Source organism: Nitritalea sp. (assembly GCF_054166705.1).
In genome coordinates, this window is record NZ_JBSZCV010000008.1 from 173,015 (window position 1) to 288,357 (window position 115,343).

Sequence of the window (115,343 nt, forward strand, 5' to 3'; positions counted from 1 at the left end):
CCCTTATGCAGGTGCTGGATGTCTAAAAGGGTATCGGAAGTCATGGAATAAAATTTTCAGGGAAAATACGTCGAATCCCGGAAAGCACAAAACTTCCAAGCGCTTACTTTAAGGTAAGGCTTCCTACGGAGATGTCCACGTTTACATAAAGCGCATTTTCTGGATCGCGCTCATAACCGCGTGAAACGTAGGTACGCTGCTGCTTATTGCCCGTGGAACGAAGATGTTTGGGCATATGGATGCGGCACATGGGGGAGGATTTAATCGTCAACTTATACGGCTTATCGGGATCAGGCAGCTGCATATTCAGTTTACCTGCGCCCACCATCGCATGTAAGGTGCCACCCTGATGCGTATCAGGATCTATGCTAATGTCGATGGTGCCATAATTGACATCGAATAAAATCGTTTTGGCTCGCGCCAAATTAATCTGTCGGGCCTCCAGATTACCCATATTGATTTTTACTTGCAGGGTATCCATCGAAACGGCGTTCGGTTTTTCCGCGTCATATCCCAGTGTGATGTCTGCACTAGCGGAGTGGACGCTGCAGTTCGCCACCTGCAGCTCAGAGAGATTGATAAATGCCTTTCCGATGCCGAAAACAAAATCCAGGTCGAGCGGATGCCGCTTATTGATTCCCACGCGCCAGTCATGTTCGAAATTTTCCTCTGTATTCGAGAAAAGTTTATAGCTGAGGCTTTTACTGAAGGACTCATTTTCCACATTGCGGTGGTGCAGCATGATTTCCTGTCGGCCATCGCTCATCGTATCGTCGAACTGAGGAAGGATATTAAGGTTGGACAGGGAGGCTTTTACCCAAACAGGTGCCTCTCCCATGCTGGAGTGAAAGCGGCTGACACCTTTATATACATCAAAATGGAAATAGATAGACTCTACCCCTTCCCGCTTGGCTGCGGTATAATCTCGTTTAATGACCTGCTGGGCATGCAGCGTCATGCTGCACAACAGGAAGACAAAAAGCAGGGGTACTCTTAACATAACACTCTCCTACGCACCTGCTACGAGAAGGTTTCTTTTCTAACAAAAAAAAGATCCCGAAGGATCTTTTTTTATGAAAACATGTCTTTCACACGGTCGAAAAAACCTTTTTCGGCTTTTCCCGGATCGGGGCGGAAGTTTTCGGCGTCCCGCAGCTTCTCCAGAAGTTCTCGCTCCTCACGGCTAAGTGCCTTCGGAGTCCAGACATTTACATAGATGAGTTGATCTCCGGCACCATAGCCATTGATATCTTTTATGCCTTTGCCTTTCAGGCGCAGCACCTTTCCACTCTGTGTCCCGGGCTCTAGCTTTATTTTTACTTTCCCATCGATAGTAGGCACTTCCAGTTGGGCGCCGAGGGCTACGTCTACGAAGCTAACATATAGATCGTAGATCACATTATTTCCATCGCGCTTAAAGTTATCACTTTCGATTTCCTCTATTAGGATGAGTAGGTCACCGGGTATTCCTCCAGCGGCTTCATTCCCTTTTCCGGACATGCTCAGCTGCATGCCATCAGCTACACCGGCAGGAATTTGGATCGGAATCACTTCTTCCTTCAGCACCATTCCGCGTGCATCTGCTTCTGCTGGCTTTTTGTCTACGATTTGGCCATTTCCGCCACAAGCAGGACAAGTAGAAGCGGAGACCATCTGGCCCAGCATGGTGTTCACCACCTTTTTCACCTGACCCGTACCCTGACAAGTGCCGCAGTTTTTAAAGGTGACACCATCGGCGAGCACTTGTCGTTTCACTTTGATTTTTTTCTCCACGCCGTTAGCCACCTCTTGCAGGTTAAGCTTCAGCTTTACGCGCAGATTCGTTCCTTTTTTCGTGCGTCTACGGCCTCCACCACCTCCGCCAAAGAAGGAGTCAAAGCCACCGCCTCCGAAGATATCTCCAAATTGGGAGAAGATATCATCCATGCTGGCGCCACCACCAGAAAAGCCACCGCTAACACCTTGATGGCCATATTGATCATAGCGCTGCTTTTTTTCTGGTGTGCTAAGCACATCATAGGCTTCTGCTGCCTCTTTAAACTTTTCTTCTGCCTCAGCATCTCCAGGATTTTTATCCGGGTGATACTTGATGGCTAATTTCCGATAGGCTTTTTTAATTTCTTCCGGGCTAGCGCTCTTCGAAACTCCTAAAACCTCGTAATAATCTCTCTTTGCCATGCCTTTTTCTTATGCTCCTATGACCACTTTTGCATACCGCACGACGCGGTCACCGAGCATGTAGCCTTTTTCTACTACATCTACTACCTTACCTTTCAGCTCTTCAGAAGGGGCTGGAATTTGCGTAATCGCCTCTTGGAAGTCCGCATCAAAAGGCTTTCCGACGGCATCTTCCATCGGCCTTAGGCCTTTTTGCTCCAGCGTTTTCATCAATTTCTGTACGACGATTTGGTTTCCGTCACGTACTTTTTCGGCCTCAGATTCTGCTGCATGCGCCTTCGCTGCACGCTCGAAATCGTCTAGCACGGGAATGATCGCTTTCAGCACCTCTTCCGAAGCTGTTTTAATCAAGTCTAAGCGTTCCTTAGCCGTTCTTCTGCGATAGTTATCAAATTCAGAATACAGGCGCAAGTATTTATCTTTATACACTTGGGCCTCCTCGCTTACAGGTGTCTCCGCGTCCTGAGCTGCTACGTCGGCCTCTTGCCTTTCTGCTGTAGCCTCCTCGGCCGCTTGCTGCTCCTCAGCTGTCTGCTGCTGTAGGATATCTTCTTCCTGTACGGTGGATTTATCGTGTTGTTTTTCTGCCATTTTTGAATTCATTTTCAATACCTCCTTCGCAATCAAAATGCCACACCGCAAGGGACTGACAAGTTGTCGCACTAGGCATGAATCGTTTTCCAAATTAAGTCTTTCAGCTGGTCCAGCTGATAGCCCGATACGGAAGAAATAAACAGGGAAGGGACATCCACAGGAAGTTCTCGCTTCATTTCTTCCATCAGCTCTTCATCGAGCATATCTGCTTTAGAGATGGCAAGCAGTCGTTTTTTATCGAGTAGTTCAGGGTTGTACCGTTCCAGTTCCCCCAGCAGTACTTGGTAGGCCTCGCGAATACTAGGTGCATCAGCTGGGACCATGAAAAGTAAAAGTGGATTACGTTCGATATGGCGCAGAAAGCGAAGGCCGAGTCCTTTGCCTTCGGCGGCCCCTTCTATTATGCCCGGAATATCTGCCATGACGAAAGAGCGATCATCGCGGTAGGCCACGACGCCCAAGTTCGGCACCAGCGTGGTAAAGGGATAGTCTGCGATTTCTGGTTTCGCGGCAGACAGGCTGCTTAGGAGAGTAGATTTACCAGCATTCGGGAACCCTACCAGCCCGATATCTGCCAGTAGCTTCAGCTCTAAGATGATCCATTCTTCGATACCCTCTTCCCCTGGCTGCGCATAATGTGGCGCTTGGTTGGTAGCCGACTTAAAGTGGTCATTCCCTAATCCACCACGCCCGCCGCGCGTTAGGATGACTTCCTGTCCATCTTCAGTAATTTCAAAACGCGTCTCAAAGGTCTCTGCATCCTTTGCCACCGTACCTAAGGGCACTTCGAGGATAATATCCTTACCATCACGTCCTTTTCGGCGGCCCCCTTCTCCGGACTTTCCTGCCTCTGCGATGACATGCTTTTTATATTTGAGGTGTAGTAAGGTCCAGAGCTGCGCGTTTCCGCGCAAAATAATATGTCCACCGCGCCCCCCGTCTCCGCCATCAGGGCCTCCTTTTGGAACGTGCTTTTCTCTGCGAAAGTGAAGAGAGCCCGCCCCTCCTGCCCCGGAGCGGGAGCAGAATTTTACATAATCGATAAAGTTAGAATCCGCCACGGCTGGTATATGTTAAATCTTGAAATTGACCCGTTAAAAAAAGGCTAGACGTTTCGGTCTAGCCTTTCGAGTGGCAAAGATACGGATAATATTTTTTATTCGTAACTATCTATGGTTTTGGCGATAGCGCCAAAGATCTCATCGATCTCCCCCACACCATTAATGCTGCTTAATTTCCCTTGTTTAGCATAATAGTCTGCTACGGGTAGCGTCTCATCTAGATAGACCTTTATTCGGTTCGCTACTTTAGCGTCATCTTGGTCATCACTGCGGCCAGAGGTTTTACCCCTTTCTTTTATCCGCGTTTTCAAGGTTTCCTCAGGAACTTCCAAGGCAATCATCCCTTTTATAGGTGTTCCTTTTTCATTTAGCAGCGCGTCGAGTGCTTCTGCTTGCGCTACAGTTCGCGGAAATCCATCGAAAATAAACCCTGGGCTATCTGAAGTGCTTTTAATTTTTTCATCGACCATGCCGATCACCACCTCATCCGGGACCAAGTTGCCTTCATCCATGTATTTTTTCGCTAACTGCCCTAGTGCAGTACCCTCTCCGAGATGTTTTCTAAAAAGGTCTCCCGTAGAGAGGTGGGTCAAGCCGTATTTAGCAATCAATTTTTCACTTTGCGTGCCTTTTCCTGCTCCCGGAGGGCCAAATAATACGATATTGAGCATAAGCGTCTGTTCGGTTTATAGTGAAAAGGGGCATCTCCCCTTACTTCATAAAGTATTTTAATCTTCTTTTAGCTGGTAGATCTCCCCGATATTCCGGCCGAAGCCATTATAATCGAGTCCATACCCCACCACAAATTTTTTGGGTATTTCGAACCCAGTATAAGCGATTTCCACCTGGTGCTGCAAGGCTTCTGGTTTCACAAGCAGGCTACATATTCGGATCGAGGCAGCGTTCTCTTTGGCCATACTGGCCAAAAGGTACTGCATACTTAGCCCCGTATCTACGATATCCTCCACGATTAGGATTTCCTTTCCTTTTAGGGATGTAGCTACACCCAACAGCTCGGATACTTCACCCGTAGAGGTCGTCCCTGAATAGGAAGCTAATTTAATAAACTGAAGCTCCATGGGAATCGTAATTTCCTTCACCAAGTCGCTACAGAACATAAAAGCACCATTTAATACAGCCAGCACACAAAGTGGCTTTCCTTCATAATCTTTACTAATCTCTGCTCCCAGCGCTTGAATACGCTCCTGCAGTGTTTCTTTAGCTAAATAGGGGACAAATGACTTGTCCAAAATTTGAATCATACCGATTTTTTTGCCTTCCGCAGAAGGATTAAACAAATATACTACAATTAGCGTCTGAGCCCTTGTTTATTCTTGCTAAACCGCTATAGCTTTTCGAGTAAGAACTTATACAGTGCTACCATCGCATAAAAATCTTTCCAATAGACTTTTTCGTTTGGCGTATGCACATGATCTTCAGGGGCTCCGATAAAGCACCAGTCGAGCGCATAGGGGGAAAATTGGACCTCTCGACCATCACTCCCTCCGTGTGCCTCCACTTCTAACTGAAAAGGTACGCCGGATTTTTTTGCCAAAGATACTATCTTTTCAAGAAAGGCTCTCCTAGGAATATAACGATCTCGAATCGAAATAGCCACCCCTTCCCCATGCCGCACACCTTCCGTCACCCAGGTAATATCAGAAATAAGCGCTTGCTTTACAGGATGCGTCTCCATTATAAAACGAAGTAAAAAGGGCATACTGCCGCCTCCATGTTCTTCATAGGTACTAAATACGACCCAGGCATCCCGGACCTCTTCACATAGGAGTAGCGCGTTATAGACACCTAAGCGGTTATCTAAGTAGGCTGCCTGTAGGTAGGTATCGTTACTACGGATATCTTGTGCGAAAGAAAAACACGTGCCGGGCTGGACAGCGCGCGGAAAATCATGAAACAGTTCGTCCTCCATAACGTTAAGACGGCAGTGGATAGGGCCTAGATCGTCTTCTCCATGAATATAAAAAGAAGCATCTAACTCAGGTCCACCGATAGGGATGAGCTGGTTCTGGTAGCGGCTCATAAACCCTATGGTATCTACATGAGCAAAGACCGCTGTTCTAGGATTTCCGAATTTTAATAGTAAACAATCATGAAATTCTTCTCCATGATAGATTTCAGGTTGAACTTTCCAAAATATTTTACGTTCTTGCACATAATTTAAAATATATTTGGTAATTTCCATTTCGTCTCCTGAAACAGACCTGATATGTAATAAATCCTCTAAAGCACCCGGTATTGGCATAATTTATGTTAATTAATCACGACTTATAAACTTAATTTGATTCAATTCTTGCTACCTTTTCTCCAAAAACAAGGCGGCGTTTTTGATTAGATGTTAAAAGTTGTAAATTTGAAGCTTGAAACCAATTAAACACTCAAATCTGGATAAAAATTTTTTATCATGAAAAAAATCCTACTATCTACCCTAATGGCCGGCGCCATGGCATATGGCGCTCAAGCCCAAGACGACTTCAACAAGTGGTCGATCGATGTTGGAGGTGGTTTTAACCATGCTGCGACACGTTTCACAAGCATGCAGTATGAAACGCCCTTCCTAAATTTAGGACATGCTGACATCGGTGTGCGCTACATGCTTACCGAAAAATTCGGTTTGAAAGCCAATTATGGTTTTGGACAGTTCGTGGGCTCTGACAATTCCCTACCCTTTACCACAAATTATTACAGAGCGAATTTACAAGCTGTAACGAATTTGGGTAGAATTATGAATTTCGAACAATTTTCGCAGAGAATTGGTCTCCTAGCGCACTTTGGTGCTGGCTTCGGAGCGCAGACTCCACAGGAGAATCAATTTGCGGACGTTAGAGATAATTTCTACAATTTAATGGGAGGTTTCACAGCGCAAGTTCGTTTAACGGACAGAATCGCACTTACAGGTGATATCTCTCACGCGATCCTTGGCCGCCTTTCTGTCGCTACTGATGGAGCTTCCGAGGTATTAGGAAGAAGAACAATCGGTAACTGGTGGACCGGTACTGTAGGCTTGAACTTTTACTTGGGTAAGAAATCCCAGCATGCAGACTGGTATATCGCCGCTGAAAAGTACGCTACGAAAGTTGAGCTTGCTGAGCAAATTGGCGAAATCAAGGATATGTTGAAGGATTCTGATGGCGATGGTATTCCGGATTACTTAGATAAAGAGCCAAATACGCCTGCAGGTGCTCGCGTAGATGCGTTCGGAAGAACTCTTGATTCTGATGGTGATGGTATTCCTGATCACTTAGACAAGTGTCCATTTGTTCCTGGCCCAGCATCGAATGACGGATGTCCGATCGAAGAAGTAGTAGAAACAGATTTCTTCAAGAAAGCCATTAACGAAAATTATGTGAACGTATACTTCGCATTCGATAGCGCTAAGCCACTAGGTTTCTCTGCTTCGGCTGTGAACCACGTAGCGAATTTCATGAAGCGTAACCCTGAAGTGAAATTAGAAATTAAAGGTTTCGCAGATGAGTTAGGTCCTGAAGACTATAACATGAAGCTTTCTGAGCGTAGAGCGAAAGCAGTAGAAAAGTTACTTATCGAAGCAGGTATCGATGCCAGCAGACTATCTGCTAAAGGCTTCGGAGAAGATACCAGCGTAGACAAAAAATCTGCTGAAGCACGTCAGTTAGCAAGAAGAACTTCATTTGAGGTAAAATAAGTTCTGATAATACAGATGAAAGGGAGGGCTTAGTCCTCCCTTTTTTTTGGCTTTCGGCGAAAAATAATAGTTGCCCATAAGAGAGAACCACTATTTTAGTGTCAGAAAAGCCGCAGTAATACCACCTATACAAGTCCTCTGCCCCACTACATTGTAGCCTATGTCCGTGCACACTCATATCTTAAGTAACGAAAACTCCATTTTACTCTCTTACCTCGCTGAACTAAGAGACCCTTTAATTCAAAAAGACCGCTGGAGATTCCGAAAGAATCTAGAACGTATCGGTATGTTGATGGCCTATGAACTTTCAAAAACACTCGCCTACACCATACGCACGATCCAAACACCACTTGGAAGCTTGGACAGCCCCATTTTGAATCAGCAGCCCATTCTTATCAATGTTCTTCGGGCTGCCTTACCTCTTTACGAAGGCTTTCTGTCTGTCTTCGACCAGGCAGATAGTGGGTTTATTGGTGCTTACCGGGAACCCCATGGAGCGACCACAGACCCGGAAATCGGCTTTTTTTATCAGGCTTTACCGGATATCGACGGCAAAGAAGTCCTATTTATAGACCCTATGCTCGCCTCAGGCAATTCCTGTATCCAAACCATCGAAGCCCTTTTACGGCATGGCAAACCCAAGCATATCCACATCGCAGCAGTCATCAGTGCGCCGGAAGGCATTCAAAAAATTAAAGATAAAATAGAGTTCCCGCTCACCATTTGGACCGCTGCCTTAGATGCCGGCCTAAATGATCAGGCATACATTTTGCCAGGTTTAGGAGATGCAGGGGATCTCGCTTTTGGCGTAAAAACCAGTTAACGAATAAACTTTATCCCCCCTATCCCTGTTTAAAAAGCGTTTATCCACTTACATGTTAGAGTACATTCTTACCTTTTTCTTCATCCTGGCCTTGTCCATGGTGAAGTTCGTAGCTGGCCCTGCCTTAGGGCTAGCGGCAGGATATTCCATATTTGAAGTAATTTTGGTTACCTTTTTAGGGATGATGAGTAGTGTCCTACTCATCACACAGCTTGGACAGTGGTATAAGCGCTGGCGCGCCACAAAACCAAAGCCACGACTATTTTCAAAAAAAGCCCGCCTCATCATTCGCGTTTGGAGAAGCTTCGGGCCTAATGGCATCGCCTTTCTAACCCCCGTCTTTCTGACCCCCATAGGAGGAACCCTGGTCATGAATGCACTCGGGGTGACGAAAAAGAAAATCTATTTGACCATGAGCATCAGCGCGATAGCCTGGGCTACTTTTTTCGCACTTTCCTTTGACCTATTAATCCAAATCCCCCTCATCGCAGCATTAATGCCTTCCTATTAAAGCCCGCTTACCGACATAAAGCAGGCCTTCCTTGCTAGCTAATACAAACGGAATCTCGCAGCGCTCTTCCCAGAGGAGGGGCTTGGTGGAGCAACAAGTAAGCTGAGAAAAAAACGATCACACTCACCGAGCATGGCTAGCGCAAACCCGGCAGGCTAATTTTAAAGCGCACTGCCAGCAGCCGAATACCAATAATGATGGACAAGCTAAGCAAGAGGTTAAAATCCCGCTGCATACCAAAATAATAGAAAATAAGATAGCAAATAGCCCCCGCTAAACAAGCAGAAGCATAGACCTCTTTCCGAAATAAAATAGGCACCTCATTCACCAGCGTGTCCCGTAATACGCCCCCCATGACAGCCGAAAACATTCCCATGATCGCGGCGATCTCTGGCCGAACACCTAAACTGAGCGCCTTTTCCACCCCCAAAACAGTAAAAAAACCGATCCCAAGCGTATCAAATAAAAAAAGCGTGCGCCTTAGCTTCATCAAGAAAGGGGTGAAAAGAAAGGCCACTACGATTCCTGCTAAAATGGCATAAAAGACATAGATGTCCCCTACCCAAACCAGCGGATAACTGCCCAGCAGCATGTCACGTAGGGAACCTCCACCTATAGCAGTGATAAATCCCGTAAAGCCAGCACCGAATAAATCATGATCTTTATCTCGTACAGCTAAAACGCCAGAAATGGCGAAGACAAAGGTCCCCGCCAACTCAAAAGGGTACTGTAAAGCTATGTCCATATCAGATAGACTCGCGCAAATAGCGTGCGGTATAGTTGTTTTCCTCCTTCATTAAATCGGCTACCGTCCCCTGAAAAACCAAGTGACCTCCGCCATGACCTCCTTCTGGACCTAAATCCAACACCCAGTCGGCAGATTTAATCACTTCTGTATTATGCTCGATGATTAAGACGCTATGCCCCTGCTCGATGAGTGCATTTAAGGAAAATAACAACTTATTAATATCGTGCATATGCAGCCCTGTCGTCGGCTCATCGAAAATAAAGAGAATGTGATCCTTCGCTTTCCCGGTAGGCTTGTTCAGATAAGCCGCGAGCTTCACCCTTTGGGCCTCGCCCCCAGAAAGCGTATTCGATGACTGCCCCATCCCAATGTAGCCAAGTCCCACTTCTTGCAAGGGCTGCAACCTATTTATAATCGCTGTTTTATCAGCGAAAAACGCCATCGCCTCGTCGATCGTCATGGCCAGCACATCTGCAATCGTTTTTTCCTTATAGGTCACATCAAGAATCTCCTGCTTGAAACGCTTCCCTTTACAGGCCTCACAGGTCAGGTGGATATCCGCCATAAACTGCATTTCGACCGTCACGGTTCCCTCTCCCTGACAGGCTTCACAGCGACCGCCATCCACATTAAAGCTAAAGAATGCAGGCTTATACCCCCGCTGCTTCGAGGTACTCTGCTCGGCATAGAGCGCACGAATTGGGTCATAGGCCTTCACATAGGTAACCGGATTCGAGCGGGAGGACTTGCCGATGGGGTTTTGATCCACAAATTCCACCTGCGTGATCTCTTCCACATCTCCCTCCAGACGATCGAATTTGCCGATCTCCTCCTGCACCAGCCCGAGCCGCTTCGAGAGGGCCGGATATAAAATTTTCTTGATAAGAGTAGATTTTCCCGATCCCGACACACCCGTAACCACCGTTAAGCAGCCCAGAGGAATGCGGGCATCGACCTGCTTCAGGTTATGCTCGCGTGCACCGCGAATCTGAAGAAAATGCTTCGGCTTCCGGGGACTTCGCCCACTGTCGATCTTCGCAGCGCCGTTTAGGTAGCGGGCGGTGTGGGTGTGGCCCTGGGCCAAAAGCTGCTCTAAGCTCCCCTGAAACATCAGCTGTCCGCCATGCGCTCCCGCATCTGGGCCGATATCGATCAACTCATCCGCAGCGCGCATAACTTTCTCCTCGTGCTCTACCACGATCACTGTGTTTCCCAGATCGCGCAGCGACTTCAGCACTTCGATCAGCCGATCCGTGTCGCGCGGGTGCAGCCCGATGCTGGGCTCATCTAAAATATACATGGATCCTACCAAGGCAGACCCTAAAGAGGTCGCCAGCTTAATCCGCTGAAACTCTCCACCAGAAAGACTAGAAGTCAAGCGGTTTAGGGTCAGATAACCCAGTCCCACTTGCACCATATAACTGAGGCGGCTAATAATTTCTTTTAATAGTCTACGCGCTACCTTTTCATCCGCCTCCGACAGCTGAAGCTCTTGGAAAAAGACCAAGGCCTCATCGATGGGCAGTAAGACCGCGTCGATAATGGAGCGACCACCTACTTTTACATACGCGGCATCCTTGCGTAAGCGCGTCCCCCTACAGTCCGGACAGGTCGTACGCCCGCGGAAGCGGGAGAGCAGTACACGGTACTGAATCTGATGGGTACGGCCACTCAGCTCATCGAAAAAAGCATCTAGCCCTTTAAAATAACTATTCCCTTTCCAGAGAATCTCTTTATGCCAGTCGTCTAGCTCCTCATACGGGCGATGAATCGGGAAATCGAACTCTATCCCAGACTTGAGCAGTGGCTTCAGCCATTTCTGCATCGTCTCTCCGCGCCAGGGCGCAATGGCCCCCTCGTAAACCGAAAGGCTTTTATCGGGAAACACCAGATCCGGGTCTATGCCCAAGACAGAACCAAAGCCCTCACACGTTTTGCACGCGCCATAGGGGTTATTAAAGCTAAAAAAATTCACGGAGGGCACCTCGAAGCTCATCTCATCCAGCTCAAAGCGATCCGAGAAGGTCTGCACGCCCAGCTCCGGCGCGATCACCTTACAGTCGCCATGCCCTTCGAAGAAGGCCGTTTGGACGGAGTCCGCTAACCGAAACTGCAAGTCCTCATCACCTACCTGAATAACTGCACGGTCGATCAAAATTTCGTACTCCCCCTTGGGCAACTTTTTCTGCCCGACCAGTTCTTCCACAAAGGCCACCTCACCATCGACTAAAATCCGGGTATAGCCCTTTTGGAGCAGCAGCTCCAGCTCCTGTGCGAGGTCGCGATCTTCTCCGATACGCAGGGGACAGGTAAGCATCAGGCGCGCCCCATCCCCTAGGCCGAACATGTAGTCAACTACGTCCGACACCGTGTGGCGCTTCACCTCCTCCCCACTCACGGGAGAATACGTTTTACCCACACGGCTAAAGAGCAACTTTAGGTAGTCGTAAATCTCCGTCGTGGTGCCCACAGTAGAGCGAGGATTTCGGGTGTTCACTTTCTGCTGGATAGCGATCGCAGGAGATACCCCTTTGATGTATTCCACATCCGGTTTTTCCATCCGTCCGAGAAACTGTCGGGCATAGGAGCTGAGACTTTCCACATACATCCTTTGGCCTTCGGCAAAGAGTGTGTCGAAAGCCAGCGAAGACTTACCCGAGCCCGATAGCCCTGTGACCACCACAAGCTTATTTCGTGGGATCGCCACATCGACTCCCTTTAAATTATTTACGCGGGCATTTTTTATGATGATAAAGGCCTTCGGGTCTAACGACTCGATGGCGACTTTTTCCTTAGATTCCACTACTTTCATGAGCTACAAAGTTACCATTTAACCCCTGTTTTTCGCAAATTGTTAACGCATTCCTTTTACAGCGGGAAGAAGAGGATAAAAAACGCTTCTGATCGTGTGCAAAAGGCATAAATGAGGGCACCTGTGACAATTGTTACTGATTTCTGTCATCAAAAAGAAGACCTTTATGAAAATTGGGTATTCCTATTTGAATAAAATCAAGGCAGAAATGCCTACTTCCCTGATTTTTTTATTCCTAGAACACCAAAGCGTAGCACAAAAATGAATTATTCGAAGCGAGATTTTCTAAAGAAATTAGGTGTCATCAGTGCCGGTTCCGGCTTTATCACCCTGGGTACCGGCATGGCAAAAACGGCAACTGCTGCACCGAAAGATCCGAAAAAACCTTTTAAACTTACCCTTTTACAGACCACAGATGTCCACTGCCAGATCCATCCTCATGATGAAATGTTCTGGGAAAATGAACAGATGGTGTTCCGTAAAACGGGTGGCTATGCGCATTTAGATACCGCATTAAAGCAGCTAAAAGCAGATGCAGATGATGCACTCATCATCGACACAGGGGATATGTTTCAGGGCTCTAAGCTCTCCGTGAAAACAACCGGAGAAGCGATGGTACCGATCTTAAACGCTTTGGACTATGACCTCTATCTGCCGGGCAACTGGGAGGTGGTTTATTATAAAGAAGCCATGCAGCGTCTCTTAGGTGCGCTGAATGCTCCGAAGGTGTGTGCCAATATGTACCATGAGGCAGCGGATGGCTCGCGAGGAGAACTTGTCTTCCCTCCTTACTACATCTGGCATATTAACGGTGTGAAAATCGGATTCTTGGGCTATACCGATCATTTAGTGCCGAAACGCCAGTCTCCGAACTACAGCAAAGGCATCATTTATACCCCACCGGAACATAATTTAGCCCATTACGCTGATGTGCTTAAAAAGCAAGAAGGTTGTGCCTTCGTGGCCGTAATCGCCCACTTGGGACTATCCCAACAGCTCGCTTTGGCAGATATGCCAGCATGCGAGGGCATCGACTATATCTTAGGTGGTGATACCCACGAACGTGTTCGCGTGCCAATTCAGCGTAAGTACGCTAAAGTAGTAGAGCCAGGCGCTTTTGGTAGCTTTATCGGTAAGCTAGAAATCACCATTCAGGATGGCAAAGTAATCGAAGATACCTATGAACTCGTGGAGGTGGACATAGAAAAATACCCCGCTTCACCGCGCGTGCAGGCCATTATCCAAGAAAATGAGGCTGCTTATGAGCAGGACATTAACCGGGTAGTAGGTTACAGCACTGTGCCGCTCTACCGCTATTTCGTGATCGAAAATACGATCGACACCATGATCCTAGACGCCATCAGCTGGAAAGTGCCCGATGTAGACATCGTTCTGTCAAATGGATTCCGCTTTTGCCCGCCTAGGGCCACGCCGGATGAGACAGGGAATATTCCGATTACGGCTGGCTACATTTTCGACATGCTTCCTGTGGATAGTGTAATCCGGAAAGGAGAAGTGACCGGCTCCCAAATTAAAACTTGGCTAGAAAAAGAACTTAACAATGTCTTTGCTGAAGAGGCCAGTAAACGTTTCGGAGGCTGGGTCATTAAATTTAAAGGAATGGACATTACGTTTCATGCCTTCGGCAAAGAGGGGGAACGGGTGCAGTCCATCCATGTAAAGGGTCAGCCACTCGTGCTCGACAAGACCTATACGGTGACAGCCTGCGAGCGGGATGGAGATCCGGAAGACGTTTTATGTCGCTTAGACGGCGTCAAAAACTCGGAAAACAAACCCTTTACACTGCACGAGGCGCTGATGAGTTACCTAGAGGAACATTCTCCGGTAACACCGACGCTTCGCGAAAGTGCGAAAGCACTAGACGCCCCACAGACTTTGCTCACGCAGGTTTCCGGGGTCCCTTACACCTTCCGATAATCACATGCATGCCAGCTCTCCAGTAGAGCTGACTGCTTTCTTAGCCCTTTTATGCCTACGATGTTTCAGCGAATACTCCGCTTTAGCCTGCTGGTGGTGGGCTTCTTCCTGTCAGAATCGGCGCTAGTTGCGCAGCACCAGGAGCTTCAGCAGGAGCCCAATCTTTGGCGTGGCCGGGAGACAGTAGCAAAAGATACCAGCTCCCTACTTTACGCCCTGCAGCAGGGACGTACTGAGGTTGCCTTCCGTTCCATGTTTATCGCCACCACGAATGAGGGGGATTTAACGAATGCCTATGCACTGGCCGCTGGAGGTGGTTTACGCTATGAATCTTCTTCCTTTCATGGCTTTCGTCTCGCTGTAAGTGGCTTTTATATCTTTAACGTTTTTTCCTCTGATCTCGCAGCTCGCGACCCGATTTCTGGTGGCAGAAACCGCTATGAGGTGGCCCTTTTCGACGTACAAAACCCCGGAAACAGGGGCTCTATCGAACGACTAGAAGAATTTCACCTGAAATATGTTAAAAATGGCCATACCATCACCTTCGGTAAACAGCTGATTAACACACCTTTCATCAACTTACAAGACGGACGCATGCGCCCTACGGGTGTTGACGGCCTTTGGTACCGAAACCGTGGCTTTCTGGGTCGCGCAGGAGTAGAGGGAGGTTGGATTTACCGCGTAACGCCGCGTGCCACCACGCGCTGGTTCTCGGTGGCAGAATCCATCGGTGCCTATGGCGCTGGCGTGAACCCAGATGGGGGGCCAGCCCAGTATTCAGGAAACGTAAGCAGCCGAGGGGTCGCCATGCTGGGCATCAACCGACGCATCTCTCCCTCTTGGGTCATCAGCATCTGGAATAAATATACCGATAATGTGTTTAATACTGCCATGGTGCAACTCGATGGACGCATACCTTTAGATACCCAGACCGACCTGATCATCGGGCTCCAAGGCCTTCGACAAGATGCACTCAGTGATGGCGGAAATCCTGACCAACAAAAAACCTACTTCCTACGTGGTGGAGAGGCGAATACCTTCGGTGGTCGTATCGGCTTGCGCCAAAATCGCCTCAGCGCTTCGCTCAACTATAACCGCATAACCGCTCACGGTCGCTACCTGATGCCGCGGGAATGGGGGCGTGAGCCTTTCTTTACCTTTATGCCGCGGGAGCGAAATGAAGGCTTCGGAGATGTACATGCATTCATGAGCAAGGTGGACTATAGCTTTCCCAAGCAGCGCACGCAAGTGGCCTTTGCCGCAGGCTACTTTAACCTTCCGGATGTGAAAAAAACTTCACTCAACAAGTACGGTGTACCCTCCTATGTCCAGCTCAACACAGATATCGGCTACACCTTTTCTAATGTCCTCGACGGACTAGAGGCACGGATCCTGGTCGTGGGTAAAATCGGCGTCGGAGAAACCTACGATAATCCTATTTTTGTGTTCAATAAGGTGAATATGATGAATTACAACATCGTCATGAATTACCATTTTTAAGGCTGGAAAGGAAGCTTATCCAGGTCAACGTTCCCCCCTGAAAGGATGATGCCGACCTTCTGCCCTTTAAAGCGCTCCGGGTGGCGCAGCACTGCCGCCAAGGGTACCGCGCAGCTAGGTTCAATCACGATTTTTAGTCGCTCGTAAATGAGGCGCATCGCCTGGATGATTTGTTCGTCTGTCACGGTGAGCACATCGTCCACATGCTCGAGGAGCAACTGAAAATTCAGCTCTCCAAGTGAGGTGAGGAGGCCATCTGCCAGGGTATTCGGTGCTACCATGGGAATACGTTCTTTCGCTTTAAAGGAGCGAAAGGCATCGTCGGCCCCTTCCGGTTCTGCGGCGATGACCAGCACCTCTGAGCGCAGCGCTTTGCTGACGATGGCGGTACCTCCGAGGAGGCCACCACCACCTACCGGGCACAGGATCACATCGAAATCTCCTTCTTGTTCCCACATTTCTAGAGCACAGGTCCCCTGTCCTTCGACGACGTCAGGATGATCATAGGGCGGAATGAAGGTAGCTCCAGTTCGTTCCACTACCTCCTGCAGGGTACGCTCACGCGCCTGAAGCGTGGGAGCACAAAAAAGAATCTCTCCTCCATAGGCCTTTACGGATTTCTTTTTTATCTCGGGAGCGGAGGTGGGCATGACGATATAAGCGGGGATGCCGACACTAGCCGCTGCTCGAGCCAGGGCTGCAGCATGATTTCCACTGGAATGTGTGGCCACCCCTTTTGCGCGCATTTCCGCTGAAAGCTTGAGCACCGCATTCGCTGCACCTCGTGCCTTAAAGGCCCCTACGCGCTGAAAATTTTCGCACTTAAAATAGAGGTCCGCCCCACTTAGAGCGTTTAAAGAGGCAGATTGTAAAATCGGTGTGCGGTGCACAAGTCCTTGGATGCGGTGGGCCGCTTCCTGAATGGAACTAAGGGTAGGTACAGCGAGTGGACGCGGCATAAGAAATGTATTTTTCAAGTAAAAATAGCCAAAACCAAGGGATTCCTACTATTTTTGAGCACACGAATTGCGCCTCCGGCGCAAAATTAACCTTTCGATGTATGCTGCCACTTCCTTCGGAACCTGCTTTTCCGGTATTAGGCGTTCCGCTGACCCTGGAAAATACCTGTACCCTCGATCTCTCTCCCTCGAATCCCCTTCTGGAAAAAGTGGAGATTCGGGATACAGCTGCCTTCACGCAGTTTATTCAAGCCTCCTGCGGGGATAAAATTGGTTTTGGGGGATATGGGGAGCATCGGGCAGTTTACCAGCGCTCGCCTGTTTTCGCGACCGAAAACCAAGATTTTCGGGACATCCACTTGGGCGTGGACTTATGGACGGAGGCGGGCAGCCCCATTTTCGCGCCATTGGAGGGGTTCATCCACAGCTTCCAGGATAATGCTGGCTTCGGAAATTATGGACCTACCCTGCTGCTGGCGCATCCTATGGGCGAAAAAACGCTCTACAGCCTTTATGGGCATTTGGCACTGGAAGACCTCAAGCAGTACACGGTAGGCGCGAGAATCGAGAAAGGACAGCGCATCGGCACCATCGGCCCCTATCCGGAAAACGGAGACTGGCCGCCGCATCTACACTTTCAGTTGATGTGGGAGCTACTGGATCATGTCGGAGATTTTCCCGGGGTTTGCGCGCGGAAAGACTGGCCAAGCTTCGCGGCTAATGGCCCGGATCCGAATCTGCTCTTAGGATTTCCCGGCGCCAGGTCTGTGAGGTAGGCGCTGCATAGGAGGGTTAGTTACTTTTTTTACTTTTTTTGGCCCTGGGCCAAAGTAATCAGCCGAATACCTTCTAAGGTCAGGAAACGGTCTGTCAGGTCGAAGCTCCCGGCTAGTGGATGTAAAATCGAGGAGAGTCCCCCAGTGGCCACGATGCTGCAGCGGTAGCCGAGTTCTTCCTGTATGGTCTGAAGCATGCCTTTTACTAAGCTGGTATAGCCGTAGAGTACGCCAGCCTGAATGCTGTGCACAGTGTCTTTCCCGATGGCCGAACTTGGCAGCTCCAGAGCCACCTCGGGAAGCTTGGCGGTATCGGTAAAAAGCGCGCGCATAGCAGTTTTCAATCCAGGAAGGATGTTTACGCCCATGATTTGGCCCTCAGGCCCTATCACGGTAAAGGTTAGGGCGGTCCCAAAATCCACGATGATGCAGGGGCCTAAAAAGCGCGTGTAAGCCGCCACCGCATTACACATGAGATCCGTACCGATTTCGTCTGGCTTCGTTGTTTTTACAGGGAGTCCGGCATAACTGCTCCCCTGGATGAGGTAGGGGGAGCGGCCGAAAAAGCGGCGGCAAAAGTCCTCTAAGGGCTCAATGCGCTCCGGGACGACGGACGAAAAGCCGATGGCACTTAAGGCATCGTGTCCGATCCGATGCTCCAGCATGTAGAGATGCATTTCCTTTTCCAGCTTGGCGAGGGAAAAGCCCCCTTGGGAGCTGATCCTGTACTCATGCGTCCAGCGCTGCTGCTGTTCATCATAAAAAGCGAAAACGACGTTCGAGTTACCGGCATCGATGGAGAGAAACATGTGTATGTGGTGTTTTCGTGTCATCAAACCTACTTTATTTTCTCCATTTCCGAAAATTTTTCCCACTTTTCCCCCGTGGATGCCCCGCATCAAGGCCTTTTTTAATAACTTGAGGCATGTTTACGATTCGAGAAGGAAGAAAAGAAGATTTACCCCGCACGCTGGAGCTAATCCACGAGCTGGCAGTGTATGAAAAAGCACCCGAAGAGGTGACCAATACGGTGGAGCGTATGGAAAAAGAGGGTTTCGGTGCGCAGCCGGCCTATGGGTTTTATGTCGCCGAGCGCCAAAGTGATGGCTACATCGTGGGCATTGCGGTGTACTACTACCGCTACAGTACCTGGAAGGGGCGGCGCCTCTATCTGGAGGACATCGTGGTGACCGCCACGGAGCGTGGCAAAGGTGCCGGCAAAGCGCTCTTCGATCGGGTACTGGAAAAAACGATGGAGGAAGCCTGCTCCGGAATGACCTGGCAGGTGCTCGACTGGAACCGCCCCGCCATCGCTTTTTATGAACGTTATGGTGCGGATTTAGATGGGGAATGGATTAACTGCAACATGCAAGCGACCGAAATCGCTGTTTATCTGGCTAAAAAGTAGGAAAAGATGCAGGTAGAATTAACAGGCAAGCGGGTTTTAGTCACGGGTGCTTCTCGTGGTATCGGCCATGCGCTGGCCCGCCACCTCCATGCAGCAGGAGCAGAGGTGCTCATTCATTTTGGCAGACAGCAGCAGGCAGCGGCAGAGCTGGCAGCGGCGCTGGGGGAGCGTGCTCATCCCGTGCAGATGGACCTCAGTAAACTGGACGAGCTGAGCGCTTGGTTCACAGGCCTCCGCGAGCGCTTCGGACCTATCCATTCCCTGGTGAATAATGCCGGTGTAGCCCATGCGGTCGCCATGGAAGCGGAGGAATCCCAGTGGCTGGCCCTGTGGGAGCACACCTTTCAGGTGAACGTGGGTGCCGTGGCAGTGCTTTGCAAAGCCTTCATTCAGCATGCGATTGCGGATGGACATTCAGGTAGAATCGTAAATATCGCTTCTCGAGCTGGTTTTCGAGGCGATACACCGGAATACCTGGCCTATGGTGCCTCTAAAGGCGCTGTGCTCAGCCTTACCCGTAGTATCGCCCGGTATTATGGAAAAAAAGAGATCATGGCCTTTAATGTGGCGCCCGGATTTACGCGTACGGACATGGCGAAAGACTTTATTCAGCGCTATGGCGAGGACTATGCGCTAAACGATATTGCCTTAAATAAGCTAACTGAGCCGGAGGACTTGGCGCCCATCGTAACCCTACTTTGTTCAGGATTGGCCGACCATGCGACGGGAACCAGTATCGATATAAATGCAGGCAGTTATGTGCGCTGAAGCGCAAACTTTCCCGCATAAGGGGTGTTTTTAGTAAAAAAACCCCTTATGCCTGCCAAGAAAGATGAAATTTTCACCCCCGAGATGGTGAAAATCTTGAAAATTTTCGGACTAGGTTCCCTCCTCTTTGTGTTTCTGCTCTCCTTTTTTAATGAACGGCGCGCAGATAACAGCGGCGACTCCGCACCTGAAATGCGTGTAGGAACGGCAGATCGCATGTATTTCCATAATATGCGTGCCTCGAATTATGAGCGTGAAGGGCGAAAAGATGCCAAGATGAGCATCTTTCGGCATCGAAAACGCACGCAAGAAGCTGCCTATCCACTTTTAAATTTTTCCATTTTAATCAACTGGGTAAAGGATGAGGCCTACATTTATGTGGAGCCTAATTTCGAAGAGCTTCCGATACATCTACGCTGGCAAGATGAAGAGGGCGTCCAGAGTGGAGAGGTTCTTTTTCAGGGAGGGGATAAATTTGCTCACTATTACTTTGCTCGTGAGCTATTCCCGCTATTAGAAGAGTCTAGGCAGTTTGAACTCCTCATGGAGGGCGAATGGGTCCCCGTCCTTGAAAACGAAAAAGAACAAGACATCCTCAAGACCACGCTTCAGGATTACTTTCGCATGACAAATTTAAAGTTGCCCGCTTCTTAGGAAAAGGTACCCTGGCTTATTTTCAGCTATTGAGCACGTATGACGTCTAGAGATTTTGCGCCGCACCCACCGAGACTGCTCCGAAATCCTGCATCTTTTCTCTAAGTTGACCCTTCAGCGCATGGCGGTATAGGTCAAAGCGGCGCTCCCCCACTCTGCTTTGATAGGCGTAGCCGTCATCGATGAGCATGGGCTTAAACTGAAGTCTATACACCGGTTTGAGCGTCTTGTTTTTTTGCACTTCGTGCAAAGTATACGTCCTTCCTTCTTTAATTTTTGGATCCCAGGTAAGCATGTAGCTATCTCCACGTGTATAATCGATGTAAGCAAGCATTTCCGTTTCCTTCCCATAGGAGTTAAATTTGCTGATCTGTTTGGCATTATCTGCATGTATAGCGATCAGGGTTTTATAATCTGGCAGCCAACTGTACGCTATATCCTGCGCATACCAAAATTTAATGTAAAACGATTCACTCGGCTCTAGCGGTGGTCCCTTGGGTCTGAAAATTGTGACGGTATCTGCATAGGAAATATCTGTGTAATGAAACGGCGGATTTTCACGCATGCGATAATAACCATAATACCCCATACGCCTGGGATTCACTTGTGGCATCAGCGGTCGATTGATAGAATAAAGAACATACCGTGCATCATTTTCTCCTGCTCCTGCTATCGGAGTCATACCAAAAAGGTGATAGGGGGTTAAAAACATGTGTGCCGTCTGAATGATCCGTGGGCGATCATATAGGTCATAGGCTTCTTTAACCTGCAAGCGACCGTTTTGTATTTCTATGATAATGCCCATAGAAATCTCCAAGACACTAAAAGTGTGCTCACTCAGACGTACCAGGTGTGAGGAAGACTCTACTTTCATTTCATCCACGATGAGGTTTTGTTTATCCAGCAGGTATAATTTGCGCCTAAGAAAGTTTCTATCATTAGAGAATAAGAGTAGCTTATATTCTCCCATGGGCAGATAAGAGGTTACTTTACAATTTTCACAACCATAAACCAGCTCGGGCCCCTCTTCCTGCGCGAAAGAGGAAAACGGACATAATAATAATAAACTACTGACCAAGAAAATAATCTGAATTATAAGCCGAAAGCTTTGCATAATAAATTTTTTCATTTATTTCAGTAACGAGTAAGGGGCCAAATGCATTTAAATCATATCTCAAATACACTTTTAGTTCTATAACTCCAATCCTTCATAGTTATCACAACTAGTTAGGAGACTTATCGTAAGGAAGATAAAGAGATAGAAATATTTTATTTTCTTCATAATAGCTATACATGATATGTAAACCTTTTTCCGTAACAAAACTAAATTGTGGATTTAAGCTTGGAGTATCGATAGGGGTTTTACCGACTATATCTAGCTTTTCGTTTAATATGTACAAAGTCCAGGATGCCTCTAGAGGGGTAATTTTCTCCCCTGTAACCTTACGTAAATCTGAGGATTCTTTAAAAAATCGGTAATAGAGGTTTCGATAAGGATCATAAAGTAAACGTTGAAACCAGGGGCTTGCAGTGTAATGATTTACAAATTTTTGCATATCGTCCTGAAATTCTACTCCATTATTATGAATAGAATTCCACGCAGCATAAACATGTTGTTTAATTTCTTCTTCTCCCACTGTATAAGCATAGATGGATGGCTCGGCGGGAAAAGTAACTAAAAAGGTGTTTTCTTTCGTATGCGTCAGTGCAGGTTCCCGTAATACATCAAAATAACGGTCTTTTTTGTAACGCTCTGGATAGGTTCCAAATGTCTGAAGTACCTCACCCTTTTTGGGATCAACTACAGCAAAACGATGTTTGTGATAGTAAGCTTTCGATTTTACTGGAACGTCGGGATAAACGGGTAAAACCCAAAAGTGAGGCAAGAAAAAAGGATCTTGGCCTGCATATTTAGCACTTACGGGATAAAGATTAGCTCCCTTATCGTCTACAAGTTTTAAAGGATAACTTCCTCTATAACCTTTTTTAACGGAAAAAACTTGAAATTTTCGTTCTCGATCTACAAGTGTCACGATACTATCCCGACTAAATACATGGAAGATGTCTAAATCAGCATCTACAGCGCCAGGCCCCTCCTCCTCAAAGGTCAGATGAAAACACGCTTCTGGATTATTCTTAGCAAATGGAATAAAATCTAGACTTAAGCGCTGTCTATTAAAACCCACTAAAAACTGTTCTTCCCCTTCAGTATAAATTTGGTATAAATCATAAAAGGGAAGGCTTTTATCATCCATATAGAGACTTAAATTTTGAACTAGCTCTAAGTCTATCGATTGCTTGGAGGCAGGGTGCTCGATTAGCCGAAAATTAGCTACAGAAGCATTCGGTTTATTGCACGCCATTAAGATAAGAAGTAAGCTGCTCTGGAGTATAAGTCTCCAAAGCAGCGTAACATTATTGCACCGAGCCATTATCTCCTAACGTTTGGTCAACATAGTAAACTGTGGCAGCGACAACACCTACAATGGCAACAACTGCCCCGGTGTCTTTCCATATACAAATTTTCTTCCCTGGACAGGTGTCACCCACCTGCTTGCATTTATCAGCCTGACTGATACGACAAAACTCTAATTCTTTCTTATTTTTATCTGATGAAGTATCAGAGGATGCTACAATAGGCTGATAAATACCGATAAACATTACCAATTGTACAAACGCAATTACTTTAGAGGTACATTTTTTCATATTTTTTATGGTTTATGTTAATAATTTAAACTTAATAAAAAAAACATACAGTACGCTATTTTGTTGATACTATTTTTGTATGAAAAAAAAAAAAACCAATAGAGATAGTCTATAAATCAACTTGCAAGGGGAATAACCTGCACTAAATCGTACTTTTGAATCAAGTGGATATTCCGGAACATGTTGCCCTCTCTACTCTAAAATGATTTTGAAGTTGAAACTTTGAGTTTCTCACTTCCCACAAAGACTATGGCGAAAGAAAGTCGAACAGGAAAATGGATATTAGTTCCCTCCAGTCGCTTTCCCATAATATCCTGTGTTTTGTTCGGTATATGTAAAACAAGAGTGCTTAATGGGGACTTCAATTCACATGCATCCTACAGTTGGTAGGTATCCCCTCATCAAAAAATTTTTCCAAATCAAAATCGAACGCATTACTGCTGTGCTTAGCGATGCCGTAAAGGGGATTCTTTGCGGCTTGATGGGCCTTATGTGTACACCTAAATCCTATGCTGTAAGCGCTAAACTGATATTTGTATAGAGGAGGAGTAGGTAAACTTTCGCCAACCATACTGTCCTAATAACTACTATGAAAATACCCCAGTGGCTATTAACAATCCATAAAAAGGCTCTCACCATTTAATAAATCGCCATGCACTTCGTGTATATATAAACCCCCCAAGCAGATGAAAACACTGCTCGGGGGATGGATAGCATACGAAATGCTTCCCTTTAAAAGCGTACCTGTAAGCTTGCCAGGAAATTCGTTCCCGCCATCGGATAAAAAAAGTTCTCTGTCACCAAAGCCCGACCCGCAGGCCCCTCATCCGGTAAAAAGTAACTAAACGTATAGCCATTTGGCTCATAGAGACGGTTAAAAAGATTATAAACCATAAATGTAGCCGTTACCTCAGGCAAAATCCCTGTTTGAAAGCGGTAGCTGGCGCGCAGGTCTGTCGTCCAAAACGCCTGCAGCATCCGGTCAGTATTCATGGTGTTATCTAAAAACTGGCTGCCCACATACTTCTGGAATAGATTCAACTCTAAGCCTTTTATGGGTTCAAAATCTATATTCCCCGCCGCCACTACATCAGGGGAAAAAGCCAGCGTCGTCTGCGTAAAGGTCTGCTCCTCCTGACGGAAAGTCTCCCCGGAAAAATCATCTATAAATGCCGTAAACTCTCGAATCTTATTGCGGCTAAAGGCCGCGTTACCTCCTACTCTCCACTTCGAGCTCAGCGCATAACCACCCATCAGCTCGATACCCGCACGATACGAATTATCCACATTATCCCGAACATAAGCGCCTACATCGTTCACCTGACCCGTCAGCACGAGTTGATCTCGATAATCCATCAAGTAAAAGGTGGCCTCATAATTCCATCGCCCACTCTTAGCGCGGATCCCTGCCTCCACATTCTGCATGCGCTCTGGGCGCGGAGCTCTATCTACGATGGGAGAATCTGTAAAATCCCGACGAACAGGCTCCCGATTCGCTACTGCATAACTTGCATATAAGGTCGCCCTATCCGATAAGAGATAGGAGAAACCGGCCTTTGGGTTCCAGAAGCTGAACTGTACCTCGCCACTCACATCCCGCAAGTCATTATTTATACCCTCGAAAGTATACCCAATACCTCGCCACTGCAGGTCTCCAAAAACATGGAAGCGCGGCAGCCATTCATAGGTGAACTTCGCATATACATTTACATCGTCCTTCGTGGCTACGTTATCGTAGTAGCGGTCGCGAATAGCATTATCCGCCGCAAACTGCATCCAGATTAACTCTCCAAAGTGGTCACCTACATAACGATTCGCTCCACCACCCACGATAGCATCCAAGCGCCCATCATCTGAAACATAATTTAAAGAGTACACCGCGCCATAGAAATCATTATCCAGCCAGCGACGGCGGATGATGTCCATACGCTCGATGCTTTGGCCTCCAATTTGAAGCGCCGGCAACCCATAATTACGCAGCCGATCATTCGGTCGGAACTGCTCAAAGTACCCCCTACCATAGGTGTAATGCAAGGCGGCATGGGCATTCCAGTTAGGCGCCAGCTGCCCCGTGTAAATGAGTTGATAATGATCCTGCTGATAATTATCTACCTGATTATCATAGGTATATGGATTAAACGTTCGCTGAGTAGCCAGCAGATGTTCCGGCACTCCTTCCCAGGCCTGATACGTTTCTTGCTGACCGGAAAAAATATTGACCTTCAGCATGTGCTTGTCTCCGTAATAGCCACCACTTACAAAAAAGGCCCGCATATCCGAGCTTGCTCGATCGATGTAGCCATCCGAAGTCAGTCGAGACAGGCGTACATCCATGGCCCAGCGATCCGCCAGCAGCCCCGTGCCCGCCTTCACGGTGTGGCGCAGCGTCCCGAAGGAGCCCACTCCATTATCCACCTCGGCGTAGGCCTCCTCTTCCAGCACATCGGTCTGAATGTTCAGGCTAGCACCGAAAGTCGCCGCGCCATTTGTGGAGGTTCCCACCCCACGCTGGATCTGAATGCTTTCCACCGACGAAGCAAAATCCGGCATATTCACCCAAAAAACGCCATGTGACTCGGCATCGTTAAGTGGAATACCATTAAGTGTCACATTAATGCGCGTTTGGTCACTCCCTCGAATCCGCAGGCCTGTGTACCCGATCCCCGCTCCCGCATCGGAAAAAGTCACCACGGAAGGCGTATAGTTCAGCAGCATCGGCAGGTCCTGCCCCAGGTTCAGCTTGCCCAGCTCCTGCTTATCGATATTTTGGAAGGTGGTCGGTACCAGCTCACTCGCGCGCGTCCCATACACCACGAAGGCCTCCGTCGTAAAGGTTTGTTCCTCTAAGGTAATGGTGAGCGGGCTACTTCGCGGCAGCTGTACCTCGATTCGCTGGGTCTTAAAACCGATAAAAGACACCTGCAGATGGATTTTGCCTTCGGCTAAAGCCTGAAAACGAAACTGCCCTTCGGCATCACTGATTTGGCCCTTTGGGGCTTCGCCCAAAACCATCAGCGAGGCTCCCGCTAGCGGCTGGCCAGCGCCATCGTAGACAGTGCCTTGCAGACTGTGCTGCGCCCAAGCACTCGTCCACTGAAGTAGGCCGAGCAGGCAGCATAAAACATACTTTTTCATGTGTAGAACTGGTAATAATGGTGAAACACAGGCTCTCCTGAGGTGAGAAAGCCCCTTAATGGTTTTACCCGAACGGCATAAAAATCCCTTTGGCGCGTGTGCGCACGATTTCCTGGAAAATTTTTAGACGTTTTCATGTTCCCTACGCCGGCATTACCCGGATCAGGTGGATGGGTATGATCTCAGCCCGTTATGTTAAGGCACCCCCTCATGATCGTGCTGCAAATGTACGCGCTACCTATTCGTTTTCCAAATCGCGCACTTTATTTATTACTTGACGCACTTGTTCCTCCACGCTTCCACTGGTCTCTAAAAGTGGTATGGGGCTTTCCAAAATTTCCCGCTTATGCCAGGCATGAAAAAAAGCTCTATCTACGGGATCTGGGAACCCACGCAGCGGATCCGGCTCCCACGGCAGGTCATAATCAGGAAGTACATAGAGCGCATATGGGTGCTCGGCATAGGCCTGTGCGATAAAGGGGGCTACCGCCCCAAAGGCATGCTCCTCCCAAATTTTCATCGTCAGCATGCTCGTGTCACACCAGAGATAGCGCGGCTGTAGCGCACGTGCGGCAGCTTCAGCGGCCAGTTGCCCTTTAGCGATTTCCCAAAGCGTCTCCCGCGCGTAAGGTGGCCCCTGATCACCCAAATATTCCCGAGCGTACTCTGGCAGCCAGATGCCTCCAAGCTGCGCCTGCAGTTCTTTAGCGAGCGTACTCTTGCCCGAGGACTCAGGACCTACGATCGCAATACTAAGCATGGGGAAGGACTTTTGCCTGCTTGTCGCGCTGCACAGTCAGGTACCAGGACCGCAGTCCGATGACAGCCAACACGGTGAAAAATGCAAATTGAAAAGCCGTCAGTGGGAGACCTTTATACAGGTACAGCGGCACGGATACCAGGTCTGTAATGATCCAAAAAATCCAGTTTTCTACCTTCTTTTTTGCCATCAGCCACATGGCTACAAAGGCGGAGGAGGTGGTGAAGCTGTCCCAATAAGGCACATCCGAGTCTGTAAATTGCGATAAGAGGATATACAACAAACCATAGCTCCCTAAGAACAGACCCGCGCTGATCCAGCGCTCCTGCGGAAGCATCCAGCTGACGGGGCGCTCGGGTAAAGGACCTTTGGGCTGCGCCCAAAGCCACCAGCCATAAACCGACATCACCGTGTAATAGCCATTAATGCCCATGTCGGCGTATAGCTTGTACTCCCAGCAAATAAACAGGTAGATACAGGTACTGATGATGCCTGTGGGGAAGACGGCGATATGCTTGCGTATCGAAAAGAGTACGCTGACGATACCGAAAAAAACCGCCACCGCCTCTAAGGGGCTGAGGGTTTCCCAGCGCATATCCCCGAACCAGGCTTTCCAGTCAGGGCTCAGCATCAGGAATCCTTATCGCGATCCTCGATAAACTGCTTTTGGATGTCGTCCAGCGGCTCCTCTCCTTTCTCTTCATCCCGAGCCGTTTCAGGCTTAAAAAAGGTGTTTTGAAAGATCAAAATAATCCCCACGCCGACGAAAATGGCGGCATCGGCGATGTTAAAAATGGGCCAAAGCGCTGTGTAAGAACCTCCCCAGAAGGGGATCCACTCCGGCACCACGCCTTCCCAAATGTCGACGTAAAACATGTCGATGACCTGCCCATGAAACCAGGGAGTCGGTGCATTATAGGGCGCGTTTTCCAACCACACCCCATAGAAAACGCTGTCGATGAGATTTCCGATGGCTCCTCCTAAGATCAGGGCGATGCTGACTAGGTAGCCCCAGTGCTGCTTTTGGCGAATGAGATAAAAGAGATAATAGCCGATGCCGAGCATGGCAACAAGGCGGAAGCTGGTCAGGATCAGCTTGCCATACTCTGTTCCCAGCTGCATGCCGAAAGCCATGCCGGGATTCGTGGTATAGTGGAGCTTAAACCAGTCTCCCAGTACCTTAATCTGACCCGGCGTGCCAAAATCCATTTGATAGTGCACCCACAGCTTCACCGCCTGATCCAGCGCGATGATAAGCAGCGTGAGGCCAAAATATTTCCAATATTTCATTCCACCTTTTTTAAGCAGCAGCGCCTTCCGCTAAGAAAGTTCTACTGATGCAATTTATATTTTGTGCAAATTCACAAAAACTTGTAACTCTTCCAAATCCAGTAGAACCCCATCCTGCATCTCCTCCACCTGCTCGAGGTAGAGGGCCTGTGTTTCGGCTTGGACATAGGAGGCGAACCCACCGAGAGTGGCCGCTAAACTCGGATGCGTACTTGCCAGCTGCACGCTGATCTTATCCTGCACCTCCAGCCCCATATCTTTTCGGATGTTTTGGATCCGGTTTACCAGCTCACGTGCCAGCCCTTCTTGCTCTAATTCTGGAGTAAGCGTAACATCTAGTGCCACGGTCACGCCACGATCACTGGCCACCGACCAGCCCGGAATATCCTGCGAAGTAATTAGTACCTCTTCTAATGTGATCTCTACCGTTTGGCCTTCGGCCAAAAGCACCTGCACCTGACCGGCACGCTCTATCTCTGCGATCTCGGCAGCACCCCAGCCCTGAATAACAGCACCCACCTGCTTCAGCAGCGGCCCGAATTTTTTCCCGAGCAACTTAAAATTCGGTTTCACTTGCTTCACGAGGATTCCTGAGGTGTCATCGATATAGGCCACTTCCTTGATATTTACCTCGCTCTTGATCAGGTCTTCCACCTGCTCGATGCGTATTTTCACGGCAGGGTCCAGCACTGGAATTAATATCTTCTGAAGCGGTTGGCGCACTTTTAACTTGTCCCGCTTGCGCAGCCCATGCACTAGGGAAGAAATATCTTGCGCCAGCTGCATGCTCTGCTCCAGTTCTCCATCGATAAGAAGGCTATCCGCTGGCAGCCAGTCCGTCAGGTGGATAGAAGTCGGTAGTGTGGCGCCATCCACGCGCACGGCTGCGGTGAGCTGCTGATACAGCCAGTCCGAATAAAACGGCGCAAAGGAGGCCATCAGCTGGCTGAGCGTAAATAAATTTTCATACAAGGTCTCATACGCAGATTGCTTATCTACGGTAAGTTCTCCACGCCAGAACCTTTTGCGCGCAAGCCGCACGTACCAGTTCGACAGCTGGTCCACGGTAAAGTTCATGATGGCTCGGGTAGCCCGGGTAGCATCATATTGGTCCATGGCCTGCTCCACCTCTAGGATGAGCGACTGCAGCTTCGAGCTGATCCAGCGGTCCAGCTCTGGCCGCTGCGCCACAGGGATCACCTGCTCTTGCTTATAAACGAACTCATCCAGATTCGCGTATAAAGCAAAGAAATTATATGTATTTTGAAGCGTCCCGAAGAAGCGGCGCTGCACCTCTCCTACACCATCGGTATTGAATTTAAGGTTGTCCCAGGGATTTGCATTACTCAGCATGTACCAGCGGAGCGCATCTGGTCCGAAGGCCTTTAAGGTCTCGAAAGGGTTCACGGCATTTCCGAGACGCTTGGACATCTTATTCCCATTTTTATCTAGCACCAGACCATTCGCGATCACATTTTTAAAGGCCACTTGGTCGAAGAGCATAACGGCGATCGCATGGAGGGTAAAAAACCAGCCGCGGGTTTGGTCTACGCCTTCGGCAATGTAATCTGCGGGGTAGTTCGCCTCGAAAAGAGCTTCATTTTCAAAGGGGTAGTGCCACTGCGCATAAGGCATAGCGCCGGAATCGAACCAGACATCGATCAAGTCGGGTTCGCGGTACATGGCTTTGCCGGAGGCAGAAACCAGCACCACCTCGTCTACATAAGGACGGTGTAGGTCTACTGGCTTATCGGCGTATGGGGAAGCCTGCATAAAGCCCTTAGCGATGGCCTCTTCTATACCTGCTTCCAGTTCCGCGATAGAGCCGATGCAGCGCTCCTCTGTGCCATCCTCCGTGCGCCAGATCGGCAGAGGTGTCCCCCAGAAGCGGCTCCGGCTCAAGTTCCAATCTACTAAGTTTTCGAGCCAGTTGCCAAACCGTCCCGTCCCAGTAGCTTCCGGCTTCCAGTTGATTGTTTTATTCAACTCCACCAAGCGCTCCTTATACGCCGTCGTTTTGATAAACCAGCTTTCGAGCGGATAGTATAAAATCGGCTTATCCGTTCTCCAGCAGTGCGGATAGCTGTGCTCGTATTTTTCTACCTTAAAAGCTTTGTTTTCATTTTTCAGGATGATGGAGATCAAGACATCGGTGGATTTAAAATCCGGATGTGTTTCGTCCTCACCGGTATAATTTTTCACATAAAAATCGTCCTTTCCGAACGTTTTATGTGCCGTAATGCCATGTTCCTGTAGCTTATCCGCCAGGTAGGCACCCACTATAGGTAAAAATTTCCCTTGCTTGTCCACTACGGGTACATCGGCTCCTGTTTCATCTTGCACGAACACCCCTGGGATGCCCTGCTGCACGAGGGTGCGAAAGTCATCGGCGCCGAAGGCCTTCGCTAGATGTACGATTCCGGTACCATCTTCTGTGGTTACATAGTCGCCCGCTACGATGGTAAAGGCGGGTGCTGGCAGCTCTAAGCCCGGAATAGGCAGCAGCTGCTCATAGCTTTGGCCCAGCAGGGCCGCTCCTTTAAAGTGCTCCACCACCCGGTAGGGAATCACCTTATCTCCTGGTTTATAGGCATCTAAGTCACCCTCAACCCCTTTTGCCTGTAGGTAGCTGTGGATGCGCTTTTCGGCTAAAATCACAAACTGCCGCTCGAAGGTGTAGGGGTTAAAGGTCTCCACTTTCACATAGTCGAGCTGGCTGCCCACTGCCAGGGCAGAATTAGAAGGAAGCGTCCATGGGGTCGTGGTCCAGGCCAACACATAGGTATTTTCCGCTTCGCGCAATTTAAACTGCGCGGTAATGGAGGTGTCTTTCACTTCGCGGTAGCAGCCCGGCTGGTTCAGCTCATGGGAGCTCAGACCGGTGCCGGCAGCGGGAGAGTAGGGCTGAATCGTATACCCTTTATAGAGGAGTCCTTTGTCGTAAAGCCTGCGAAGCAGCTGCCAGAGCGACTCGATATACTTGGGCTCAAAGGTGATGTAAGGATCATCCAGATCCACCCAGTAGCCGATTTGTTCGGTTAGGGCATCCCACTCGTCCTTAAAGCGCATGACCGTTTCTCGGCAGCGGGCATTATAGTCCTCTACAGAAATTCTTTTACCGATGTCTTCTTTGGTGATGCCGAGTTCCTTTTCGACCTGGAGTTCCACAGGCAAGCCATGGGTATCCCATCCCCCCTTTCGTTTTACTTGGAAACCTTTAAGGGTTTTATAGCGACAAAAAATATCTTTCAGGGTGCGGGCCATGACATGGTGAATGCCCGGCGTGCCATTTGCGGAGGGTGGACCTTCGAAAAAGGTAAACGTTTCTGCTCCTTCACGCTGATCTACAGAGGCTTGGAAGGTACCGTTTTCTTTCCAAAATCGAAGGATATCCTCGGCGATCTGGGGATAATCCACCTGCTTAAATTCCTGATACTTTTTCACGTATAGCTCGTTAAGGAGGTCTTTCCGCTGACACCTAGCCCTACGGGCAAAAGAGACGGAATGGAACCTCATTTATTTTGATGCGCAAAGTTACAAGAAAATAGCGCTTTTCGGGCATTTTTCTGGCACTAAAACGGCTCTCGGCGGTAGATTCGCATGTATGGCCTAGCGGCCAAACTGTCTTAGATGGTGATCGCTATGCTTAAACAGGACGATGGACCATTCCCGCTTATTTAGTGGCCCGAAAAAGGGGTGTGGGGTACGGATGCTGGAGTCAGGCGCTGCCAGAAAGGCACGTAAGCGCCCCTCAAAGTGAGCTTGCGCATCGCTGAGCTCCAGGTCATCTACTTTGCCCTGCGTCAGCAGCGGCTGGGCCACCTTTACATGCTTCGGGAATCGGGGCTGGAGATATAAAAAATAGAGTTTTGCCGCGCGCTGTTTCCAGGTGGCTGACCGGAGTGGTTTATCCCAGGTCAGGACTTTGTCGGCTACTAAGGCGCAGTGAGCGCACATTTCTACTACGTTCATTTTACCCCAGAGGGGCTGATCCTGTGCCTGAAGCGATTGGATACGAGGGAAGAGGGACTCGATTCGGGACATGGTCTACATGGTCTAGTGGGCAAAAGGTGGCTTTAGAATCAACTTTCTTCGCTTAGGGCTTCGTTTCCTTGTGTCTGTTTTTCGTAGAGGGTGGCGTAGACCCCTTTCGCCTCCATCAGCTGCTCATGGCCGCCCTGCTCTACGATACGCCCCTCATCGAGCACGATAACACGATCGGCTAGTTTCGCGGAGGAAACCCTATGGGAGATGATGATAGAAGTTCGCGCTTTCATGATGCGCTTCAGCGCCTCTAAAATCGCATTTTCTGTTTTGGTATCTACAGCCGAGAGACAGTCGTCGAGTAGGAGAATGGCTGGCTCCTTAGCGATGGCGCGGGCGATGGACACCCGTTGTTTTTGGCCGCCGGAAAGGGTAATCCCACGTTCCCCAAGGCGCGTTTCGAAGCCTTTCGGAAACTGAATGATGTTTTCGTAGACATCTGCATCCCGGGCAGCCTGTTCGATCGCCTCCTGCGAAAGGGTATCTGCCCCGAAGGCGATGTTATTTGCGATGCTATCGCTAAACAGGAAAACATCCTGCGGCACAAAACCAATCTGGCGGCGCAGGCTATCGGGGGCATAGGCGCGAATGGGTCGGCCATCAATTTGAATTTCACCACCGCTGACATCATATAGGCGCATGAGCAAATTCGCGATAGTAGATTTACCGGACCCTGTGGTTCCGATGATGGCTAGGGACTGGCCGGGGGCTAAATGGAAGGAAACCTCTTTTAACGCTTGCACTCCAGAGTCGGGATAGACGAAGTCCACATCCGTGAAGCGCACCTCCCCTTTGATGTCTACATCGAGTGCCTCCTCGCTGATGATGTCATTTTTCTCATCGAGAAATTCATTGATACGTTCTTGGGAAGCCGCCGCACGCTGAATGATGCTCGTCACCCATCCGAGAGAGGTGACGGGCCAGGTCAGCATGTTGACATACAAAATAAATTCAGCGATTACCCCATAGCCGATGGTTCCTTCGATGACCTGAATGCCGCCCACGTAAACGGTGATGATGGTGCTAATGCCGATTAAAGCTAAAATGAGTGGGTAAAACAGTGCCTGTACGAGGGTAAGTCGGATGGATTTATCTTTATAATCTTCCGAAGCTTTACGGAAAGCAGCACCGCTATCTTCCTCTCGGACGAAAGCTTTCAGCACACGAATACCGGAGAAGGCTTCCTGCACGAAAGTACTTAGGCCAGACAGGCTACGCTGAATCTTCTCAGAACGCTCGTTAATCATGTTGTTAACGAAATAGATACTGATCGATAGGATCGGCAGGGGTAGCAGGGAGTAAAGTGTGAGGGGCACATTTACGGACAGCATGTAGCCGATCACCAGTGGGAAGAGCACGAGTAAGTTAATCCCGTACATGATGGCGGGGCCGAGGTACATGCGGACGCGGCTCACGTCTTCTGTGATGCGTGCCATGAGGTCACCTGTGGAGCTTCGGCGGTAGAAGCTCAGCGGGAGCGCCTGATAGTGGGCATAGATTTCGTTTTTCATGTCAAACTCGATGAGGCGAGACATGATGATGATGGTTTGGCGAATTAAAAACAGGAACAAGCCACGAAGTAGCGCCATTAAGAGGATAAGTCCCCCGAAAAAGAGGATATGCTGGAGGTAGACGGCTCGAACTTCCTCAGCATAAGCAAGATCTGAAAAAAGCTTATAGAACGTAAAGCTATCGACCACATAATCTATGGCCACACGAACCAGCTGAGCAGGGATTATAACAAATATATTTGAAATAACGGTAAATAGTATGCCGAGCAGCAGGTAGTGCTTATACTTGTAGAGGTATTTATTTAATCTTAAGAGGGGTTTCACGAAAGAAAAACTTTTAAATCACTTGATTAGTTTCAGATAACTCTTTTAATTGCAGTAGAAAAGCCGGTGATAAATACATAATTTTGTAGCGGGTTTTTCAGTGCAGATAATCCCAAATATAACACTTTAATAAGTACCAAGTTCACATGCTAGAGATTAATACCGTGGAAAACGTACAGCAGACTTCTGTTTATGGTCAAATAGAAGCGCTCGGACACGAGCAGTTAGTGATGTGCTATGATGCGCCTACTGGATTAAAGGCCATCATCGGCATCCATAATACTACTTTAGGCCCTGCTTTAGGGGGAACGCGTATGTGGCCGTACGCTTCTGAAGAAGAGGCGATTACGGACGTGCTCCGTTTATCTCGTGGCATGACCTTTAAGGCGGCCATTTCCGGCTTAAATTTAGGGGGTGGCAAGGCTGTCATCATCGGGAATCCAGCCCAGAAGAATGAGGCGTTTTTACGTCGATTTGGTCGCTTTGTAGAAAGCCTTAGTGGGCGTTACATTACGGCTGAAGATGTAAACATGAAGACGAGTGACATGGAATACATTGCCATGGAGACACGTCATGTGACCGGTCTTCCTGAGACGCGTGGTGGGGGTGGAGATCCCTCTCCAGTGACGGCCTATGGTACTTACTTGGGGATGAAGGCTGCCGCCAAAAAGGCATTTGGCAGTGACAGTCTGACCGATAAGCGCATCGTCGTACAGGGCATCGGGCAAGTAGGTAAATACCTGGTAGAGCACCTGGTGAAGGAGCGCGCTCAAATTTTCATCACGGATATCTTCGAAGACAAGCTCCGTGAAGTAGCCAAAACAAGTGGAGCCACGGTGATTCCTGCCGATGCCGTCTATGACATGGATATGGATATTTATGCCCCTTGTGCTTTAGGCGCTACGGTAAACGACGACACCATCGACCGCCTGAAGTGTGCTGTCATCGCAGGGGGTGCGAATAATCAGTTGAAGGATGAGCAGCGTCATGGACAGCTTTTATTAGACAAAGGCATCATCTATGCGCCTGACTTCCTGATTAATGCGGGCGGCCTTATCAATGTAGGTGCAGAGTACTTCGGTGGATATAATCGTGAAAATACCTATGCGCATGCGGAAAAAATTTACGATATTTGCAGCGCGATCTTAGATAAGTCGGCGAATGAGGGGATTCCTTCTCAGGAAGCGGCTATCGCGATGGCCATGGCACGGATCGAGGCGATCGGCCGGGTGAAATTAGCCTTTTAAGTCAACTCTTATAAACAATCAGACGAGTATGGGGCCTAGGCTCCTACTCGTTTCCTTTTGGGGCGGTAGCCCCACCCAACGTTCTTTAAAATCAGGCATGTTAAACAGGAGAATTCTACGCATAAAAGCGTTCCAAAACCTTTACGCTTATGAGCAGTGTAAGGGAGCTAATCTAGAAATTGCAAAAGATCAGATACGTACGGCCTTTTTGCCCGATCTGAACAGCATGGAGTTTCAGGATAAAAAGCAGCTCAAAGAAGATGCACAAACGTGTATAGCGGTTTTTACGAAGCATTTATCCAGTAAGCATTTGATTAGCCAATCCGAGCTTTCGACGAAGATTAAGTCAGAAGCGATAAAGGCGATTCATGCCTTTCATGAGCTGAATAAGAAAGATCTAGATTTTTTATCGAATAACATGGTGATTGCGGCTGAAAAGATCCCACAGCTGTACCTATTCGCCATTGAGTTAGTAGTTGCCTTCGGCAAACATGTAGCAGGAGAAGAGCAGCGGAAGCAAAAGCGCCAAACAGGCATCCGAGAAGTACATCCCGGTGCATTGAACTTGAGCCGTAACCGAATATTAAGCCGCATTCAACGAGATGTCCACTATCGCGCGGCGCTTACGCGTCTGGATGTGGATTTAGAAGAAATTTCTCTTGACATTAAGGACTGGTTCAGGACCTATGTCAAACCGGATGAGGCATACCAAACCTATGTCAGCTTGGAAGAGACCACTGAAGAGAAGGATGCTGCTATTTTAGAGCATCTTATAAAGAAAATTATTTTTAAGGCAGAACCCATCGTCGAGTTTTTAAGTAGTAAGGACTTGCACTGGTCGGAAAATAAGGCGGTCATTCGAAGTTTGGCATCAAAAGTGATTAAAAATGCTTCTGAGGGTGAGTTGGCGCAGGGCGACTTACTTCCTGAAATCGCGATGAACTGGGAAGAGGACAAGGAATTTTTCCAAAATATCGTTAACTTCACCATCGCAAATGAAGAGCATCACAGGGATTTGATCGCCAAAAAGACAGAAAACTGGGACATCGAACGCGTCGCGCTTACGGATAAAATTATTCTGTCGATGGCCTTAACGGAAATGAAACAGTTTCCAAGTATCCCGACGAAGGTGAGTATTAATGAGTACATTGATATTTCGAAGCATTACAGCACGCCGAAGAGTAAGCAATTCGTAAACGGTCTGCTCGATGTTCTTTCAAAAGAATTAACTGAAGCCGGAGAAATACGTAAAAGCGGTAGAGGTTTACTAGACAATAGATAATTATGAGCAAAAACAGCACATCTTGGTTAGCATTTATAGCAGGTGCCGGTGTAGGCGCTGCCTTAGGAATTCTTTTTGCGCCTGATAGCGGAAAGAATACGCGTGGAAAGCTTTCCTATCAGCTTTCCAAATACAAAGAAGAATTAGAGGAGCTGATCGAAGATTTAAAGGAAGGCAAGAATCTTCCAGCGAATGAGGCGAAATCGGAAGGTGACCGCGTGATAACGGAAGCAAAATCAAAAGCGGAAAATCTACTAAACGACGTCAACAAGCTCATCGATCAAATTAACACAGATAAAAATTAAACAGCATGAAGTACATCGTGAAAACCGGGCTCGCTCTAGCGCTGGCCGGAATCGCCTTTGTCGCCTGCGACAGTAAAGGCAGTGATAACGATCAAGCCAATAAAATAGCCGAGTTAGAGCAGAAGTTGGCACGCTTAGAGGCCAATCAACCGCAAGCTGCCGTTCCTTCGAATGTGCAGCAGGTGCAGCAGGTGGATCCCTCTAGTTTGGGGGCCTTCCAGTTTTCTGAAATTGAGCATGATTTCGGAACGATCAACGAAGGCCAAGTAGTCGAGCACACCTTTAAATTCGTGAACACGGGAGAGTCTCCTTTGGTCATTAACAATATTACGGCCTCCTGCGGATGTACGACACCTGAGTATACCCGTGCACCGATCAAGCCAGGGGACGAAGGTTTCGTGACGGTAAAATTTAACTCTACAGCGAAGCCTGGTGCTCAAGCGCCCACCGTAAGTATCCAAGCGAACACAAATCCATCTATCACTCGGCTCCGACTTAAAGGCAATGTCACTCCAAGGGGAGGCGCTGCTACGAATCAGTTCGGGCCTATCAAACGTTAATCGGTAAAGATGTTAAATTTTCTTCTTTTACAGGCAGATACCAGTGCTATCATGGGCCAGGTATTTCTATTTGGGGCGATTATTCTGATCATGTATTTCTTCATGATCCGTCCGCAACAACAAAAACAAAAAGAAACGAAAAAATTTCTAGAGGAAGTTAAGAAAGGCGATGCTGTCGTCACGATCGGTGGCTTGCATGGCAAAGTGTACAGTGTAGATCAAGATACGCTGACGATAGAATTAGATCGTGGGCTTAAGGTAACGATCGAAAAGACTGCTGTTTCTTTAGATTATACCAAAAGAACTACGGGTAAATAATTCGGGTTTTGAGCAAGATAAAAAAGGTTCTCCGACAGGTCACACCTAAAAATGTGGCCAACACAAAAGTGGCAGCGCTATGTTTACTAGCAGCTGCCACTTTTTGGGTTTTAAATGCTTTAAATAAAGACAATTACACTACGGTGGTGGACTATCCTATTTTGTTTTTATACAATCAAGAAGAGTTCATGCCAGTAAAAAAGCTTCCCTCCTCGATAAAGATAGAGGTAAATGGAAACGGCTGGGATTTATTTCGCAAGTATTTTCAAGTCAATCAAACGCCTTTTATTATCGAGCTCTCAGACCCTTCATCTCGGAATTTTATCTTGACGAATGAAATTCGTAGGACGCTATCCGAAAGCATCTCACCGACGAGTCTGGTATCTACAGTACAAGATTCGATTCACTTTCAGATCGACCGCATCACGAAGGCCCGTGTAAAGATTGAGCTTGACCAAGGAGAGAATCTGCTTGCGAAAAACTTTCGTCTGGATGGACAAATTAGTATAAGCCCGGAGACGATCGAGGTGCGCGGCCCTACCTCTATTTTAGAGCAACTGAACGGGAAGCTCCTAATCCGTATTAGTGAAGATAAGATCGCTCAGGATTATAATCGTATCATGCCTTTACTTATTCCTGAGCCTTATCGTGAATTTCTTACCCTCTTAGATGAATCGGTGCAGATTCGTTTTCAGGTGTACGAAATGCTGGAGGGTACCAAGCGCCTGAATCTAGAGTTAGCAAACTTCCCGAACGATGCCTTTTTAGTGCAGGAGCCCCGCTATGTGATGCTAAGCTATAAAGTAGATGAGAGACGCTTAGAGGATTTAAATAATACTCCCTTAGAGGCGGTCGTCAACTATAATACACGTGACCGTTCGGACAGCACGGTACTAGTGGAGCTGAATCCAAGGATAAACTTTTTAGAAGATGTCCAACTGGAGCCTGCGCAGCTCCGCATCCGCTACAAAAATGAGTAGGCGCGCGCTGTTAGTAGGGATCACGGGAGGTATCGGTGCGGGTAAGTCCATCGTGGCTAAAGTTTTTACGCTCTTAGGGGTACCTTTTTACGCTGCGGACGCACGAGCCAAGGAGCTGATGCAGACCGATGCAGAGCTCCGGGAACGCATCCAAGAGGCCTTTGGCCGGGAGGCCTATACGGCATCAGGAGAGGTAAATCGAACGTACTTAGCCCGCAAGGTTTTTCATGATGAAGCAGAAATCAAGCGCCTAAACGCCCTGGTTCACCCGGCTGTAGCCAAGGATTTCGCCACCTGGAGTGCAAGCCATGCAGGGCATCCTTATGTTCTTAAGGAGGCAGCATTGCTAGTAGAATCTGGATCCTATAAAGAATTAGACAGCCTGATCCTCGTGAAGTCGCCTTTAGTCGTGCGCATAAATCGTATTCTGGCCCGTGACCCACAGCGGGATATGAAACAGATAAACGCCATCATCGACCGTCAGCTTCCTGATGAAGAGAAAGCGCGTTTCGCCGATTTTACGATTAAAAACACGGATCAGAAAGCCTTACTCCCGCAAGTTTTAGCGGTGGACGCACAGCTTCGTAAAAAAGCCGCTGAAAATTCTAATCTTTGAGTTGAATTTGGTCAAGATAAAAATTCATACGAGAGTGATTTTCATTTAAGAAATCGATCTTGTCGATTTTATCGGCCTTATGGTTATAGAAAACCTCGATGTACTGCTGGTCCAGCAGGTAGAGATTCACCTTATGCGTGTAGTAGCGGATGCCCACAATAAAGGTGCCTTCTGCGTAGAGAAGTTTAATTTTTTGATGGATGCTTAAGGCATTAAATTCCGCTCTGCTCATGTTCTTCTAGGTCCGCTAATGCTTTTTCGGACGCAATATACCCAAAAGCCGCCCAATATCCAGTGGACAGCACCCGTTTAAAAACGTTTCTAGCCGCTTCAGGTTGCCCCCTGCGCATATAAAACCGTCCTAGCCCATACCCTTGGGTTACAAAACCCAATCGAGCCTCTTGGGTATCAGGATTTTGCTCCAGATCAAGCAGCTCTTCTGGCTGCAAGTGGCCACTGTACAACTTCAGTCGCTGGAAATAGGCGTCATTCTCGATGATTTCGGCATTTTCTAGATCGAATGAAGCGAGTAAGGCTTCTGCTTCTTCTGCCAAGCCAAGGCGATGCAGGGTCATGTAATACCAGTCAAGGGTGGCCACGACAGAGTCATCATTTTCGCAGACTTCCAGGCAGCGTTGGTACGCCTGCCGCGCGCTTTCGAAGTCGCCTGCCAAATAATGCGCTAGACCGAGGTGGTACCACACGTTAAATTGCAATGTCGAAAGCGGTATATTTTGCGCATTGGGCAGACCATCTTCCTCCACTTTTAGGGGCATTCCTTCCATGTACTGAGCCGCCAGCGAAAAGTCCCTAATGGCAGCCTCTAGCTCTCTCAGGCTGATGTAGCGATGCCCACGGTGCCGCAAAACTTCTGGATTTCGGGGTGCCTTATCTAAAAGAGCAGAATAGGCATCTATCGCTTCTCGGTGCAAGCCCAAGTAGGCCAGCCGGCGCCCTACCCAGATCCCCTCTTCGACTTCTTGTGTGCGTTCGAAGGCCCTCAGCGCTTCCTGGAGCCGCTCGGTTTCGGCAGCCTGCCGCTCTGAAGAGAAGTCAGTAAAAAGCGTATCTCCTAAAAAGCCGATGCCCTGCATGTAGTTGCCATCAGCAGGCAGTATGAAAGGGGAGTTATCCTGCTTTTCAGAGGGAGAGGTGCAGCCGACAACAAAGAGCATGGCGAAGGCCAAAAAGAGGGGCATAGAGCTGGTTTTCATGTGCTTACTGGGTTTTAGGAAAGGAAAATACAGCTATTTGTAAGGATTTCCCAGCCTACGGATCATTTTTCCATCAGCGGTTTCCCCCAGGACTTTCCGTTCACCTAGTAAAAACAAGAAAATTCCTGTAAATTCGAGTAATAAAGCGCGAAAAAGCATGAGAAGAAGTTTTCTTACCCCTCTTTTTTTAGGTGTTTGTTGGCTAATTCTGGGCAGCTCCTGTGCCAGTGTCAAGCGGGTGCGGGAAGCCCAGGTGGACCAGGTTTTGCGCACGGCGCAAAGTTACCGCGGCACGCCCTACCGGTATGGAGGCACGGGCCGTGAGGGCATGGACTGCTCAGCATTAGTCTTTAACAGTTTTTCGAGTGTACAGCTCCTGCTGCCGCGTACCTCTGCTGAGCAAAGCTTGATTGGAAAGAAGGTGGGTAAGCGGAAGCTTCAAGAGGGAGATGTTTTGTTTTTTTCTACGGGCAAAAACCGCCGGGAGATTAACCATGCCGGCATCGTAACACGTCGAGAGGGGAAGGATATCGTTTTCATTCATGCCTCCACGAGTCAGGGGGTCATCGAAGACTCTCTAGACAAAAGCTACTGGCGGAAGACGTATCGACACGGGAGGCGGGTGTTTTAATGGTATAAAATTCAGTTTGCTTGGGTAGCTAGCTGCACATTATAGAGATGAGACAAAAATTAAGAGCTGCTTTTCTTCATAAGTTTGGTACGCAGCCCATCCTCGTACGTGCCCCCGGGAGAATAAACTTGATCGGCGATCATACGGATTATCATCAGGGCCTCGTCTTACCGGCAGCTATAAATGCCTACATGTACGTGGGGATTCAAAAAAATACATGTTATCAAAACAGACTGTATGCCGCAGACCTAAAAGCCTACCTAGAGCTAGATCTGCAGTCGCTGACAGCAATGGAAAAGCTCCCAAGTTGGGCTAGATATATCGTCGGCATGTTAGACTGGATGAAACAACAGGAACCTGATTTTCCAACGATCGATTTACTCATCAGCAGCACGCTCCCTATAGGAGGGGGACTCTCTTCCTCAGCCGCCCTTTGTAATGCTCTGGGCTTAGCGTTTATGGCGCTCATCGACAAAAAACCAGACCCGAAAGACATCATCTTCGCAGCGCAAAAAACAGAACATGTTTTTGCGGGTGTTCAATGTGGAATAATGGATCAATATGCATCCATGTTTGGTAAAAGCCAACAGGCACTTTTACTCGACTGCCGAACCATTCAGCATCAATGGGTTCCTTGTCAGCTAGAGAATTATCAGTTCGTTCTCTTCGATACAGGAGTAAAGCATAATCTAGCTGAATCTGCCTATAATATGAGACAGCAGGAGTGTAGCATCGGGTTAAAAATGATTCAAAAGAGTATACCCGGTATCGACGCCTTGAGTGCTGTAAGCATCAGGGAGTTTTTACCCTTTAAAAATCACTGTGATCCTCTCATCTTTGATCGCTGCATGTTTGTGTTAGAAGAAAACGATAGGGTCTTAAAAAGTTATGCCTGCTTACAGACAGGTGATGCTATAAGTTTCGGGAACCTTATGTACGCTTCTCATGCAGGACTATCGAAGAAATATGGAGTAAGCTGCTCTGAATTAGATTTTTTGGTTGCCCTAACCGAAGATTATGCTCCCGTTCTAGGAGCCCGGATGATGGGGGGTGGCTTCGGTGGAAATACACTGAACTTAATTCATAAATCCGAAAAAGATACAGTTATTCAAGCATGCAAAGAAGCTTATAAGCAGCAGTTTTCACGCCCCCTTGAAACCTACGAGGTGAGCTTGGTAGATGGAGCCAGCACGGATCCATTTAATTTCCAGTGAGCGAAGGGATTCATTCAGTCAAATACAAGAAGGCTATACTAGCCAACAAAAAACCCAGAAGCTAAGCTACTACTTGCTTCTGGGTTTGTGAAATTACCAGCTCTTTGCCGTCAGGCAAAACCTTATAAAATTTCCATCAGGTAGCCTAATCTATCTACTCGGCTGCCTGTACGAGAGCATACTCAAAGGAAGGACGGCCGCGCTCCCCATCTCGAGTGAGGGATACCCAGCGCAACTTATAATGATTTCCCTGCGCATCTTTTACGATGAAATACCGATCATCAAGCATAGTAGGAGCCTGATTAGGACCTCCACCACCACGCCAGTTAGCTCCCATAGCTAAGCGGTTATCAGTTGTTAAGCTTAAGCCCGTCAGGTCAGAGGCTGCAAAATCTTCGTAGGGAATAGCCTCCTCCATGACCATCGCTATCCCTACCTCACTCTGGATGTTATGGAGCACCAGGTCCTGAAAGAAATAGGCGATGATGCCATTTTCTCCCGCAGGAAACCTGATCTCATTTGTGCCCGCAGTCCAAACAAAATCCCACTTTTTACGTGCTGGCTCCACTTCCACCACTGCATCAGTGGTAAATGAGAAGTAGTTCATGTGCGTGTCTGATCCCTTCGCGATAACCGCGCTGCGCTCGGCTCCCCCCATTTCTTTATATGTTAGCCTATATGCATTCGACTCACGATCTACACGCAGTAACACCCAGGGACGCTCGGCAGCACCACTTTCTCCACGGCTGTAGATGTATACCTGGTTTTCCAAACTATTCGCCGAAACTGGCTGTATCGCCGTTCCATTCCTCCATGGATTATTGGGATCATCCACATAACGTCGACTTACCATATTGTTAAAGTCTAACACCAACTTGCCTTCTGTGCGCAGCATTTCCATCGTTTCAGCTTCCACTTCTTCGAAGGTTTGCTTGCCCGTAGGATACGCCATAGCTCCAGTAGTACCATTTATCAGCACCTCGAAACCGCTCCCATTCGTGAAGCTTAAGTCCCAACTTTCACGCGGCACAGCTACCTGCTCCTCTTCACTTAAATTCACGAAAACCATGTTCGGGAAGCTAGCGCCTCCACCATTAATTTCGATAAAACCTTCTTCCGCGGTAGGCTCCACCGCCACCACTGGATTGTTTTCCTCGCTACAAGACACACTGAGTACTCCTGCCACCATGGCAGAAAGTACGTACGGTAAATACTTCATACGATAATTGCTTATTTTTTATTGAATTGATAAGTTATGCCTAAGAAATAGGAGCGGCCATAGCCCATCGGACGCTCTGGCCCCCCTCCATGTGCACCACCGTTTTGGGCTGTGCTATTGATTCGACCGATGTCCATCATATTTCGGACACCGCCCGTGAGCATCAAGTGTGTGCCTATCGGCTTGGTTAAGGTAAGGTCCATCCAGTGGAAGCCTTCCAGTAAAATCTCTCGAAATTCCGGATTCTCCGCTGTGCTATCCACCGTCTGCTCGAATCCCGGAAGGGCTCCGTTATACTTGTAAAACACATTTAGCCCCAGATCCCAGATCGGCAGCTGCACCATCAGATTTGCCGTCACCTCATTCGCCCAGACAAAACTTGGAAGCATCAAGCCCTCCACCCCTTGGCCGATACGGTTAAATCGACCAATCCGGGAATATCCTACATTTCCGCTCACCGCCCCCTTGCTAAAACTCTGCGTAAAGAGCCAGCCCGTCGTGCGGAAACGCTCCACATTAAATAGAGTCGTGATACGCACATCCCGAGGATCTACACCAAAAGCGATCTGATTCCGCACATCGTTATAAAAGAAGCTCAGATTAGACGTGCTTTTCCACCCGAAGAACTGATAATTCTGGTACTGCAAGGATCCATTAAAGGCGTCCGAAATTTCTGCCTGCAGGTCAGGATTACCGCGAATACTATGACTGGCGTCAAAGAAATCGAAATACATCTCTCGGATGGAAGGAGCACGGAACCCTTTGGCGTAAGCCAAACGGAAATCCAATCCCTCCCTCAAAATAAATTTGGTGTTAAGGGAAGGTATGAAAGGCGGGGGAGAAAAAGCAGTATTATAAGCACTGCGAATTCCAGGACGAATTTTTATGCGAGGCGTCGGACTCCACTCAGCCGACAAAAAGGCTGCATAGTCACCGATGCCCTCATTTTCTGAAATCCGATCCCCGACACCATCTTCCACATTTATGTCGATACCGGGCTGGATGTTCAACTTATCATGTACCTGCCAGCTCCCTAGCATCCTCCAGGTCAAGCCATTATACAAGAGGCGAGCTTGAGCACCAGGTGCCTGAGAAAGAAAGCGCTCCCCCGTGCGGACATTGGTGACAGTTACCTCCGTATCCCGTGTAAAATGGGTATAGGCACCTTGCCAAGAAAGTTTAAAACGACCAGGCAAGTTTAAAGCACCGTTTAAGCGATGCATCTGTCTGTTGGTAATGAAGTTTTGATCGATCCACTCCAAACGACTTTCGGGCCCTGGTGAGAAAATATCTTCCAGCATATAATCCACATGGTAATCTAGGGTAAGGATCCCCTTTGTGTAGTTCAGGCCCGCATTCGCGAAAAACTGCTCGCGCGGTAACCAGTCAAACTGCCTGCCCTCGAAGTCCCCCCGCCAGCCGCCAAAACTATTAGATGAGATGCCAGCATTAAAGCCGATCGAGCCGAAACGACCCGCACCACTGATGCTGCGGAGGTGATTCCCACGGCCGAAGAAAGGCTGATACTCGGTGCCGACAGTCTCCTCCTGAAGACGTGCAGAAAGCGTCCACTGGTTTTGCTGCAAGCTACCCGAACCTGCCTTGGTAATGATGTTAATCACACCCGCTAAGGCGTCTGCACCGTAAATGACGGACATAGGACCCTCTACGATCTCGATCCGTTCGATTTGATTGATGTCGATTTGATTGATGTTAATCTCATTCGACACCCCCTGCCGACCTACCATCGGCACCCCATCAATGAGGATTTTAACGTTTTGGCCGGAAAGGCCATTTAATTCCAAGTTACTCGCCCCTAGCGCATTATCCTGAGAAAAACGAATACCTAATTCTGTATTTAGCACTTCCTGCATGTTTCCAGCCGCACGCTTTTGGATGACCGCCTTGTCGATGCTGCGCACCTGATAAACCGACTGCCGCGCAGATTGCGCTTCGAAATTTCCCGTGACGACCACTTCCTCTAAATCCGAGATACGCTCCTTGAGGAGAATTTCCACAGACGCTCGGCTAGAGTCTATGCGCACTTTAAGCGGTTCGAAACCTGCCGCAGACACCTCTACACGAGCAGCTACCTGTTCTAATAAAATCTCCGCTTCACCATTTTCATCCGTCACCACGCCACCGCCAGATTCTAGCCGTATCGTAGCAAAGGGTATTCCCGCTCCCTTCTGATCCTTTACCTGCACCCTTGTCAGCCCCTCAGCAGCAGCCGGCAATAGAGTCGATAGAAAAACCAAATGGAAAATGAAAACCCATAAATTGATTTTATTTAGATTAAATCTACACATAAGCCTCAAGAAAAGCGGGTGAAAGCCACCCGCTCTTTTCCACAACATTAAACCAAGCTATCAATTATTTTTTTCCACGTCTCGTTTTGAGCCAGACCCGGCTTGCGTAAGCCGAAAAACTGTGCGATCATCTCTCCGGTAGCATCAAAAAGCTCCACAGAGGAGACCAATCCATCTGTCGTTTGCTTATGCACCACCCAGGCGGAAGCTACTTGCTCCTCGTTCAGGTGCATGTTGAAATCAGGATCCATAACGTTCAGCCAAGTGCCAAACTGCTTGATATTTTTTACCTTACCCTGATGAATCTGGATATTGCCCCTGTTGCCTGCAAAAATCATGATGGGCAGTTGCTGCGCCGCAGCCTCTTGTAAAATCGTGCGCACCGCTTCTAGTCGGTCCACGGGATAAGCCCATGGCTTGCCGATCAGTTTTAAAGCCTCCAGACGATGTACATTAAAGGTCTTCAGCATGCCGAAAAAGTCATGGGTATCCTTCATGTTTTCCCATGCCGTGCGGAAAGCTGGAACGTCGATCTCCTCCGCGTAAACAGGGGTGGGATAAGGGGCTAGCGCAAAGTCCTCACCCTGGTCCTCCGCTGCATAGGTCGCCACGAAATCATCAAAAGCATCTAAGTTAGACTTCGACTGCATAAAAACCTTCAAGACGGCCTGTCCTTCTCCATCGAAGTACTGCAAGCTACGCATTACCCCCCGCGGGCTATCCTGCACTACGGCAAAACCATATTTCCAGCCCGACAAAAAGACACGCTGCTCGATAGGGCCGATGACCGTAGCCACAACCTGGGGCATAGCACCATGCAAGGTGATTTTTTGAAAAGGACCTTTGTGCTCAAGCACACAACCCTCATTACGCGTGAGCGCCATCACCCTTCCGAAAGTTGGAAATTGTTTCAACTGCTCATCGAAAGCAGCAGTTAAGCGGGTCACACCTTCTCCTAATTGCGTCGTCAGCAGCTCCAGTTCGGATACGCCCAGCTGTGCCGCGGCATCTCGAATACGCAGTTGGGGTGAAGCTGCTTTCAATTCGGCCCAAGCCTGCTTTAATGCCTCCGTGTTAGGCGTGTTAGGCGTTTTAATCGTCGTTTCCATAGTATCTTATGCTAAATTTTTATTCCAATTTTTAACTGTGTGGGGGATGCTATGCACAGACAGCATGCCCATGTCCTGGCGGCTTACTTCGATAGGATGATCGAAGAGCTCGGCCAGACGCGCGCTGGTCATCATCTCCGCAGTGCTCCCTTGACCGAGCAGCTCCCCTTTTTTTAGGAGTACGACCTCATCGGCGTAGTTGGCTGCCAAGCTCAAGTCGTGTAAAATCGCTATTACAGCGATATTACCCTGCCGCATGCGTTTAAGTAGATGCAAGATATGATGCTGCTGGGCGATGTCCATCGAAGAAATAGGCTCATCCAGCAGCAGGTAGCGCGGAAAGGGCTGCGGCTCCAAGAGCTGCGTCAGCACACGTGCCAGCTGCACCCGCTGCCGCTCACCACCCGATAGTTGATTGTAAAATTTATCGCGGAAATGGAGGACCTGACACGCCTCCATCGCTTCTTCTACTCGTTCTTGGCCACGACGGCTTTCACTTGCCAGCAAGCCCAGTTCGACCACTTCCTGTACCCGAAAGGGAAAGGTCAGTGTGCTATGCTGCGGCATGACCGCGCGTACGCGTGCGAGGGCTTTTGCCTTCAACCCACGGAGCGGCTGAGCATTATACAAGACCTCCCCTTTGGCGCAAGCCTGATCCCCAGACAATAGGCCGAAAAGGGTGGACTTTCCCGCACCATTCGGACCTAAAATCACCGAAAATTTCCCTGGACTGAACCGAACATCTACCTGATGGACGATAGTCCGCCCACCTATATGAGCACTTATCCCCTTCGCTTCTAACATGATGTGGTACGTTTTACTTGCATAATCAAATAAATAAAAAAAGGCGCCCCGAGGAGGGCTGTGATGATGCCGATCGGAAGTTCAGCAGGCGCCACCAGCGTACGCGCGAGCAGATCCGACAGTGTGAGCAATAAGGCTCCGAGTAAGAAGGAACCCCCTAAGACCAGACGATGATCGGCCCCTTGCCACATGCGGATGAGGTGGGGAACGATAAGCCCCACGAAGCCGATGGTGCCCGTAAATGCCACGGCAGTTCCTACGATCAGGGCGCTGCAGAGCAGCAAAATTCCTTTCACACGCTGTACATCTATCCCCATATGGAAGGCCTCCTGCTCCCCGATCGCCAAGGCATTTAAAGCCTTATACTGACTGAGGATCAAGGCCATAGCCGGAACCATAAAGAGGAAAGCGAGCTGAAACTTGTCCCAGTTGGCGCCCCCTACATCTCCTAGACTCCAGAAGGTAAAATTGCGCAGCGCCGCATCGTCCGCATAATAGATCACGAGCCCGATTAGAGCACCTGCCAGCGCATTTAGCGCCACCCCCGCTAGGATCAGCAGGGAGATATCGGTTTTGCCGCCCAGGCTTCCCAGCCGATAGACGAGGAAAGTGACCAGGAGCCCCCCTAAAAAGGCCGCCAGTGGAAGTAGAAAACGGATCGGTACTGCTGCCACCAAAGGAATTAGCGGACCAAATACGATCAAAATGACAGCAAATAATGCCGAACCTGCGCTTACACCGATCAAGCCGGGCTCTACGAGCGGGTTCCGAAAAAGCCCCTGAAGGGAAGCCCCCGCTATCCCTAAGCCTCCCCCCACTAGGGAAGCCAAGAGCACCCTCGGAAGGCGAAGATGTACTAAAACGTGTAGATCCTGCGCCTTAAATGCATGATGTTCGATACCTATACCCTGTAAAAACACCGCCCACATACGCTCTGCATCTATCCCGTAGGCTCCACGCGCCATGCTAAAAAGAAGCATGAACAGTAGCGCCAAGCCTAGCACAGCGAAAAAGCGAGCGGCTTGATAAGATTTCGTATCGGTAGCGCGTAGTGTTTTCATATCAATTTGCAGGGTAAGTGGCTTCCGCCAGTTCTAAAGCCGCCTGCGCTACGCGCGGACCGAATCCTGATAAGTAGTGTCCATCAAAGGCCAGTATATTTCCCGAGGTGTAGGCCCGAAGATGCTCCATGCCACGGATATTACGTAGACCTTCCCGACCGCCCATAGCCTGAATGCCTGAGTCAAACAACAGGATGTAATCAGGGTCTATTTCCAAGAGCGCTTCGGGCGTTAGCGGAACAAAGTCCTGAAAACCTAAAGCGGCCGGCTCTGCTCCTGCCATGCGTATCATATTTTCCGCAAAGGTGTCTTTTCCCGCTATAAAAACCGTCTCCGGCCCGCGCGCCATGATAAACAGCACCCGCGGAGCCTCTCGCTCCTCCTGCTGCTTGAGAAAAGCTGCTAAAGTCTTCTCCCCCTCCTTCAAAGTCGCCTGCAATGCTTTCGCCTTATCAGCCGCTCCTAGAAAATCCCCTATCTGAGCGATGGCCGCATAAGTCTCCTCCACATGTTTCGGCTTCGCAAAAAATGCCAACTTAATTCCCGTGGCTTCCAACTGCGAAACGACATCATCGGTGAGATACCCTTCCTCCGCCAGGAGCATATCCGCCCCGAGCGCTAATATCCCCTCCGCTTTAATTTGATTACGATAACCGATACTAGGGAGCTCCTGCATCTCTTTCGGATAGGTAGAGGTGATATCCGTTGCGATAATGTGCTCCCCATACCCTAAAGCATGCACGATCTCAGTAACCGTTCCACCCGCAGTAATCAGTTTTCCGATCGCCTTTCCCTCCCCCAGTTGCTCTGCGGGTTGGTTTTGGCCGCAGGCCAAAAGGAACAAAAAGCATACAATCCAAAGCCCTCTCATTTATTTAGATTTAATTTTAATAATGCAAAGATGCAGTGTGTTTAGATTAAATCCAAATAAGTATTAATTGAAAAAATCTATTGGATTTAAGAAGCCATTTAAGAGGTAAATGGCAGATTTATTGGGGTTTATCTGGTAAAAAAAATGGAGAAAAATATAAACCTAAACTCCCTCTTTACGTAGCCGGAATCGACTTTTGACAGTTGGGACCTAAGCAAGCACGATCAATGACACCTTCAGAAAATCAAGCATACTGTCGTACAGGGATTGGACCTACTAGGCACAAAGGATAGAGACGCTGTACCCATAGTGTGTGGCGGCTAAAAAATGGAGAAGAAGTATAAAATTTTTCCAGAAGTCCTCTTTTGTATAGCTATTGACCAAGTTAACCCCCCTGTTTAGAAACAATTCCGTATTTATTACGGCCATATCCTTTCGCATTAAGCTTTTATAATTAATTTTGCATGCGAGTTTAAAAACACGTCATTCCTTTTTTACATCAATACATTAAAATGGCAAATATTGGTAAGATAACGCAGGTAATTGGTCCAGTGGTGGACATCTCCTTTGAAGGGGGAAAATTACCTAACATCCTGGACGCCCTCGAGGTAGTAAAGGAGAACGGTCAAAAAGTGGTTTTAGAAGTGCAGCAGCACTTAGGGGAGAACCGCGTGAGAACGATCGCGATGGACTCTTCTGAGGGCATGGTGCGCGGCATGGAGGCGAAGGATTTAGAAGGCCCTATTTCTGTTCCTACTGGCGAAGGTATCAAAGGGCGTCTCTTTAATGTAGTAGGTGAGGCGATCGATGGGCTTCCTCAAGTAGAAAACACCAAACGTCTACCTATTCACCGCTCTGCGCCTTTATTTGAAGACCTGTCTACATCCACTGAGGTACTTTACACAGGGATTAAAGTTATCGACCTAATCGAGCCATATGCGAAAGGGGGTAAAATTGGATTGTTCGGAGGTGCCGGAGTAGGAAAGACGGTATTGATTCAGGAACTCATTAATAATATCGCGAAAGCGTACTCTGGTTTATCTGTATTCGCCGGTGTAGGAGAGCGTACCCGTGAAGGAAATGACCTTCTGCGTGAGATGATCGAGTCAGGAATCGTAACCTATGGTGATGATTTCGTGCACAGCCTAGAAAATGAAGGAGGTTGGGATCTTTCTAAAGTAGACCTAAAGAAATTAGAAGAGTCTAAAGCGACCTTCGTATTCGGTCAGATGAACGAGCCTCCTGGGGCGCGTGCTCGGGTAGCCTTGACAGGTCTAACGCTTGCAGAATATTATCGCGATGGTGAGGGTGATGGCCAAGGAAAAGATATTCTTTTCTTCATCGACAACATCTTCCGCTTTACGCAGGCCGGCTCTGAGGTATCCGCGCTTTTAGGACGTATGCCTTCTGCGGTAGGGTATCAGCCGACGCTAGCGACGGAAATGGGTGCCATGCAGGAGCGTATTACCTCTACGAAAAATGGCTCTATTACTTCGGTTCAGGCTGTTTACGTACCTGCAGATGACTTAACAGATCCAGCGCCAGCGACTACATTCGCTCACCTCGATGCTACCACCGTACTATCACGTAAAATCGCTGAGTTAGGTATTTACCCTGCTGTAGATCCCTTGGATTCCACTTCCCGAATTCTATCTCCAGACATCCTCGGAGACGAGCATTACGGATGTGCCCAGCGCGTGAAAGAAATCTTACAGCGTTATAAAGAACTTCAGGATATCATCGCCATCCTCGGTATGGAAGAATTATCGGAAGAAGATAAGCTAGTGGTACATCGTGCGCGCCGTGTACAGCGTTTCCTTTCTCAGCCTTTCCACGTAGCGGAGCAGTTTACAGGCCTTAAAGGAGTTCTTGTAGACATTAAAGACACCATCAAAGGATTTAACATGATCATGGATGGTGAGTTAGATCACCTACCCGAAGCAGCCTTTAACCTCGTAGGTAGTATCGAAGATGCCATCGCCAAAGGGGAGAAAATGCTCGCTGAAGTAAAATAAGGAATCCGCATGATGCAACTTGAAATCGTAACACCTGATAAAAAAATCTTTGAAGGTCAAGTAACAGAAGCTACTTTCCCAGGAGCAAATGGTTCCTTTCAGGTCCTCCAAAATCACGCTGCTATCGTTTCCGCACTCGCGAAAGGGGTAGTGGCATACAGTGGCCCTGCGGGCAAAGCCAGCATGGTCGTAGATGGAGGGGTCGTAGAAGTGAAAGATAATAAAATCGTTCTTCTCGTAGAAAAAGTGCTTTCCTAATAACAGGAACACCGTTAAACAACTAGCCACACCCCTAGTGGGCAGGCGATAGGAGCGCGTAAGTGAAAGGTTCTTTTTTACTTACGCGCTTTCTTTTTTTCGCCCTACTAAGCCCTAATGCGAAAGGGTGCTTGGGTCGAACGGCTATCCACTTATTTCCACTTCCCGAAAGGATTTAGCATATTATACTGGTTTAACCTTTGGGGAATAAATCCTTTTCACTACCTTTGCAAGCTGAAAGGAGGTGTATACATATGATCGTAGTAAACGTAAAAGAAAACGAGTCTATCGAGAAAGCGCTGAAGCGTTTTAAAAAGAAGTTCGACAGAACAGGTGCTATTAGAGAACTAAGAGCGCGTCAGCATTTTGTGAAACCTTCTGTAAAAAGAAGAGATCAAGTCATCAAAGCGGCTTACAAGCAGCGTCTTCAAACCGAAGCAGGCCAGTAAGTTTTTCTATAAGACGAACACCTACGCACGATTCAGGAAACACTCCAGAGTCGTGCGTTTCTTTTTTCCTAATTCCATTCTCTTAGCGCTGAAACTTTTACCACCCACTACGGCCCTTAGCCCACCTGATGCCTTGCTAAAGAAGTAGGATTTCTGCCCGAAATGCACTACCTTAAGGAAAGAATTAACCCGTATGGCATGGTTGACAGCTTTCTGAATCACCTCATCTACGAAAAACGCTACAGCGCACATACGTGTACGGCTTATGCGACAGACCTCAAGCAGCTAGGGCAGTTTCTGGAAGAATACTACCCGGAGCAGTCCATTACTCACTGCAGTCATCGCGAGCTGCGCGCCTTCATCATTCACATCGTGGATAGCGGGATTCAGGCCCGAAGTGTCAACAGAAAAATCGCTACACTAAAATCCTTTTACCACTTCTGTCTTCGAGAAAACCTGATCAGCAGTGACCCCACCCTGAAGCTTCAAAGCTTAAAAACAGCACGGAAATTACCCGAATTCATTTCCGATGCCGGCATGGAGAGCCTGCTCCATGAACTTCCCTTTCCAGATACCTTCGAAGGTAAGCGCGACTATACGCTTCTAGCTACTCTTTACTATACCGGTATCCGACTTTCCGAGCTGCTCAGCTTACGCTGGGAATCCATTTCGATCCCAGAGCAGCAGCTAAAAGTATTTGGTAAAAGAAAAAAAGAACGAATTATACCTATACCTAATCCACTTTTAGGGAATTTAATTTTGTATAAAAAAGAATACGAAAAAACGTTTTCGAATATCAATAAGAGTGATTATTTTATCGTTAAGAATACAAAAGAACCACTATATCCCATGAAAGTTTACCGCATTGTTCGGCACTACCTCCACCACGTGGCTCAGACCACGAAGAAAAGCCCCCATGTGCTGCGGCATACTTTCGCGACCCATCTCTTAAATAAAGGGGCAGACCTAAATGCCGTAAAAGAACTCCTCGGTCACAGCGGACTCGCCGCTACACAGGTCTATACCCATAATGCTATCGAGAAACTAAAGGCGGTGTTTGATCAAGCACATCCTAAAGCTTAATATACGTTTAACTTAAATTTGAATACTATGAAACTTCAAATGCATTCCATTCATTTCGATGCCGATCAAAAATTAATCGACTTCGTTCAGAAAAAAGCCGATAAGTTGGACACTTTCTATGATCGCATCATCGACGGTGAAGTTTTTATGAGACTAGACAAAAACGAAAACAATGAAAATAAATTAATAGAAATTAAACTAAACGTCCCTGGAAAACAGCTCTTCGCCAAAAGTCAGGCAGACTCTTTCGAGGCAGCAGCAGATGATGCCATAGAAGGCCTCCGCCGTCAAATCAAAAAGTTTAAAGAAAAAGCTGTGCTGGCCAGACAGTAACGTTACACTGCTACATCACCCATTTTTTCTACAAAAGCCTCCCTTCCGGAGGCTTTTTTTTCGACCTTTGGGAAAATTTAAACCCATGGACCAGAAAAACTCTCCCTATTTTCGCCTCCTCCTGCTCACCATCGTCATCAGCTCCCTGCTTAAAATTGCCTTTTTCGCTTTCAGCGGCCTCTCCATTTTCACAGAAGAAGCCCAATACTGGCTCTGGTCGAAACACCTCGACTGGAACTACTACTCCAAGCCACTCCTTATCGCGCTCTATAATGCCCTCAGCAGCGCGCTTCTCGGAGATACCTGGTGGGCCATAAAGGCCAATGCCCTCCTCTTCCATGCCGCCACCCTCCTTATCTTCTACCGCCTAGCCTTGCGCTTCCTAAGCCCGAAACAAGCGTTTATCGCCAGCCTCTTGCTGCTCTGCAGCCCCTTCCTTCACATCGCCTCCCTGTTCCACACCACCGACTCCTCCCTGTACTTTTTCTGGACTCTCGGACTCTATCTTTCGGTTAAAACAATCGAACAGCCTGTCCTGAAAAACTGGGCCGCACTCGGACTTTGCCTGCTGCTCGGCATACTTTCAAAAAACATTATGGTGCTCCTCCTTCCTACATGGGCACTCTTCATGACCCTGCAGGCACCGGGTACCTGGAAAAAACCAGGCCCTTACCTCATGCTCGGCATCAGCCTGCTCTCCCTCATCCCTGTACTCTACTGGAACCTCCAAAATGATTTCGTAACCTTTCGTCATGTCGGCACCCTCGGCGGTGTGGCGGGTACCAGCACAGGCCCTTCACTCCTTGCCCGACTGGGTGAGTACATCGGTGGGCAGCTGGGCTTCTTCTCCCCCTTTTACCTGCCCCTGCTCGCGCTTGCCTTGAAAGACCTCCGTTACGAAAAATCCCCTTCCCTACGCTTCCTACTCTACAGCAGTAGCATCACCTGGGTCCTTTTCCTACTCATCGCCATACAGAAACCCGTCTATGTGAACTGGCCCGCCTTCGCCTGGTTCCCGATCCCGATTCTTATCCTCCGCAGCATCGGGCGCAGAGCGCCAAAGTGGAGGTCTTACACCTATGGCGCACTCGCACTCAACACCCTGCTGCTCTACACCCTATTCTTGCTCCCACTCCAAAAAAATACAGAGAGCCCCTGGAATCGCCTCGTTCCCCCGGCCAAAGACCCATTTAAACGCCTGGCTGGCTATGAAAGCCTGGCCGAAGAAGTGGATCGCCTCCTCTCCGAAAACCCCGGAAAACCCTACTTCGTCTTTAGTGATGACTACCACACCGCCTCGTCTATGGCGTTTTATTTGCGCCAACAGCCGCAAACCTACGTCATCAACATGGGCAGGAGAATGAACCAATTCGATCTCTGGCCTGGAATAGAGCAGTATGAAGGACAGGAAGCCATCGGTATTTACCTAACACGGGCCGCAGCGATTCAGCCTGCCGTTCATGCGGGGTTTGAACACGTACAGCACCTCAGCTCCTTCCCCATCCGCTACCGTGGAGAGATACTGCACCACTTCCAGATCGGGGTGTTCGAAAACCTCATCCACATCCAGGAATTCGATACCAAAACCTATTGACAGCAGCCACACAAAGCACGGCTCCAACTTCAGCAGTATAGCCAGGAATTAATTGCTATATTTGCGCTTCATTCGCCCACATCTTGTTTTGTGAAAATTTTGTTTTATGAAAAGCCCCACCCTGTCAGTTGTCATTACCGTATATAATGAAGAGGATAACATCCAGCCACTGTTAGCCCAAACCTACACGGCTCTAGAGGGGATCGACTATGAAGTTATCTTAGTAGAAGACGGCGCCACCGACCGCACCGTAGAAGAAGTAAAAAAATACGCCAATAGCCGCACCCGCCTGCTCATTTTTAATAAAAACTACGGACAGACCACCGCACTAGCCGCAGGAATCGATGCGGCTACAGGTGCCTACATCGCCACTATGGATGGCGACCTCCAAAACGACCCCTCAGACATCCCCGGCATGCTAAAAAAAGCCATGGAAGAAGACTGGGACGTGGTCGCTGGCCGCCGTGCAAATCGCCAGGATGGCTTCGTGCTGCGAAAAATCCCCAGTAAAATCGCCAACTGGATCATCCGAAATACTACCAAAGTATACTTAAACGATTACGGCTGCACGCTTAGAGTATACCGAGCCCACATCGCACAAAACATGGGCTTGTATGGCGAACTGCACCGCTTTATCCCCGTATTAGCCAAACAAGAGGGTGCCCGTATGACCGAAGTCGATGTCAAACATCACCCACGCATCCACGGCACTTCTAAATATGGACTTAGCCGCACCTTTAAAGTGATGGCAGACCTTATTTTAATGCTGTTCTTTCAGAAATATTTCTTACGTCCCATTCATATCTTCGGCTCCTTCGGTCTGCTGGCTCTGTTCATTGGCGTTTTGATTAATATCTACATGCTCGCCCTGAAGATCGCGGGAGAAGACATCTGGGGCAGACCCATGCTCCTACTTGGCTTTATCCTCTTTATCGGGGGTATCCAGCTGATCACTACCGGACTCATCGCAGAGGTCATCATCCGCACCTACTTCGAATCTCAAGACAAGAAAACCTACCGCATTAAAGCCGTCTATCAGGGTGAACACGAAAGCGTTTAAACTTATCCTCAAGCTGGCCCTCACCGCCCTGGCGCTCTACCTCGTTTTCCGCAAAATCGACACCGCAGCGCTAGGGGGCCTTTTGCGCCAGCTTCACCCTGGCTACCTCCTTCTCGCTTGGCTGCTGTTTATCGCCAGCAAAGTCCTCACCGCCTTCCGCCTCCATGATTACTACCGAGCCCTTCAGATTCCCATAAACCGCGCCGACAACTTGCGCCTATATGCCATCGGCATGTTTTACAATCTATTCCTTCCTGGAGGCATCGGTGGAGATGGCTACAAAGTATATCTCTTAAAAAAATCCGGGCAGACAAGCTTGCGACACCTTCTCCAAGCCACACTCCTAGACCGACTGGGGGGACTTGTGGCCATCTTCGGCCTTCTCTTCCTGCTGGGCTTTGGCCTGCTCGAACCCCTAAGCCGCCTCCTGCCCGCTACACCCTACTTGCTCGGGGCAGGAGCACTCCTGTTACTCCCCCTTTGGTACGGCGCCCATCGCCTATTTTTTATCCCCTTTATCGGCAGCTTTTGGTCCGCAAATGCCTATTCCTTTGGCGGTCAAATCGCCCAGCTGGGCAGCGTCTACGCCCTCCTCCTGGCCCTAGGCATTCCAGACGGCCACTTGCCCTATCAGTTTGTCTTTTTACTCTCCTCCATGGTAGCAGTTTTACCCCTAACCATCGGCGGAGTAGGTGCCCGCGAGCTGGTCTTCATCTATAGCCCAGACTACCTGGCCATCGATACCCCCGTGGCGGTGGCCTTCTCCCTTCTCTTCTTCCTTTTATCTGCCCTCACCTCCTTGAGTGGTGCTTTTTTTGACGTCCCGGAGGGACAAAGGGCACACAAGTCCCCCCCATCGCCTTCATGAGGAACCTCCAGGAGCACCTAAAAAAACACTTAGCCCTGCTCGGCTGCCATCCGATCGATCAGCGCACGCATAAGCGCATCGAAGTAAGCCGCCTGATCCGGTCCAAACCATGACATATCACGTGCCTCATACACCGGCAAATCATACCAGGCATCTACCGTCACGTATCCTGTGTAGCCTCCATTAAAACAAGAAAGCGTCAGCAGCAGTCCTCGCTCCTCTGCGTAGCGCGCCCAAGTCGGCATCAGCATGCCCGAAACCTCCGCAGGTAAACTGACATGCAACCAGGCGCCCTGCCGCATCGCCTGTACCCGCGCACCCACATCACCAAAAAGCCAGCGAAACACCCAGGGGCGTAAACTAATATGCCGATGGATTCGATACTGAGGCGCACGCAGGGGCAGCGGAAAATCCATGACCTGCAAGGCCCCTGCCGCGACCTCCTGCACGGGAACATGAAGTACTGCCTGGCTGAGCGCATGCGCATACCGCTCCATCGCCTGCCGACTGCGCTCCTCTACGCCCGCCCCATGACTGCCCACCGGCCCCGCTAAAAAAAACGCCTGTCGGTGCTTCTGTGCCGACACATGCTGCACCAGGAGCCCCGGATAATCCCCCGATAGCCCCATATAATCCGAAGGCAAAAGCGTGGGATGTGCCTGAAAATACAGCATATCCAGCGTATCTGCCTCCTGACGAAGCTGAACCTGACGCAGCATAGGATCTACCTCCGCCTCCGGAAAAACCCTGTTGACGACGAAGTCCGGCAGGGCCTTTTGGCCGTAGGCCAATGTATACGGTGCCAGCTGCTCCCTTAGCTGCTGGTAGAGCTTCTCACTCTGCGCCTGCAAAAAGGCAACAAAAGCAGGATCATAGCCCCCAAAGGCAAACTTGCCCGCCAACCCCGGCACCGTGCCGCCTGCCCCACTGTGGGTATGCGTGGCCGAAAAAAACAACTGCAGCTCTGGGTTATCGGCGCGCACCTGGGTAGCGATTTTTTCTGCCAAGTGCGGGTGAACCAGCATCAGCTCAAAGTTCAGCCAAAGAACTTCCCGGCTGCCTGCACGAAATAGTAAGCCCCTAAGGTAAGTAGAGTCGGCGACGAAGGTATAAGGCCCCCGTGACCGGTAGCCCAGCAGCGCTACGGGCACCTCCGAGGTCATGGAAATTTGGCCCCAGGCCGCTTCTAAATCCCCTTCGTCGCCGTAAAGTTCTGTTTCCGACACCAGACGTAAAGCCTGCTGATAAAAATCCGTCTCCTCCAAGGCCTGCCGATCCACGGGACTAAGCAGCGCCAGTAGCAGAAGCAACAAGAAGCCCAACATAAAGCCTAGGCTTCGAAGCAGATGGAATAAAATGGAGCGCTGTTTTTTCATGCCTAAAAAAAGGCCCGAGGGCCTTTATCGTGTTAAACCGAATACATTTAGAAATAGTGGTAAGTACCATGTTCGCCTTTCACCGTTACCTGCTTGACAGGGGCTGCCTCCACGCGGCCGATCACCTGCGCCTCAATCCCGAAGGACTGACTGATACGGATGATGTCTCCTGCTATTTCTTCAGGAACATACAGTTCAAGGCGATGCCCCATGTTGAAGACCTTATACATCTCCTGCCAGTCTGTGCCGCTTTCTTCTTGTATGATCTTAAAGAGAGGGGGAGTGGGGAAAAGGTGGTCTTTAATCACGTGTAAACCTTCGATAAAGTGCAGCACCTTCGTCTGGGCACCCCCGCTGCAGTGCACGATGCCTTGGATCTGGCTGCGAAACTCTTTTAGCACCTCCACCATCACGGGGGCATAGGTACGCGTAGGAGAAAGGACTAGCTGCCCCAGGTCCACACCCAGCTCTTCCAGTGGATCCGTTAGACGAAAGGAACCTGTATAGACCAGGTCTTCGGAAAGGCTGGGGTCAAAACTTTCCGGGTATTTAGCTGCCAGCTCATGATGAAAAACATCATGGCGGGCGGAGGTGAGCCCATTACTGCCCATTCCACCATTATACTGCGTTTCGTAGTCGGCCTGTCCATAGGAGGCCAGCCCTACGATGACGCTACCTGCCGCTATCCGATCGTTACTGATCACATCAGCACGTTTCATCCGACAGGTAACGGTGCTGTCCACGATGACAGTGCGCACCAGGTCGCCGACATCTGCAGTCTCGCCACCCGTAAGCAAGACCTGCACCCCATGTGCACGAAGCATCTGAAGCACTTCTTCTGTGCCCTGAATGAGCGCCTCGATCACCTCTCCAGGAATCAGGTGCTTGTTGCGCCCGATGGTAGAGGAAACCAAAATATTATCGACTGCACCCACACAAAGCAGGTCGTCGATGTTCATGATGATAGCATCCTGCGCGATTCCTTTCCAGACGCTCAGGTCACCCGTTTCTTTCCAATAGAGATAGGCCAGGCTGGATTTAGTTCCTGCGCCGTCAGCATGCATGATGTTACAGTAGTCCGGATCGCCGCCGAGGACATCTGGCACGATTTTACAAAAGGCCTTCGGGAAAAGCCCTTTATCCAAGCCTGAAATGGCCCGATGCACATCTTCTTTGGCAGCCGAGACACCGCGCTGCATATACCTCTCGTTCATAAGCTAAGCATTAATCCTTACAAAGGTACACATTTCTAACGGAGGCTGCCTAAGGCACTGAATGAAATCTCCTCACGAAAGCCCGAAAAGGCAGTAACCGTTCAGGGAGTATTTCAGAAGGGAAACTACTTATGTTAAGAAGTTTTCCTAAATTTACGCCCTGTAAGGAAAAGCCTTAGTATTTACGTGTAAAACGAACCCTATGCCATACTTATTTACTTCGGAGTCCGTATCCGAAGGACATCCTGATAAAATCGCTGACCAAATTTCCGACGCTCTTATTGACCATTTCTTGGCCTTTGACCCCAAATCAAAGGTGGCTTGTGAAACTCTCGTGACCACAGGTCAGGTAGTTTTAGCGGGAGAGGTGAAGTCAGATACGTATTTAGATGTACAGCAAATCGCCCGTAATGTCATCAACCGCATCGGTTACACAAAGGGAGAATACATGTTTGACGGAAACTCTTGTGGAGTTCTTTCCGCTATCCACGAGCAGTCTCCTGACATCAACCAAGGAGTCGATCGCGAAAACCCGGAAGAACAGGGGGCAGGAGACCAAGGAATGATGTTCGGCTATGCCACACGCGAAACAGATAATTACATGCCGCTGGCACTCGACCTTTCGCATAAAATCCTGAAGGAACTGGCTGCCATGCGTCGTGAACATGATGCCATAAAATACCTACGCCCAGATTCTAAGGCACAGGTAACCATCGAATACAGTGACGATAATGTACCACAGCGTATCGAGGCGATCGTTATCTCGACGCAGCACGATGATTTCGCGGATGAACCGACTATGCTGGCTAAAATCAAGAAGGATATGATCGAGCTTTTGATCCCACGCGTGGTAGCGCAGCTAAAGCCGGAAAATCAAAAGCTGTTTACAGATAAAATCACCTATCACATTAACCCTACAGGCAAGTTCGTGATCGGGGGACCGCATGGCGACACAGGCCTCACAGGCAGAAAAATCATCGTAGACACCTACGGTGGAAAGGGTGCACATGGCGGAGGTGCCTTCTCGGGTAAGGATCCTTCTAAAGTGGATCGTTCCGCCGCTTATGCCACACGCCACATCGCGAAAAACGCCGTAGCTGCTGGTATAGCCGACGAAATGCTCGTACAGGTTTCCTATGCCATCGGGGTAGCCAAGCCGATGGGCATTTATGTTAACACCTACGGCACGGCGAAAGTGGGGCTTAGCGATGGGGAAATCGCACAGAAAATCAGCGAAATCTTCGACATGCGTCCTTATGCCATCGAAAGCAGGCTGAACCTACGCAATCCTATCTATGAGGAAACCGCAGCCTATGGCCACATGGGCCGTGAGCCTGAAATCGTAACGAAAACTTTCCGGACACCCGATCAAAAGGAGTTGACCCTCGAAGTAGAACTCTTTCCATGGGAGAAATTAAACTATGTAGATACACTACGAAAAGCATTTGGAATAGCATAAAATTAAGGCGGCTCGGGATGAGCCGCTTTTTTTTATCCTTACTTTTATGTAAATTTTGTGTTTATCGGATTTTTTTAATGCTTCGTCGAATAGCTGGACTTATGCTTCCAAGAATCCGCTTTATTTCGCCCAAATCATCACCCAAACTATGAACCGCTGGTCTTTTCTTTTTTTCCTCATCAGCTGCTGCGGCCTTTGGCTTGGAAGCGCGACACACTCTAGTCAGCAGGTACAAGCACAGACGGCACTTGAAACTCTGGAATTACCGAATGGACGCTTCCTACTAAATCGCTACACACGCGTCACCTCAGATATACGCCCAGGCGATAACCAGCTACGCGTCGCAAACTTATCCGAACTGAACCGCGATGCAGTGCCTTACCTACCTCCAAATATCCAAACACCCGCGGGAACTTTTGCTACGAACACTCTAGCACCGGGAGACCTGATCATGCTGTACCAAGCACAAGGGGCAGAAATCGATACCGTAGAACAAATCCAGCAGTTCGGACGTGTCACGCAGTTGAATGGAGCTGGAAATTACGAGTTTGTCGTCGTTTCTGAGGTGCAGGGCAACTTGGTTTTACTTACCTGTGGCGTAGAAAAAACCTACGTCGCGAATGCGAACGTTCAAGCCATCCGCGTACCCCGTTTTCGTAATTTGCGCGTGAGCGCGGGAGCAGAAATCGTCTCCATCCCTTGGGGTGCAGAGGCCTTTGCCCCCGGCAGCAGTCCCGAGTCCATGGCACGCCGCCGCGGAGGGGTTATCGCCGTGGAAGCCGATAACGTAGAGATCGAAGGCCAGATCAATGCCGTCGGTGCAGGATTTCGGGGTGGCATCGTCAATAACCTCACCTCAGCGGCTGACAGCAGCTTCTGGACGGCCTTAAAAACCCGAAACGCCGCACGCGGGGCCATGAAAGGAGAAAGCGTAGCCGGCTGGGGGGAGCGCTATAACACCCTCTTTGGAGGGCAGTTCGGGCGTGGCGCTATCGCCAATGGCGGTGGCGGAGGGAATGCGCATAATGCCGGCGGTGGAGGTGGCTCGAATGGCGGAAATCCCGATGCCTGGTTTCGCGGCGCCGGTGTCATGAATGATTTTGGTAGCTGTGGCAGCCCCGGTGCCTGGGCTTTAGACCCAAATTATATCGCAAATGGAAATCGCCTAACCAATTCTTCCGGTGGAGGACATGGGGGCTACACCTTTACAAATATAAATCTAGACGCTTGTACGAATGGCCCCTCCTATCCCGCTAATTTTATCGCCCCAGGAATTCCTGCGCAAGATGTATTCGCACCTTGGAACAGGGCGAAACGCGATGCTGTCGGCGGCCTAGGAGGACGCCCCCTGGCACTTACAAACCCTGAAAATACCGCCTATCTAGGTGGCGGTGGCGGTGCCGGGGAGGGAAATAACAGCGCCGCAGGTGATGGAGGTGCTGGAGGGGGCTTTATCCTCCTACTAGCGAACCAAGTAACCGGTAATGGTACCATCACCGCAGATGGAGCGCCCGGAGGAAATACACGGAACACCCATCTCGACGCAGCCGGCGGGGGAGGGGGAGGCGGAACCATCGTCGTCCAAGCCGACCGACTGGAAAACGGTTTGCGCCTCAGCGCAAATGGAGGTAGAGGGGGAGACCAACTGATACTCCTCGTGGAATCCGAAGGCCCGGGCGGCGGTGGCGGCGGTGGACGAATCCTGCTAAATGTCCGCCAGGATAATGCGAATAAAACCGTGAATGGAGGCCGTAATGGTGTGACCAGCTCCGTCTCCATGACGGAATTTCCCGCTAATGGCGCCACAAGTGGAAATAGCGGAAGCATCGCCACCTTCACCCGAACCATCGGACTATCGGACTGCGCGGACCTGGCCATAGCTAAAGTCCTCGAACAGCCTAACCAGCTGCTTGCCGTTAACGACACAGTAGCCTTTCAGATCATCTTAACCAATCTAGGCCTGAAAACTGCGAGCTCCATAGAGGTGCGCGAGAACCCAGGATCCGGCCTCGCCCTGCTTAGCGCAGTGCCAGAACGCGGCACCTACACAGCGCCCTTCTGGCGTCTGGACAGCCTAGCGGTAGGCGACACTGTACGCATGCGCGTCACAGCGCGCATCCGAAGCACTGGAAATTACCTAAACGAAGTTCAAGTTAGTGCTGCCACCAATGACCCCGATCCCACAAATAATGTGGCTTCCGTCCTACCAGCCCTTGCGAATGCCCTTATCGCCACCGATGACGACTACCGAAACTTTCCGGCATCCAGCGGTGGAGGTCGGCTTCTTCCCTTCAGCATATTAGAAAATGATCAAGTAAACGGAGTGGTCGCGTCGCCTGAAAGTGTCACCTTCCGCCTGCTAAACCCTCCTCCCTTTATCCGCCTAAATGCGGCTGGAGTGCCTGAAATACTGCCCGGAGCACCTCCTGGCGCTTATAGCGTCAGCTATGAAATCTGTGAACGAGCGAATCCGGCCAACTGTAGAACGGCTCAAATACTCTTTCTTGTCGTAAGTAACCTTATCGAAGCCCAAGACATTGATTTCGGCACCTTCCCGCTGAACCATGAAGGTTTTATCGGCATCGCTACTGCCAACGATCGCCTGAATGGCATCCCAATTCGGGCAAATGAATTCACCTTCACACTGCTGGATGCCGGTGGACTCGTAGGCATCAGCCAGTCCCCTGATGGCGAGCTTTTTCTGCTGCCAGGGCTAAATCCCGCAGGGACCTATCTGCTCAGCTACCGCATCTGCGAAACGAACGATCCAGCGAATTGTGACGAGGCCACGATCCTCTTACGCCTAGAAGACCCGCCGATCGATGTTTCGATCTTAAAAGTTAGCGAACAGGCAGATGCCTGGCAGGGAGAGACCCTTGTCTACCGCATCACCGCCAGTAACCTGAGCCCAGTTAGCGGGACACAAGTGCGGATCGAAGACATCCTGCCCAACTCCCTGCGCTTTATCAGTCAAGAAATAGCAGAAAATGAAAACGACCTCACCCTACGCTTCGAGCAGGAAAATGAGCGTAGCCTAAGTTGGACAATCGACGAATTCCCCGCCTTCAGCACGGTCACCATCCGCCTTACCGTAGAGGTGCGTCGCGCTGCCGATAACAGACCCTTTATTCTCCAAAACACCGCCTCCATTGCCGTGGAGCAAGAAGAAACCAATGTGGCCAATAATAGCTCTACCTCCGCCGTCATCGCCGATATCTTCTTTATCCCAGACATCATCATCCCGAATAACTCCGGCCGAAACGATACTTGGCGAATCCGCGGCCTAGCACGCTTCCCCTCAAACCGCGTCGTCATCTTTAACCGCTGGGGCGATCATGTCTTCGAGATGACTAATTATAACAACAGCTGGAATGCTCCCGGGCTCGTCTCCGGCACCTATTACTATATCCTTACCGTCACTACAGAAGAAGGCGAGGAACGCAATTTTAAAGGTTGGATCCAAGTAAACCAAGCACCATGAAGCAGCACTTAAGCGTATACCTCCTCATGCCTCTGCTGCTCCTGCTGGCCTTCCCTACCGCAGCGCAGCAGTTGCCACAGTTTAGCCAGTACCTGTTTAACCCCATCCACGTAAACCCCGCCTATGCCGGCTATAAAGCAGAAGGCTATGCCCAAGGTACTTTCCGGGATCAGTGGAGCTCTTTCCCCGGCGCACCACGCACCCTCTCCTTCAGTGCAGACTTCAGCGCTAACGAAGGACGCATGGGCATGGGACTCTCCGTATTCCACGATGAAATCGGCCCCACCGCCAATAGCCAGCTGACTGCCACCTATGCCTACCGCATCCAAGTGGGCGAAAAACAGTTTTTGTCCGCAGGACTCAGTGCCGGCTTGGGCTCCTACCAGCTACGCGCCGCCTTTAACGCCTTCGACCCCGATGACCCCGACATCCCCGGGCAAGATATGCAGGCTTTTACCCCCCTGATGCATCTCGGCATTTTCTACCATAGCGAATATTTCTTCGGTGGCATCAGCGCCTATAATCTGCTGGCGCAAAGCACCCTACAGCGACAAGAATTTCAGCTTGCCCTCGCCGACCCCCATTTCTTCCTGCTCCTCGGCGGCCTCATTCCCCTGCACCCCGACGTGCAGCTGAAGCCCTCCATCCTGATAAGAGAAGTCCAGGGAGCTCCCCTTCACTTTGACCTAAACGCGCTTTTTCTGCTGAAGTCTCGTGTTTGGGTGGGAGGCTCCTACCGGAGCAATGTGCGCGCAGGGAAAGAAAACCTATCCCCCACGCTTAACCGCCGAAATGCAGTAGCCGCCATCGTGGAAGTATTTATAAGCGATGGGCTGCGGCTTGGCTATGCCTATGACCACAACCTAAACGCACTCAGCGACCTGCGCTTTAACTCCCATGAAGTGTCCCTAGGCATTTACCTATCTCCTAAAAACATCCAAATCCGAGATTCCAGATGGTTCTAAACGCTACGATACGCTTCTTTCTTTTGATCGGCCTACTCGCTGCGGCCCTAGGAGGAAACAGCCTAAGCCTGGCGCAGCAAAATCCGCTCTTCAGCACAGACTATACAGAACTCCTCCAGCAGCAAAGAAACTTTCAGCAATCGCTGGAACTTTCGCTTAAGAATTATGAGAAAAAAGCTACTGGACGTGAGGCCCGACGCATTGCAGCGCTTTACGACACGCTCCACCGATACCCAGAGGCCTTCGACTGGCACCAGCGTATCATCAAAGAGCATCAGCCGGAGCGCGAAGATTACCGCGCCTACGTCCGTGCAGGAGCGCGCCTGGACATGCCCGTCCTCCGACTCGAGCAGCTCCTGGGAAGGTCAGGCTATCGCCTTTCCCAGTTGGAAGCCGTGAACATGGCTTTTATGCGTGCCGCCCAAGCCGCAGAACCCAGCGTAAACCTAGAAGCCGACAGCAGCCTGAACAGCGCACAGAGCGACTTCGGGCTGCGTTACGACAGCCGCGGCATCGCCTACTGGAGCAGCGACCGCGGCATCGGAGGAGAGACTAAAAAACCGCTCATCCGCATCGACTTGAAAACCAAAAAGCCAACAGCGGATTTCTATGCACGAAATGGACGTGACTACCTCTGGATCTACCGTAAAACCCCGGAAGGAACGCCTGAAAAGTTGGTTTTTGAAGACATGGAATTTCTCATGACCAAGGACCCTAGCATAGCCCAAAACAGTAGCTCTATTTTCTTTACCGCCGTAGAAAAAACCGCCTGGAAGCGGAATAGCGTCCAGCATCCGGGTATCTACAGAGGCCGCTTAGGTGCAGACGGCATCGTGCGAAACATCGAATCCCTGGCCATAAACGATCCCCGCCAACATGCCACCCAGCACCCACACCTGGATGAAGCGAATAACTACCTCTACTTTGCCAGCGACCGGGATGGAGGCTTCGGTGGTTTCGACCTCTACCGAGTGGCACTAAATCCCGACATGAGCACGCAGGGCCTCCCCGAAAACCTCGGCGAAATCATTAACAATGCCGCCCATCAAGCCTACCCCTTCCTTTTTGGTGAAGAACTATACTTCTCTTCCAACCAAGCGCCCAGCCTGGGTGGGCTTGATATTTTTAAGGCCTACATCGAGGAAAACAACTTCAGCCAGGTCCAAAATCTCGGCACACCCTTTAATAGCGGTGGAGATGACTTCGGATACTATCAAAACGAGCAAGGAGGCCTCAGCATCTCCTCCGATCGACTGCTACGCGAAGGTGCTGGAGATAATATCTATCGCATCGAAGATCGCCGCGTCTTCTTCACCGCACGATTCGAAGACTGCGCTGGCACTCTGCTGACCTTTTCCGAAGTCCCCGAACTGCTCGATCGCACGAAAGATCAGGAGCTGGTGCTGCGCAAAAACCGCGTAGGAGAATTCTTCACGGAGGTAAGCCTCGGAAGGGATTTTGCCCTAAAGCTCGACCTGCCCGGCTACAAAATCCTGGAGGACAGCAGCATCACCTCGAAAAACCTGAAGCTAAACTACATCGAAAGAACCTATCGCTTGCAGCCTGTCCTACAAGCCTTTACCCTGCTACAAGACACCATTTACTATGACCTCGACCGCTCCTTCATTCGTCCAGAAGCGGCAGAACGACTGGATCGCCTGGCTGAGGCCCTAAAACAATACCCCGAAACCACGCTGCACGTGGCTTCCCATACCGATTCCCGCGCGAGTGACACGTATAATGAAGCCCTCAGCGAGCGCCGCGCCCTGGCCGTACACGATTACCTCGCCCGACGCCATGGAATCCCCGCCAGTCGGCTGTCGATGGGCTGGTTCGGTGAGCAGCTCCTGCTAAAAGACTGTGGCGACGGCATACCCTGCCCAGAAGAGGAGCATCAGCTAAACAGGAGGACCGAGCTACGCTTGCAAGTAGACCCCGAACATCCCGTCCTGCAGCAAGACCCACGTTTCCGCGACTTAGATCCCTGCGACCCAGAAGCCTGGAGACGCTACTTTCGAGAGCGCTCCCAGAAGTGAAAAAAAACGTCTCCCGCTGTGTCAGCGGGAGACGGTAGAAGGGAAAGGAAAGGTCTTTAGCAATAACTATTTTGGCCTTTACGGCCAAAAACTTAGGCCCACATCGCCTCAATAAGCAGCGTATAAAAATCACGCACTTCCATCCCTGCGGCGCGCACCTGCTGGGAAATCAAGCTCGTCTCGGTCTGGCCCGGCACCGTGTTCAGCTCGATGAAAAAACACTTGCCATCGGAATGCCGCAGAAAATAATCCATACGGACCGCTCCCCTGCAGCCTAGCGCCTCATATACAGCGGCAGCGATACGTTCTACACGCGCCACCTCTTCGGCATCCATGCGTCCCGGCGTAATCTCCTCCGTGACACCCGCCACATACTTGGCCTCAAAATCAAAAAATTCCTTCGAGCTCACGATTTCCGTGGCGGGCAAAACATGTACCTTGCCCTCCGCTTTGTAGATGCCGATAGAAAACTCCCTGCCGGAAACAAACTCCTCCACCAGCACTTCCGCATCCTCCTGAAAAGCACGCGCGAGCGCCTCTTCAAGGGCAGCCTCTTCCTTCACTTTCGACATCCCGATGCTACTTCCTCCACTGTTCGGTTTCACAAAAACAGGAAGCTGTAGCTCCGCTAAAACACGCTCGGCAGCTTGCGCTTCCCCACGCTGAAGCCGCACACTTTTCGCCACATACAAGTCTGGAATAGGCGCTACGATAGCCTTCGTGAAGGCCTTATTCATCGTGATCGCTGAAGTCAGCACATCACTCGTGGTGTAAGGCATGCCGATCAGCTCGAAATAGCCAGCAAGCTTACCATCCTCTCCAGGAGAACCATGCAGACAGTTGAAAACCCCATCGAAGGTGACTTTGCCGCCAGGCAAATCCAAGGAAAAATCATTCAAATTCACCGGAAACTGCTGCCCCTCCGCCTCGTAATACCAGCGACCAGGATAGACGAAAATCGTAAACACCTCATATCGCTCCGGATCTAGGAGGCGCGCCACCACGGCGGCACTTTTCAAGGAAATAACAGACTCTCCGGTGAAGCCACCGGTAACCAAGGCGATCGTTTTCTTCATGCTGGAAATCGGCTAATATGTGCTACGAATTACTGCAAAAAACAGCAGACTTCCTGCATGAAATCCGAAAAAATAAAGAGAATTCTTGTCTTGGCACCGGCAGGACACTGAAAACTCCCCCATAAGCAGGCCTGCCATCCTTTTCCATCCCCGCTTTTCCGAAATTGTGCCGCGCCACTACGGGAAAACCTGTATATTCGCCTACTTAAATATGCGATCATGAGAAAAAGAAATTGGATAGCCTTCAGCCTCTGTGCACTCCTCGGACTGAGCAGCCCACAGCAGGCAGAGGCACAGGAAGCACGCCCGATCACCCTAGAGGATGTTTTTCGCTCGGATGCCTTTAACCAGCGCAGCATTGCGGGCATCAACTGGATGAACGATGGCCGCTTTTACAGCTCCCTGACCCGAGAAAATGGCGCCACCAAGGTGGTACAAATGGAGCTCGCCACAGGAAAGCAAACCGCCGTCATCGTCGATGGAGCTGCCCTCGGCCTGCGCATCAGCGCCTATGCCTTTAACCCGGACGAAAGCATGCTTCTGCTCGAAACCGAGCCAGAAAGCATCTACCGACGCTCCCGAAAAGCGATCTTCCACGTCTTCGACCGAGCCAGTGGCCAGGTAACCACCCTCATGGACGGAAAAAAAATCATGCACGCCACCCTCTCCCCGGATAACAAGCAGGTGGCCTTCGTCTACGAAAACGACCTCTACATCGCCGCTCTGGCGACGGGAGAGCTACGCCGTGTGACCGATGATGGCCAGTGGAACGCCATCATCAATGGCTCCGCGGACTGGGTCTATGAGGAGGAGTTTTCCATGTCGAAAGCATTTGAGTGGTCGCCTGACGGCAAAAAGTTGGCCTTCATCCGCTTCGATGAACGCGAAGTGCCCGAATTTAATATGCAGCTTTGGGGGAACCTCTACCCGGAAGACTACAAATTTAAATACCCGAAAGCAGGGGAGAAGAATGCGCTGACGAGCATTCGTATATACGATTTGGCCAGCGGCCAAAGCACCACCGTGGACAGTGGCTCCGAAACAGATCAGTATCTGCCGCGCATCTACTGGACCGCAGACAGCCAGCAGCTCGCCTACATCCGCTTAAATCGCCTTCAAAATCAGCTGGATTTCTTCTATGCCAACCCTAAAGATGGCAGTTCTACACTTCTCCTACAAGAGAAAGCGGCCACCTATGTAGACCTCAACTATAACGATAATTTTCTTTTCCTAGACCAAAATAAGGGCTTTATCCGCACTTCAGAGCAAAACGGCTACAAGCACATCTACCACCATGCAAACGACGGGAGCCTGATTCGCCAGCTGACCGACGGCCCATTCGAGGTGAATAGCCTGATCGGTGTAGACGAAAAAGCCGGCAAGCTTTATTTCATCTCTTCGGAGGTCTCTCCCCTAGAACGTCATGTGTATGTGGTGGGCCTTAACGGCAAAGGAAAAAAACAGCTCACCACCTCGAAAGGAACCCATCGCGTGAGCATGAGTAAGGATTTTCGCTATTTTATCAATTATCACTCCGCCGCTGACAGTCCGCTAACCGTGACGCTGCATGAGAGTAATGGTAAACTGCTGAGCACCTTAGAAGATAACACAGCCCTGCGGGAGCGTCTAAAAGGATTTCAGCTGGCCCCTAAAGAATTTTTCCAACTGGATGGCGCCGATGGCACACCGCTAAACGCGTACCAGTTGAAGCCAGTAAATTTTAACCCCGAAAAACAGTACCCCGTCTTGATGTTCGTTTATGGAGGTCCAGGCTCACAGCAGGTGACAGATAGCTGGGGAGGGGCGCGCGACTTTTGGCACCAGCACCTCGTGGCGGAAGGCTATATCGTCGTATGCGTAGATAACCGCGGCACGGGCGCAAGGGGTCGAGAGTTCAAACACGTCACCTACGCGAATTTAGGGAAGCATGAAGTAGCCGATCAGATTGCTGCCGCTCGCCAGCTGGGAGCACTTCCCCATATCGACGCGAGCCGTATCGGCATCTGGGGCTGGTCCTACGGAGGCTATATGTCTTCTCTAGCCCTTATGCTCGGAAATGATGTCTTTAAAGCCGCCATCGCTGTGGCTCCCGTCACCACCTGGCGCTATTACGACACCATCTACACCGAACGCTACCTGCAGACCCCTCAGCTAAATGCGGAAGGCTATGATGCGTATAACCCGATCACCCATGTGGATAAGTTGACAGGCGAGCTACTTCTCATCCATGGTACTGGAGATGATAATGTCCACTACCAAAACGCGGTGGATTTAGTCGATGCGCTTATCGCCGCCGACAAGCAGTTCGAGACCATGTACTATCCGAACCGAAATCATGGCATCTATGGAGGAAATACCACCTGGCACTTGTACAGCCTAATGACCGATTTTATCAAAAGAAAACTCTAAGATTACTGCGGAGCCCCTTGCTCCATAATTCCTTTTTCCATACCTTAAGGCAGCGAAAGATTTATCTAGTATCGCTGCCTTTTTCCTTATATATCCCGCGCATGAAAGAACGTATCCACCTTTCCTTACAGACAAGCAGCTTTCTGCTCGTCTCCACGGGCATCCTCTACGCTACCTGGGACCCGAAAGTCAGTTTAGCACTGGTTTTAACCTATATGCTGCTCTTAGTTGCGGCCTTGGAAGCGATCTCTCTCTCCATCACACGGCCACTCTATCCAGAAAGTCATACGACATTTAAAGCCGGGATGATCGCCACCTTCTTTATTCTGATCGGCATCAAGACTATGGCGCCTGCCACATTTATTCCTCTGACCATAACCGTCTTCGCCGCTAACTACCTCTATAACTTTTACATGAATACAAAGCGACGGGGAGCCTTTCACCGAGTAAATCGGCCTAGTGGTGCGCGTAAAAAGAAAGTTCGCCGCTAAACATAGTAAGCACCGCAGTGAGACATCACCTGCTCCGTTTCAGGCTATGGGGCTTGAAGAAAGAATACTTACAGAAATTAGACCCTTGTGCCTACTAGACGAATCCATATCCAAACCTCTACTTAAACCAAACTTACATGCTAAAAGAATTTAAGGAGTTTGCCATGCGCGGCAATGTCGTAGACCTAGCGATCGGTATCATTATAGGCGGCGCCTTCGGGAAGATCGTCTCCTCCATGGTTGCCGACATCCTGATGCCGCCCGTTGGCTTGCTGATCGGCGGTGTCCCATTTTCAGAATTGAAACTAACACTAAAGGAAGCTATCCCCGCCCAGCTGGATGCCGCGGGAAATATGCTCATGGAAGCTGCTCCGGCAGTTACGATTAACTATGGCAACTTTCTGCAAGTTGTGCTCGACTTTATCATCGTCGCCTTCGTCATCTTTATGTTTATAAAGGCGATAAATACCGCCAAAAAGAAAAAAGAAGCAGCCCCGCCCGCCCCTGCACCGAAGCCAGCCCCTACGAAAGAGCAGGAATTACTTTCCGAAATTCGAGATTTACTGAAAAAAGGTGGGAATCCCTCCTCTGGAGCTCCTTCTTAACGCATCCAAGAGCGAGCAAGCCGAAAATCGGAGAGTCTACCTCCATGAAATGCACGAAGAGGGGCATAGTGGCCTGACCTTTGTGGCGTAAGCCACTAAAAAAACAACCACTAGATAACTAACCATGAAGCAAACGATTGCTATCATCGGAGGAGGGGCCTGCGGGGTCGCCTCCTTTATAGAACTCTTTATAAAAATTCATCAATTCGGCCTGCAAGACAGCATCCGTATCGACTGGTTCGAAAAGGAAAAAACACTCGGTTATGGGTTGGCCTTCGGCTCTGAGGAAAAAGGCCACCTTCTGAATACACCCACCGACCTAATGGGCGTCTACGCGAAAGAGCCCTCCCACTTTACGGATTGGGTGGCAGAACGCAAAACCCGAGACTCCGAGCTCGTCCACGGCGAAGGGGAATGGAACGACATGAGCACCCGAGAAAAGGTCAAGTTCATGCGGCACCTGGGGGAACACTGGTAAACTACCACACCCTCCAGGTTATAGCCCCTCAGTCCGCCAAAGGGCTTTTTACCACAGGCTACCTCCTCAAAAATTGACGTAAATGCATTGCGCCTAGCGCAAAAGACGGTACATGCGCTGAATGCCTTCCTCTGCACGACGGGCAGCAGCACGAGCACGTGCAGGATCTACTCCTAGCTGAGCCAGTTTAGCAGTATCTGCTAACCAATCGCCAATAGCTTTTTTCCCCTTACTCTGATTAATGCCGGCTAAGGTAACACCCAAATTCTCGGGACAGTTGACCAGCTCAGCGATCTGCTCATTCGTAAGCTGACTGCGGAAGCGCATAAAAATTTCTTCGGAAGAAATGATGTGCTCATACTGGTAGGGATCACCACCACGAAGCGTTTGGCCGGTATAACAATCTTCAAATAGCGCCACGCCACCACCACGCTGCTGCGCCTGATGATGCATTTCCGCTTTGCGCTTTAAAAACACTTGATCGATTTCAAATCTCCAATAAGGGCGATTCGGGCGGGTATCTTCTTGTTTCTGACTCATAAAAAACGGTTAAAAAGAACGATTTGGAAGGTAAGATAGTCGGTTAGACATAGAAAAGCTATTTTTTGAAAGCGCTGTAGAAGCCAAAAAGAGGCTTTTTAGGCCCATTTTAGACCCTTTTTCACCCCAACCGAAACGCAGCTATGCCGGTAAGGCATGCGCCTACACAACAGGAGCCTACACTTATAAATTTTGGTGTCGATTAGCCAAAAAAAATAATTTTGCGCGCTCCTTTATGCCCTGCTTCCCCTCCTTTGCCTTCGGCATATTTTTTGAAACTGGTAAAAAAGTAAACAACTTTCCGAACATGTTTCTTTTCAAACTCACCCGAATCTTTTTCCTATTGCTATTTGGGCTAACGCTACCCCTAAGCGCGATGGCCCAGGCAAAACTGGAAAAGCTTCTAGAGGACCGTGCCGCCCTCCATCAGGCTTGGAAATCCTCTGAGGCGAATAAGTCAGGTATTTTCGGGAACAGGACGAAAAAAGATATGCAGGAGACGAATGCTTGGCTAGAGCGCATCTTGCAGAAAGATAATTTGATCATCCAAGAGCTAGAGCTTCAGCAGCGCATCGTCACCTCCGAAATGACCTATGAAAAAAACGACTATAAATTTATCGTACAGCGCCTAGAGCGTGAAAATCGACAGTTAAAACAGCACCTGGCACGGGCGGAGGATTTGCTTTTAGAGCAAAAGAAAACCACCTCCAGCGTATGGAAGTGGTTGACATGGACAAGTTTATTTTTACTTGTCCTCCTGATGGGAAACTATTGGCGGATGCGCCAGCGTCTTAACCCTTCAGCCGAGCGATAGGCGTTCTACCACCTTTAGTTTTTTGGTCCATTTGGACTAAAATTTCAGCATCTAAAGGCAGGTACAGGTCTACGCGTGAGCCGAACTTGATAAAGCCAAACTCTCCGCCGGCAGGAAGAACAGTTCCTGCATCCACGTACCACTTGATGCGGCGTGCTAATGCTCCAGCGATTTGACGCACCATGATCTGCACACCATTCGGATGCTGCAGCACCATGGAGGTCCGCTCATTTTCCGTACTTGATTTCGGGTGCCAGGCCACGAGGTACTTGCCCGGGTGGTACTTGAAATAAGCGACTTTACCCGGGATCGGGGCTCTGTTCACGTGGACATTCACAGGAGACATGAAGATAGACACCTGCTTCCGCTTTTCTTTCAGAAACTCATCTTCGAAAGCCTCCTCGATTACGACGACCTTGCCATCAGCAGGCGCATAAACCAGCTGCTCGTCTTGGGGCAGTGGCACGAAAGGGTTTCGGAAAAACTGCAGAATAAGCAGATAAAAGAGTACACTCACTAAGAGTGCGATGTTATGCAACTGCCCAGCTTCAGGAAATCCAAAGTGGAGAGCCGCATTTAGGGCTACCAGTATCAGGAGGAGCCAAAATAGGAGCGATCTGCCTTCTTTATGAATGCTCATAGGTTTAGGGGATAGGTCAAAGAAAAGGCTGTGCACACAGACACAGCCTCAAATATAGAAAGAATTCCTGTATGGCGTTTAGAAACCACCGCGGAAGGTATAAGTTTTTGCTACCTTGTCGATAGCCACGATGTAAGCGGCGATACGCATCGGCACATCATACTTGATCGAAGCTTCATACACATGATCGAAAGCATCCTTCATGATCCGATCTGAACGTCTATTGACACGCTCTGCTGTCCACTTATAACCCAAACGGTTCTGTACCCATTCGAAATAAGACACGGTCACCCCACCGGCATTCGCTAAAATATCCGGCACAGCCATAATGCCTTTTTCGTTAATAATAGCATCCGCACGTGCTGAAGTAGGACCATTCGCGCCTTCTACGATCAGTTTCGCCTTGATTTTATCTACATTTTTAATCGTGATAACATCTTCCACTGCAGCAGGCACGAGTACATCCACATCAAGCTCCAGAAGCTCCATCGGGTCGCTTAGTTTCTCAGCGCCATCGAAGCCCTCTAAGGTGCCATTATTTCCATCTCGATACTGGATGGCCGCCTGAATGTCGATACCATTTTCGTTATGATAAGCACCTGAAATATCCGATATCGCCGTGATCTTCAAGCCTCTTTCCTCTAAAAGTTGCGCCGCCCAAGAACCCACATTACCGAATCCCTGCACGGCACAGGTGGCTTGGAATGGGTTAATTTTCAACTTCTGCATCGCAGCTAAGGCAGAGACCATCACCCCACGACCGGTCGCCTCGGTACGCCCTAAAGAGCCTCCTAAAACGAGTGGCTTACCCGTCACTACGGCATTTACCGTCATGCCATGTGCCTTCGAGTACTGATCCATTAACCAGGCCATCTCACGAGGGCCAGTACCCATATCGGGAGCAGGGATATCCTTGTCAGGGCCGAAAACATCGATCATCGCTGTGGTATAGGCACGCATAAGACGCTCGATTTCTCCTCGTGACATCTCACGCGGATTACACTTCACACCTCCTTTACCACCACCATAGGGAATGTCTACGACGGCACATTTCCACGTCATCCATGCGGCTAGGGCACGTACCTCATCCAAGTGCACGTCAGGTGCAAAACGGATACCCCCTTTCGCCGGACCCAAAATGTTCGAATGGATTACACGAATCCCTTCGAATACCTCTATCCGACCATCATCCATGGTGATGGGCAGGGAGACGATAACTTGCTTGGCAGGATTTTTTAAAACATTATAGACCTCATTCGAAAGTCCTAATTTCTCTGCCGCGATGTTAAATCTTTCCATCATAGACTCCAAAGGATTTTCTTTATCCTTTATGGGAGCCGGTTCTATGTAAGCCATATTTGGGTTTTGTATGTTGATGAATGAATGACACTACAATATTAAAGCAATTTTTAATTTAATCCGCTCGTTTTAGAATATTTTCAAAAAAGCAGCGATAAAGGGAGCTGATAATAACAATCCATCAAAACGATCCATAAATCCACCATGCCCCGGAAGCAGTCTACCGCTATCTTTTATCGCGATACTCCGCTTAAAAAGGGACTCGATTAGGTCACCATACGTACCGGCTACAATAATAATCGTGGTGATACTGTACCACTGCCAAATCGCTAGCGTATTAAAATATATACCCAAGCCGTAAGCTAAAACGTAGGCCAACACAGCCCCTCCTAAAAAGCCCTCCCAGGACTTCTTCGGAGATACACGCTCGAAAAGCTTGGTCTTGCCAAACTTCGTTCCAGCAAAATACGCTCCCGTGTCCGTAGCCCACAAAATGAACAGTGAACCGATGATGATCTCATAATGAAAGGTATCATCTACCGCGAACGCTGCCACATTCAGTAAACTAAACGGAATCGCCACATAAAAGATGCCTAAAAAAGTGTACGCCACGCCCGTAAACGGCTTTTTATCTGATTTTCTGTACAGCTTGATAAAAAACACTAAAGAGGATAAGGGAAAAATCAAGAAATAGAACTTGTCATCGATATGCCCAAACTCAATGGTGAAAGTCAATACAAAAATCGCTAAGCCTAAAAAAGTCCCAAAAGACTTCAGTGGTAGCAGCCCATCTAAGCCAGAAAGCTTGTAAAACTCCATTTGGCAAAAGCCTAATATGGTCCCAAAAACAATAAAATAGGTCCACTCGCTATAAATCGAGGCCCCTACTATCAACGTGGCTCCGATCAGCGCCGTGATCACACGCTGCCCCAGGTTACTGTAATTGTTGATATTAAACCTATCCCTCACTCTCAAACCTGACCTCATGCGCGATGATGTTTAAGGCGTTCATCACTTCGGCTGCCGGAACCAGCACCTCGTAATAGCCATGAATTTTATACACTGATTCTTGTTTATTTAAGACCACCGCCGGAACCTCATGCTCCAGCAAGATAGACTTGACGATCTCGGCACGTACCGGTGACCCATTTTCAAATACTTTTTTCCAGCTCATGCCGCTTTCTATTCATTTTTCGTAAAAGGCCAATCCCTAGCACCAAGAGCCCTCCGGCACCTAGCGACACTAGCGGCGCCACTAAATCGGGGTCCTGAATGTCCATCTCCACTAGCTGCTGGCGGTACAGATACAGCATCACGATCGTCAGCCCATTATTAAAGGTGTGGGCTAACATGGGATACCACAGGCTGCCGGTATAATAATACAAATAGCCAAAGAAAGCACCAAGGAAAGCACGAGGAATCAATCCATAAAACTGAAAATGGATAGCAGAGAAAATAAAGGCCGTCACCCAGATAGCCACATGTGGACTTCCGGTGTAGTGCTGCAGCTTGGGCTGTAAAACTCCTCGGAAAAAAAGCTCCTCCCCTACGCCTGCACCTACTGCCACCACCAGCAAGCCAAGTAAAAACTCCCCCACATGTTGAAAATCAAGCAGAAATAAAGTAAGCGCTTCGATACGTTCCTCCTGACTTTTTAAAAGCTCCTCCAGAGAAGACCAGGCCTCCGGAAAGATCAGCTGGCTGTTCCACTGAATGAAAAAGGCATTGGCCGTAATGGCCAAAACAGAAAGTGCTACCACATACACGGCGAAATCGAACCGAAAGCGCTGATTTTGTTGTTTCCATCCAAAGGAGGCTTGATCGATAAAGCGGGCATATAAAAGTGCGGCGAGCGCAAAGGCCAAGCCCGAAGCGATACCCTGCATGAGCAAGAAAATAATGCGCCCATGCGGAATCGTAGAAGCGGCTGGATTACTGGCAAACTCCTGTAGCTCCGCCGAATCGAGTCCAAAAAGCAGGCTGACCAGCAGGACAGCGACACCATTTAAGACCACCACCACCCCGAATCCGATGAGGAAAAGGGACAAAAGCCCTAAATACCAGGGACCTTGGCGGCCTATTTTGGATTCTGCTTTATAAATCTCCATAATTAGCCGTAAATTTACGCAAAATTAAGACATACACGTGGTAAAGATTGGAAACTTAGCGCTAGGGGATTTCCCATTGTTATTAGCCCCTATGGAAGATGTGAGCGACCCGCCCTTTCGGGCTGTGTGTAAACAAGAAGGTGCTGACCTCATGTACACCGAATTCATCAGCTCGGAAGGCTTGATCCGCGATGCGGCCAAAAGCGTCCAAAAGCTGGACATCTACGACTATGAACGCCCCATCGGCATCCAAATATTTGGGAGCGAAATCGAATCCATGCGCCAGGCAGCAGAAATCGCCGAAGCAGCGGGACCCGATATTCTGGACATCAATTATGGCTGTCCCGTCCATAAAGTGGCCTGTAAAGGTGCTGGCGCCGGGATCTTGCTGGACATCGATAAAATGGTCTCGATGACTGCAGAAATCGTCAAGCAAGTAAAGATTCCCGTTACCGTGAAAACCCGCCTAGGCTGGGATCATAACAGCATCCGCATCGTGGAAGTAGCCGAAAGACTGCAGGATGTCGGCATCCAAGCCATCAGCATCCATGCCCGAACCCGCCAGCAGATGTACAAAGGGGAGGCAGATTGGTCCTACCTAAACGAGGTCAAAGCGAATCCGCGCCTCCATATCCCCGTTTTCGGCAATGGCGACATCGATAGCCCGGAAAAGGCCCTGGAGTACCGCCAAAAATACGATGTGGATGGCATGATGATCGGGCGCGCCTCCATCGGCTACCCCTGGATCTTTAATGAAATCAAGCATTTCTTCGCGACCGGCGAAAAACTGGCACCCCCGACTTTGGACGCCCGCCTGGCCATCGCCCGTAAACACCTGGACTTCTCCATCGAATGGAAGGGAGATAAATTAGGCATTCTCGAAATGCGCCGCCACTACACGAATTACTTCCGTGGCATGCCGGGCTTTAAAGCCTACCGCAGCCGCATGGTGACAGCAGAACAGTACGAGGAAGTGGTCGAAATTCTGGAAGAAGTACGTCATGCCTATGCCGACTATTCTTTCGTGTAATCAGGAGTTCGGGGCTCGGCGCCCCAAAAGCAGGTAAATGGAACGCGACATACAAAAAGAGAATGCCCTGAAAGCTTGGGGCTTTCTCATTATTTTAGCATTAGTCTGGGGCAGCTCCTTTATTTTGATTAAAAAAAGCCTGCTGGTGTTTTCTCCCGGGGAGGTAGGCGCCTTCCGCATCGTGGCGGCAGGAATGGTCTTGCTGCCCCTCTCGCTGCCACGACTCCGCGGACTAAACCGCCGCCAAGTCACGAACCTCATCGTGGTGGGAGCTGTAGGCAGCTTTATACCCGCCTTTCTTTTTGCCAAAGCCCAAACCCAGCTGAGCAGCTCCCTTACAGGAGTCTTTAATGCCATGACCCCACTTTTCGTGGTCCTCATCGGAGCACTGTTTTTTCAGGCCCGCATCACCCGTCGAAATGCGATCGGACTCTTTATCGCCTTTCTCGGCGTCCTTACCCTGCTCTTCGTGAAGGAAGGCGGCTCCCTCGGAGAGCTAAACGCCTACGCCTTCTTCGTTTTAGCCGCCTGTGCATGTTATGGCATTAACTTGAACATTATTAAATACCGCTTTGTCGCCCTGAAGCCAGTAGCCATCACGGCCATCTCCCTACTTTTCGTCCTGCCCGCTGCTGCCCTCTACCTCTTCGCTTTCACGAACTTTTCCTTTAAAGTAACGCATGTGGAAGGCGCCCTGCCAGCACTCGGCTATATCGCCACACTGGGCATCGTGGGCACCGCCCTGGCACTGATCCTTTTTAATGTCATGGTAAAGATCGCCACCCCCGTTTTTGCCAGCTCCGTCACCTACCTCATTCCGATCGTCGCCATCTTATGGGGGCTTTGGGATGGTGAGGTGCTTCTTTTCGGACATTATCTGGGTATCGCCGCGGTCATCATCGGCGTATATATCGGAAATCGCAAGCGATAAACCCTATTTTCTTGCACCACTAACATCGACCTTGTCTCGGGCAGCCCTTTACCCAAAAAAGGCTTACTCCCCCGTCCCCCGCTGCCGCCACGCAGCCGCTAACATAGGCAGTTCATTATAGCTCTCCACGCCCGCCTTTACCCCCTGGGCCTTCAGAAAGGTGTCATTTACCTTCTTCGAAAACTCCAAAGCCAATGGACGATACTGCTCACGGTTTTCTTGTAAAGCCCGTAAATCAGCCAGCAGACCTTTGGGCAGCGCCCCTACAACAGCCCCGTACTGATCAGGAGCTAAAAAATAAAAATCACGCAGCTGATACAGCAGCAGCTGAACCTGTGCGCTATAGCGCAAAAGTGGATCAGCAGAAGCATAGCCTACTACCCAAGCCACTAAATTCGCCTCTCCCTCAGCGGTCACGCCGAAACTGTGTGCCATCTCATGGGCGATCGTGAAGGGCTGCTCTAAAAAGTGTAAGGAGGCATCGATATAGCTTTCCCCCGTAAAGGGAAAATAAATGCCGATAATTCCCAGCCTTCGCATAAGCCCCTTAGGATAAAGGGGATGCGTGCGCGGACGACCTGGATTATTTAAGCCCAGCAGACCTACATGCTCCTTCACCGCCGCCCGAATATCCCGCTCCAGCTCCCGAAAAGGAACCGATGCCTCCAGCGCCAAAGTGTCCTTCGTCAGTAGCGCCCGCAGGCTGTCCAAATCGCGCACGGTGTACTCCATCTCTGCCTGCAGCTGCTCTAAAGTAAGAGCCGACTTCTGCAGCCCCGCCTGCTGAACCACAGGAAAACGCTGATAGTTAAAGCCCCAAACCACTAAAAAGCTAAACAGAAGCAGACCTATGCCATTGAAAAGGGAGCGTGCGGCGAAACCCAGACGCTGCGTCCAGCGGGGCCTTTGGCGTAGCCGCCAAAAAAAACGAATAAGAACCAAGATTACCGCTACAAAAAAAAGGTAAATCAGCGGAATAGGAAGAAGTCCGATACTATAATCCAGCCCCAAGCGCAAAAAAGGAAAGAGCCCACGCGAATAGCCATACTCCGCTAGCTGCGGAAAAGCATCAAAAAGAAGCCTGACCGCTAGCGCGATCAGGCCCAAAAGGAGCCCTGAATAGGACTTCATATACTTTTTTACTTTCATAAATCTTACACCCCTTCCGCCTGAACTTCCTTCACCTCTGGCAGCATACGGGTTAATAAATTCTCAATGCCCGCCTTTAGGGTGACTGTGCTGGAAGGGCAACCCGAACAAGAGCCCTGCAGGAGTACCTTTACCACGCCCTCCTTAAAACTATGGAAGACGATGGCTCCCCCATCCTGCTCCACGGCAGGGCGAATGTACTCATCTAAAATGCCTTTGATTTTCTTTACCGTCTCCGAATCATTTTCGTCAAATAGCGGATCCGCATCGAATGTTTTCTTGACGGCGGCCTTCCCCGAGGCGAGGTATTGCTTGATGTGGGAACGGATATGTTCCTGCACCTCGATCCAATCTACCTCCTCTTTTTTCGTAACGGTCACGAAATTAGAGGCGATAAAAACGCGGGTTACAGCATCGAAATTAAAGAGTTCTTTCGCTAAATCGGAGTCCTCGGTCTGCGTGGCATCAGGAAAATCAAAGCTGATGCCCTCATCTACGAGTAGAAAATTGGCCACGAACTTAAGCGAATTCGGGTTCGGATTGGCCTCCATATAAATATGTACTGGTTTTTCTTGTGCTTGTAACATGCTTGCGCGTTTGTTTAGATAGTTAGAAGAGTAACAATGTACCCTAAAATGAAAGTTCCTTTTTACTAGCCACCAGTGAAGACTTACTCAAGAGGACGGTGCTTCAAAACCCGGAAGAGATAGCTGAGGGTGACCTCGATGACCACCGCGTTCTGGTCGAAGATGCGGTTTTGGAGCTCTGGACGAGCAAATTCATAGCTAGCACGCACCTCCGCAGCCAAGGTGGACTTACCAAAAAGTCCACTAAGCCCCGCACCCGCCGCCAAGCCGTAGGTAAAGGCATTTACCCGGTCGCCCTCCTGTGCATAGGTAGGCAAAATGTCCGGAGCGGACCACTCCCGCTGCACATCTACTACATCCAATAAAAAGCCGATATAAGGCCCCGCCTTGATATGAAAGCGCCCTTTATTACCAAAATAGAAATTGGAAAGCAGTGGAATACGGATATAATCGAAGCGTGTCTGATTGGTGTTTTCCAAGGTGTCTCGCTCCGTAAATCCCAAAGAGAGGACCTGCACTTCCAGCTGTACTCCGGCATTTTTCGCTAGAAAGGTCTCTGCCACTAGCGCGAAGGTAGGAGCGGTAATGCCCGCATCCGTCCGGGTAGTAAGCGAGGCTGGTTGCACGCGGTAGCTGTAGCTGTTCGTGCTAAAGCCCGCACGGAAGCCCACGCTCGTTTGTGCCAGCAGCATCTCGCTGCCTCCGATTCCTAAAAATAAAATAAGCCATAGGCTCCATGCTTTCGCCATACCCGATTTTTTTCCAAAAATAAGGATTTTTTATGGGTTTTCAGGGCTTTCTGCACGCTCTTCCCCTAAAGGAAGCGCTACCACCAGCTGTGCCACTGCCTGCGCATACCCACGCGTGTGTGAGATACTTACACTTAGCTGAAAAGGGCGATCGAAAGCGGTCTTCAGATGCAGGCGTGCATAGGGATAGCCTTTTGAAGGATGTTTGAGAATTTCCACCTCTCGGATATCCAGCGCTAAAAAAGGAGCAAAGGCCTTCACCACCGCCTCCTTCGCACACCAAATTCCCGCCAGCGACATGGCGCGCCGCGCGGCAGGGAGCTCCTCCCGCCTCTCAGCAGGATAAAAAAGTCGCGTGATGAGCGCTGGCCTACTGCTCAGCAGCCGAGCAAAACGAGCCACCTCTTCATTATCTGTGCCGATAGAAAAGCGATACGATCCAGGAAAAAAAGTCGAGATAGTGTCTTGTACGATAGCCATAGGAAAGCGAATGTGAAACTAGGACCTGCTGCCAGACAGCTGTTGGGTAGGCACTCCCAAGAAAGGGAACCCACCCAAGAAATCCCCCTAAAAAAACGGAAAGTAAGGCCGCAGGCCTGAAAAAAAGAGGAGGCTAACGTCCACAGACATCTCCTCCTCTCCTAAACTTTATTCCTTATTCGGATTTTTTCTTCCGCCCGGGCTTGGCAGGCAGCTCATCCCCTTCCTCCCTGTCGCGTAATTTCTTATCGTCCACGTTTTTATTTAAGAACTCGTTTATCCGATCGATCGGAAAGCTGCTCGAGATCTCTCCGAGTGAGTTAATATCCATTTCGAACCCCTCGAGGTCGGGATGCACTTTCGGCTTATTTTCTTTTTTCGGTTTCTTGCTCATACTTTTATGCGGTTCATACATGAAATAAGCTGCGCAGACGTTTTGGCTTACGGCCAAAGCAAACGGGCAGGATTAGGACTGTACGGGCAGGACCGCCAAGGCATGCGCGATGCGGTTGACCAGCTCCTCTTTCCCGATGATGGCAAAAACCTCCATCAGATCAGGGCCTGCGCCCACCCCCGTAACAGCTAGACGTACGGCCTGCATGACCTTACCCATCTTCACATCCACGGAATTAGCCGCTGCTTCGAGCAGTTCCTTCGCACGTGTGGGCTGTAAGGCTTCTGTCTCCGCCTCCAGGGCTACTTTATAAGCATTTAACACAGAAACGGCTTCATTGTTCCATTTCTTGGCAGCTACCTTCTCGTCGAATGCTTCCGGTACGCGGAACATAAACTGCCCCTCTTTCCAGAGGTCTGCCGGGAACGTGGCGCGCTCTTTCATGATGGCTGCGATGGCTGCAGCCTTCTCATCGCTAACGCTGATCCCCTCCCTTTGCAGGTCCTCCTGCAAGTAAACAGACAGCTCCTCATTCGTCTTCGCGCGCAGATACTGCTCGTTATACCACTTGGCCTTATTAATGTCGAACTTGGTGCCGGACTTACCGATGCGCTCCACAGAAAAGGCCTCCACCAGCTCCTCTAGGGTAAACATTTCCCGGTGGTCGCCAGGGTTCCATCCCAGGAAGGCGAGGAAGTTCACCATCGCCTCCGGCAAATAGCCCTGCTCCTTAAAGCCCATCGCCTGCTCTCCCGAGTTCGGGTCCTGCCAGTTCATCGGAAATACGGGGAAGCCATGCTTGTCGGCATCGCGCTTGGACAGCTTGCCATTACCATCTGGTTTCAGCAGCAGCGGCAGATGCGCAAACTGCGGCGCCGTGTCCTCCCAGCCCAGATAGCGATAGAGGAGTACGTGCAGTGGAGCAGAAGGCAGCCATTCCTCACCACGGATGACGTGGGTGATGCCCATCAAGTGATCGTCTACGATGTTTGCCAGGTGATAGGTGGGCATGCCATCAGACTTCATCAGCACCTTATCATCGAGTGTGCCACTGTGTACCATGACCCAGCCACGGATCATGTCGTTTAGACGCACCTCTTCTCTCCTTGGGATTTTTATGCGGATCACATAAGGATCCCCGCTTTTCAGCCTGGCCTGCACCTCATCATCAGGTAAGGTCAGTGAATTTTTCATCTGCGTGCGGGTGATCGCATTATACTGCGGGCTCACCACGCGTGCCGCTGTCAGACGTTCGCGCATGGCCTCCAGCTCCTCCGGCGTATCGAAGGCATAGTAGGCATAGCCCTTTTCTACTAGCTCTAAAGCATACTGCATATACATGGACTTGCGCTCGGACTGTCGGTAAGGGCCGAGGTCGCCCGGATTCCAAGGGCTCTCATCGGGAGCGATGTTCAACCAGTCCAGGGCCTCTCGGATGTAGGCTTCGGCGCCAGGCACGAAACGTGTCTGATCCGTATCTTCTATGCGAAGTAAGAATTTACCTCCATGCTTACGTGCAAAAAGGTAGTTATACAGGGCCGTGCGGACCCCTCCGATGTGCAGGGCTCCCGTCGGGGAGGGAGCGAATCGTACACGTACTTCTCTATTCATGTTCCTTTTTCTTCTTTATCCGCCCTCATTTGGAGGTGGAAAACTCGTATAAATTCCGAAAATCAGCTGGTAAAGATAGGGAATTTCGTTCATTTTATCAGCTGAAACACAAAAAGGGAACCCCTTAGGACTCCCTTTTTATACCACTGCGACGCAGAACGCTTATTTTGTTCTTGGTCTGATTTTTTCTTTGATACGTGCTGCTTTTCCTTGACGTCCTCTCAAGTAGAACAGACGTGCTCTTCTTACTTTACCTTCTCTTAATAGATCGATCTGCTCGATGCTTGGAGATAAGATAGGGAAGATACGCTCTACACCGATACCGTTCGAAATTTTTCTAACCGTAAAGGTTTCACCGTTTGTATTCACGTTTTTACGCTGGATAACAGTACCCTGAAACTGCTGGATACGCTCTTTGTTACCTTCTTTAATACGTACGTGTACATTTATGGTATCACCAGACTTGAAGGAAGGAAACTTCGTTCTCGCTTCGCTGTATTCTGCTTCTACAAATTTAATTAAATCGCTCATAGCTTTGTATGTTTTGCGTTTTGCTGCTGCGTGTCAGGCAGCCTAAATGTTTCTATAATCTATCGTGTGCTATTCTCGTCTCCTCCTTCGAATTTCCGGTACAAGTCCGGCCTACGCTCTTGGGTTCGACGAACCGATGCTTCAAATCTCCAGTTGGCTATATGCTCGGTATGACCGGATAACAGCACCTCCGGAACAGCCTCTCCCCTCCACACCGCTGGTCGTGTATAGACCGGCGGAGCGAGTAAGCCATCCTGAAAGGAATCTGTCAGCGCAGAGGTCTCATCATTCAGTACTCCAGGCAGCAGACGTATGAGGGCATCTGCCACCACGGCCGCCGCGAGCTCACCTCCCGACAACACATAATCTCCTATGCTGATCTCCCGGGTGATGTACTGCGTACGAATGCGCTCGTCCACTCCTTTATAATGACCACAGAGGATCAGAATATTCTTTTTCAGCGAAAGCGCATTGGCCATCGGCTGCGAAAAAGGAGCACCATCCGGAGTCATATAGAGTATTTCATCGTAGTCACGTTCCTGCTTGAGCGCTTCGATACAGGCCGCTATCGGCGCCGCCATGAGCACCATTCCAGCTCCCCCACCGAAAGCATAATCATCCACCTGCTTTTGCTTGCCCGTCGCGTAATCACGCAGATTATGCACCCGAACGGTGGCGAGCCCTTTTTCTTCCGCACGCTTTAAAATAGAGTGTGAAAAAGGCCCTTCTAATAGCCCCGGAACGACACTGATAATATCTATATGCATCCTCAGTCTTCCAAATATAAGTCAAGTAATCCCTCTGGCAGCCGCGTATAGACTTTTCTTTCGCGCTGATCTACTCGGGTAAGAATACCATCCGTGATCGGTATAAGTACTTCTTTACCTCTGTAGTTTACCCCCAGTAGGTTTTGTGTCTGCAGGTCATAAAGCGCATCTACTGTGCCGATGCTGCCATGCTGCTCATCCTCCACCTCGAAGCCCACCAGATCATGATAATAATACTGATCTTCTGCTAAAGGCGGCAGCAAAGACAAGGGGAGATAAACGCCTTTGCCCACCAGGGCACTCGCCGTATCCACATCCTCTACATCCTCAAACTTGGTCAGCGCCCGATCCCCCGGCTGTAGCACCAGATGCTCCAGAAAGTAAGGCACCAAGCGGCCATTGATTTCGAGGAATAGATGCTCCAACTCTTCATAAGGAGAAGGATCATCGACGTCCAGCTTGAGCTGCACTTCTCCCTGCAACCCATGAACCTTGGCTACATAACCAAGCTGAAAGCATTGTTCGATGTTCATGAGTAAATCTTAAGACTTAAGCTTCTGCAGTACCTTCTTCTCCTTCAGCGCTAGCCTCTTCAGCAGGTGCATTAGCGGCGGCCTCAGCGGCAGCGGCTTCCTCCTGACGCTTCTTGATCGCATCCAGACGAGCTTGGTTTTTCGCGGCTTCTGCTTCGAGCGCTTTTGCCTTCGCTTCCGCTTTCGCTGCCGCAATCTTATCTACCTTACCGGTGATAGCACCTTCTTTCGTGTCTACCCAAGCCTGGAATTTGGCATCTGCCTCCTCCTGCGTTAAAGCACCTTTTAAAACACCGATATGCAAGTGTTTTTTCAACAATACGCCACGGTACGAAAGCATCGCACGAACAGTATCTGTGGGCTGTGCACCATTTAACAACCACTTAAGAGCGCGCTCATTGTTGATGTTAATAGATGCCGGGTCAGTGTTCGGGTTATACGTCCCGATCTTTTCGATAAAGCGTCCATCACGTGGAGCTCTTGCATCAGCTACAATTACATCGTAGATAGCGAGTTTTTTTCTACCTCTACGTGCTAATCTGATTTTTACTGCCATAGTACAATAATGTTAAGTAAGAGATGGATCTCGTCCATCATAATTTTAGAGGTGCAAAGATAGCGTAAATAATTTAATCCACATGGAATCAAGCGAATATATTTGAGGGTTTTTAGGAAGAAAGTTCTATCTTGCGAAGGCGAAAGGTGTAGATGGCCGCTCCTCCTTTTGGGCCTCTCGGCCCAAAGCACGGGACCCGTCTCCTCCTCTAGGCGCTTCCCTGGCCCCGTAGTTCAATGGATAGAATAGAAGTTTCCTAAACTTTAGATACAGGTTCGATTCCTGTCGGGGCTACTAAAAATGCTTTTTACAGGCTTTACTCAGGTCTTCCTCCCTATTACATACCCCTTAGCGATGACCTAAGGAAAGAATGAACACACAGCGAAGATGTAGAGCTCTAGCATCTGATCTATTCTCTGGGAAGCTACAGGTCATCCGAGAGTCTGTAGGGTCGAAGGTCTTCCTTAACGAATGAGGATTTTTGTATGGGTGGAAATCAATGAACTATCTCTGAACTATCCCCAACAGTCTCCCCATCTACGAGCCAAAACGAAACTAAACGATCAGAAACGAACATAAAAAGGAAAGGAAACGAAAGCAAACGAAAGCATTTTTCCCTAATTCGAAAGCAAACGAAAGCATTTTTTTCCTAAATCGAAAGCAAACGATCATCCAGGTAGGCAAACGAACAGCTCCCGAAAAGAAGTGATCAGGTACGAATACCTAAAAGATCAAAGACAAAGGCATACTCCAAAGCCACTTCCTTTAAGCGCTCAAAACGCCCGCTAGCCCCCCCGTGCCCGGCATCCATGTTGGTCTGCAAAAAGATCGGGGCAGCAGCAGTCGTCGCTTTGCGCAGGCGCGCCACCCACTTGGCAGGTTCCCAGTACTGCACCTGAGAGTCGTGAAAGCCCGTCGTCGCCAGCAAGGAAGGATAAGCCTGCGGACGAACATTATCGTAAGGCGAATAGGCCAGCATCGCCGCATACTCCTCCGGAATGGCCGGATTTCCCCATTCCAGCCATTCAAAGGTGGTCAGCGGAATGCTATCATCTAACATCGTGGTCAGCACGTCCACAAAAGGAACCGCAGCGATTAAACCGCGGTATAACTCTGGCGCCTGATTGTATACCGCTCCAATCAAAAGACCACCAGCACTGCCGCCAGAAGCGAACAACTTATCCTTCGCCACATAGCCTTCCTCCTGCAACCAGCGCGAACATGCGATAAAATCTTGAAAAGTATTCTGCTTCTGCAGCATTTTGCCGGAGGCATACCAGTCGCCACCCAGCTCCTGCCCGCCCCGCACATGGGCGATCGCATACACCATGCCCCGATCTAAAAGACTGAGCCGCGCCGAACTAAACGTGGCCTCCATCGCATATCCATAGGCCCCATAAGCATAAATCCAGCCCGGCATGCTGCCATCCTTTCGAAAAAGATCCACACGATACACCAGCGAAAGGGGAATTTGCACCCCATCGGCAGCCGGCACCCAAACCCGCTCCGTACGGTACAGCGTCCTGTCAAAACCCCCTAAGACCTCCTGCTCTTTTAACAGCTCCTGTTCCCGAGTATGCATAGCATACGCCAAAGTGCTATGCGGTGTCGTCATCGACGTGTACTGGTAACGCAAGGTAGTGGACTGAAAATCAGGATTGTGCCCCAGACTTGCCGTGTAAGCAGGCTCCTGAAAAGCGATGACATGGTCCGCCCCATCCGCTCTATGCAGCACGCGCAGCTGGGCCAAGCCAGCCTCCTTTTCTTCTAACACGATAAAATCCTAAAAATAAAGGACATCCTCTAAAAAAACCTTTGGCCTGTGGGCCAAAAATTCGGTCCAAGAAGCCGCTCCTGTTTCCTCCAAACCACAGCGCATCAAGCGGTAGTTCGGCGCCTGCCAGTTGGTATGGATATAAAAATGCTCCCCTCCTGCATGCTCTACGCTGTACTGCACATCCGGCCGCAAAGGGCTAAACAAGCGCAGCTCCTCCGGCCGATCTGCTGGTGCCACATAGCTCACCGAGGCATCTGTCCGACTCGCATAAACCAGCAAAAAGGCTTTCGAGCGACTCAGGTACACGCCACAGTCCAGCGTCTCATCGGTCTCCTCGAAAATCAACTGGTCCTCGGAGGGGTCTGTACCCAAGATGTGGCGCTTGACCTGGTAGTTTCGCAGCGTCACAGGATCCGGAATCGTGTAATAAAAAGAGGCATTATCCGGTGCCCAAATAGCGCTGCTCCGAACATCACGCACCTTATCCTCTAAAAGCTCCCCCGTCAGCAGGTCCTTCACCTGAATGCTGTAGAAATTACGCCCTTGGGTATCCATGATGATGGCCACACGCTGATGGTCATGACTCACAGAGATAAAGAAATTCAGGAAGGATTGGCCTTCGGCCAAAGCATTTCCGTCTACCAAAATCTCCTCAGGCGCCTCCATACTGCCCTTTCGGCGGGCATAAATCGCATACTCGCCGCCCCGGCGGTAGCGCGTATAATACAGATAGCCTCCTAAAGCATAGGGCACCGAGCTGTCCTCCTCCTGGATACGAGCACGCATCTCCTGAAAAAGCGCCTGCTGAAAGTCTTTGGTATGCGCTAACATGCCCTCCAAGTAGGCATTTTCTGCCTTTAGGTAGGCCTGCACCTCCGGGTTATCCCGCTCGCGGAGCCAGTAGTAGGGATCCTCGCGGCGATGACCATGGGGAGCAATGACGGTATAGGGTTTCTCCGCCGCCACGGGGGGCTGCAGATTAGGATAAGCGAAGGGCTGCTGTGTATCTGTGGACATAAAGATCGGAGACTATCGCTCGGCAACCTCTGGGCCTGCCGGCGGGTAAAGGGTTCCCACAAAGATACAAGAATTGCCTGCTTAGCGACGTCTTTTTTCTTCATTCCGCGGAATCTGATGCCCGGGACGCGACCACTTGGGTTTCTCGCCCAGGGCAGGACTGAGCACCTCGGCAGCCTGTCGTGGGGCATGCTTCTCGTACGGCGCCTGCGGCTCTATGCCTAGCGCACGAAATAGCACCTGATCCTCTGCGATATCCGGGTTCGGCGTTGTCAACAGCTTGTCCCCTGCAAAAATCGAGTTGGCACCAGCATAAAAGCAGAGGGCCTGCCCTTCCATGCTCATGCTCGTTCTACCGGCCGAAAGACGCACCTGTGTAGTCGGCATTAAAATCCGCGCGGTGGCCACCATGCGAACCATCTCGAAAATCGATACTGGCGCCTGAGCTTCTAAAGGGGTGCCTTCCACTGGCACCAGCGCATTTATGGGCACACTTTCCGGGTAGGGGTCCATGTTGGCTAGGCGCACGAGCATGTGCATACGATCCTCCAGCGACTCCCCCATCCCGATGATCCCGCCAGAACAAAGCGTCACAGAGGTCTTCCGCACGTTCTGAAGTGTTTCCAGGCGGTCCTCATAGGCGCGTGTGGAGATGATTTCTTTATAATAGTCCTCTGAGCTGTCCAGATTATGGTTATAGGCATAGAGCCCAGCCTCCTCCAGCCGCTTCGCCTGATGCGGTGTCAGCATGCCGAGCGTACAGCAAACCTCCATGTTCAGGCGGCTTACTTCGCGCACCATCTCTAACACCTGCTCGAATTCGGGCCCATCCTTCACATTGCGCCAGGCCGCTCCCAGGCAAACACGGGAGGAGCCAGCAGCTTGTGCGCGTAGTGCCTGTGCTTTCACCTGGGCCACTGACATCAGAGGCTCCCCTTTGACCTTCGTGTGGTAGCGGGCGGCTTGGGGGCAGTAGCCACAGTCCTCCGGGCAGCCCCCCGTTTTGATTGAAATCAGGGTGCTAATCTGTACCTTGTTTGGGTCGTGATGGGCACGGTGGACCGTGGCAGCTTGATGGAGTAATTCTAAAAAAGGAAGCGCATGCAGCGCTTTGGCAGTAGCTAAAGTCCAAGGAGTCATCGGCAAAGTTTTTCCAAATATAAAAAAGCCAGTTCTAATATGCTTTTATTTATAAATAATTATATTTTAAAATGCAATTCAGTGCGATGCATTTCAATCTACTCGAAAAGACCCCTGCTTTAAGCACATTTTTTCTACTCAGAGTGAAACTATTTCTCCGGAAAGAGCAGGCATTTTTAGGGGTGCAAGCAAGCGATTTCCCTTTTGCCCTTCGGGCAAAGCACCTGTCTGTACCCCTCTAGTGGAAAAGAGTCGCTTACAACTTTCTACAGTGTTCCCCGTAAAATAAAATCAAATACGTTTTTTATCCACATTAACCACGATAACCATGGATTTCCAAAAGCTTTTAGGTGCATTAGATGTAAAGAAAATAGCCGCCCTCTCCGAGAAGGTGGATCTAGGCAAGCTCGTTGAGACGGTAAGCCGCATGGATGAGGCTTCCTTAGCGAAAATGATGAAGATGCTGGAGCGCGCTGGCGCAAACGGCCAGGAGAAAAAAATTCCTGAAGTAAATGGCGACTTTTATGGTTTGGGAAAAACCCTCAGCCCAGAGGATCGAGAGATTCAGTTGAAGGTGCGGGCCTTTATGGAGGAGGAAATTCGCCCTATAGCAAATGATTACTGGAATCGCGCTGAGTTCCCCATGCATATCATCCCGAAGATGGCAGAGCTAAACATCGGCGGCCTGATCTATAAGGGTTACGGCTGTCCAGGAAAATCGGCTTTGCTGGAAGGCTTTATCGCGATGGAAATGGCGCGCGTGGACACCTCCATCTCCACCTTTTTCGGTGTTCAGAGTGGCCTGGCTATGGGGTCCATTTATCTTTGCGGTAGCGAGGAACAAAAGCAGGAATTTCTTCCTCCCATGCAGCGACTGGAAAAGATAGGCGCTTTTGGGCTGACGGAGCCGGAGGTAGGTTCAGCCGTGGCGGGTGGCCTAACCACGACCTGTAAGCGCGAAGGAGACGAATGGGTGTTAAATGGCCAAAAGAAGTGGATCGGCAATGCGACCTTTTCGGACATCACCATCATTTGGGCACGCGACTTGGATTCCCAGCAGGTAAAAGGGTTTATCGTGCCAAAAGATACGCCAGGTTTTCAAGCGGAGAAAATGGAAAATAAGATGGCACTCCGTACGGTGCAAAATGCCCTGATTACCTTAAAAGATTGCCGGGTACCAGAATCCCTACGCCTGCAAAAGGCAGAAAGCTTTAAGGACACCGCTGCGGTGCTGCGCATGACCCGGGCGGGAGTGGCTTGGCAGGCGGTTGGCTGTGCGCGGGGTGCCTACGAGGCAGCGCTCGCCTATACGAATAAGCGCGCCCAGTTCGGTAAGCCCATCGCTTCGTATCAGCTCGTGCAGGATCTCCTGGTCACGATGTTGGGCGACCTCACGGCCATGCAGACGATGGTTCATCGACTGAGCGTCATGCAAGATGAAGATGCCCTTCTAGACGAGCATGCCTCCTTGGCCAAGGTGTTTTGTACGCTGCGCATGCGTTCGATCGTAGACCATGCACGCGAACTGTTCGGTGGCAATGGCATTTTGCTGGAGCATGATATCGCCCGTTTTGTGGCGGATGCGGAGGCGATTTACAGCTATGAAGGCACGAAGGAGATCAACTCCCTAATCGTGGGAAGGGCCATAACGGGGCACTCGGCTTTCGTGTAAGTATTTACACGGCTGGGTGTGGCCCCTCCTCTCTTCCTTTCCTAAAAGGGTCCTTTCTATTGAAGAGGGGTCCCTTTTTTAGCTCTATAGGCAGGAAAGGGCTTGGGAAAATAGTAGGCAAAGAAGGTGGCAGAACAGGGAAAAGGAGAGAGATCCTTTCCCTTTTTTTTGCGCTTCAGCGCAAAAGGGAAGCCAGCCAGGCCAGGGAAAAGCTCGCCTCCGTGCGCATTCGCTGCTGCTGCTTGGAGAGCTGTCCTTGTAAAAACACCTGTGCATGGAGCCCTTGCATCAGAGCCAGAACCAAAAAGAAAGGCCCATAAAAACTGGGAAAGTAAAACAGCCCACCTACAGCCATAAAGAGACCTAGGGCATGCAGGGCATAAATCCGCTTTTTTAGGATTTCGGCTCCTAGTGGCTGAGCGGCAGAGCTAAAGCCGAATTTGGCATCATCTTCGTGATCTTGGAAGGCCAGCTGGAGTAGATTCGTATAGCTGAGCACCACATAAAGCAGCAGCAAAACACCGAGGGGGAGCCACTCAAAGCTGGAGCGGAAGGCGAGGGATTTAGCTTGGAGGGCATAATAGAGTGGCACCCAAGCGATGCCGGCAACATACAAGATGGCTACGAGTGCCTCTTTCCAATGCGGCAGCTGCTGGGGGGACAGACCGTAAGCCAGGATAAGTGCAAGTACGGCAAGGCTCCCCATGCCAACAGAAAGTAGCAAGTTTACAGGAAGTGTGGTTCCCGTATTGCTTACACTGAGGATGACCAAAAGACCCATCCCGAAACACAATGCCCAGGACAGCGCCCTTTTATGCTGCTGATAAAAGGCCCTGCGACCACTTTTTATCGCATTTTCTTTGGTTTTTCGTGCATCCAGCAGATGGTCGAGCGTATACACACTCCAGACAAAAAGTCCGAGCAAGAGGTAATAAAGAGGGGGAACGGTCACCTCAAGCAGAGCAGAAAAAAAGGCCATGCCTCCTAAGCTCCCCACCACAACATCTAGAGCGAGGAAGGACAGAAGGTGGAGAACTTTACGGAGCAACTTTCCCATAGGGATAGAACAAAAAAGTCACCCGAAGGTGACTTTACTTGTAAATCGGAAGTAAAATTATTTCGATTCAAGTGCATTCGCACCTGCTACGATTTCTAAGATTTCATTTGTGATGGCCGCCTGGCGGGAACGGTTGTACATGAGACGAAGATCTTTAAGAAGTTCGCCTGCGTTTTCGGTCGCCTTATCCATAGCTGTCATACGCGCACCATGCTCGGAGGCATTACTTTCTAAGACCGTTTTAAAGAACTGGATCTTTAAAGCTGCTGGCACCAGCTCCTCGATGATATATTCGCGGGAAGGCTCTAGGATATAGTCCGTTTCGACGGCTTTTGTGTCTTCAGAAGCGATTTGCTCCATTGGGAGAAACTGCTCTGCGATCACCTCTTGCGTGGCTACGTTCTTAAACTGATTGTAAACGATGATCACCTTATCGAAATTTTCATTCACGAAAGACTCCATGGCAAAAGAGGCTGCGCGATTCACATTTTCGAAAGAGACATCAGCAAACACCGTATAAAAGGTATCGATGAGTGTGTGTGGGCCACGTCTAAAGGCATCATAGGCCTTCTTTCCTAGCGGCATGATGCTTACTTCCTGGGCAGCGTAATCCACTAATAGAGATTTGGTAGCCTTTAATACGTTCGTATTAAAAGCACCACAAAGGCCCTTATCCGAGGTGACAGGAACTAAAAGCACACGAGTAACCTCTCTTTTTTGGGCGAAGATCACGTCTGTTTCACCTTCAGAGGAAGCGGTAACATTATTTAAAATGCCCGTAAGCTTCTGAGAGTAGGGACGCATCTGCGTTATTTTATCCTGTGCACGACGCAGTTTTGCTGCTGCCACCATTTTCATTGCTTTGGTGATTTGCTGCGTAGAAACGACAGAATTTATTCGTTCTTTAACTTCCTTTAAATTTGCCATGAGGGATATCGGACAACAAGTAACGTAAGGTGGGGGAGCGTGGCTCCCCCAAAATTATTTATGCGTATTTCGGAGCAAGTTCTTTAGCGGCTTTCTCGAGTAGAGGAGCAGCGACATCGATTTTACCTGCTTTTATCGCGTCTAAGGCCTCGGTGTAACTAGCACTTAGTAGGGTGTAGAATTCTTTTTCGAAGGCTCTGGCCTTTTCTACAGGCACGGTATCCATGAGGCCTTTGGTAGAGGCATAAATGATAGCCACCTGTAATTCTACAGCAACAGGAGAATACTGCGCTTGCTTAAGGATTTCTTGGTTTCTTCTTCCACGCTCGATGGTACGCTTGGTAGAGGCATCGAGGTCGGATCCGAATTTAGAGAAAGCTTCTAGTTCTCTAAACTGCGCTTGATCTAACTTGAGTGTACCAGCTACCTTTTTCATGGATTTAATCTGAGCAGATCCACCTACTCGAGATACCGAGATACCTACGTTGATCGCAGGGCGGATACCTGAGTTGAAGAGGTTCGTCTCTAGGAAGATCTGACCATCCGTGATTGAAATCACGTTTGTCGGGATATAGGCAGAAACGTCAGAAGCTTGCGTCTCGATAATCGGAAGTGCGGTTAAGGAACCTCCCCCTTTCACGAGGTGCTTGATAGACTCAGGAAGGTCATTCATTTCCTGTGCGATCTTGTCGGAAGAGTTGATTTTCGCTGCTCTTTCTAACAATCTAGAGTGTAAGTAGAAAACATCACCGGGATAGGCTTCACGTCCTGGAGGTCTTCTTAGGAGTAGGGAAACTTCACGATAGGCAACAGCTTGCTTGGACAGGTCATCGTAAACGACAAGTGCTGGACGACCAGTATCTCGGAAAAACTCACCAATAGCAGCACCTGTAAATGGCGCGAAAAACTGCATCGGAGCAGGATCAGAGGCAGAAGCTGAGACTACTACGGTGTAAGGAAGCGCTCCTCCCTTTTCGAGAGCAGCTACTACGCCGGCTACGGTAGAAGCTTTTTGGCCGATGGCCACATAAATACAGAATACAGGCTCGCCTTTATCGTAGAATTCTTTCTGGTTCAGGATGGCATCGATCACGACAGCGGTTTTCCCAGTCTGACGGTCACCGATTACAAGTTCACGCTGTCCACGACCGATAGGGATCATGGCATCGATAGACTTGATACCTGTTTGTAATGGCTCATTTACAGGCTGACGATAGATAACACCTGGTGCTTTGCGCTCAAGTGGCATATCGTATAATTCACCCTTTAATGGTCCTTTTCCGTCGATGGGCTGGCCAAGCGTGTTCACCACACGACCTAGCATGCCTTCACCCACGTTTATGGAAGCGATCTGCTTGGTTCTTTTTACAGTATCCCCCTCTTTAACGCCTTTAGAGTCTCCGAAAAGTACCGCACCTACATTATCTTCTTCGAGGTTAAGCACCATCGCTTTCAGACCAGTTTCAAACTCAAGCAATTCACCCGCCTGAGCTTTAGAGAGGCCATAGATACGGGCTACACCATCACCTACTTGGAGTACAGTACCAACTTCTTCCAATTCAGCTTCAGTTCGGGCGCCTGAGAGCTGCTCTCTCAATATAGCCGAAACTTCATCAGGTCTTACTTCTGCCATTATTCTGTATGATTAAATTGTTAATGCTAATTAATATAATTTTTCGTACTGGTTTTGCGTCAGCTGAAGACGTAGGGCTCTCAGTTTTCCGCTTAGCGACTCATCGAGTTGGCGGTCGTTTACACGGAGAATAAAGCCACCGATGATTTCTTTGTCCACAGTTTCGGAAAGCTGCACCTTAGACAAGCCCGAGATTTCTTTCACTGTACTTTCGAAGGCCTTACGAAGGTCATCTGTAAGGGGGAAGGCCGTTGTGACGGAAGCTTCCTGAATACCCTCATGAACATTATACAGTCGTAAAAATTGCTTTAAAATATCCACGGTAAGCGAAGCTCTATTCTTTTCAGCCACAAGTCGGAGAAAATCCACTGTAAGCTTTTGACCGCTAGCACCGAGAATCGCCTGTAAGATCGAAAATTTCTTGTCCGTACTAACTACGGGGCTTTTAAGCACAAAGACCAGTTCTTTATTCGCCTCGCAAGCATTCATAACCCGATTCACATCGGCTTTTACTGCTTCTAAGCTCTTAATTTCAACCGCTAGCTCTAGCAGCGACTTGGCATAGCGCGAGGCTACTCTAAATTCAGACATGAGGCTTAGGGGTTAATTCAATTTCAAATCTTTCACGAAAGTATCTACCAGCGCCTTCTGCTCAGTATCATTTGCTAAAGATTTTCTTAACAATTTCTCTGTAATGTCTAAACTAAGCTGTGCCACCTGGACCTTGACTTCAGTTAATGCTGCTTTTTTCTCTGTTTCAATAACCGCTTTAGCATCTTCTATAATGCGTGTGGCCTGCGTAGACGCTTGATTTTTGGCTTCTTCAAGCATCTTGGTAGCCGCCTCATTGGCAGACTTTAATATCGCATCACGTTCAGCGCGCGCTTCTTGGAGTAAGCGCTCATTTTCGGACTTTAAATTAGCCATTTCGGCCTTTGCTGCTTCAGCAGCACTTAATGCCTGCTCGATCGTAGACTCGCGCTCTTCTAGGGCTGCTAAAATCGGCTTCCATGCGAACTTCGCTAAAATGAATAGCAAAGCTAGAAAACCGAGAAGCTGCCAAATAATTAAACCGGAACTAGGGGTTATTAAATCCATGAGTATATCGCTGTATAAATACTAAAATTCAATGAAAAGAGGAGGGCAGCCTAACGCTACCCTCCGGATTCTTTTGTTCTTAGAACTCGAGGCCACCTGCGTTAAGCGCAATAAGTAGGGTTACTACTACTGCGAACAGGGAAACTACCTCGATAAGTGCTGCAATGATAAGCATGGCAGTCTGGATCTTACCAGCAGCCTCAGGCTGACGAGCAATAGATTCCATGGCCTGACCACCAATTCTACCGATACCCATACCTGCGCCAATCGCGATGATACCAGCACCGATGCCAGCTCCTAAAAGGGCTAGACCTGCAGACAACAATAATGAAGTTAACATACGTGTTATAGTTATAAATTGAACAAAGAAATTTCTTTAGAAAAAGAATTAGTGGTGTTCATGCTCCGCTACAGCAGAGCCGATGTACATGGCCGTAAACAGCGTGAACACATAGGCTTGGATCGTAGCTACCAATAATTCGATAATATTTAAGAAAGTCACCATTAGGGTACTTACCACTCCGATCGCATACGACTCGAACATAAAGACTAATGCAATGAAAGCCAAAATTACAATGTGACCCGCCGTAATCGCCACAAAAAGACGTACCATTAACGCGAATGGCTTCGTGAATAAGCCTAAAATCTCTACAGGTACGATCACAAATAAAATAGGGAAGGGTACTCCAGGAGTGGCGAAAACGTGCTTCCAATACTCCTTGTTGCCATTTACATTCACCACCACGAAAGTAAGCATGGCTAACGTAAAGGTTACCGCGATATTTCCTGTTAGGTTAGCAGCACCCGGTAATAGACCGAGGAGGTTTCCGAACCAGATAAAAAAGAATAAAGTAAGCAGGTAAGGAACGAATTTCATGTACCCGGGTCCGATAGATTTCTTTGCGATTTCATCGCGAACGAAAATGACGATCGGCTCGATAAAGGAAGCCACTCCTTTAGGCGCTTTCACCCCATTTTTCTTGTAGTAGGAAGAAGAGCTTAAAAGAATCGCTAACAGCACGACAAGCACCAGAAAGAGCATCATTACATTTTTCGAAATGGATAGATCGACAAAAGACGCACCGTCTTCGCGAAATAAATGCTCATGGTCATCGATGTAATACCCCTCATGGGCAAACTCTTTACCGAATTTATGCGTAACAGGATCTTGAAAGTCAGAAGAAGAAAATACCTTAAGCCCATGGTCTTTCGCGTAAACGATTACCGGTAAGGGAAGCGTAAGATGCTTCTCACCAAAAGTAGCAAAATGCCACTCGTAGGAATCCATAATGTGGTGCATGATGAAGCTTGTCTTATCCTCTTCATCAGATGCGGCGGCTACCTGGGGAACTGTAGCGAGGAAAAATGCTGACAGTAAGAAACTTAGGTAAAGAAATTTACGGAACATCAAATTGTTTTTTAGAACCTACCTTGAATGCGGCCGCAAATTAGCTATTAAGGAGTGAATATCAAATATTAAGTACAACAAATAAATAAGGAAGAAATTGACTACAAACCATAACACGTCATTTATGTTTGTAAATAGCATGTAACTAATAAACGCCAAGCTCCCTAAAACCCGAATTACTGTCAAGCCTAAAAGCATACTCGTAGTATTTTCTCCTGCAAAAAGGCCTTTTCTCACCATCACAATCCTTGTAATCCCTACAAATAAGGTGAAGAACAGAAGAATATTCCAAACTTGAGGATGTACCCAAGGAGCCCCTAGATATTTTTGCAAAATAGCTATAGTAAGCCCTAATATCCCACTGATGCCGATCAGACGCAACCAAAACGATGCCATTACTTCCTCTAAATTTTAAGTAAACTACATTTATTTATCGTCATTTTTCATCGATAGGAAAAGTTGGTAAAAAGCCAGTCCAATCGATAAAAATAAAAAAAGCAGCAGCCAAACGGGAAACTGCATGGAAGAGCGCTGCTGCAGGTACCAGCCGAGCCAGGTGCCCCCCCCTATAATGCCAAAAAGCTGAAAAGAAAGGCCTATGTACTTTACATAGGCCGGTACATTTTTACCTGACTTGGGTGCATCCTTCATACGCTTAAGCGACTGTAGCTCTATCGTGCTTCTCGACCACGCGGGCAGCACTCTGTTTCGGGGCACTACCCATCTGACACTTCCCATCAAAATGAGCTCCATTTTCTACTACCAACTTTTCGGTGATGATGTCACCAGAAATGTGCGCACTTTTCTGTAGGAGCAGCAATCCATAGCAGGTCACCATACCTTCTACCTTGCCTGCGATCTCTAATTCGGAGGCGAAAATTTCTCCCTTTACACGAGCAGAATCTCCCAATACAATTTTACTTTTAGATTCTAAGCGCCCCTCAAAATTCCCTTCGATACGAATATTCCCCTGACTGGTAATATTTCCCACTATCGTCGTTTCCTTTGAAATAACATTACTGGAAGTGACCAGTTGGGTCGTCGCCTTTTTATCCTCTTGCTTATTACTCGTGAACATATTGTATGGATTTTAATCGAACTTTATAAACTCTTGCGGATTTACTGGACTTCCGCGATACCATAATTCAAAATGCAAATGCTCTCCCGAGCTGAGCTCACCCGTGCCGCCTATGATCGCGATGGGCTCTCCGGCAGTCACGGCATCTCCAATTTTTTTCAATAATACTGAATTATGCTTGTAAAAGGAAATCAAATCCCCATCATGCTGAACTCCAATGACATAACCGGTATCTAAAGTCCAGCTGGCGAAGATAACACGCCCACCTGTCACTGCTTTTACAGGCTCATTTTCTTTGCTTAATATGTCTACCCCGAAATGCTGCTGCCCTGGATTAAAGGCACTGATGACCATGCCGCGCAGGGGCGCAAAGAAATAGGTTTCTCCTCCGGGGGTGCGGATACCTTCTACTCGATCCGTGTAGGGACCTATCCCTTCCCGAAATTCTGCGATAATCGCTTCCGTGTCAGCATTTTTCTCAAACAAATCAACTTCTCTGCGCTGCGGCGCAGCATCGCCCCCCTTCCTTTCTTCTGCCTCTTGTTCCTCCCCTCCCGGGTCCTGACCGACTATTATTTGCCGAAGGCCACCTATAAACCGATCCTTTCTATCCACTTCCACCAAAAGAGAATCTACCGTCAGGCTCAGCTCACGCAGCATGAGGGCATTTTCTGTCTCCAAAAATCGGGGATCAGCCCAGCGTTTCAAAAAGGTATTCGCTCCTACAAGTCCCAAAATAAAAAACACCACAAATGCCACGAAAAGAAGTACCGCGCCACTGGCCTTACTTACCGAAAAAGAACGGATAACCGAGAAATCGATCTCCCGACGAATGACGATGATGAATTTTTTATTTACCCATTCTTGGGCTTTTTGCTTTATACTCAAGGCTACACGTAATTTTTATACTATTTTCAAGCAAGCAGGCGTTTACCTTTTAGAGTAATTCCCGTTATTTGCTTCTAGATTTTTATGAAACAGTGCCCTAGCCCTATATTACTCTTCTTCTCGAGCTGTCTCATCGGCCTTGCATTCGGCATGGGCGCCTGTTCATCGGAGCGCAATACGTTTACGAACCGCCTTTATCACAATACAACGGCACGCTTCAACGCTTATTTTTTAGCAGATAGCAAAATTAAGGAATTAGAGCAAATAATCGCTACCTCTCATCAAGAGGATTACACGACGGTGCTTCCTATCTTTTATCCTATTGACAGCGCCATCGTAGAGGAGCATGATGCTTTACTGGAAGAAGCGCGCAAGCTATCCTCCAAGGCCATCGACTGGCACCGCATCAGTAAGTGGGTGGATGACAGCTACTTACTATTAGGCATCGTAGACTACTACCGTGCCGATTTCGATGATGCTATTAACACCTTCAAGTACATCAATGTCACCAGTAAGGATGATGCCCTGCGCCATAGAGCGCTCATTCAGCTACTGCGCGCCTTTATCGATTTAGACTATTTCGAAGACGCCACTTTCGTGATCGACTACCTCTCAAAAGAAGGGCCTATCTCCGACGACAATCGCTTTTTACTCTATAAGACGCTGGCCTATTACTACGATAAACGAAACGATTTAAACGGTAAAATCGGTGCACTCGACCAGGCTGTCGCCTTAGCGAGTGATAAGAAAGAAAAGTCTCGCCTTCATTTTATTTTGGCCCAACTTTATGAACAGGCCGGCATAGAATCTTTGGCCTACTCTTTTTATAGGGAGGCACAGAAGGGGAATCCCCCCTATGAGCGGTACTTTTTCGCTCAACTTTACGCCCAAAAAGTCGCCGATATTAACCGAAACAAAGATTTTCAGAAAATCAGAAGTTATTACGATGAGCTCTTTGAGAACAGTAAAAACGTCGAGTTTAGAGATGTCATTCTTTACGAGAGAGCCCTTTTTGAGCTTAAGCAGGACGACTTAGACCTGGCACGTTCCCTTTTGCGCCGTGGCGCTGCCGAACCAGGAAAAAATAAGGTCACAAAGGGTTATATCTATGATAAGCTGGGCTCGCTGGCCTTCGAGGTAGATCAAGACTACCGCGCAGCCAGTTATTACTATGATTCTGCGCTACTTCATTTTCGTAAAGGGGACGCGCCCGTGGCGCAAATTAATGCACGCCATGCGATTTTACACCCCTATGTAACCTATTACGAAACGGTGCAGGAAAACGACAGTCTGCTTCGTCTGGCTACGCTCAGCCGAAAGGAGCAGGAGGCTTTCGTGGATAAATTCATCGCAGCGGAGGAGGAACGCCTGATTCGGGAGGCTGAACGTAAGGTGACGCCTAAAAGTAGCAGCGTATTTGACAATTTACTGGCTTTCGGTGGTGGTCGGGGCGGAGGTGCGAACACCTTTTATTTTGAAAATCCTGTAGCGATGCAGCAGGGTGCTATCGAGTTTAATCGTGTTTGGGGAGTTCGGCCTATCCAGGATAACTGGCGCAGAAGTGCAGCCCAGAGCTTCGGCGGAGAGGAAGAGCCCACTCCACGTGCATCCACGACAGAAAAGGAAACCGAACCCGGACCTTTAGCTAACTTGCCCGATAGGGGCGCCTTGTTGGACGCCATCCCAAACAGCCCACGTGCACAGCAGCGACTAAAGGCAGATTTAGAAGATGCCCTCTTCGAATTAGGCAAGTTGTTGCATTTTAGCTTTAAAGCCTACGCTGCATCTATCGAAAACCTAGAAAAACTATTACAAGAATTTCCAGAAACCAGTAAACGACCAGAGGCCTATTACACGCTGCATCTAGCCCATCAAGCGCTGGGAAAACCCGCTGACTATCAGGCTCGTCTTAATGCCGATTTTCCGCGTTCACCCTTCACCTTCTCTGTTAATAACCCGAATCAACCGACGGGCAACTTGGCCTATATAGCGTCCTCTAGGTTATATGACCAGGCCTACACCGCCTATCAGGAGCGCGCTTATGAGGAGTCTAAGCGACTCGTTACGGAGGCTTTAGAGCAGTATCCGCTGACGCGCAATACGGACCGCTTGGTGCTCTTAGATATCATGCTGAGCGGCAAGCTAGAAAGTGAAGGTATGTATCAGTATAAGCTAGAAAAATTTATAGGAGAAAATGAGAATCAGGACCTAGTAAATTTGGCAAGGAAAATGCTGCGTGCGCTGATAGGTGATCCCGAAGAGCCGGAGGAGCGCGTTGCGGAAGCTTTGCCGCAGGCAAAAGAACCAGAGGATAAGCCAGATACTGCTGCCGTAGCGGAGGCCGATAAGGAAGTGGTTTACAAAGAAAATTTAAAGCAAACCCATATCTTTGTGCTGGCTTTAGGTGCAGAACAAGGGGATGTAAAGGGCTTACTAGCCGAACTAGAAGAGTTTAATCGCCTCTATTTCGAGGCTTCTAGGCTAAGGAGTGGGAATATGAGCTTAACTTCTGATCAGGTAATCGTGCTCATTAGTCCTTTTAACAATGCGGCTACGGGGCTTGAATACTATGATAGGCTGAAGGAGTTCCAGGAAAACTCGTCTTTCTTAACGAAGGAGGAGCTGGCGAATAGCTTTATCATCTCGCTGGAAAATTTCCAGCAGCTGAACCGCAGAAAAGATTTAAATGAATATTTACGCTTTTATAAACGTGCCTACAGCTTTTAAGGGCTAGGACTGTGTTATGACGAAGAAATTAATTATCGGAATTTGGATAGGCTTTACAGCGCTACTGCTCGGAATCGTTTTGTTTATTTGGGCGGTGAGTGCAGATTTCTTGGGTCTTTTCGGCCCCTTGCCGGATTTTAAGACCTTAGAGAACCCGCGCAGTGAGATCGCTTCGGAGCTTTACTCTTCGGATGGTGTTTTGCTGGGCAGCTACTTTCGTGAAAATAGAAGTCCAGTAGCTTATAACGATCTTTCGCCGAATTTAGTGAATGCGCTGATCGCGACAGAGGATGTACGCTTCGAAAAACATTCTGGAATCGATTTTCAGAGTATGGGCAGGGTTTTATTTAAATCGCTCATCCTGCGTCAAGGCGCCGGTGGTGGAAGTACGCTTAGCCAGCAGACAGCGAAAAACTTGTTTAAAACGCGACGCTCGGTAAATGAAAGTCCTTTAAACAGGGTTCCAGGACTTCGCATGCTGATCATTAAGACGAAGGAATGGATCGTGGCCGCCAAATTAGAGCGAGCGTACACCAAAAACGAGATTTTAACGATGTATTTGAATACTTCGGAATTTGGGAGTAATGCCTATGGCATCAAGACAGCGGCTAAAACCTTTTTTAACAAAGCCCCTAATGAGTTAAACATTGAGGAGTCTGCTACTCTTGTAGGTTTGTTCAAGGCTCCAAGTTATTACAGCCCCATTTATAATCCAGAGAACTCCTTGCGGCGAAGGAATACGGTTTTAGCACAGATGCATAAATATGGATACTTAGAAAGGGGGCTTTATGACTCTTTACGCACCTTGCCTATAACCTTGGATTATGCAGTAGAAAGTCAAAACATGGGAGTGGCTACTTATTTTAGGGAAATCGTCAAGGCCGATTTAATTCGATGGGCTCGGGAAACCCTGAAAGCGGACGGAACACCTTATGACTTATTCGGAGACGGCTTACGTATTTACACGACGGTGGACTCTCGACTGCAGCGCTATGCGGAGGAAGCTGTAACGGAACACATGGCGGAATTACAAAAAGCCTTTATGAAAGAAAATGCGGGTAGGGAACCGTGGATCGATAGCAATGGCAAAGTCATTCCTGGTTTTATCGAAAATGCGGTAAAACGTACGGATGCCTATCGAAACTTGACCAATCGCTTTAAAGATCGTCCAGATTCAGTAGACTATTATCTCAATCAGAAGAAGCGCATGCGTGTGTTTTCTTGGGACGGGGAATTAGACACCCTCATGAGTACGATGGACTCTTTACGCCATTATAAGCGCTACCTACAAACGGGCTTTATGTCTTTGGACCCCAAGTCTGGACATATAAAGGCTTGGGTGGGTGGCATCAACTACAAGCATTTTAAATTTGATCATGTGAAGCAAAGTAGGCGGCAGCCTGGCTCGACCTTTAAGCCTTTTGTTTATGCGGCAGCCATAGAGAATGGTTACAGTCCCTGCTATGCTGTAGTCGATCAGCCGGTGGAAATTACCACACCGGGACAGGAGCCTTGGAGGCCAAAAAATGCCGACGGAAAGTTTTCCTATGAAAAAATGACGATAAGAGCGGCCATGGCACAATCCATCAATACGGTTACTGCCTTTATGATGAAGAAGTTGGGACCGAAGGTAGTGGTAGAGACGGCTCGCCGCTTAGGTGTAGAAAGTCCCCTGGATGAGGTACCTGCTTTATCTTTAGGGACATCTGATGTTTCTGTTTACGAGATGGTCGGTGCTTTCGGGACTTTTTTAAATAAAGGAGAACACATCACCCCTTTTTACATCGACCGAATCGAAGATAAAAATGGAAATATCATCCAGCAGTTTACGCCAAGGAAGCGCTCAGCGATGAGTGAGGAGCATGCCTATCTGATGGTGCACATGCTGAAAGGAGGTTTTGAAGAACGTCAGGGGACAAGCCAGGGGGTGCCTTTTGCGCTACGCGAAAATAACGAGCTGGCTGGCAAAACGGGGACTACACAAAACGCCTCTGATGGTTGGTATATCGGCATGAGCCGAGACTTAGTCAGCGGGGCATGGGTAGGGGGTGACGACCGTGCTATCCACTTTAGAAGTTGGATCTCAGGACAGGGGGGTAGAACAGCCCGACCGATTTGGGTCAAATACATGACGAAGGTATATGATGACCCTACCTTAGGCTATACGAAAGGTCCATTCCCGAGGCCAGAGCGGCCACTCAGCGTGGAGATAGACTGTGAGGTTTACGAGCGTGAAAGTAGTCGTTTCCGAGATTTTGATTACGATTACAGGCAGAACGATTATTAACCGAAAAAGAAAAACAGTCTCTCTACCAGACTGTTTTTTTATGCATACAGAATCTATTTATGAGAGCGACATCTTATACGCCCGATGCTTATGGAGAGCTGCCGGATGCTCCGGGAGTATACCAGTACTATAATGAAGAAGGTGACCTCATTTATGTAGGCAAAGCCAAAAGTTTGAAAAAACGGGTGAGCAGTTACTTTTCGAAAACGGTGGGTATGGCCTATAAGACCAAACGCATGGTGAAAGAAATTCGCAAGATCGAAATCATGCTGGTGGACACGGAACTGGACGCGCTTTTACTCGAAAACAACTTAATAAAAAAGTTTCAACCGAAGTATAACATCCTCCTGAAAGACGACAAAACCTATCCTTACATCGTTATCACACAGGAACACTTTCCTCGTATTTTCCCGACGCGTAAACGCTTTAAAAATGCAGGCACCTATTTTGGGCCTTTTGCTAGTGTAAAGGCTATGCATAACGTCTTAGGCTTAATACGAAGTCTATTTAATGTTAGGACTTGCAAGTTAGACTTACATCCTGCGAAGATTAGCGAACAGAAATACAAGGTCTGTTTAGAATATCATATAGGGAACTGCTTAGGCCCATGTGAGGCCTTACAGGGAGAGCCTGATTATTTGAAGGACATCGAACAAGCTAAAAACATTTTAAAGGGAAATTTAGGCGTCGCCAAAGCCTACTTCAAAACGAGAATGCAGGAAGCCGCCGAGGCATTGGCCTTTGAGCGTGCGCAGCGCTATAAAGATAAACTGAACCTCTTAGAAAAATACCAGGCGAAATCCATGCTGGTCAATCCTGCAATAAAGGATGTGGATGTCTTTACTTTAGTAACAGATGAGCGGATTGCCTTCGTTAACTTCTTGAAGGTAATCAATGGGGCTGTGGTGATCACGAAAACCGTGGAGTTAAAAAAACGGCTAGAAGAAAGCGACCAGGAGCTCATTTTAACCGCTATTATCCGACTTCGTGAGCAGTTTAACAGCACTGCCGAAGAAATCATCACGAACGTAGTTTTCGACGAGCCCATAGAGGGTTTAACCATCACCCATCCGAAAATCGGTGATAAAATGCGCTTGATCGAACTCTCCTTAAAGAATGCGAAGTATTCGAAACAAGAAAAAGCGCTCCAAACGGGCGAGCAGCATGACAAAAAGCACCGCGTATTACACCAACTCAAACAGGATCTATCACTAAAGGAATTACCGCTACATATTGAATGCTTCGATAATTCTAACATTCAAGGGAACTACCCTGTGGCCAGTATGGTATGCTTTAAAGAAGGAAAACCTGCCAAAAAAGAATATCGACATTACCATATTAAAACGGTTATCGGAGCGAATGATTTTGCCAGTATGACAGAGGTGGTAGGAAGACGCTATAAACACCTGGTAGAGGAAGACCTACCCCTCCCCCAACTAATCGTTATAGATGGAGGGAAAGGCCAGCTGTCGTCAGCAGTAGAGGCCTTAAAAGAGCTGGATTTATATGGTAAAATCCCTATCATTGGCATTGCGAAACGACTAGAGGAAATATATTTTCCCGAAGACCAGTATCCTCTCTATATCGATAAAAAATCACCTGCCCTGCAGCTCATACAGCGTCTGCGTGATGAAGCACACCGCTTTGCGATTACCTTTCACAGAAATATACGGAGTAAACAGAGCTTGGGAACCCAGCTCCATCAGGTCCAGGGTTTCGGACCTGCTACTGCAGAAAAGCTATTAAAAGAGTTTAAAAGTATCAAAAAGATTAAAGAAGCAGCTAGTAGCGAATGGGAAAAAGTGGTAGGAAAACGAAAAGCAGAACTTCTCGCAGAAGCCATAAAAAAAGGAGAACTCTAGGTTCTCCTTTTTTTTGTAGTATCTAAACAGACGATGTGATTACCACTCCCACAGTCCATTTTCGAACTCTAACAAACGATACTCGAAATCGAGTGCTTCTATATACGCTTGAAAATCAGGGTTCGGGTGATTCACGGGTATCAAGTCAGCGATAAGTGCCTCATCCGGATTCGTAAAACGCCTTATAACGGAACGAAACATTCTTAAGTCAAATGCTTGATCATAGGTAAGGTGTTTACTGGTATTGGCATAATTATACCAAACAGCGTCTTCACGATCACTAAAATACTCATAGAAATCCTTAAATCGAATAAAGCCAATCGTCTTCTGACCTGCATTCGCATTCGTCTGCGAAGGCATGACTAACTCGATGTATTTGATATCAAAGCGCACTTGCGAATGATGCTTATCAAAGATAAAATCCTCTTTAAAATCCAAGTAATAAAGATTTTTAACGAAGATAGAATCTCCCGCAGCATTTACCCAAAATCTTTCCTGAAACTCTGAAATAGAGAGCGGACGTTTAAACTCATCATCAGCAAAAATCTCTAGCGCATTCTCTTCTACGATGGCCTTGTAAATATTGTTGATGACGCCATTTCTTCTGGAATCCCCTGAGCCAAACCAAGAAAGATTGAACTTTTCTCGAAGGTCTATTCTCCTCCAGATTTCCACCTGATACATTTTATCATCTTCCCGAATAGATTTCGCGGAGAATAAGGTATCCACACGAAACTTACGATCTCCATACCCTGAGGGACTCACACTCGTAGCCCGCTGGGCAAAAGCCGTAGCGCAGAACATGATAAAAAGAACTCCAAAAGCAATACTATACTTTACCTGTGCCATAGCTGTGCAGTTTAATTTATAGGTAAACGAATAAGTGCATTCTGACTAGACTTGATCTTGTTTCCTCGGAAATTAGTACGTGTTACCTCAGTAACGCGAATAACCAAGTCATCTCCCTGTCTAGCAGATTCTAATAACGAACGAACCGCAACATTAGTACCTGAAATAGGCACAGAACCACGAGGTACCTCATTACGAATCAAGATAACCTCACCTCCTGTCACCTCAAAGTTCGCATCACGCGCCATCGTACGACCAAAAGTCGGCTCGGAGATCGCTTCCACACGTAGCGTAGTCGGACCTGGAGAAGGGTAGGCCTTGCTAATATCGATGGGGCCTCTTCCATCACTGATCCTAACAGTCGGATCAGGAACAGGTACGATTTCATAATCTACATTGCCAATCTTATTACCACCGCTGCTAACTCCGATGACTACTTTACCGCTATTCCCAGGGACAATTGTTACCTGCCCCGGGCGCGTACCCTTGATAGCCGTACCATTAGACACGCTAAATTCAGGCGCATAGGAATTACCTAAGGCAGGAACATCAATAATTAAATCATTCGCACACTCAGCATACAAGCGGTTTACCACCTCTGATTGTACACGAATGACAGGCTGAGCGACAAAATACTCATAATCCACAGTCAGAACAGAATCTTTTCCAGCGATATTCACAGTGATCTCACCTTTCAGAGTTCTCTTAGCTAGGCCGCGATCATCATAATCACTTGCTGGCGCTACTGGGAACTCGATTTGGCCAAAGCCATCGATTACCTCTACCTCTTTACCATCCACTACCATTTTAGGCTGAACAGATGAAGACGAAGACGCGATAAAGAGATTTCCTTCAAATTTAGTACCTGCAGCGACCACGTTAGAATTAGCGGCGACACTTGCTTTAAAGACATCCGACTTGAAATAAAAGCTACCTATTGAATTCGAAATGAGTGATAAAGCTTCGCTTTCGATATTTAGCACCTCATTCTGAAACTGTGAAATAGTAGCCAAGACGGCGCCCACAGGAGATTTTACAAAATTAAGATTGACGAAATCCTTGATTCTCGCCTCTCTGTCATTTTTAAACAACTCAATATCTTTAGCGTCTCTGGCAATATCTCCAAATGATACGCCATCAATACCCAGTTTACCTAGAATACGCTCCACTTCTTGCGGAAAGGCATTCAGCTTTTCCTGCATTTCATACCCTTTTCGCTGGTTATTAAAGATAAAACCAGGAACCTCCACATTTTTCAGTGAGGCATTCTTAAAATTCCCTTGCTCATCTTTGACATTTGCTTCTGAAATTACCTCATTTTTAAGATCATCTAAATACTTAGTAAGCTCAGCGCTTAGTGCACGTAATTCGCGAGCGGCTTCCACTTTAGGTAAATCCTGTTCATTATTCCCCTGCTGTTCCACAGTACCAGCAATGGTCGAAACCAAAAACTGGTTTTTCTGGATATAATTTCGGGACGTACGTTCTAAGCTATCGTTTATTAAGACAAACTTTTGAAGGATCTGATTACTTACCTGTAGCGCTAACAGTGCTGTTAACACCAGATACATCATCCCGATCATCCGTTGTCTTGGGGTTTCTTTTCCTCCGGCCATTATATGCTTCTCTTAAAAAAACGTGTTTTTTAACCTTTCATGGCAGTTAACATGCTACCATATACCTTATTTAGAGCACCGACGTTCTGATTGAGTTTCGCTAGCTCTGTTTTAAATGCTTGAGTTTCTTTACCAGCTTCCGTAATCCCCTCCATGGCCGTGGACATGTTTGCATAAAACTTATTCAAGGTTTTTAGATGACTGTTGGCATCCTGAAGCTCTAATTCATAGACATTATTCAAGGCCGAAAGATTTTTAGTTACCTGTACCACTTGTCCGTGATAGGCTTTTGCGTCAGTAGAAGCAGAGGATAGTTCATTTAACGCTTCTGCTGTTTTTCCATAAGATGCATTAATCGTCACTAAGGACTGCGAAGCCTTTTTCACATTATCAGCATATTCAGTCGTCGCTACAGCGGCGTCAGAAATCTGACCCATTTTTTCGGCAGATGTGGCTAAATTCTTAATTCCTTTGTTTAAACTTTCGAAAAGCTCTGGACCGATCTTAGCATCCTCTAGAAGCTTGTCCACTTTTTGTGTAAGCGGGTCTCCAGAAACCAAACCAGTAGCGGTCTTAGCGCGGGGCGGTACTGGCGAGCCATCCGCGAGTTCAGGATAAACTTTTGACCAATCGACTTCTTCTTGTTTTGGTTCGAACGCCGAGAAGGCAAAAATTATGGCCTCTGTGGTTAAACCCACACCAATCATCAGGTTAGCTCCTTGCCAGTCTAAGATCTTAAACATGGCACCTAAAATAACGACGGACGCGCCTAGACCGTAGATTTTAGGCATCCAGTCTGCATAAAATTTGTACTTAAAAGAAGTTTTGTCAGTTTTCATGTGAAATAATTTGGGGTGCTTTTTTGTGTTGCGTTGAGTTTAACGTTGTCTTCTTCTATTTCCGGAACCAGAATCCATAGAACCAGAGCGACCGATAAAAGTCATGGCCGTTCTGAATCCAATATGAGCTGCCTTCACATCTTGATATTCGTAGGTACGTGTACTCGTTTCAAGATAATGTGCGATATCTTTCCAGGAACCTCCACGGATAATTTTTCTAGGTTCATTCGGATCTTTATAAACAGGATCTAAGTCCCACGTCAAAGAGCCAGAAATGGGGTTGTATGCATCCATCACCCATTCGGCCACGTTGCCAGACATATTATACAAGCCATATCCATTCGGGCTAAAAACATCTACAGGAGCCGTGTAGGCAAAGCCATCGTCAATGTAGTTTCCTCTTCCAGGCTTAAAGTTTGCCATTAAGCAACCTCTTTTATTCTTTAGATAGGGACCACCCCAAGGGTATTTCGCGATCTCTTTTCCCCCACGTGCAGCATATTCCCACTCTGCTTCAGAAGGAAGACGGAAGCTGGGGAAATCGTAATCAGAGCGATTATTCGCATTTAAGTGGTAGGTTCTCCATAAGGCATAAAGCTGCGCTTGATCCCAGCTTATACCCACTACAGGATAGTTATCGAAAGCAGGGTGATCAAAATAAAACTCCATCAAAGGATCCCCATAATGATAAGAAAAGCTAGAAGACCAAACGGTGGTGTCAGGTAAAATATCATTCAGGGCGATAACAGGAGGGTCTTTCAGCGTGGTCGGCGTCCCATAGGCAAACTCCCCATCGCGAACTGCTTCGATGAACTGACGGTATTTATTATTAGACACCTCATACTTATCCATATAAAAAGCAGATATCGTCACCTGGCGATTCATAACCGTATGCGAGCGGGCGACATCTTCATCCGCCTGTCCCATCCAGAACGTCCCCGCCGGAATGGCAACCATGTCCATCGGGAGCGGCTGTTGCCAGTTGGCACGCTTCGGAACCCCGGTAACTTCACCTCTTCTATTGTCCTTTTCATTCGATGAACCTCTGCTTCCAAACAGGCTACAGGCCTGAAAGGAGAAGGCAAACACTAGAAGTAGTGCTAGAGGAGCGTATCGTTTAGTTATTGCAGAAAACATATTTACCTATCGTTTTAGCTGTATCTTCGCTTCTAAAAGCTCGAAATATAGACCTTATTTACTTAAATATCCAAAGACTAAATCATTAATTAATACCTAAATCTAGGTGTCCGCTGTATAACACGCTGAACTTCTCGTCGTGCCTGCGGCAAATTATAAGTTACCATGAACTCATGGGAGGTGGGAGCCTTCGCTTCTAAACCACCAAAAACCAAATCAAACGCATACCCAACTCGAAGCGCATTATTCGGTAACAGGCTGTAGCCCAGTAATACAGAAACACCTTCCTGACCTCTGAATGCCAAACCGCCACTAATTGTTCGATTATGTGTCGCAATAACGCTGACATCATACGAAAAATTATTGAAGCCAACGGTTTTAATCAAAAAGCTCGGCTCAAATTCCCACATGGCTAAACTACGAATTCTATATCCTGCCGTCAAATACGAATGATTACGTAGTGGGTTTTCTGCACCATCACCAAAATTAAAAGCGGGCTGATTCACATGACGGCTACTGATACCTACGTAATAATCACGAGTATCATACACAATACCGGCGCCAATATTAAAATTTATTTGTGTCTCTCTTCCTGCATCCGGCAGCACTAAATCAGGATTTACCGGATCGAGCTCCCCAAAACGAATCGTACTCGCGAATGCCCCACTACTTAAGCCCATGCTCAGCACACCCCTACGGATTCGTCTATGGTATGCCACAGAAAGGTTAAGCTCCTGATTTATCGTGGGACCGATATCATCGTTCACTATGTTTAGGCCAAAGCCTAAGTTGTACTTGTCCAAACGCCCATTAGCTGTAATCAACTGCGTATTCGGGGGATTTCCCGTACCTGTGTAATTAAACCACTGCGAGCGATGGAGTGCTGAAAACACATAACCCGACTCTTGTCCTGCGAAAGCCGGGTTATAAAAGGTTTTATTAAACATGTACTGCGTAAACTGAGGATCCTGCTGAGAAAATCCCTCCTGTAACACGCAGCTAAATAGGGCGAGCCATGCTAAAAAGAATCTATAAAAAAGGGGCTGTTTAAACATGCTGAAGGAAGTTTCTGGAAATCCATTTCAATTAACACATATTTAAACTGAAATCCACGCCAAAAGATTATAAATTATTTGCTTTTTTTATGTAGAGCTCTAACGCTCCCGTCATGCTCGGTGCATTCGGCATCGGCGCCTCAATATCCAAAATCAAGCCCTGTTCGCGTACCTCTTTGGCCGTAGTAGGCCCAAAAGCTGCTATACGCGTGTTATTTTGCTCAAAATCAGGAAAGTTGTGCACCAGTGACTTAATCCCTGAAGGACTAAAAAAAGCTAAAATATCATACTTTATGTCACGAAGATCAGATAAATCTGCAGCTACAGTATGGTAAATAATCGCCTCTGTAATAGAAATATTATACTTTTCCATATAATCAGGGATCTCCGCCTTACGGATATCCGAACATGGGAAAAGATACTTTTCGTTTTTATGCTTTTTAAAATAATCGAATAAGTCCGCCGCCGTACGCTGTCCTACGAATAGTTTACGCTTACGAATAACGATGTACTTCTGCAGGTAGTGAGCAGTCTGCTCAGAAATACAAAAGTACTTCATGTCCGCTGGCATCTCCACCTTTAACTCTTTACAAATCGTAAAGAAATGATCGATCGCATTTCTACTTGTAAAAATAATCGCTGTATGCTTTAAAATCTCGATTTTCTGCTTCCGAAACTCCCGAATAGGTAACGGCTCCACTTGAATGAACGGGCGGAAATCAATCTTTAACTTATACTTTTCTGCTAGCTGGAAGTAAGGTGAATTCACATCAGCAGGCTTAGGCTGTGATACTAAAATGCTCTTTACAGGTTGTAAACGATCCTTCGTAGATACACTCATTTTTTAGCTTTTCCGTCTTTGGTTTAAGGCTATGATTCAACCGATTAGTAACTTGGCTACAATCAAAGCTGGAATAAGTTCCGCGCTGCAAAGGTAAGCAATTATATGGTATTTTTTAAATGTGCCCACGTTTATCATTTGGAAGCCCAATGAAATGACGCCAAGGCCATAGAAGCCAAGAAATGCCCAAAAAGCATCTCCCTTACCCATGAATGCAAAGTCACTGCGAGGAACTAAACCCGTGTAGCCCGAAGCCATCAGAAAAATACCTAGAAAAAGTAAAACCCTAAGCAGATAAAAAAAATGATTGAATTCCATTTGGCCTAGGCCAAAAATAAAGGAAAGCAAACGCAATAGAAAAAACTTAGCCACACTAAAGCCAAACAATAAGGAGGTAGTAAAAAAGAAAACAGGCCAAAAATCGCTAAACACCAGCATCAGACGTGCGCCGAATTCCTCGTGAAAAAAAGTGATCCCCATCAGTCCCAGGGCAATTACAGAATTAAAAAGCCATAAAAACAGTAAAATGTCCCAAGATAAAAAC

General features: G+C 48.7%; 109 protein-coding genes, 1 tRNA gene, 1 pseudogene and 1 riboswitch (2 of these 112 running past the window's edge). Of the genes and pseudogenes, 42 read left to right on the forward strand and 69 right to left on the reverse strand.

The annotated features are described in order from the left end of the window. From ACXIT9_RS04645 to ACXIT9_RS04680, 8 genes are all read right to left on the reverse strand, one after another. On the reverse strand, positions 1–44 hold the 5' portion of the coding sequence (locus ACXIT9_RS04645; protein WP_458055065.1) for an ABC transporter ATP-binding protein. 856 nt of this gene lie to the left of the window's left edge; only the first 44 of its 900 coding nucleotides appear in the window; it begins with the start codon at positions 42–44; the stop codon falls past the left edge of the window. Between the two features lie 59 nt (positions 45–103). Beyond that, positions 104–1,000 (reverse strand): hypothetical protein, encoded by an 897-nt coding sequence (locus ACXIT9_RS04650; protein ID WP_458055066.1) that lies wholly within the window; start codon positions 998–1,000, stop codon positions 104–106. Positions 1,001–1,071: 71 nt separating this feature from the next. Beyond that, complete coding sequence (dnaJ, locus tag ACXIT9_RS04655; RefSeq protein WP_458055067.1) at positions 1,072–2,178, reverse strand: molecular chaperone DnaJ; 1,107 nt, start codon at positions 2,176–2,178, stop codon at positions 1,072–1,074. Between the two features lie 9 nt (positions 2,179–2,187). Next, the gene (locus ACXIT9_RS04660; protein WP_458055068.1) at positions 2,188–2,769 is read right to left on the reverse strand and encodes a nucleotide exchange factor GrpE; all 582 of its coding nucleotides are present in this window, start codon (positions 2,767–2,769) and stop codon (positions 2,188–2,190) included. A gap of 71 nt (positions 2,770–2,840) precedes the next feature. Beyond that, a complete protein-coding gene (obgE, locus tag ACXIT9_RS04665; RefSeq protein ID WP_458055069.1) occupies positions 2,841–3,833 on the reverse strand; it encodes a GTPase ObgE in 993 nt (330 codons plus the stop codon). A gap of 95 nt (positions 3,834–3,928) precedes the next feature. Further along, on the reverse strand, positions 3,929–4,504 hold the full coding sequence (locus ACXIT9_RS04670) for an adenylate kinase (RefSeq protein WP_458055070.1): 576 nt from the start codon (positions 4,502–4,504) through the stop codon (positions 3,929–3,931). A 57-nt stretch (positions 4,505–4,561) separates the two neighbouring features. Beyond that, the gene (hpt, locus tag ACXIT9_RS04675; RefSeq protein ID WP_458055071.1) at positions 4,562–5,095 is read right to left on the reverse strand and encodes a hypoxanthine phosphoribosyltransferase; all 534 of its coding nucleotides are present in this window, start codon (positions 5,093–5,095) and stop codon (positions 4,562–4,564) included. Positions 5,096–5,178: 83 nt separating this feature from the next. After that, positions 5,179–6,096: a M20/M25/M40 family metallo-hydrolase gene (locus ACXIT9_RS04680; protein ID WP_458055072.1), complete on the reverse strand. Its 918-nt coding sequence runs from the start codon at positions 6,094–6,096 to the stop codon at positions 5,179–5,181. 159 nt (positions 6,097–6,255) lie between these two features. On the opposite strand from ACXIT9_RS04680, the gene ACXIT9_RS04685 reads away from it, so the two are divergent. The 3 genes from ACXIT9_RS04685 (at position 6,256) to ACXIT9_RS04695 (ending at position 8,849) form a co-directional block, all read left to right on the forward strand. Beyond that, on the forward strand, positions 6,256–7,515 hold the full coding sequence (locus ACXIT9_RS04685) for an OmpA family protein (protein ID WP_458055073.1): 1,260 nt from the start codon (positions 6,256–6,258) through the stop codon (positions 7,513–7,515). A 160-nt stretch (positions 7,516–7,675) separates the two neighbouring features. Beyond that, positions 7,676–8,338 carry a uracil phosphoribosyltransferase gene (gene upp / locus ACXIT9_RS04690; protein ID WP_458055074.1) on the forward strand — a complete coding sequence of 221 codons (663 nt, stop codon included), beginning with the start codon at positions 7,676–7,678 and terminating at the stop codon, positions 8,336–8,338. Positions 8,339–8,390: 52 nt separating this feature from the next. Further along, positions 8,391–8,849, forward strand: coding sequence for a hypothetical protein (locus ACXIT9_RS04695; RefSeq protein WP_458055075.1), 459 nt, complete (start codon positions 8,391–8,393; stop codon positions 8,847–8,849). Between the two features lie 136 nt (positions 8,850–8,985). Here ACXIT9_RS04695 and ACXIT9_RS04700 read toward each other — a convergent pair whose 3' ends face one another. Then, complete coding sequence (locus ACXIT9_RS04700; protein WP_458055641.1) at positions 8,986–9,588, reverse strand: trimeric intracellular cation channel family protein; 603 nt, start codon at positions 9,586–9,588, stop codon at positions 8,986–8,988. Positions 9,589–9,595: 7 nt separating this feature from the next. After that, the gene (gene uvrA, locus ACXIT9_RS04705) at positions 9,596–12,409 is read right to left on the reverse strand and encodes an excinuclease ABC subunit UvrA (RefSeq protein ID WP_458055076.1); all 2,814 of its coding nucleotides are present in this window, start codon (positions 12,407–12,409) and stop codon (positions 9,596–9,598) included. Between the two features lie 261 nt (positions 12,410–12,670). On the opposite strand from uvrA, the gene ACXIT9_RS04710 reads away from it, so the two are divergent. Next, positions 12,671–14,347, forward strand: coding sequence for a bifunctional metallophosphatase/5'-nucleotidase (locus ACXIT9_RS04710; protein WP_458055077.1), 1,677 nt, complete (start codon positions 12,671–12,673; stop codon positions 14,345–14,347). Positions 14,348–14,407: 60 nt separating this feature from the next. Next, positions 14,408–15,847, forward strand: coding sequence for an OprD family outer membrane porin (locus ACXIT9_RS04715; protein WP_458055078.1), 1,440 nt, complete (start codon positions 14,408–14,410; stop codon positions 15,845–15,847). Here ACXIT9_RS04715 and ACXIT9_RS04720 read toward each other — a convergent pair. Continuing rightward, the gene (locus ACXIT9_RS04720) at positions 15,844–16,806 is read right to left on the reverse strand and encodes a pyridoxal-phosphate dependent enzyme (RefSeq protein ID WP_458055079.1); all 963 of its coding nucleotides are present in this window, start codon (positions 16,804–16,806) and stop codon (positions 15,844–15,846) included. The genes ACXIT9_RS04715 and ACXIT9_RS04720 overlap by 4 nt on opposite strands. 101 nt (positions 16,807–16,907) lie before the next feature. On the opposite strand from ACXIT9_RS04720, the gene ACXIT9_RS04725 reads away from it, so the two are divergent. Beyond that, positions 16,908–17,582 carry a peptidoglycan DD-metalloendopeptidase family protein gene (locus ACXIT9_RS04725; RefSeq protein ID WP_458055080.1) on the forward strand — a complete coding sequence of 225 codons (675 nt, stop codon included), beginning with the start codon at positions 16,908–16,910 and terminating at the stop codon, positions 17,580–17,582. 29 nt (positions 17,583–17,611) lie between these two features. Here ACXIT9_RS04725 and ACXIT9_RS04730 read toward each other — a convergent pair whose 3' ends face one another. Next, positions 17,612–18,415, reverse strand: a complete 804-nt coding sequence (locus tag ACXIT9_RS04730) for a type III pantothenate kinase (RefSeq protein ID WP_458055081.1) — start codon at positions 18,413–18,415, stop codon at positions 17,612–17,614. A 92-nt stretch (positions 18,416–18,507) separates the two neighbouring features. On the opposite strand from ACXIT9_RS04730, the gene ACXIT9_RS04735 reads away from it, so the two are divergent. Genes ACXIT9_RS04735 through ACXIT9_RS04745 form a run of 3 tightly spaced genes read left to right on the forward strand, consistent with a single transcriptional unit; the run spans position 18,508 to position 20,412 of the window. Next, entirely contained in the window at positions 18,508–18,990 is a 483-nt protein-coding gene (locus ACXIT9_RS04735) for an N-acetyltransferase family protein (protein ID WP_458055082.1), read from the forward strand. Positions 18,991–18,996: 6 nt separating this feature from the next. Next, the gene (locus ACXIT9_RS04740; RefSeq protein ID WP_458055083.1) at positions 18,997–19,758 is read left to right on the forward strand and encodes an SDR family NAD(P)-dependent oxidoreductase; all 762 of its coding nucleotides are present in this window, start codon (positions 18,997–18,999) and stop codon (positions 19,756–19,758) included. Between the two features lie 48 nt (positions 19,759–19,806). After that, a complete protein-coding gene (locus ACXIT9_RS04745; RefSeq protein ID WP_458055084.1) occupies positions 19,807–20,412 on the forward strand; it encodes a hypothetical protein in 606 nt (201 codons plus the stop codon). A gap of 46 nt (positions 20,413–20,458) precedes the next feature. Here the strand turns inward: ACXIT9_RS04745 and ACXIT9_RS04750 are convergent, their stop codons facing one another. The 10 genes from ACXIT9_RS04750 to ACXIT9_RS04795 form a co-directional block, all read right to left on the reverse strand. After that, entirely contained in the window at positions 20,459–21,382 is a 924-nt protein-coding gene (locus tag ACXIT9_RS04750) for a hypothetical protein (RefSeq protein WP_458055085.1), read from the reverse strand. Between the two features lie 253 nt (positions 21,383–21,635). After that, entirely contained in the window at positions 21,636–22,844 is a 1,209-nt protein-coding gene (locus tag ACXIT9_RS04755) for a DUF4221 family protein (RefSeq protein ID WP_458055086.1), read from the reverse strand. Then, positions 22,828–23,118 carry a hypothetical protein gene (locus ACXIT9_RS04760; RefSeq protein ID WP_458055087.1) on the reverse strand — a complete coding sequence of 97 codons (291 nt, stop codon included), beginning with the start codon at positions 23,116–23,118 and terminating at the stop codon, positions 22,828–22,830. The genes ACXIT9_RS04755 and ACXIT9_RS04760 overlap by 17 nt, the downstream gene beginning before the upstream one ends. Before the next feature lie 732 nt (positions 23,119–23,850). Then, on the reverse strand, positions 23,851–26,253 hold the full coding sequence (locus ACXIT9_RS04765) for a TonB-dependent receptor (RefSeq protein WP_458055088.1): 2,403 nt from the start codon (positions 26,251–26,253) through the stop codon (positions 23,851–23,853). Positions 26,254–26,375: 122 nt separating this feature from the next. Further along, a riboswitch (TPP riboswitch) is annotated at positions 26,376–26,471 on the reverse strand. Between the two features lie 20 nt (positions 26,472–26,491). Further along, positions 26,492–27,013, reverse strand: a complete 522-nt coding sequence (locus tag ACXIT9_RS04770) for an AAA family ATPase (RefSeq protein WP_458055089.1) — start codon at positions 27,011–27,013, stop codon at positions 26,492–26,494. Continuing rightward, positions 27,006–27,644 carry a nicotinamide riboside transporter PnuC gene (gene pnuC / locus ACXIT9_RS04775; RefSeq protein ID WP_458055090.1) on the reverse strand — a complete coding sequence of 213 codons (639 nt, stop codon included), beginning with the start codon at positions 27,642–27,644 and terminating at the stop codon, positions 27,006–27,008. The genes ACXIT9_RS04770 and pnuC overlap by 8 nt, the downstream gene beginning before the upstream one ends. Next, positions 27,644–28,303, reverse strand: a complete 660-nt coding sequence (locus ACXIT9_RS04780) for a lipoprotein signal peptidase (RefSeq protein WP_458055091.1) — start codon at positions 28,301–28,303, stop codon at positions 27,644–27,646. Before ACXIT9_RS04780 ends, pnuC begins: the two co-directional genes overlap by 1 nt. Positions 28,304–28,357: 54 nt before the next feature. Beyond that, on the reverse strand, positions 28,358–31,747 hold the full coding sequence (gene ileS / locus ACXIT9_RS04785; protein WP_458055092.1) for an isoleucine--tRNA ligase: 3,390 nt from the start codon (positions 31,745–31,747) through the stop codon (positions 28,358–28,360). Between the two features lie 165 nt (positions 31,748–31,912). After that, complete coding sequence (locus ACXIT9_RS04790; RefSeq protein ID WP_458055093.1) at positions 31,913–32,347, reverse strand: DUF1569 domain-containing protein; 435 nt, start codon at positions 32,345–32,347, stop codon at positions 31,913–31,915. 38 nt (positions 32,348–32,385) lie between these two features. Continuing rightward, on the reverse strand, positions 32,386–34,182 hold the full coding sequence (locus tag ACXIT9_RS04795; protein WP_458055094.1) for an ABC transporter ATP-binding protein: 1,797 nt from the start codon (positions 34,180–34,182) through the stop codon (positions 32,386–32,388). A gap of 146 nt (positions 34,183–34,328) precedes the next feature. Between ACXIT9_RS04795 and ACXIT9_RS04800 the strand changes: the two genes are divergently transcribed. From ACXIT9_RS04800 to coaE, 7 genes are all read left to right on the forward strand, one after another. Next, positions 34,329–35,429: a Glu/Leu/Phe/Val dehydrogenase dimerization domain-containing protein gene (locus ACXIT9_RS04800; RefSeq protein WP_458055095.1), complete on the forward strand. Its 1,101-nt coding sequence runs from the start codon at positions 34,329–34,331 to the stop codon at positions 35,427–35,429. A gap of 97 nt (positions 35,430–35,526) precedes the next feature. Then, positions 35,527–36,711 (forward strand): transcription antitermination factor NusB, encoded by a 1,185-nt coding sequence (gene nusB, locus ACXIT9_RS04805; protein ID WP_458055096.1) that lies wholly within the window; start codon positions 35,527–35,529, stop codon positions 36,709–36,711. Between the two features lie 2 nt (positions 36,712–36,713). Continuing rightward, positions 36,714–37,016 (forward strand): YtxH domain-containing protein, encoded by a 303-nt coding sequence (locus tag ACXIT9_RS04810; RefSeq protein WP_009053336.1) that lies wholly within the window; start codon positions 36,714–36,716, stop codon positions 37,014–37,016. A 5-nt stretch (positions 37,017–37,021) separates the two neighbouring features. Continuing rightward, the gene (locus ACXIT9_RS04815; protein WP_458055097.1) at positions 37,022–37,576 is read left to right on the forward strand and encodes a DUF1573 domain-containing protein; all 555 of its coding nucleotides are present in this window, start codon (positions 37,022–37,024) and stop codon (positions 37,574–37,576) included. Between the two features lie 9 nt (positions 37,577–37,585). Then, on the forward strand, positions 37,586–37,894 hold the full coding sequence (gene yajC, locus ACXIT9_RS04820; RefSeq protein WP_458055098.1) for a preprotein translocase subunit YajC: 309 nt from the start codon (positions 37,586–37,588) through the stop codon (positions 37,892–37,894). Positions 37,895–37,902: 8 nt separating this feature from the next. Beyond that, positions 37,903–38,874: a YbbR-like domain-containing protein gene (locus tag ACXIT9_RS04825; protein WP_458055099.1), complete on the forward strand. Its 972-nt coding sequence runs from the start codon at positions 37,903–37,905 to the stop codon at positions 38,872–38,874. Beyond that, complete coding sequence (gene coaE / locus ACXIT9_RS04830) at positions 38,825–39,490, forward strand: dephospho-CoA kinase (RefSeq protein ID WP_458055100.1); 666 nt, start codon at positions 38,825–38,827, stop codon at positions 39,488–39,490. The genes ACXIT9_RS04825 and coaE overlap by 50 nt, the downstream gene beginning before the upstream one ends. On the opposite strand, the gene ACXIT9_RS04835 is transcribed toward coaE, so the two are convergent. Together ACXIT9_RS04835 and ACXIT9_RS04840 are read right to left on the reverse strand one after the other, a co-directional pair. Next, on the reverse strand, positions 39,480–39,722 hold the full coding sequence (locus ACXIT9_RS04835; RefSeq protein WP_009053331.1) for a hypothetical protein: 243 nt from the start codon (positions 39,720–39,722) through the stop codon (positions 39,480–39,482). The genes coaE and ACXIT9_RS04835 overlap by 11 nt on opposite strands. Next, positions 39,703–40,704 carry a tetratricopeptide repeat protein gene (locus ACXIT9_RS04840; protein WP_458055101.1) on the reverse strand — a complete coding sequence of 334 codons (1,002 nt, stop codon included), beginning with the start codon at positions 40,702–40,704 and terminating at the stop codon, positions 39,703–39,705. The genes ACXIT9_RS04835 and ACXIT9_RS04840 overlap by 20 nt, the downstream gene beginning before the upstream one ends. A 157-nt stretch (positions 40,705–40,861) precedes the next feature. On the opposite strand from ACXIT9_RS04840, the gene ACXIT9_RS04845 reads away from it, so the two are divergent. After that, a complete protein-coding gene (locus ACXIT9_RS04845; RefSeq protein ID WP_458055102.1) occupies positions 40,862–41,335 on the forward strand; it encodes a C40 family peptidase in 474 nt (157 codons plus the stop codon). A gap of 47 nt (positions 41,336–41,382) precedes the next feature. Beyond that, on the forward strand, positions 41,383–42,549 hold the full coding sequence (gene galK, locus ACXIT9_RS04850) for a galactokinase (RefSeq protein ID WP_458055103.1): 1,167 nt from the start codon (positions 41,383–41,385) through the stop codon (positions 42,547–42,549). A gap of 154 nt (positions 42,550–42,703) precedes the next feature. On the opposite strand, the gene ACXIT9_RS04855 is transcribed toward galK, so the two are convergent. From ACXIT9_RS04855 to ACXIT9_RS04880, 6 genes are read right to left on the reverse strand one after another with little or no spacing between them, the layout of a single operon-like run. Next, positions 42,704–43,768, reverse strand: a complete 1,065-nt coding sequence (locus tag ACXIT9_RS04855) for an HmuY family protein (protein ID WP_458055104.1) — start codon at positions 43,766–43,768, stop codon at positions 42,704–42,706. Between the two features lie 11 nt (positions 43,769–43,779). Further along, complete coding sequence (locus ACXIT9_RS04860) at positions 43,780–46,077, reverse strand: TonB-dependent receptor (RefSeq protein ID WP_458055105.1); 2,298 nt, start codon at positions 46,075–46,077, stop codon at positions 43,780–43,782. A 47-nt stretch (positions 46,078–46,124) separates the two neighbouring features. Further along, positions 46,125–47,186 carry a hemin-degrading factor gene (locus tag ACXIT9_RS04865; protein WP_458055106.1) on the reverse strand — a complete coding sequence of 354 codons (1,062 nt, stop codon included), beginning with the start codon at positions 47,184–47,186 and terminating at the stop codon, positions 46,125–46,127. A gap of 6 nt (positions 47,187–47,192) precedes the next feature. After that, on the reverse strand, positions 47,193–47,990 hold the full coding sequence (locus ACXIT9_RS04870; RefSeq protein ID WP_458055107.1) for a heme ABC transporter ATP-binding protein: 798 nt from the start codon (positions 47,988–47,990) through the stop codon (positions 47,193–47,195). After that, positions 47,984–49,051 (reverse strand): FecCD family ABC transporter permease, encoded by a 1,068-nt coding sequence (locus ACXIT9_RS04875; RefSeq protein ID WP_458055108.1) that lies wholly within the window; start codon positions 49,049–49,051, stop codon positions 47,984–47,986. Before ACXIT9_RS04875 ends, ACXIT9_RS04870 begins: the two co-directional genes overlap by 7 nt. A gap of 1 nt (position 49,052) precedes the next feature. Further along, positions 49,053–49,922 carry a heme/hemin ABC transporter substrate-binding protein gene (locus ACXIT9_RS04880; RefSeq protein ID WP_458055109.1) on the reverse strand — a complete coding sequence of 290 codons (870 nt, stop codon included), beginning with the start codon at positions 49,920–49,922 and terminating at the stop codon, positions 49,053–49,055. A 512-nt stretch (positions 49,923–50,434) separates the two neighbouring features. On the opposite strand from ACXIT9_RS04880, the gene atpD reads away from it, so the two are divergent. The 8 genes from atpD (at position 50,435) to ACXIT9_RS04920 (ending at position 57,582) form a co-directional block, all read left to right on the forward strand. Continuing rightward, positions 50,435–51,937: a F0F1 ATP synthase subunit beta gene (gene atpD, locus ACXIT9_RS04885; protein WP_458055110.1), complete on the forward strand. Its 1,503-nt coding sequence runs from the start codon at positions 50,435–50,437 to the stop codon at positions 51,935–51,937. Between the two features lie 9 nt (positions 51,938–51,946). Then, a complete protein-coding gene (gene atpC, locus ACXIT9_RS04890; RefSeq protein ID WP_009053320.1) occupies positions 51,947–52,195 on the forward strand; it encodes an ATP synthase F1 subunit epsilon in 249 nt (82 codons plus the stop codon). Positions 52,196–52,449: 254 nt separating this feature from the next. Next, complete coding sequence (gene rpsU, locus ACXIT9_RS04895) at positions 52,450–52,644, forward strand: 30S ribosomal protein S21 (protein WP_009053319.1); 195 nt, start codon at positions 52,450–52,452, stop codon at positions 52,642–52,644. A 198-nt stretch (positions 52,645–52,842) separates the two neighbouring features. Next, positions 52,843–53,727: a tyrosine-type recombinase/integrase gene (locus tag ACXIT9_RS04900; protein WP_458055111.1), complete on the forward strand. Its 885-nt coding sequence runs from the start codon at positions 52,843–52,845 to the stop codon at positions 53,725–53,727. Between the two features lie 27 nt (positions 53,728–53,754). Beyond that, entirely contained in the window at positions 53,755–54,060 is a 306-nt protein-coding gene (gene hpf, locus ACXIT9_RS04905; protein ID WP_458055112.1) for a ribosome hibernation-promoting factor, HPF/YfiA family, read from the forward strand. A gap of 85 nt (positions 54,061–54,145) precedes the next feature. Further along, positions 54,146–55,654 (forward strand): ArnT family glycosyltransferase, encoded by a 1,509-nt coding sequence (locus ACXIT9_RS04910; RefSeq protein WP_458055113.1) that lies wholly within the window; start codon positions 54,146–54,148, stop codon positions 55,652–55,654. Positions 55,655–55,760: 106 nt separating this feature from the next. After that, positions 55,761–56,714, forward strand: a complete 954-nt coding sequence (locus ACXIT9_RS04915; RefSeq protein WP_458055114.1) for a glycosyltransferase family 2 protein — start codon at positions 55,761–55,763, stop codon at positions 56,712–56,714. Then, positions 56,695–57,582, forward strand: coding sequence for a lysylphosphatidylglycerol synthase transmembrane domain-containing protein (locus tag ACXIT9_RS04920; RefSeq protein WP_458055115.1), 888 nt, complete (start codon positions 56,695–56,697; stop codon positions 57,580–57,582). Before ACXIT9_RS04915 ends, ACXIT9_RS04920 begins: the two co-directional genes overlap by 20 nt. Before the next feature lie 29 nt (positions 57,583–57,611). On the opposite strand, the gene ACXIT9_RS04925 is transcribed toward ACXIT9_RS04920, so the two are convergent. Together ACXIT9_RS04925 and ACXIT9_RS04930 are read right to left on the reverse strand one after the other, a co-directional pair. Then, on the reverse strand, positions 57,612–58,958 hold the full coding sequence (locus tag ACXIT9_RS04925; RefSeq protein WP_458055116.1) for a hypothetical protein: 1,347 nt from the start codon (positions 58,956–58,958) through the stop codon (positions 57,612–57,614). Between the two features lie 47 nt (positions 58,959–59,005). Continuing rightward, positions 59,006–60,172 carry an AIR synthase related protein gene (locus ACXIT9_RS04930; protein ID WP_458055117.1) on the reverse strand — a complete coding sequence of 389 codons (1,167 nt, stop codon included), beginning with the start codon at positions 60,170–60,172 and terminating at the stop codon, positions 59,006–59,008. 202 nt (positions 60,173–60,374) lie between these two features. On the opposite strand from ACXIT9_RS04930, the gene metK reads away from it, so the two are divergent. From metK to ACXIT9_RS04950, 4 genes are all read left to right on the forward strand, one after another. Continuing rightward, on the forward strand, positions 60,375–61,631 hold the full coding sequence (metK, locus tag ACXIT9_RS04935) for a methionine adenosyltransferase (RefSeq protein ID WP_458055118.1): 1,257 nt from the start codon (positions 60,375–60,377) through the stop codon (positions 61,629–61,631). 148 nt (positions 61,632–61,779) lie between these two features. After that, positions 61,780–65,112 (forward strand): T9SS type B sorting domain-containing protein, encoded by a 3,333-nt coding sequence (locus tag ACXIT9_RS04940; RefSeq protein WP_458055119.1) that lies wholly within the window; start codon positions 61,780–61,782, stop codon positions 65,110–65,112. Next, the gene (locus tag ACXIT9_RS04945; RefSeq protein ID WP_458055120.1) at positions 65,109–66,077 is read left to right on the forward strand and encodes a PorP/SprF family type IX secretion system membrane protein; all 969 of its coding nucleotides are present in this window, start codon (positions 65,109–65,111) and stop codon (positions 66,075–66,077) included. Before ACXIT9_RS04940 ends, ACXIT9_RS04945 begins: the two co-directional genes overlap by 4 nt. Then, on the forward strand, positions 66,068–68,113 hold the full coding sequence (locus ACXIT9_RS04950; RefSeq protein WP_458055121.1) for an OmpA family protein: 2,046 nt from the start codon (positions 66,068–66,070) through the stop codon (positions 68,111–68,113). Before ACXIT9_RS04945 ends, ACXIT9_RS04950 begins: the two co-directional genes overlap by 10 nt. Before the next feature lie 92 nt (positions 68,114–68,205). Here the strand turns inward: ACXIT9_RS04950 and ACXIT9_RS04955 are convergent, their stop codons facing one another. Continuing rightward, on the reverse strand, positions 68,206–69,189 hold the full coding sequence (locus ACXIT9_RS04955; RefSeq protein ID WP_458055122.1) for a D-alanine--D-alanine ligase family protein: 984 nt from the start codon (positions 69,187–69,189) through the stop codon (positions 68,206–68,208). A 219-nt stretch (positions 69,190–69,408) separates the two neighbouring features. On the opposite strand from ACXIT9_RS04955, the gene ACXIT9_RS04960 reads away from it, so the two are divergent. From ACXIT9_RS04960 to ACXIT9_RS04975, 4 genes are all read left to right on the forward strand, one after another. Next, a complete protein-coding gene (locus ACXIT9_RS04960) occupies positions 69,409–71,598 on the forward strand; it encodes a S9 family peptidase (protein ID WP_458055123.1) in 2,190 nt (729 codons plus the stop codon). 101 nt (positions 71,599–71,699) lie between these two features. Next, on the forward strand, positions 71,700–72,089 hold the full coding sequence (locus ACXIT9_RS04965; RefSeq protein WP_458055124.1) for a hypothetical protein: 390 nt from the start codon (positions 71,700–71,702) through the stop codon (positions 72,087–72,089). 137 nt (positions 72,090–72,226) lie between these two features. After that, entirely contained in the window at positions 72,227–72,694 is a 468-nt protein-coding gene (gene mscL, locus ACXIT9_RS04970; RefSeq protein ID WP_458055125.1) for a large-conductance mechanosensitive channel protein MscL, read from the forward strand. Positions 72,695–72,818: 124 nt separating this feature from the next. Beyond that, positions 72,819–73,172 carry an FAD/NAD(P)-binding protein gene (locus ACXIT9_RS04975; protein ID WP_458055126.1) on the forward strand — a complete coding sequence of 118 codons (354 nt, stop codon included), beginning with the start codon at positions 72,819–72,821 and terminating at the stop codon, positions 73,170–73,172. 93 nt (positions 73,173–73,265) lie between these two features. On the opposite strand, the gene ACXIT9_RS04980 is transcribed toward ACXIT9_RS04975, so the two are convergent. Then, on the reverse strand, positions 73,266–73,712 hold the full coding sequence (locus ACXIT9_RS04980; RefSeq protein WP_458055127.1) for a hypothetical protein: 447 nt from the start codon (positions 73,710–73,712) through the stop codon (positions 73,266–73,268). Positions 73,713–74,088: 376 nt separating this feature from the next. Between ACXIT9_RS04980 and ACXIT9_RS04985 the strand changes: the two genes are divergently transcribed. After that, positions 74,089–74,526, forward strand: a complete 438-nt coding sequence (locus ACXIT9_RS04985) for a Clp protease ClpB (protein WP_458055128.1) — start codon at positions 74,089–74,091, stop codon at positions 74,524–74,526. Here the strand turns inward: ACXIT9_RS04985 and ACXIT9_RS04990 are convergent. The 5 genes from ACXIT9_RS04990 to ACXIT9_RS05010 form a co-directional block, all read right to left on the reverse strand. Further along, complete coding sequence (locus ACXIT9_RS04990; RefSeq protein ID WP_458055129.1) at positions 74,504–75,166, reverse strand: phosphatidylserine decarboxylase family protein; 663 nt, start codon at positions 75,164–75,166, stop codon at positions 74,504–74,506. The two genes, ACXIT9_RS04985 and ACXIT9_RS04990, sit on opposite strands and share 23 nt — an antisense overlap. Before the next feature lie 78 nt (positions 75,167–75,244). Beyond that, positions 75,245–76,522, reverse strand: coding sequence for a Glu/Leu/Phe/Val family dehydrogenase (locus tag ACXIT9_RS04995; protein ID WP_458055130.1), 1,278 nt, complete (start codon positions 76,520–76,522; stop codon positions 75,245–75,247). Positions 76,523–76,594: 72 nt separating this feature from the next. Then, a complete protein-coding gene (locus tag ACXIT9_RS05000) occupies positions 76,595–77,452 on the reverse strand; it encodes a phosphatidate cytidylyltransferase (protein ID WP_458055131.1) in 858 nt (285 codons plus the stop codon). Then, complete coding sequence (locus ACXIT9_RS05005) at positions 77,424–77,639, reverse strand: putative signal transducing protein (protein ID WP_458055132.1); 216 nt, start codon at positions 77,637–77,639, stop codon at positions 77,424–77,426. The genes ACXIT9_RS05000 and ACXIT9_RS05005 overlap by 29 nt, the downstream gene beginning before the upstream one ends. Then, positions 77,617–78,573: a CPBP family intramembrane glutamic endopeptidase gene (locus ACXIT9_RS05010; RefSeq protein ID WP_458055133.1), complete on the reverse strand. Its 957-nt coding sequence runs from the start codon at positions 78,571–78,573 to the stop codon at positions 77,617–77,619. Before ACXIT9_RS05010 ends, ACXIT9_RS05005 begins: the two co-directional genes overlap by 23 nt. Positions 78,574–78,610: 37 nt before the next feature. Between ACXIT9_RS05010 and dusB the strand changes: the two genes are divergently transcribed. Further along, entirely contained in the window at positions 78,611–79,603 is a 993-nt protein-coding gene (dusB, locus tag ACXIT9_RS05015) for a tRNA dihydrouridine synthase DusB (RefSeq protein ID WP_458055134.1), read from the forward strand. A 37-nt stretch (positions 79,604–79,640) separates the two neighbouring features. Further along, complete coding sequence (locus tag ACXIT9_RS05020; RefSeq protein WP_458055135.1) at positions 79,641–80,534, forward strand: DMT family transporter; 894 nt, start codon at positions 79,641–79,643, stop codon at positions 80,532–80,534. A 63-nt stretch (positions 80,535–80,597) separates the two neighbouring features. Here ACXIT9_RS05020 and ACXIT9_RS05025 read toward each other — a convergent pair whose 3' ends face one another. From ACXIT9_RS05025 to ACXIT9_RS05070, 10 genes are all read right to left on the reverse strand, one after another. Beyond that, the gene (locus ACXIT9_RS05025) at positions 80,598–81,665 is read right to left on the reverse strand and encodes a DUF3810 domain-containing protein (protein WP_458055136.1); all 1,068 of its coding nucleotides are present in this window, start codon (positions 81,663–81,665) and stop codon (positions 80,598–80,600) included. A gap of 23 nt (positions 81,666–81,688) precedes the next feature. Then, positions 81,689–82,270, reverse strand: a complete 582-nt coding sequence (locus ACXIT9_RS05030) for a NifU family protein (RefSeq protein ID WP_458055137.1) — start codon at positions 82,268–82,270, stop codon at positions 81,689–81,691. An 83-nt stretch (positions 82,271–82,353) separates the two neighbouring features. Next, positions 82,354–83,019 (reverse strand): porin family protein, encoded by a 666-nt coding sequence (locus ACXIT9_RS05035; RefSeq protein WP_458055138.1) that lies wholly within the window; start codon positions 83,017–83,019, stop codon positions 82,354–82,356. 30 nt (positions 83,020–83,049) lie between these two features. Next, positions 83,050–83,499, reverse strand: coding sequence for a holo-ACP synthase (locus ACXIT9_RS05040; RefSeq protein ID WP_458055139.1), 450 nt, complete (start codon positions 83,497–83,499; stop codon positions 83,050–83,052). 175 nt (positions 83,500–83,674) lie between these two features. Continuing rightward, on the reverse strand, positions 83,675–83,893 hold the full coding sequence (locus tag ACXIT9_RS05045; RefSeq protein ID WP_458055140.1) for a hypothetical protein: 219 nt from the start codon (positions 83,891–83,893) through the stop codon (positions 83,675–83,677). Between the two features lie 72 nt (positions 83,894–83,965). Next, positions 83,966–85,504 (reverse strand): glutamate--tRNA ligase, encoded by a 1,539-nt coding sequence (gltX, locus tag ACXIT9_RS05050; RefSeq protein ID WP_458055141.1) that lies wholly within the window; start codon positions 85,502–85,504, stop codon positions 83,966–83,968. A 162-nt stretch (positions 85,505–85,666) separates the two neighbouring features. Then, entirely contained in the window at positions 85,667–86,035 is a 369-nt protein-coding gene (gene rplS, locus ACXIT9_RS05055) for a 50S ribosomal protein L19 (protein WP_009053283.1), read from the reverse strand. Positions 86,036–86,094: 59 nt separating this feature from the next. After that, positions 86,095–86,802: a tRNA (guanosine(37)-N1)-methyltransferase TrmD gene (trmD, locus tag ACXIT9_RS05060; RefSeq protein ID WP_458055142.1), complete on the reverse strand. Its 708-nt coding sequence runs from the start codon at positions 86,800–86,802 to the stop codon at positions 86,095–86,097. Between the two features lie 2 nt (positions 86,803–86,804). After that, positions 86,805–87,335 (reverse strand): ribosome maturation factor RimM, encoded by a 531-nt coding sequence (rimM, locus tag ACXIT9_RS05065; RefSeq protein WP_458055143.1) that lies wholly within the window; start codon positions 87,333–87,335, stop codon positions 86,805–86,807. 16 nt (positions 87,336–87,351) lie between these two features. After that, positions 87,352–87,891 carry a 30S ribosomal protein S16 gene (locus tag ACXIT9_RS05070; protein WP_458055144.1) on the reverse strand — a complete coding sequence of 180 codons (540 nt, stop codon included), beginning with the start codon at positions 87,889–87,891 and terminating at the stop codon, positions 87,352–87,354. Positions 87,892–88,113: 222 nt separating this feature from the next. Between ACXIT9_RS05070 and ACXIT9_RS05075 the strand changes: the two genes are divergently transcribed. After that, positions 88,114–88,185 (forward strand) — tRNA-Arg (locus tag ACXIT9_RS05075). Between the two features lie 415 nt (positions 88,186–88,600). Here ACXIT9_RS05075 and ACXIT9_RS05080 read toward each other — a convergent pair. The 3 genes and pseudogenes from ACXIT9_RS05080 to bioB all read right to left on the reverse strand — a co-directional run bounded on the left by ACXIT9_RS05080 (position 88,601) and on the right by bioB (position 91,825). Next, positions 88,601–89,473, reverse strand: a complete 873-nt coding sequence (locus ACXIT9_RS05080) for a prolyl oligopeptidase family serine peptidase (protein ID WP_458055642.1) — start codon at positions 89,471–89,473, stop codon at positions 88,601–88,603. Beyond that, positions 89,450–90,685 (reverse strand): annotated as a pseudogene (locus ACXIT9_RS05085) (oligopeptidase B); the annotation flags it as partial. The gene ACXIT9_RS05080 and the pseudogene ACXIT9_RS05085, both read right to left, overlap by 24 nt. Positions 90,686–90,766: 81 nt before the next feature. Continuing rightward, on the reverse strand, positions 90,767–91,825 hold the full coding sequence (gene bioB, locus ACXIT9_RS05090; RefSeq protein ID WP_458055145.1) for a biotin synthase BioB: 1,059 nt from the start codon (positions 91,823–91,825) through the stop codon (positions 90,767–90,769). A gap of 328 nt (positions 91,826–92,153) precedes the next feature. Between bioB and ACXIT9_RS05095 the strand changes: the two genes are divergently transcribed. Beyond that, positions 92,154–93,497: an acyl-CoA dehydrogenase family protein gene (locus ACXIT9_RS05095; protein WP_458055146.1), complete on the forward strand. Its 1,344-nt coding sequence runs from the start codon at positions 92,154–92,156 to the stop codon at positions 93,495–93,497. A 175-nt stretch (positions 93,498–93,672) separates the two neighbouring features. Here the strand turns inward: ACXIT9_RS05095 and ACXIT9_RS05100 are convergent, their stop codons facing one another. From ACXIT9_RS05100 to ACXIT9_RS05145, 10 genes are all read right to left on the reverse strand, one after another. Continuing rightward, positions 93,673–94,554, reverse strand: coding sequence for a hypothetical protein (locus ACXIT9_RS05100; RefSeq protein ID WP_458055147.1), 882 nt, complete (start codon positions 94,552–94,554; stop codon positions 93,673–93,675). A gap of 57 nt (positions 94,555–94,611) precedes the next feature. After that, positions 94,612–95,481, reverse strand: coding sequence for an ATP synthase F1 subunit gamma (gene atpG, locus ACXIT9_RS05105; protein WP_458055148.1), 870 nt, complete (start codon positions 95,479–95,481; stop codon positions 94,612–94,614). Positions 95,482–95,539: 58 nt separating this feature from the next. Beyond that, entirely contained in the window at positions 95,540–97,114 is a 1,575-nt protein-coding gene (gene atpA / locus ACXIT9_RS05110; RefSeq protein WP_458055149.1) for a F0F1 ATP synthase subunit alpha, read from the reverse strand. Between the two features lie 30 nt (positions 97,115–97,144). Then, positions 97,145–97,705, reverse strand: a complete 561-nt coding sequence (gene atpH, locus ACXIT9_RS05115; RefSeq protein ID WP_458055150.1) for an ATP synthase F1 subunit delta — start codon at positions 97,703–97,705, stop codon at positions 97,145–97,147. A gap of 12 nt (positions 97,706–97,717) precedes the next feature. Beyond that, the gene (locus ACXIT9_RS05120) at positions 97,718–98,212 is read right to left on the reverse strand and encodes a F0F1 ATP synthase subunit B (RefSeq protein ID WP_458055151.1); all 495 of its coding nucleotides are present in this window, start codon (positions 98,210–98,212) and stop codon (positions 97,718–97,720) included. A gap of 79 nt (positions 98,213–98,291) precedes the next feature. Beyond that, positions 98,292–98,552 (reverse strand): ATP synthase F0 subunit C, encoded by a 261-nt coding sequence (gene atpE, locus ACXIT9_RS05125; protein WP_009056133.1) that lies wholly within the window; start codon positions 98,550–98,552, stop codon positions 98,292–98,294. A 48-nt stretch (positions 98,553–98,600) separates the two neighbouring features. Continuing rightward, positions 98,601–99,620, reverse strand: coding sequence for a F0F1 ATP synthase subunit A (gene atpB, locus ACXIT9_RS05130; protein ID WP_458055152.1), 1,020 nt, complete (start codon positions 99,618–99,620; stop codon positions 98,601–98,603). A gap of 426 nt (positions 99,621–100,046) precedes the next feature. After that, positions 100,047–100,271: an AtpZ/AtpI family protein gene (locus tag ACXIT9_RS05135; RefSeq protein WP_458055153.1), complete on the reverse strand. Its 225-nt coding sequence runs from the start codon at positions 100,269–100,271 to the stop codon at positions 100,047–100,049. A gap of 4 nt (positions 100,272–100,275) precedes the next feature. After that, a complete protein-coding gene (locus tag ACXIT9_RS05140) occupies positions 100,276–100,698 on the reverse strand; it encodes a bactofilin family protein (RefSeq protein ID WP_458055154.1) in 423 nt (140 codons plus the stop codon). Positions 100,699–100,710: 12 nt separating this feature from the next. Further along, positions 100,711–101,586, reverse strand: a complete 876-nt coding sequence (locus ACXIT9_RS05145) for a murein hydrolase activator EnvC family protein (protein WP_458055155.1) — start codon at positions 101,584–101,586, stop codon at positions 100,711–100,713. Positions 101,587–101,670: 84 nt separating this feature from the next. Between ACXIT9_RS05145 and porW the strand changes: the two genes are divergently transcribed. From porW to uvrC, 3 genes are read left to right on the forward strand one after another with little or no spacing between them, the layout of a single operon-like run. Next, on the forward strand, positions 101,671–104,313 hold the full coding sequence (gene porW, locus ACXIT9_RS05150) for a type IX secretion system periplasmic lipoprotein PorW/SprE (protein ID WP_458055156.1): 2,643 nt from the start codon (positions 101,671–101,673) through the stop codon (positions 104,311–104,313). Positions 104,314–104,329: 16 nt separating this feature from the next. After that, on the forward strand, positions 104,330–106,600 hold the full coding sequence (locus ACXIT9_RS05155) for a penicillin-binding protein 1A (RefSeq protein WP_458055157.1): 2,271 nt from the start codon (positions 104,330–104,332) through the stop codon (positions 106,598–106,600). Between the two features lie 59 nt (positions 106,601–106,659). Continuing rightward, positions 106,660–108,462, forward strand: coding sequence for an excinuclease ABC subunit UvrC (gene uvrC / locus ACXIT9_RS05160; RefSeq protein ID WP_458055158.1), 1,803 nt, complete (start codon positions 106,660–106,662; stop codon positions 108,460–108,462). Between the two features lie 39 nt (positions 108,463–108,501). Here uvrC and porN read toward each other — a convergent pair whose 3' ends face one another. From porN to ACXIT9_RS05195, 7 genes are all read right to left on the reverse strand, one after another. Beyond that, a complete protein-coding gene (gene porN, locus ACXIT9_RS05165; RefSeq protein ID WP_458055159.1) occupies positions 108,502–109,311 on the reverse strand; it encodes a type IX secretion system ring subunit PorN/GldN in 810 nt (269 codons plus the stop codon). A gap of 11 nt (positions 109,312–109,322) precedes the next feature. After that, positions 109,323–110,927, reverse strand: a complete 1,605-nt coding sequence (gene porM, locus ACXIT9_RS05170; protein ID WP_458055160.1) for a type IX secretion system motor protein PorM/GldM — start codon at positions 110,925–110,927, stop codon at positions 109,323–109,325. Positions 110,928–110,956: 29 nt separating this feature from the next. After that, positions 110,957–111,766, reverse strand: a complete 810-nt coding sequence (porL, locus tag ACXIT9_RS05175; protein ID WP_458055161.1) for a type IX secretion system motor protein PorL/GldL — start codon at positions 111,764–111,766, stop codon at positions 110,957–110,959. Between the two features lie 39 nt (positions 111,767–111,805). Then, positions 111,806–112,903: a T9SS ring complex lipoprotein PorK/GldK gene (porK, locus tag ACXIT9_RS05180; RefSeq protein WP_458055162.1), complete on the reverse strand. Its 1,098-nt coding sequence runs from the start codon at positions 112,901–112,903 to the stop codon at positions 111,806–111,808. Positions 112,904–112,992: 89 nt separating this feature from the next. Next, on the reverse strand, positions 112,993–113,958 hold the full coding sequence (locus ACXIT9_RS05185) for a PorP/SprF family type IX secretion system membrane protein (protein WP_458055163.1): 966 nt from the start codon (positions 113,956–113,958) through the stop codon (positions 112,993–112,995). Positions 113,959–114,025: 67 nt separating this feature from the next. Continuing rightward, positions 114,026–114,799: a uroporphyrinogen-III synthase gene (locus ACXIT9_RS05190; protein ID WP_458055164.1), complete on the reverse strand. Its 774-nt coding sequence runs from the start codon at positions 114,797–114,799 to the stop codon at positions 114,026–114,028. A 36-nt stretch (positions 114,800–114,835) separates the two neighbouring features. Next, positions 114,836–115,343 carry the 3' portion of a DUF4271 domain-containing protein gene (locus ACXIT9_RS05195; RefSeq protein ID WP_458055165.1) on the reverse strand. It continues 590 nt past the right edge of the window, so the window shows 508 of its 1,098 coding nt (coding positions 591–1,098); its start codon lies beyond the right edge, outside the window — the gene reads right to left on this strand; its stop codon occupies positions 114,836–114,838.

Excerpts from the sequence above, each read along its gene's own strand:
- ACXIT9_RS04650 (WP_458055066.1), bottom strand. The coding sequence starts at position 1,000 with ATGTTAAGAGTACCCCTGCTTTTTGTCTTCCTGTTGTGCAGCATGACG.
- dnaJ (WP_458055067.1), bottom strand. The coding sequence starts at position 2,178 with ATGGCAAAGAGAGATTATTACGAGGTTTTAGGAGTTTCGAAGAGCGCT.
- ACXIT9_RS04660 (WP_458055068.1), bottom strand. The coding sequence starts at position 2,769 with ATGGCAGAAAAACAACACGATAAATCCACCGTACAGGAAGAAGATATC.
- ACXIT9_RS04670 (WP_458055070.1), bottom strand. The coding sequence starts at position 4,504 with ATGCTCAATATCGTATTATTTGGCCCTCCGGGAGCAGGAAAAGGCACG.
- hpt (WP_458055071.1), bottom strand. The coding sequence starts at position 5,095 with ATGATTCAAATTTTGGACAAGTCATTTGTCCCCTATTTAGCTAAAGAA.
- ACXIT9_RS04680 (WP_458055072.1), bottom strand. The coding sequence starts at position 6,096 with ATGCCAATACCGGGTGCTTTAGAGGATTTATTACATATCAGGTCTGTT.
- ACXIT9_RS04685 (WP_458055073.1), top strand. The coding sequence starts at position 6,256 with ATGAAAAAAATCCTACTATCTACCCTAATGGCCGGCGCCATGGCATAT.
- upp (WP_458055074.1), top strand. The coding sequence starts at position 7,676 with ATGTCCGTGCACACTCATATCTTAAGTAACGAAAACTCCATTTTACTC.
- ACXIT9_RS04695 (WP_458055075.1), top strand. The coding sequence starts at position 8,391 with ATGTTAGAGTACATTCTTACCTTTTTCTTCATCCTGGCCTTGTCCATG.
- uvrA (WP_458055076.1), bottom strand. The coding sequence starts at position 12,409 with ATGAAAGTAGTGGAATCTAAGGAAAAAGTCGCCATCGAGTCGTTAGAC.
- ACXIT9_RS04710 (WP_458055077.1), top strand. The coding sequence starts at position 12,671 with ATGAATTATTCGAAGCGAGATTTTCTAAAGAAATTAGGTGTCATCAGT.
- ACXIT9_RS04715 (WP_458055078.1), top strand. The coding sequence starts at position 14,408 with ATGTTTCAGCGAATACTCCGCTTTAGCCTGCTGGTGGTGGGCTTCTTC.
- ACXIT9_RS04720 (WP_458055079.1), bottom strand. The coding sequence starts at position 16,806 with ATGCCGCGTCCACTCGCTGTACCTACCCTTAGTTCCATTCAGGAAGCG.
- ACXIT9_RS04725 (WP_458055080.1), top strand. The coding sequence starts at position 16,908 with ATGCTGCCACTTCCTTCGGAACCTGCTTTTCCGGTATTAGGCGTTCCG.
- ACXIT9_RS04730 (WP_458055081.1), bottom strand. The coding sequence starts at position 18,415 with ATGACACGAAAACACCACATACACATGTTTCTCTCCATCGATGCCGGT.
- ACXIT9_RS04735 (WP_458055082.1), top strand. The coding sequence starts at position 18,508 with ATGTTTACGATTCGAGAAGGAAGAAAAGAAGATTTACCCCGCACGCTG.
- ACXIT9_RS04740 (WP_458055083.1), top strand. The coding sequence starts at position 18,997 with ATGCAGGTAGAATTAACAGGCAAGCGGGTTTTAGTCACGGGTGCTTCT.
- ACXIT9_RS04745 (WP_458055084.1), top strand. The coding sequence starts at position 19,807 with ATGCCTGCCAAGAAAGATGAAATTTTCACCCCCGAGATGGTGAAAATC.
- ACXIT9_RS04750 (WP_458055085.1), bottom strand. The coding sequence starts at position 21,382 with ATGGGAGAATATAAGCTACTCTTATTCTCTAATGATAGAAACTTTCTT.
- ACXIT9_RS04755 (WP_458055086.1), bottom strand. The coding sequence starts at position 22,844 with ATGGCTCGGTGCAATAATGTTACGCTGCTTTGGAGACTTATACTCCAG.
- ACXIT9_RS04760 (WP_458055087.1), bottom strand. The coding sequence starts at position 23,118 with ATGAAAAAATGTACCTCTAAAGTAATTGCGTTTGTACAATTGGTAATG.
- ACXIT9_RS04765 (WP_458055088.1), bottom strand. The coding sequence starts at position 26,253 with ATGAAAAAGTATGTTTTATGCTGCCTGCTCGGCCTACTTCAGTGGACG.
- ACXIT9_RS04770 (WP_458055089.1), bottom strand. The coding sequence starts at position 27,013 with ATGCTTAGTATTGCGATCGTAGGTCCTGAGTCCTCGGGCAAGAGTACG.
- pnuC (WP_458055090.1), bottom strand. The coding sequence starts at position 27,644 with ATGCTGAGCCCTGACTGGAAAGCCTGGTTCGGGGATATGCGCTGGGAA.
- ACXIT9_RS04780 (WP_458055091.1), bottom strand. The coding sequence starts at position 28,303 with ATGAAATATTGGAAATATTTTGGCCTCACGCTGCTTATCATCGCGCTG.
- ACXIT9_RS04790 (WP_458055093.1), bottom strand. The coding sequence starts at position 32,347 with ATGTCCCGAATCGAGTCCCTCTTCCCTCGTATCCAATCGCTTCAGGCA.
- ACXIT9_RS04800 (WP_458055095.1), top strand. The coding sequence starts at position 34,329 with ATGCTAGAGATTAATACCGTGGAAAACGTACAGCAGACTTCTGTTTAT.
- nusB (WP_458055096.1), top strand. The coding sequence starts at position 35,527 with ATGTTAAACAGGAGAATTCTACGCATAAAAGCGTTCCAAAACCTTTAC.
- ACXIT9_RS04810 (WP_009053336.1), top strand. The coding sequence starts at position 36,714 with ATGAGCAAAAACAGCACATCTTGGTTAGCATTTATAGCAGGTGCCGGT.
- ACXIT9_RS04815 (WP_458055097.1), top strand. The coding sequence starts at position 37,022 with ATGAAGTACATCGTGAAAACCGGGCTCGCTCTAGCGCTGGCCGGAATC.
- yajC (WP_458055098.1), top strand. The coding sequence starts at position 37,586 with ATGTTAAATTTTCTTCTTTTACAGGCAGATACCAGTGCTATCATGGGC.
- coaE (WP_458055100.1), top strand. The coding sequence starts at position 38,825 with ATGTCCAACTGGAGCCTGCGCAGCTCCGCATCCGCTACAAAAATGAGT.
- ACXIT9_RS04835 (WP_009053331.1), bottom strand. The coding sequence starts at position 39,722 with ATGAGCAGAGCGGAATTTAATGCCTTAAGCATCCATCAAAAAATTAAA.
- ACXIT9_RS04840 (WP_458055101.1), bottom strand. The coding sequence starts at position 40,704 with ATGAAAACCAGCTCTATGCCCCTCTTTTTGGCCTTCGCCATGCTCTTT.
- ACXIT9_RS04845 (WP_458055102.1), top strand. The coding sequence starts at position 40,862 with ATGAGAAGAAGTTTTCTTACCCCTCTTTTTTTAGGTGTTTGTTGGCTA.
- galK (WP_458055103.1), top strand. The coding sequence starts at position 41,383 with ATGAGACAAAAATTAAGAGCTGCTTTTCTTCATAAGTTTGGTACGCAG.
- ACXIT9_RS04855 (WP_458055104.1), bottom strand. The coding sequence starts at position 43,768 with ATGAAGTATTTACCGTACGTACTTTCTGCCATGGTGGCAGGAGTACTC.
- ACXIT9_RS04860 (WP_458055105.1), bottom strand. The coding sequence starts at position 46,077 with ATGTGTAGATTTAATCTAAATAAAATCAATTTATGGGTTTTCATTTTC.
- ACXIT9_RS04865 (WP_458055106.1), bottom strand. The coding sequence starts at position 47,186 with ATGGAAACGACGATTAAAACGCCTAACACGCCTAACACGGAGGCATTA.
- ACXIT9_RS04870 (WP_458055107.1), bottom strand. The coding sequence starts at position 47,990 with ATGTTAGAAGCGAAGGGGATAAGTGCTCATATAGGTGGGCGGACTATC.
- ACXIT9_RS04875 (WP_458055108.1), bottom strand. The coding sequence starts at position 49,051 with ATGAAAACACTACGCGCTACCGATACGAAATCTTATCAAGCCGCTCGC.
- ACXIT9_RS04880 (WP_458055109.1), bottom strand. The coding sequence starts at position 49,922 with ATGAGAGGGCTTTGGATTGTATGCTTTTTGTTCCTTTTGGCCTGCGGC.
- atpD (WP_458055110.1), top strand. The coding sequence starts at position 50,435 with ATGGCAAATATTGGTAAGATAACGCAGGTAATTGGTCCAGTGGTGGAC.
- atpC (WP_009053320.1), top strand. The coding sequence starts at position 51,947 with ATGATGCAACTTGAAATCGTAACACCTGATAAAAAAATCTTTGAAGGT.
- rpsU (WP_009053319.1), top strand. The coding sequence starts at position 52,450 with ATGATCGTAGTAAACGTAAAAGAAAACGAGTCTATCGAGAAAGCGCTG.
- ACXIT9_RS04900 (WP_458055111.1), top strand. The coding sequence starts at position 52,843 with ATGGTTGACAGCTTTCTGAATCACCTCATCTACGAAAAACGCTACAGC.
- hpf (WP_458055112.1), top strand. The coding sequence starts at position 53,755 with ATGAAACTTCAAATGCATTCCATTCATTTCGATGCCGATCAAAAATTA.
- ACXIT9_RS04910 (WP_458055113.1), top strand. The coding sequence starts at position 54,146 with ATGGACCAGAAAAACTCTCCCTATTTTCGCCTCCTCCTGCTCACCATC.
- ACXIT9_RS04915 (WP_458055114.1), top strand. The coding sequence starts at position 55,761 with ATGAAAAGCCCCACCCTGTCAGTTGTCATTACCGTATATAATGAAGAG.
- ACXIT9_RS04925 (WP_458055116.1), bottom strand. The coding sequence starts at position 58,958 with ATGAAAAAACAGCGCTCCATTTTATTCCATCTGCTTCGAAGCCTAGGC.
- ACXIT9_RS04930 (WP_458055117.1), bottom strand. The coding sequence starts at position 60,172 with ATGAACGAGAGGTATATGCAGCGCGGTGTCTCGGCTGCCAAAGAAGAT.
- metK (WP_458055118.1), top strand. The coding sequence starts at position 60,375 with ATGCCATACTTATTTACTTCGGAGTCCGTATCCGAAGGACATCCTGAT.
- ACXIT9_RS04940 (WP_458055119.1), top strand. The coding sequence starts at position 61,780 with ATGAACCGCTGGTCTTTTCTTTTTTTCCTCATCAGCTGCTGCGGCCTT.
- ACXIT9_RS04945 (WP_458055120.1), top strand. The coding sequence starts at position 65,109 with ATGAAGCAGCACTTAAGCGTATACCTCCTCATGCCTCTGCTGCTCCTG.
- ACXIT9_RS04950 (WP_458055121.1), top strand. The coding sequence starts at position 66,068 with ATGGTTCTAAACGCTACGATACGCTTCTTTCTTTTGATCGGCCTACTC.
- ACXIT9_RS04955 (WP_458055122.1), bottom strand. The coding sequence starts at position 69,189 with ATGAAGAAAACGATCGCCTTGGTTACCGGTGGCTTCACCGGAGAGTCT.
- ACXIT9_RS04960 (WP_458055123.1), top strand. The coding sequence starts at position 69,409 with ATGAGAAAAAGAAATTGGATAGCCTTCAGCCTCTGTGCACTCCTCGGA.
- ACXIT9_RS04965 (WP_458055124.1), top strand. The coding sequence starts at position 71,700 with ATGAAAGAACGTATCCACCTTTCCTTACAGACAAGCAGCTTTCTGCTC.
- mscL (WP_458055125.1), top strand. The coding sequence starts at position 72,227 with ATGCTAAAAGAATTTAAGGAGTTTGCCATGCGCGGCAATGTCGTAGAC.
- ACXIT9_RS04975 (WP_458055126.1), top strand. The coding sequence starts at position 72,819 with ATGAAGCAAACGATTGCTATCATCGGAGGAGGGGCCTGCGGGGTCGCC.
- ACXIT9_RS04980 (WP_458055127.1), bottom strand. The coding sequence starts at position 73,712 with ATGAGTCAGAAACAAGAAGATACCCGCCCGAATCGCCCTTATTGGAGA.
- ACXIT9_RS04985 (WP_458055128.1), top strand. The coding sequence starts at position 74,089 with ATGGCCCAGGCAAAACTGGAAAAGCTTCTAGAGGACCGTGCCGCCCTC.
- ACXIT9_RS04990 (WP_458055129.1), bottom strand. The coding sequence starts at position 75,166 with ATGAGCATTCATAAAGAAGGCAGATCGCTCCTATTTTGGCTCCTCCTG.
- ACXIT9_RS04995 (WP_458055130.1), bottom strand. The coding sequence starts at position 76,522 with ATGGCTTACATAGAACCGGCTCCCATAAAGGATAAAGAAAATCCTTTG.
- ACXIT9_RS05000 (WP_458055131.1), bottom strand. The coding sequence starts at position 77,452 with ATGAGGTCAGGTTTGAGAGTGAGGGATAGGTTTAATATCAACAATTAC.
- ACXIT9_RS05005 (WP_458055132.1), bottom strand. The coding sequence starts at position 77,639 with ATGAGCTGGAAAAAAGTATTTGAAAATGGGTCACCGGTACGTGCCGAG.
- ACXIT9_RS05010 (WP_458055133.1), bottom strand. The coding sequence starts at position 78,573 with ATGGAGATTTATAAAGCAGAATCCAAAATAGGCCGCCAAGGTCCCTGG.
- ACXIT9_RS05020 (WP_458055135.1), top strand. The coding sequence starts at position 79,641 with ATGGAACGCGACATACAAAAAGAGAATGCCCTGAAAGCTTGGGGCTTT.
- ACXIT9_RS05025 (WP_458055136.1), bottom strand. The coding sequence starts at position 81,665 with ATGAAGTCCTATTCAGGGCTCCTTTTGGGCCTGATCGCGCTAGCGGTC.
- ACXIT9_RS05030 (WP_458055137.1), bottom strand. The coding sequence starts at position 82,270 with ATGTTACAAGCACAAGAAAAACCAGTACATATTTATATGGAGGCCAAT.
- ACXIT9_RS05035 (WP_458055138.1), bottom strand. The coding sequence starts at position 83,019 with ATGGCGAAAGCATGGAGCCTATGGCTTATTTTATTTTTAGGAATCGGA.
- ACXIT9_RS05040 (WP_458055139.1), bottom strand. The coding sequence starts at position 83,499 with ATGGCTATCGTACAAGACACTATCTCGACTTTTTTTCCTGGATCGTAT.
- ACXIT9_RS05045 (WP_458055140.1), bottom strand. The coding sequence starts at position 83,893 with ATGAGCAAGAAACCGAAAAAAGAAAATAAGCCGAAAGTGCATCCCGAC.
- gltX (WP_458055141.1), bottom strand. The coding sequence starts at position 85,504 with ATGAATAGAGAAGTACGTGTACGATTCGCTCCCTCCCCGACGGGAGCC.
- rplS (WP_009053283.1), bottom strand. The coding sequence starts at position 86,035 with ATGAGCGATTTAATTAAATTTGTAGAAGCAGAATACAGCGAAGCGAGA.
- trmD (WP_458055142.1), bottom strand. The coding sequence starts at position 86,802 with ATGCATATAGATATTATCAGTGTCGTTCCGGGGCTATTAGAAGGGCCT.
- rimM (WP_458055143.1), bottom strand. The coding sequence starts at position 87,335 with ATGAACATCGAACAATGCTTTCAGCTTGGTTATGTAGCCAAGGTTCAT.
- ACXIT9_RS05070 (WP_458055144.1), bottom strand. The coding sequence starts at position 87,891 with ATGGCAGTAAAAATCAGATTAGCACGTAGAGGTAGAAAAAAACTCGCT.
- ACXIT9_RS05080 (WP_458055642.1), bottom strand. The coding sequence starts at position 89,473 with ATGCATACTCGGGAACAGGAGCTGTTAAAAGAGCAGGAGGTCTTAGGG.
- bioB (WP_458055145.1), bottom strand. The coding sequence starts at position 91,825 with ATGACTCCTTGGACTTTAGCTACTGCCAAAGCGCTGCATGCGCTTCCT.
- ACXIT9_RS05095 (WP_458055146.1), top strand. The coding sequence starts at position 92,154 with ATGGATTTCCAAAAGCTTTTAGGTGCATTAGATGTAAAGAAAATAGCC.
- ACXIT9_RS05100 (WP_458055147.1), bottom strand. The coding sequence starts at position 94,554 with ATGGGAAAGTTGCTCCGTAAAGTTCTCCACCTTCTGTCCTTCCTCGCT.
- atpG (WP_458055148.1), bottom strand. The coding sequence starts at position 95,481 with ATGGCAAATTTAAAGGAAGTTAAAGAACGAATAAATTCTGTCGTTTCT.
- atpA (WP_458055149.1), bottom strand. The coding sequence starts at position 97,114 with ATGGCAGAAGTAAGACCTGATGAAGTTTCGGCTATATTGAGAGAGCAG.
- atpH (WP_458055150.1), bottom strand. The coding sequence starts at position 97,705 with ATGTCTGAATTTAGAGTAGCCTCGCGCTATGCCAAGTCGCTGCTAGAG.
- ACXIT9_RS05120 (WP_458055151.1), bottom strand. The coding sequence starts at position 98,212 with ATGGATTTAATAACCCCTAGTTCCGGTTTAATTATTTGGCAGCTTCTC.
- atpE (WP_009056133.1), bottom strand. The coding sequence starts at position 98,552 with ATGTTAACTTCATTATTGTTGTCTGCAGGTCTAGCCCTTTTAGGAGCT.
- atpB (WP_458055152.1), bottom strand. The coding sequence starts at position 99,620 with ATGTTCCGTAAATTTCTTTACCTAAGTTTCTTACTGTCAGCATTTTTC.
- ACXIT9_RS05135 (WP_458055153.1), bottom strand. The coding sequence starts at position 100,271 with ATGAAGGATGCACCCAAGTCAGGTAAAAATGTACCGGCCTATGTAAAG.
- ACXIT9_RS05140 (WP_458055154.1), bottom strand. The coding sequence starts at position 100,698 with ATGTTCACGAGTAATAAGCAAGAGGATAAAAAGGCGACGACCCAACTG.
- porW (WP_458055156.1), top strand. The coding sequence starts at position 101,671 with ATGAAACAGTGCCCTAGCCCTATATTACTCTTCTTCTCGAGCTGTCTC.
- ACXIT9_RS05155 (WP_458055157.1), top strand. The coding sequence starts at position 104,330 with ATGACGAAGAAATTAATTATCGGAATTTGGATAGGCTTTACAGCGCTA.
- uvrC (WP_458055158.1), top strand. The coding sequence starts at position 106,660 with ATGAGAGCGACATCTTATACGCCCGATGCTTATGGAGAGCTGCCGGAT.
- porN (WP_458055159.1), bottom strand. The coding sequence starts at position 109,311 with ATGGCACAGGTAAAGTATAGTATTGCTTTTGGAGTTCTTTTTATCATG.
- porM (WP_458055160.1), bottom strand. The coding sequence starts at position 110,927 with ATGGCCGGAGGAAAAGAAACCCCAAGACAACGGATGATCGGGATGATG.
- porL (WP_458055161.1), bottom strand. The coding sequence starts at position 111,766 with ATGAAAACTGACAAAACTTCTTTTAAGTACAAATTTTATGCAGACTGG.
- porK (WP_458055162.1), bottom strand. The coding sequence starts at position 112,903 with ATGTTTTCTGCAATAACTAAACGATACGCTCCTCTAGCACTACTTCTA.
- ACXIT9_RS05185 (WP_458055163.1), bottom strand. The coding sequence starts at position 113,958 with ATGTTTAAACAGCCCCTTTTTTATAGATTCTTTTTAGCATGGCTCGCC.
- ACXIT9_RS05190 (WP_458055164.1), bottom strand. The coding sequence starts at position 114,799 with ATGAGTGTATCTACGAAGGATCGTTTACAACCTGTAAAGAGCATTTTA.